This is a genomic window from Amycolatopsis orientalis DSM 43388 (genome assembly GCF_000411975.1).
In the GTDB taxonomy this organism is placed as follows: domain Bacteria; phylum Actinomycetota; class Actinomycetes; order Mycobacteriales; family Pseudonocardiaceae; genus Amycolatopsis; species Amycolatopsis orientalis_D.
Map to the genome: position 1 here is coordinate 1 of NZ_ASXG01000180.1, position 82520 is coordinate 82520.

Below are 82520 nucleotides of genomic sequence, written 5' to 3' on the forward strand. Positions count from 1 at the left end.
CGGGCGCGTGACCGGTCCGGTCACGCGCCCGCCAGCACTGCGTCAGTTGTCGTCGTCCGACCACGCGCCGATGACCGGCGGCGGGGTGGCCTGGTTGGCTCCGAACGCGTCGTCCGGGTCCGGCTCGATGAGGAACGAGGCGTGCGTGTGCTCCTCGTCCCCTTCGCCCGCGCCGTGCGCGCCCGCTCCGCCCATGCCGCCGCCCATCGGGCTCATGCCGCCTTGCGGCTGGCCGATGGTGCCGCTCGCCGGGACGACGCCCTGCTGCTGCGGAGCCGCCGACGCGGCGCTCTGCCCGCTCTGGTGCTCGGACGCCGCGGAGGTCTTGCCTTCCTCCTCCTTGCGCGAACCGCTGCGGTTGCCCTCGCCGAGCTTGCCGCCGGCGAACCCGGCGCCCGCGCCGATGGCGCCGAGCCCCAGGGCCGCACCGATCCCGCTGCCGCCCGTGCTCGCGGGCGCGGCGGCCACCGGGGCCGCACCGACCCCGGAGCTGGCACCGACACCGACCCCGGTGCCCGCGCCGAGCCCGCCGCCCTCGAAGCCGGCGGTTTCGTACTTGCCCGAGTCGGCCGAGACGTGCGCCGGAGCGCCGTGGCCCGCGACCCCCGCGCCGCCCGGTCCGCCGTGCGCGCCGACCGTGCCGAAGCTGGCCGGGGAGCCGAGCGCGCCGGGAGCGTCGGTGTGGCCGAGGTTGTTGACGTTGTTGAACGAGTTGCCGTTGAAGTGCGTCGCGGTCGGCTTCATGCCGAGCGAGTCCGGGCCGAAGCTCGGGGTGGAGCTGTCGACCTCGCTCATCGCCTGGGTGTAGGCGTTGAAGAACGCGACCTGCTGCGCCTTGACGTCGTTCGCGGCGTCCGCCTGCGCCTTCTGGTCCGCGGCCAGCGCGGCCGGGCCGCCCGCGAGCGCGGCGGCCATGGCCTGCTTCGGGTCGTAGTCGCGCGGGGCGGGCATCTTCTTGACCTCGGCGGCCGCGGCGGCCTGGCGGGCGAGCCGGTCGGCCATCGTGTGCGCGGCGTCGGACGCCTGCGTGCCCGAGTTGGCGATCGCCACGAGCGCGCCCTGCGCACCCGCCGCGCCCTGGCCGACCCAGACGTTGCCCAGTTCGGTGATCGCGTTGTACAGGTCGTCGGACGCCTGCTTCAGCTCGGTGCCGTGCTTGGCCCAGTGCTGCCCGGTGGCCTCGGCGGTGCCCGGGTCGTTGTCCGTGGTCGCGCCGACGTAGAGCTGGTGGCTTTCCTGCGCCTGCCAGTTCGGCGGGTTGCCGATGGCGCGGTCGCCGCCGATCTCGAAGCCGCCGGAGCTGCTGCGCGCGGAGGCGACGATGTCGTCGGCCGCCGAGTTCGAGCCCATCGCCACGGTCGAACCGGGCGCGGGGGCCGAGGACGACGTGCCGTAGCCGGAGGTGTTGTAGCCCGATCCGTCCGGGACGGAACCGCCCGGGGCCGAGGTGGTGGTGTTCGGTGCCATGACTGCGTGATCCCCCTAGGACGTCAGGCCTTGTTGCGGAACGGGTCGCCGGCGGACTGGTCGAACTCGTGGTAGCGCGACATCGCCGCGACGATGCCTTCCTCCGCCGCCTGGTACTGGCTGAGCAGGTTCTGCAGCGCCGACGAGTAGGAGTCGCCGCCGCCGTCGGCGCGCTGCACGAACTTCGTCGCCATCGCCTTGCCGACCGGGTTCGCGCCGAGCTTCGGCGGCTGCGCGAGCGTGCCCGCGCTGTTCAGAAGAGCTTCGATCGCGTCCCGCCCGGTCCGGATCTTCTTCAGCACGGTCTGCGCGGCATCCGGGTCGATTCCGACCTGGCCGTTGACAGCGGCGTTCTTGAACGCCGCGGCATCCGCCGAGCTGTTGTTGCCCATCTGCCCTCTCTCCGTTCCCCCGCGCGAGGACCAGCCCGTCGGCTGGTGTCACTCGTCCGCATGGCAATAGGTCTTCGCATAGGTTAACGCACCTGGTCGAGCCCTATGACGCGATTTCGGGCTTCCGGGTTCCGCACGCGAAAGGTTCGCGGCGAACCGGGCTATCCGGACGTGTAGACGTGCGGATCGAGCGTGCCGATGTAGGGCAGGTCGCGGTAGCGCTCGGCGTAGTCGAGGCCGTAGCCGACGACGAACTCGTTGGGGATGTCGAAGCCGATGTACTTCACCGGCACCTCGACCTTCACGGCTTCCGGCTTGCGCAGCAGCGAGACGACCTCGAGCGACGCCGGGTTCCGGCTCGCCAGGTTCTTCAGCAGCCAGGACAGGGTGAGCCCGGAGTCGACGATGTCCTCGACGATCAGCACGTCGCGCCCGGCGATGTCGCGGTCGAGGTCCTTCAAGATCCGCACCACCCCCGACGACGAGGTCGAAGACCCGTACGACGACACGGCCATGAACTCCAGCTGCGTCGGCACCGGAAGCGCCCGCGCGAAGTCGGTCATGAACATGACGGCGCCCTTGAGGACGCCGACCAGGAGAAGGTCGCCCTGGCCGTTTTCCGGGTGGTCGGCGGCGATCTTCGCCGCCAGCTCCGCGATCTTGTCCTTGATCTGCTGCTCGGTGATGAGCACGGAGGCGATCTCGCCCTCGTACACGGGTCATTCCCCTCGGGTGGTGGGTTCGGGTCCGGCAAGCGAGAGCCTGCCACGCCGCCGTCGAGCCTCCAAGTTGCCCGGCAGCCACACTCCGCCCTGGCCCCGCCAGCGGGCCACGAGCGCGTCGACCGAACGCAGGTGCGCGTCGGTCAGCTCGCGGACCCCGGAGTCCAGCAGCCACCTGCGGAGAACCCGTCTGCGCAGCGCAGCGGGCTCGGCGGCGAGCACGGCTACGTCGAGGTCGTCTTCGCGGGCCGCGCGCTCGTGCACGCGCGCGGCGAGTGTGTCCAACGCCTCGGTGTCCTCGCGCAGCTGTGCGGCCGTACGGGCTAAAGCTGGAGCGACTCCACCCGACAGCACGTCCTCCAGAAGCGGCAGTGCTTCCGTACGCAGCCGTACGCGGGTGAAGCGAGGATCGGCGTTGTGCGGGTCTTGCCACGGCTCTAGGCCGAGTTCTGCGCATGCCGCAACGGTTTGCGCCCGAGTGATGCCGAGGAGCGGCCGGCCCCACGGCGGATCGTGCGGACGCATTCCGGCCAGCGAGCGCGGTCCGGAGCCACGGCCTAGACCGAGCAACACCGTCTCGGCTTGGTCGTCTTGGGTGTGGCCGAGCAGTACGAGCCCTTCGCCGCTTGGCAACGCTTCGCGCAGCGCGTGGTACCTCGCGGCGCGCGCGGCTGCTTCGGGACCGCCTTTGCCTACGACGTGTACGGCATGCACTTCGACGACGTCGATGCCGAGACCCTTCACGACTGTCGCGGCTTCGGCGGCAACAGCGGCTGAATCGGCTTGCAGGCCATGGTCGACGACGAGCGCCCGCGTACGGACGTCTCGATGCCGAAGCACGTACGCCGTCGCTTCAGCGAGCGCCAGGGAGTCCGCGCCGCCCGACACCGCGACGCACACTTCGCTGGGAACAGCGACTGTCGCAAGGAAATCGCGAACCGCTGTCCGGACCGCGGCGAGCGCGTTCACCCGTGCAGGCGCCGCACCCAGGCCGCGGGGTCGGCGATCTCGGCGCGGGTCGGCAACGTGTTCGGCGAGCGCCACACCTTGTTGAACCCGTCCATCCCGACCGCGTCGACCACGTGCCGCGTGAACTTCGCGCCTTCCTCGTACTGGCGGATCTTCGCGTCGAGGCCGAGCACCGCGCGCAGCAGCCGGTCGAACAGCCCGCCGCCCTGACGTCGTGCGGTGAACCGCGCCCGGATCTGCTCGACGCTGGGCACGACCTGCGGGCCGACGGCGTCCATGACGTAGTCCGCGTGGCCTTCCAGCAGCGTAGACAACGCCAGCAGCCGGTCGAAAACCGAGCGTTCCTTCGGCGACTGCAACAGCTCCGCGAGGCCGCCGCCCTTGCCGCGATTGCGCAGCGCGTCGGGCAGCCGGCCGAGCAGTTCGGCGAGGCCCTCGGTGGAACTTTCGGCGATCCCGGACACGAGCCGTTCGACCTCGTCGGCGAAGTAGTCGCGCAGCCACGGCACCGCGGTGAACTGCAGCCGGTGCGTGCACTCGTGCAGGCAGACCCACAGCCGGAAATCGTGCGCGGGCACCTTCATCGCGCGTTCGGCGGCCACCACGTTCGGCGCGACGAGTAGCAGCTCGCCCTTGTTCTCCGGACCGCCGAACGGGTCGTACTGGCCGAGCACGCGGGAGGCGAGGAACGCCAGCAGCAGCCCGGTCTGCACGCCCGCGCCGGACGCCAGGATCGGGCCGAGCGGACCGCCTTGCGCCGCGGGCAGCGCGCGCCCGGTGAGCACGCCGAGACCGGACGCCGCGGACCGCACCCAGCCGGGCCGGTCCACCACGGTGCCGGGCAGCAGCGGCAGGTCGCGGCCGAGTCCGGTCAGCTCGCGGACGTGCCCCTCCGCCTCGGCGGTCAGCTCGCGCAGATCGACCACCGCGCGGTCGGCCTCGCCGCGGCCGACCTGCGGGCCGCCGCGCACCAGCAGCGCGCCGGTGGCGGCCGCCCGGTCCCAGTCGACCATGGGCCGCCGTCGGGTCTCGGTTTCCTGGCTCACCCCTCCGACGCTACCTGGCGGTCCGCGGTTATGGGCAGCTCAGCCGAGCCGGTTCAGCGAGTCGGCTCAGTGCCGCTTGCCTGCCGATTACCCGCCGGTTACCCGCAGCCGCAGCCGCGCAGGGCCGTCGCCAGCACGTCGAGCGCCGCCTGCCCGGAGTTCTTCTCCGAACCGTTGGACATGAACGCGAAGGCGAGCACGCGGTTGTCGCTGTCGAGCACATACCCCGCCAGGGTGTTGACGCCGGTGAGCGTGCCGGTCTTGGCGCGCACCCAGCCCTTGCCCCCTTGGGTCTCTGCCGAGTGGTAGCGGCCGTGCAGGGTGCCCTCCGGGCTGCCCGCGACCGGAAGGCCGGCCAGCAGCGGACGCAGCTTCGGCGTGTTCGGGTCCTTGCCGTCCGGACCGGCCGCCGCGGCGAGCACCTGCGCCAGCAGCCTGGCCGGCACCTTGTTCTGATTGGACAGTCCGCTCGTGTCGAACAGCTGCAGGCCGTTGACGTCGAACCCGTGGTCCGCCAGCACCTTCTTCACCGCGGCGGCGGCGCCGGCGAACGACGCTTCCCCGCCGGTGGCCATCGCGACCTGGCGGCCGAGCGCGTCGGCGAGCACGTTGTCGGAGATCTGCAGCAGCGCGTACGCGAGGTCCGGCAGCGGAGCCGACTGGACTTCGCCGAGCACCTTCGCCCCTTCCGGGGCCTTGGCGGGACCGGCCGGGCTCGCGCCGAGCTTCTCCGCGACGAGCTGGGTGAGCGCGGTTCCCGGATTGGCCGAGCGCATGGTCTCGTCGACGTTCGGGTTGCCGCGGCCGCCGTCGGTCATGGCCGGGACGATCGGCGCGCCGTACAGCGACGGCGCGTCGCCCGGCTCCCAGCCCGGCGCGGTGTTCGGACCGCTGTACGCGCTGGCGTCGAGCTGCACCTTCTTGATGTCGACGCCCGCCTTCTTGGCCTGGTTGACGAGGTCGTCGACGTGCGCCGCGCCCGGGTAGAGCGGCGAATCGGTGCCGACCGGCAGCGCGGTCAGCGACGGGTCGCCGCCGCCGACGATGACGACCGTGCCGGGCTGCGCGCCCTGGACGATCTTGGTGGAGATCCGCTTCGTCGGCTCCATCGCGAGCAGCGCCGCGGCGACGGTGAGGATCTTCGTGGTCGACGCCGGGGTCAGCGGGGTGTTCGACGCGTGGTCCCACAGCACGGTGCCGCTGGCCGGGTCGATCACGCTGCCAGTGAGCTGCGAGAGCGCCGGCGAACCGGCGGGACCGGACAGCTTCGCGGCCACGCCGTTCGCGGACGGTCCCTGCCCGGAGGTGTCCGGACCGTGCAGCGCGAGGCTGGCGTCGACAGGGTCGGGGGCACTGCCCTTCGGCGCGTTCGGTGCCCACGGCAACCCGAGCCGATTGGACACGGCGGGCACTGCCGACGCACCACCCGCGGCGGCCAGCAGAAGCAGGACGACGAGCGCCAGGACCAGCGCCTTCCGGCGAGGCTTCTTCGGCGCGTCCTCTGCGGGCGGGACAGGCCCGGCGCCAGCGGGCGGCTCCGGAGGAGACTGCTCCGCCGCGGCGCTCGGCGGAATCTGCTCCGGACCCGGGCGATCGCCGAAGCCCTCCGCGGGCCGGGGAATGCCGACGGTCGCCTCGGACGGCCCCTGCTCCGCCCCAGGTGCGGCGGGAAAGCCTTCGGCCGGACGCGGGATCCCGACGGTCGCCTCCGCCGGGAACTGCCCGCCAGCCGGGTCGATCCGCATCGGCCGCACCTGGCCGGAACTCGCCGACGGAACGGTGCCCGGCGGCGGTTCGGGCAGAGCGGGGCGAACGGGGATTTCGATCTGCTGCGACCACGGCTCGGACTCGCCCCGGTTCGTCCCGTCCCCGGAACGGCCCGGCTGACCAGCCTGGGAGCTGGCCTGCTCCTCTTGGGACTCGCTGCCCGAGCGGCCGGATTGACCGGCGGCGGCAGCCGGCCAGCCTTCGCCGGAACGACCGGCCTGACCGGCGTTCGAACCAGCCCATTCTTCCTGCGACTCGCCGCCCGAACGGCCAGATTGACCAGCGCTCGCACCCGGCCAGTCGCCCCGCGACTCATTCCCCGCACGGCCAGACTGACCCGCGCCGGAGCCAGCCCGATTCTCCTGCGACCCGCTCCCGGGCTGACCGGGCTGACCAGCGTCGGCACCCGGCCAGCCTTCGCGCGCCTCGCTCCCCGCACGGCCGGGCTGACCCGCGCTGGCACCCGACCGGCTCTCCTGCGACCCGCTCCCGGGCCGAGCGGGCTGACCAGCGTCGGCACCCGGCCAGCCTTCCCGGGACTCATTCCCCGAACGGCCAGACTGCCCCGCGCTGGCACCCGACCGGTTCTCCTGCGACTCGCTGCCCGAACGACCGGATTGACCCGCGCTGGCACCCGGCCAGCCTTCCCCGGAACGACCGCCCTGCCCCGCGTTCGAACCGGCCTGGCCACCCTCCGGCTCGCTCCCGGAGCGGCCCGGCTGGCCGGGGTTGAGACGTGCGGCGGCGGACCCCGGGACCGGCCCGGATTCGCCGCGGAAGCTGGTCCAGTTCTCCTTCGGGTCGTCTCCGGCGCGGCCGGGCTGAGCCTGGCCGACGGAACGGGCGGACTCCGGCGCTCCGTCTCCGGCACGACCCGGCTGGGCCGGGTCAGCGGCGGGGGCCGAGTCGTTGCGGAAGGCGGTCCAGCCCTCCTTGGCCGGCTCCTGCGCCTGCTCGTCCCGCGCGACGACCGGGCGGAACGCCGCCCAGCCCTGGTTGTTCTCGCCCGTTCCCGGCGTTTCGTCCCGGAACGCGGCGAACTGCTGCTCCGCGGGCTCGGCGGGCTGACCGGACTGGAACGGGTTCCACCCCTGCTCCTCGCCCGAAGCCGCGGAGCCGGAACCGGCGGGCTCGAACAGCGAGTTCCCCGGCTTCCGCGGGGCCTGCCACGCGGGCGACGACTGCTGCGACCCGCCCTGACCAGGCGAAACATCCGACTCCGCGGACAGCCTCGGCTGCTGCTGCGAAGCCTGGAAAGTCTTCTCCGCCGCCCCCTCGGCATTCGGGCGGCCCGCGGTGTCCCCCGGCCTCGGCACGCCCGCCGCGAACCGGGTCGGCCCCTCCACCGGCACCCACGGAGCCCGCGGCTTCGCGTCCTCCGGCCGGGGCACCGCGGTGCCGCTCACCCGGTCCGCGAGGTTCGACCGCGGCGGTTCCGCTGGCGGCATGGGAGCGTCCGAGGGCGCGTTCAGCCCGGGAACCTCCTTCGGCGGGACGTTCGGCCGGAACCACGATCCGGGCCCGTCGCCGGGTGTGACATTAGGCACGGAAAGCTGCGCGGTGGCTCCCGCGTCGCGCTTGGGCAGGGGGAGGCGGGAAGTCGCCCGGTCCGCCTGGGACGAGGTGTCCTCATCGCCCGTGGGCCACCTCGGCTGGTCGTTTTCCGGCACCCACCACTCCTTCTCACCCGCCCCCGAAGGGGCCAAGGTCACATGCCGTCTGGCCGACATCGGCGCGACCGGCCGACGGGGCGTAGTCCACACTAGTGACGTCAACGAGGTCATGAGGTTGCCGCCCACGAGCGCGTGGCACACCGAGAGTGAAGAAGCAGCGAGGACGGCCGTGGAATTCGACGTCACGATCGAAATCCCCAAGGGGGAGCGCAACAAGTACGAGGTCGACCACAAGACCGGTCGGATCAAGCTCGACCGGACCCTGTTCACCGCGACCCAGTACCCGGCCGACTACGGCTTCATCGACGACACGCTCGGCCAGGACGGCGACCCGCTCGACGTGCTCGTGCTCGTCCAGGAGCCGACGTTCCCCGGCTGCCTGATCCGCTGCCGCGCGATCGGCATGTTCCGGATGACCGACGAGAAGGGCCCGGACGACAAGGTCCTCGCCGTCCCGACGAACGACCCGCGTCTCGAGCACCTGCGGGACATCCACCACCTGAACGAGTTCCACAAGCTCGAGATCCAGCACTTCTTCGAGGTCTACAAGGACCTCGAGCCGGGCAAGAGCGTCGAGGGCTCGTCCTGGGTGAGCCGCGCCGACGCCGAGTCGGAGATCGCCCGCTCGTACGAGCGCGAGAAGGACCGCCTCGCCAAGGAAGAGATCAACGGCGAAGAGCACCACTGAGCCACGCAGCAAAAGGGCCGTCCACCGGAGAAGGTGGCCGGCCCTTTTTGCTGCTCGGTCAGCCCGCGAGGGCCAGTTCGCCCGCTTCCTGCTCGGCGCGTTGCTCCATCGCCGACTTGTCCGAAAGCGGCTTCTCCCGCAGCAGCCAGACCAGCGCGAACCCGACGGTCAGCACCGCGCCGCCGATCAGGAACACCGTGCTCATCGAGCTGGAGAACCCTTCCAGGATCGGCCGGGCGAGCACCGGGTCGAGCGTCGACAGGAACGAGGTGTCGTTCACGTCGAGCCCGCCGCCGGCCAGCTGCCGGGCGAACTCCGGGTGCTGCGCCAGCGCCGCGGTGTAGGCCGGGGAGGCCATCGCCGAGCGGACCGCCGCCGCGATCCGGTCGCCGACCGTGCTGAACAGGATCGACAGGAACACCGCGGTGCCCGCCGTGCCGCCGATCTGCCGGAAGAACGTCACCGACGAGGTGGCGACCCCGATGTCGCGGGGAGTGACGTCGTTCGTGGCGGCCAGGGTCAGCGTCTGCATGGTCGAGCCGAGGCCCAGTCCGAGCACGAACGCGATGGCCATGACCACGCCGAGCGCGGTGTCCACCCCGATCATCGAGAACGAGAACACCGCCGCGGCCATCAGGCCGAGCCCGGCGACCGCGAAGCCCTTGTACCGGCCGGTCCGGGTGATGATCCGGCCGCTGCCGAGGCTCGCGACCATGATCCCGAGGGTGAGCGGCAGCATCTGCAGCCCGGCCTGGGTCGGCGTCGCGCCCTTCACGATCTGCAGGTACAGCGGCAGCGACATCATCGCGCCGAACATCCCGATGCCCTGGATCACGGTGACCAGCGTCGAGACCCGGAACACCCCGCTGCGGAACAGCCGCAGCGGCAGCAGGGCGGCGTCGCCCATCCGGCGTTCCTGCAGGATGAACAGGGCCACGCCGAGCGCGCCGACCAGGTACATCGCCAGCGCCGCGGGCGAACCCCAGCCCCATTCGCGGCCCTGTTCGGCGACGAGCAGCAGCGGCACGAGGCCGACCGTCAGCGCGCCGGCTCCGAGGAAGTCGACCTTCTGGTCAACGCGGGTGTGCGGGAGGTTCAGCACCTTGCTCACGACGACCAGCGCGGCGAGCGCGATCGGCACGTTCACCATGAACACCCAGCGCCAGCCGGTGAGGCCGGCGAACGAGTCGAGCCCGGCGAAGAACCCGCCGACGACCGGGCCGGCAACGCTGGAGACGCCGAACACGGCCATGAAGTAGCCCTGGTAGCGGCTGCGTTCCCGCGGCGAGGTGATGTCGGTGATGATCGCCAGCGCGAGCGACATCAGACCGCCGGCGCCGAGGCCCTGGAACGCGCGGAACGCGGCCAGTTCGTACATCGATCCGGCCATCGCGCTCGCCAGCGAACCGGCGAGGAACAGCGAGATCGCGGTCAGGTACATCGGCTTGCGGCCGAAGAGGTCGGACAGTTTGCCGTACAGCGGCGTGGAAAGCGTCGCGGTGATCAGGTAGGCGGTGGTGGCCCAGGCCTGCAGGCTCTGTCCGTGCAGTTCGTCGGCGATGGTCTTCATCGCCGAGGACACGATGGTCTGGTCGAGGGCCGCCAGGAACATGCCGAGCATCAGTCCGGACAGAACCGTGAGGATCTGCCGGTGTGAAAGCCGTCCGTTCGTGGTGGCGCCCCCTTCCGCAGTGGCGGTGTCGCTCATGGTGGTCTCCCTCAGTGCCGAGCTACTTGCTTGTATCCCTCAACTACTTGCTCGCCACAACTGTTCCCGAAAAGCTTGCATTCATCAACCAAATATCGTGTGACGCTAATCTCTCGCCCGACGATGTCGAGAACGCGCGACCGGCTCCGTCCCTGGCGCGAACGTGGCCGACACGAGGTCGCCACCAGCACTGAGGAGAACCACAATGGCCAAGTACCTGCTGCTCAAGCACTACCGCGGCGCCCCGGCTTCGGTGAACGACGTCCCGATGGACCAGTGGACGCCGGAAGAGGTCACCGCCCACATCCAGTACATGCGCGACTTCGCGGACCGGCTCGTGGAGACCGGGGAGTTCGTCAGCGAGCAGGCACTGTCCTCCGAGGGGACGTGGGTGCGCTACGACGGCGAGGGCCGCCCGCCGGTCACCGACGGTCCCTTCGCCGAGACCAAGGACGTCATCGCGGGCTGGATGATCATCGACGTCGACAGCTATGAACGCGCCCTCGAGCTGGCCGGGGAGCTTTCCGCGGCGCCCGGCGCGGGCGGCAAGCCGATCCACGAATGGCTCGAACTGCGCCCCTGCTACGGCGTCAAGCCCTCGGTGACCGAATGAACGAGGAGTTGCTGCGGGAACTCGTGCCCGCGGTGATCGGCATCCTCGTCCGGCGCGGCGCGGACTTCGCGTCGGCCGAGGATGCTGTGCAGGAAGCGCTGATCCGCGCGCTGGACGCGTGGCGGGACGACCCGCCGCGCGACCCGAAGGCGTGGCTCATCTCCGCCGCGTGGCGCCGGTTCCTCGACGCCACGCGGTCGGAGTCCGCGCGCCGGGGCCGGGAAGTGGCGGTGGACGCCGAGCCGCCGCCCGGTCCGGCGTCCGCGGTGGACGATTCGCTCCAGCTCTACTTTCTGTGCGCGCACCCGTCGTTGACCCCGTCGTCGGCCGTCGCGCTCACGCTGCGCGCGGTCGGCGGGTTGACCACGAAGCAGATCGCGCAGGCGTATCTGGTGCCGGAAGCGACGATGGCGCAGCGGATCAGCCGGGCGAAGAAGACCGTGTCCACCGTGCGGTTCGACGCGCCCGGCGACGTCGCGACCGTGCTGCGCGTGCTGTATCTGGTGTTCAACGAGGGCTACTCCGGCGAACTCGACCTCGCCGCCGAGGCCATCCGGCTGACCCGGCAGCTCGCGGCGGGATTCGACCATCCGGAAGTCTCCGGTCTGCTCGCGTTGATGCTGCTGCACCACGCCCGCCGGGCCGCGCGGACCAAACCGGACGGCAGCCTCGTGCCGCTCGCCGAACAGGACCGCAGCGCGTGGGACACCCGGCTGATCGCCGAGGGCGTCGACATTCTCCAGGCGGCGCTGGCGCGGGACCAGCTGGGCGAGTACCAGGCCCAGGCTGCGATCGCCGCGCTGCACGCCGACGCTCTCGCGGCGGAGGAAACCGACTGGGTGCAGATCGTCGAGTGGTACGACGAGCTTCTCGCGCGGACCGACAGCCCGATCGTCCGGCTCAACCGGGCGGTCGCGGTCGGCGAGGCGGACGGGCCGCGCGCTGGGCTGAAAGCGCTGGCGGAGCTGGATGACAAGCTGCCGCGACACGACGCGGTGGCCGCCTATCTGCACGAACGGGACGGGGACCTCGGCACGGCGGCGCGGCTGTACAGCGAGGCGGCGAAGAAAGCGCCGAACCTGGCGGAGAGCGAGCATCTGACGCGGCAGGCGGCGCGGATCAACACACAGCTCAAAGACTCGTGAGCGGCGAAGCCGGTTAGAACCGGCTTCGCCGCGCACGACGTCAGTCGCGGTACCCGGGAATCGGGAACGGCTGCAGGAACTCGCGGATCTCGGCAGCGATCGTGTCGAGCGCGTCCTCCTGCTGCGCCGCGGCGGCGGTCACGGTCCGGTCGATCCAGTCCGCGACCTGCACCTGGTGCTCGGGCTTGAGCCCGCGCGTGGTGATCGCCGAGGTGCCCAGCCGGATGCCGGACGGGTCGAACGGCTTGCGCGGGTCGAACGGCACGGTGTTGTAGTTCAGCTCGATGCCCGCGCGGTCCAGCGCCTGCGCGGCGGGCTTGCCGGGCACCGCCTTGTTGGTCAGGTCGATCAGCAGCAGGTGGTTGTCCGTGCCGCCGGAGACCAGGTCGTACCCGCGTTCGAGCAGCGCTTCGGCCAGCGCCTTGGCGTTCGCGACGATCGTGTGCGCGTACTCGGAGAACGACGGCTGCTGCGCCTCCCCCAGCGCGACCGCGATGGCGGCCGTCGTGTGGTTGTGCGGACCGCCCTGCAGGCCGGGGAACACCGCCTTGTCGACGGCCTTGGCGTGCTCGGCGTCGGACAGGATCATCGCGCCGCGCGGACCGCGGAGAGTCTTGTGCGTGGTCGTGGTGATGACCTGCGCGTGGCCGACCGGCGACGGGTGCGCGCCGCCCGCGATCAGGCCGGCGATGTGCGCGATGTCGGCGACCAGCACGGCGTCGACCTCGCGGGCGATCTCCGCGAACGCCGGGAAGTCGATGGTGCGCGGGATGGCCGTGCCGCCCGCGAAGATCAGCTTCGGCCGGTGCTGGCGGGCGAGGTCGCGGACCTGGTCGAGGTCGACGCGGCCGGTTTCCTTCCGGACGCCGTAGCGGACCGGCGTGAACCACTTGCCGGTCGCGGACACGCTCCAGCCGTGCGTGAGGTGGCCGCCGTCGGGCAGCGCCATGCCGAGCACCGTGTCGCCGGGCTTGGCGAACGCCAGGTACACCGCGAGGTTGGCCGGAGAACCGGAGTACGGCTGGACGTTCGCGTGGTCGACGCCGAAGACGGCCTTCGCGCGCTCGATCGCCACCTGCTCGACCTGGTCGATGAACTGCTGGCCCTCGTAGTAGCGCTTGCCGGCGTAGCCCTCGGAGTACTTGTTGGTGAGCACGCTGCCGGTGGCTTCGAGCACCGCCTGCGAGACGTAGTTCTCGGACGCGATCAGGCGGATCTTGTCGTGCTGGCGTTTCGCCTCGTCCTCGACCAGACCGGCGATCTGCGGGTCCGCCGCGGACAGGGCGGACAGGGCGGGCTGGTGTGTCATGGCGTACTCCGGCTCTGCAGTGGCCCGCACCCAGGCGCGCGGTGCCGGCCTCGTCGTCGCTCCCCGGTGGTGCTCCACCTCTTGAATGGCGCCAGTCGCTGCTGCGGGACGAAGTTTAGTGCACCGCGCCAGCCCCGTCCGGTCCGCGGGAAGGGCTCAGACCTGCTCGAGCCCGCCGCGGTGGCGACGCGCGAGCTCCTGGTAGACCGCCGCGTTGTGCTCGACCCACATCCGCGCGGAATCGGTGAGTTCCACGAACTTCTTCGCCGGGCTGCCCATCGCGATCATCTCCGCCGGGACCTCGGTGCCCGGCGTGACCGTCGACCCCGCGGCGACGAACGCGCGCGGTCCGATCACCGCGCGGTCGAGCACCGTGGAACCGTTGCCGATCAACGCCTGTTCGCCGACCGTGCAGTCGTGCACGAGGCACTGGTGCCCGACGGTGACGTTGCGGCCGACCTCGGTCATCTCGGGTCCGGAGTGGATCACCGAGTTGTCCTGGATGTTCGCGCCCTCGCGGATGACGATCGGGCCGAAATCCGCGCGGATCACCGCGCCGTACCAAACCGAAGCGTCCTTCTCGACGGTCACGTTGCCGATCAGGGTGGCGGTGGGGGCGATCCAGGCGTCGGGGTGGACCTGCGGGCTGACGCCGTCCAAGGAGAACAAAGGCATGCCGGGAGCCTAAGCGGCGTCAGCGGTAGCCGGCGAAGCAGAGCGCCTCGATGTCGCCGCGGAGGCTCGCGGACGACCGCGGCCGGACCCGTTGCTGCACCACCGCGCCGAGCAGATAGCTCAGCAGCGAGCGGGCGCGGGCACGCGGATCGTCGACGTCGAGCGGGGCGAGAAGTTCGACGAGCAGTTCGGTGATCGAGGTGAGCATGGCGTCGATCGCCTGCGGATGCTGCGCGCGCCCGGCCGCGATCCAGTACTCGAACCAGAGGAACGCGCCGCGCGGGTGGTCGGCGAACTCGGCGAGATAGGCCTCGGTCACCGCGAAAAGCCGTTTGCGCGGGTCGGAATGCTTGTCCGCGACCTTGCGCAGTTCCGCCACGAAGGTGTTGATGTGCGCGGCCATCGCCCGGTCGATGAGCACGTCGATGTCGGCGAAGTAGTAGTGGATCGCGCTCTTGGTGAGCGGCCCGGCCTCGGCGATCGCGCGTACCGTGCAACCGGCGAGCCCTTCGCGGGCGAGGACCTTGCGAGCCGCTTCGACGATCAGTTCCTGCTTCTGCAACTGATTGGGCGACAGCTGGGTGCTGCGACCGGGCACGGCGCTCACGGTGATCCTCGTTACGTTTGTCAGGACGGCAGCCCTGAATCCTAGGCCAGTCGTCCCAAGGTCTTCCGGCGGGTGAAAAACCGGATTGGCCACCCCGGTCCGCGCGGCGGACAATGCCCGGCATGGTGATCTCAGGGGACAAGGGGCTCAGCGAGGCGGCACGCCGCCAGCTGGAGAAGGAAATCGCGGACCTGCGCGCACAACGGGACGCACTCTCGCCGCAGCCCGGCGAGCAGGAACGCACGGGGGACGCCGCCGACCAGGCGGACGTGATCGACCGCGCCGAGGCCGCGGCGCGACTGGACCGGCAGATCGCCGACGTCACCGCGAAGCTGGAGCACGGTGCGTACGACAGCTCGCTGCTTCCTGACGGCACGCGGGTTTCGCTGCGTTTTTCCGACGGGGACGAGGAAGAGTTCACCGTGGTGACCCTTCCCGGCGAGGACGCCGACGCGATCACTTCGGACAGCCCGCTCGGCCTGGCGCTGGCCACCGCGAAGGCCGGCGAGGAAATCAGCTACCGCACCCCGCGCGGGCAAGCCACCGCGACGGTGCTGAAGCTGACGCCGCCCGCTAACTGACCACAGAGGACAGTGGCCGCCCCGGGTTTCGGGGCGGCCACTGTTTCATTTGTCCGCGTTGACGACCGTTTCGACCTGGTAGGCGTAGACGCCGTCCGGCTCGACCGCGACGTGCCAGCCGTCGCAGTCCTTGTCCGTCCGCTTGTGCTCGCCGGCCGGCCACCAGTCCGCGGTGAGGGTCGGCGCTTTCGCCTCGGCCTTTCCTGGCTTGCACCGCGCGGGCAGGCTCGACGGGCCCGGCAGGTAGCGCAGAAGCCGCTCCGAACCGGTGGTGCGGATCAGCTCGGTGACCGACTTCGCGTCGTCGGGCACCCACGACGGGAGCCGGGCGTCCGGGTTGGCCTTGCCCTGCTTTCCGGTGTCGTAGGAAACCGCCTTCACGTGGCCGTTCGACTTCTCCTCGAGCGAGGCGCCGAGACCGCAGGACGTGATCGTGGCCAGAGCCGCGATCCCGGTCGCGGCCAGCACCGTCTTGTTCCGCACGTTGTTCATGGCTTCCAGTCAACCGAGACTGGCCTGGCCCGTCCTCGTTCTTCCGGCCCTTTGCCACTGGCCAGTCGGCCGACTCCGTCCCTCACCTGAGTGAAATCGGACGTCATTCTTCGCCGTCGAGATGAGCCCGCAGCGCGGCGAGCGGCCCGTCCCAGTCCCGGGCGAGCGCGGCGAGGAACTGCTGCGCGACCCGCATCGGCGCGGAATCGAGCCGGTACCGCACGCGACGGCGCTCGCCGGGTTCCGCGGCGACCAGTCCGGCGTCGGACAGCAGTCCGAGGTGCTTCGCGATCGCCTGTCGCGTGATCGGCAGCCGGGCCGCGAGATCGGTCGCCGTCGCCGGGCCCCGCGCGGCCAGCTCGGCGAGGATCGAGCGCCGCGTCGGATCGGCGAGGGCGGCGAAAACCTGCTCGGCGACCGCTTCGGAATCAGCCGGCATCGAGACTGGCCGCCAGCTCGTCCAACTCCCGCGCCCAGCCCTCGACATGCGAGCGATAGGTCGCCGGGTACTGGCCGTCCGGCAGCTGCGCAAACCCGGATTCGACGACCGTGAGCCGGGTCCCGCCGTCCCGCTCCCGCAGGGTGAACTCGACATACGTGCGCCGCGGGTCGTCCTCCGGCATCCCGTCGACCTGCCAGGTGAAGCCGAACACCGCGGGCTCCTCGACCCGCTCGACCCGGATCTCGGCGCTGCGCTCGCCAATCCACGCGACCCGTCCGAGACCGCCCGGGCGCAGGTCGATCTCGGCCTCGTCGCCAAACCAGGCGCGCAGGCCGTCCGCCGTGGTCAGCGCCGTCCACACGGTCGCGGGCGGGTGCGCCAGCTCGACCGTGCGCTCGATGCGGTCGGGAAACCCCATGCCGTGCTCCTTCCGGGCCGAGCCTAGGCAACCACACCGTATTGACGCAACCAGATGGTTGCCATAATATCGCAACCGTTCAGTTGCATTACCTGGCGAAAGGAAGTCCGATGAACTCCTTCACGACCGAGCTGACCGTCGACCGCACCCCCGAAGAGGTCTTCGCCGCGATCACCGACGTCCGAGCCTGGTTCAGCAAGACGATCACCGGCACCGCCACCGCGGTCGGGGACGCGTTTTCGTTTGTGGACAAGGGAATCCCGTCGACGCGGATCCGCGTCACCGAACTCGTGCCCGGCCGCCGCGTCGCCTGGCACGTCGAGGACGCGTATGTCGCCTTCGTCGACCAGCACGACGAATGGACCGACACCCGGATGACTTTCGACCTCACGCCCGGCCCGAACGGGTCGACGCTGCGCTTCACCCACCACGGCCTCACCCCGGACCAGGCTTGCTACCGCGAGTGCTCGCGAGGCTGGACGAGCTGCGTCAACACGAGCCTGCGCTCGTTGCTCACCACTGGCGTCGGCGAGCCGATCCCGGAATCCGCCGCCCCGGAACGGCAGCCGGCCGAGTGAATCCGGCCCGGATTCGCTGAACGCGAGCCAGCCAGGCAAGCGGAATGCGAGGATCCTTTTCCTTGCGCGAATCCCGATGAACGACGACGTTTCGCAGAACCTCGTCGTCTTCCGGATCAACGGCCTTCCCGAAACCCGTGCTGGCGAGCGCGCCCACCCAGGCCGAGGACGCGGTCGAGCGGGCGTGGGCGAGCATCCGGCAGCAGCACGAGGTGCGCGAGTCCGCGGTTTCGGCCGGGTACAGAGAATGGCAGCCGTCCGCGGCCGACCTGAAATTCATGGCCAAGAATTTCCGGAAGGCCGAGTGCGCTTACAGTTTCGCCCGGCCAGGTCCCGGCGAATGGGACCGCGCGTTCGCCGAAGCCCGAGCGGTGCTGGCTGAAGCCCAGCGAAAGCAAAGCGCGAAGAGGTGCTGCCGATCCTGTGGAGCGCGCCCTCGCCGCGCGCCGGACTGCTCGAGGCGCTGCCGCACCGTCCGCTCGTGCCCGGCAAGCTGTCGGTCGCGAACTCCGCAGGGCAAGATCGGGATGCGGCACCTCACCCGGCATCAGCAGGAGGAGATGGGCGCGCCGCTGGAGAAGCTGTTCGACGTCGGGATCGGCAGCCTGGCCCGCGGGCTCGAGTTCGAGGTGCGCCGTTCGGGCGAGGACGTGCTGGTGTCGCTCGCCAGGGAGACCCAGCTGGCGGGGTCCGCGCTCGCGCTGCCCGGTCTGCACGGGTCTGGCGGGCTGGAACTGCTCGCCGAACGGAGCAGCCCTATCGGGTGAACCTGACTAAGGCCCGGCACCGCCCAGCAAAGCGTCTCAGCCACCCATTTAGTCACCCACCATACGAGTCAGGGCCCATCCGAGGTGTCTCGGATGGGCCCTGACCTGGGAGCCGCCTGGGGGAATCGAACCCCCGACCTATTCATTACGAGTGAATCGCTCTGGCCGACTGAGCTAAGGCGGCGTGCCGCGGTGCGACGGTCATCAGTGTAGCGGAGGCGTGGCGCGTCACCTTGCGGGGGCCGCGTCGTTAGGCTCCTATGACTTCGGTCTCACCCCCCGACCCGGCGATCCACTGGAGGACCCGGCACATGCAGCGAAGACTGCCCCGTGCGCTGGCGGTACCCGCAACTGCCGCGTTGCTGCTGCTCCTGGCCGCGCCGGCCGGTGCGCAGGAGATTCCGACGACGCCGATCCCGCAGCCGAACAACCCGTCGCAGCCGCCCGCGTCCGCGCCCATCGGGCCGCAGCCGCTCGGGCACGCGGTCGGCGACGCGGGCACGGCGCTCGGCGTCCTGCGGCTGCTGCCGAACTCGGTCACCACGAGCACGATCCTTCCCGGCTTCGGCCAGACGCTGCCGAAGCAGTCGGCGCTCGAGGCGGGCATGGGCTTGTCCAGCGCGTCGGCGAACTCGGAGGCCTACCTCGCCTACGAGAAGGCGATCGCGCAGTCGTCGCCGTTCGGGCTGGCCGCCGGGGGCCAGGCTCCGCAGACGCCGGGCAGCCTCGTGCAGACCGCGCTGCCGGACAACCCGAAGGAGATCAGCGGGGGCCTGAACGCGCCGTCGAACCCGCTGCTGAACGTCGGGCTGCTCAACGGGACCGCGCACGCCCGCTGGAGCGAATCGCTCGGGCCGTGCGTGGACACGATCGCCGACGCCAGCACGTCCGTCGCGAGCCTGTCGCTGCTGAACGTCATCCCGACGCTTCCGCAGGTCCCGCTGATCGGCGGCGGCGGGCTGAACCTGCCGCAGGGCACTCAGCTCGCGCAGGGCTTCGACCCGCAGAGCGGGCTGCAGAGCCTCGGCGGGCTGCTGCCCGGCAGCGGCCAGACTCCCGCCGCCGGCACCGGTTCGCTGCTGAGCCTGCCGAACACGCTCTCGTCGCGGTCGCAGGTCAAGCTCGTCGACATCCCCGGTTCGAAGAACAAGGCGGTGCAGTCGAGGTCCACGCTGCAGGCGGCGGACATCAACATCCTCAAGGGCACTCCGCTCGAGCTGAACCTCAAGGTGGCCAGCCAGCCGACGCTCACCGTCACCTCCACTGGCGACGCGAAGACGTCCACGGTCGACTACCAGGCTCCGGTGATCACCATCGCGGCCGGCGGCAAGACGCTGTACACGCTCGACGCGGCGCACCCGACCAAGGACATCCCGATCGGCCTGCCGCTCGCACCGCTGAGCCAGCAGTTCGGCGCGCTCGACAACGTGCCGGTGGTCGGCGGCCTCGTCGCCACCGCGACGAAGGGCCTGCAGCAGCTCGGCGACACCACCGGGAAGGTGCTCGACCTCGGCGTGCTGCGGCTGAGCATCGCGAACCTCGAGCAGAAGCAGTCCGAGGCGACCACGCCGTTCAAGGGCTACCAGCTCGGCGCGGCCGCGCGGCTGCTCGACGTCCAGGTGCTGCCGACGCAGAAGCTCAAGGAGCTGCTGCCGAAGCAAGCCGGCGACAACCTGCCGTCGTCGCTGGCGCAGCTGTCGCTCGGCGAGCAGATCGCCCGCTCGTACGCCCCGACCGGCGGCGTCGTGTGCGGTTCGACGACTCCGCCTGCTCCGCCGCAGGGCGGTGCGGCACCGGCGGGTCCGGTGAAGCACCTGGCCTACACGAACGGCGCGTACGACACGGTGCCGCTGTTCTGGACGGGTACGGCGATGCTGTTGATGGGCGTCGTGATGGTCGCGGCGTTCCCGAACCGGCGGCGTCCTGCGCTGGTGTTGAAGCGGCCGACCGGCGGTCCGGACACGCCGTTCAAGCCGTCGCCGCATCCGCGCGACTGACTCCGGCAAGACCCGGAAACGGCCCCCTCGCTGCTGGCGAGGGGGCCGTTTTTCGGTGAGCTGGGGTCAGCCTTGGCGAAGCGTGGTGACCATGGCCTCGACGGCGATCCGCGGCTTCACGTTCAGCCCGATCGCCTCGCGGCACTCCAGTACGGCTTCGAGGCGGCGAAGCGTCGACTCCGGCGACCAGGACGCTGCGGCCGAGTTGATCTGTTCGGCGTGGTCAGGATGCGTCAGCGTCGCGCCGGAACCGGTGCTCGTGACGAGGACGTCGCGGTAGAAGCCCGCCAGGTCGACCAGGGCGAGGTCGAGGGTGTCGCGCTGGGTTCGCGTCGCACGGGACTTCTGGCGTTTCTCCAGCTGCTTCACCGCGGCCTCAGCGGCGCGCTTCGCCCCGGCGACGCCTTTGCCGGTCCCGTCGCCGCCCATCGCGGTGCGCAGTTCGGAGCGTTCCTGCTCGTCGCGGCCCTTGCTTTCCTCGCCCGCATCCGCTTCCGCCGCGCTGATCAGCTGGTCGGCGCTGGTGAAAACGTCGTCCGGTCGACGCAGACCGAGCGGAATCCGCAGCACGGTGGCGCGGCGCTGGCGAGCTGCCTCATCGGTGGCGAGCCGGCGCGCACGGCCGACGTGGCCGTTGCACACCGCCGCGGCCCAGTTGGCGCGCTCGGGATCGACGCCGTCCCGGGAGATCAGCACCTGCGCGATCGCCTCGGCGGGCGGCGTGCGCAGCGGCACCAACCGGCACCGCGAACGGATGGTGACCGAGACGTCCTCCGGGTGGTCCGACGGCGCGCACAACAGGAATACGGTGCGGGCGGGCGGCTCTTCCACGGCCTTGAGCAGCGCGTTCGACGCGCCCTCGGTGAGCCGGTCGGCGTCCTCGATGATCACGACCTGCCACTCGCCGGTCGTCGGCCGGCGCGCTGCCGCCTGCACGAGCGCGCGCATCTCGGCGACCGAAATGGACAGTCCTTCCGGGACGACCAGCCGCACGTCCGCGTGGGTGCCGGCCATCGTCGTCCGGCAACCGGGGCAGGCGCCACAACCGGTTCCGGTACTGCACTGCAGGGCCGCGGCGAACGTGCGCGCGGCGACCGAACGGCCGGAACCCGGCGGTCCGGTCAGAAGCCAGGCGTGCGTCATCGCGGCGGGCGCGACCGCTTCTCCGGCCACGATCTTGGCCGCCGCGGCCGCCGCCGCGGACAGCGTTTCCACGGCGGGTTCCTGACCGACGAGTTCCGTCCAGACGCCGATCGGAGCGGTCACCGATCCTCCACTTTGGACACTACGGGCAGCGCGTCCGCGCCGTTCTTCGACACTTCCGCTTCGGCCACTGCCGCCTCGGCGACGTCGGCCGCAGCGGTGGTTTCGGGTGCCTCAGCCGCGTCCGCCGCGTCCGCTGGTTCCGCGGGGGCGAGCCCGGCGAGCGAGCCGACGAAGACCGACTGAACGGCGTGGCGGACGCGGCTCGCGACCTCGCCGTCGGAGCCCTCGGCGTCGACCACCACGTACCGGTCCGGGTCGGCGGCGGCCATCTCGGCGAGCAGCTTCTGCACCCACAGCTGGTCCTTCAGCGGCGGTTGCGGAGCCTCCGGGTGCTCGGAGTCGAGCAGGACGGTGAGGTCCGGGCGGAGCCGTCCGGTGGCCCAGTCGACCAGGCCTTCCAGCTCGTCGCGATCCAGCTCGCCGGCCGCCGACAGCGACGCGAGCGGGGAGTCGACGAAGCGCTCCATGACGACCACGGACCCAGCGTCGAGCGCGGGTTGGATCTGGCGTTCCACCAGTTCGGCGCGCACGGCCGCGGCGACGAGCGCCTGCGCCCGCACCCCGGTGAGGGCGGCGTCCGAGACCAGCGTGCGGAACCGCTGTTCGCCGAGTGCCGGGTCGGCGCTGAGGATGACCGGGCGGGTGCCGGTGCCGAGCCAGCGCGCGAGCCGGGCGGCCTGCTCGGCGGTGTTGACGGCGGTGGTGCCCTCGATGGCGATCAGGAAGCCGTTGACGCGGCGCGGGTTGCGACGCAGGGCGTTGCGCAGGTCGCTGAAGATCTTCTCAGTGCGCCGCTCGTCCATCTGCCGGTAGGCGATGATTCCGAGCAGCACGGCGAGCAGCCCGCCGCCGAGGATGACCGGACGGGTGCCGTCGACGATGATCGGCGTGCCGAACAGGTCGACGTTGCGCTGCCGGACCAGGCCGATCAGCACCGGCGTGACCACCGTCGCGCCGAACAGCACGATCTTGAGCATCGCCTGGTAGATCGCGTTGATCCGGCCGCGGATCGCGTCCTCGACGCGGGAGCCGATGATCGTGACGCCGGTGAGGAAGGCGGTGCCGGCGCAGACGCCGACGAAGGCCACCGCGCCCACCGAGATCGCCAGGTGCGGCGACAAGGCGACGACGCCGAGCGCGAGCCCGGCGAGGACGATCGAGATGCCGAACAGCCGGTCGTGCGGGAGCCGGTGCGCGAGTTTCGGGGCCATCGCCATGCCGAGGGCCAGGCCGATGAAGACGGCCAGCATCAGCAGGTTGAACGCCGCGTCGCCGCCGAGCAGCGAGGACGAGTACGGCTTGGCCGCGCCGATGACCGCGCCGCCGGCCGCGAACGCACCGAAGGCGCCGATCAGCAGACCGCGGACGATCGGCGTGCTGCGGACGAACTTGAGCCCGTCGCGCATCATCGCGCCGAAGCCGAACTTCTCCTCGTCGGCCCGCTTGACCTTCTGCTGCGGCGTCGAGTGGACGTCGCGCAGGGACAGCTCTGGGATGCGCGTCGCGACGAGGATGCCGCTGATCAGGTACAGCAGGCCGGTGATGACGACGACGACCTTGGCGATGTACAGGTCGACGCCGGGGCCCTGGAACAGGTGGAACGTGGAGTTCGCGCCGAGGATCAGCGCGTTGGCCCCGGCGGCGGTGATGACGGCGAGGCCGTAGGTCATCACCATGCCGAGCTGGTTGGCGGTCTCGACCTGTTCGGGTCGGCGCAGCAGATTCGGCACCGCCGCGTCCTTGGACGGGATCCACATGATCGAACAGCAGCCGACCAGGAAGTTCGCCACGAACAGCCACCACGGCGCGCCGACGACGGCGATCGAGAGCAGGAACCCGCAGCGCAGCAGGTCGCAGACGACCATGATCTTGCGCCGGTCGAACCGGTCCGCGAGCAGGCCGCCGAGCGGCGCGAAGAGCAGGCCGGGCAGCAGCGCGGTGACGATGACGCCGACGAACGCGTAGTTCTGCGCCGAGTAGTTGTCGAGCAGCTTGGTGCTCAGGCTGGTGAGGTTCAGCAGGTTCAGCCAGTCGGCGACACTGCACAGATACGTGACGCCCCACAGCCGACGGAATGGCTTGATCGCCAGCACTCGGCGGGCCCGGTGGATCGTGGACGTCCCGCCCGATCCGCCCGGGCCGGTGCCGGGCACCGACCGTACGCCCTCGCTGATACGCCCACCCCACTTGTCACGGCGGAGTCAGGCGACCCCTGCGGATCCCCCGACCGTGTAGCCGCCAGGGTAGTCCCGCCGCGGACGGGAGGAGGGCACGCCCCGTGATATCCGAGGTCAGCCGGGGTCAGCCAAACAGCCCCTTCACACTGCTCACCAGGCTAGCGATGAACTCGATCGCGACAATTCCGAACACGATGAGCAACAGCACGGCGAGCACGACGCCGGCCGTGCTGCTGGAGGGACGGCCGAAACTGGGCATGCTGATCGACGGCAGCCCGCGCCGGCTCTGCCGCTCGGCGAGCTCTTCCTCGATGTCGTCGTCGGCGATCTCGGTGATCTGTTTCGGCCGCGAGCGGGGCACCTTTTTCAGCAGCTGAGGAGCCTTGGTCGGCCACGTCCGCTGCCGAGGCAGCAGCCCGAGCGGAACCAGATCCGGCCGCTCGGACGGCGGGATCGGATTCGGCGTCTTGACCACTTCTTTCTTCTTGGCTTCCTCTTTCAGCGCGGCCTCGACCATCCGCTTGACCTCTTCGGGGTCATGCTGAACAGGCTTGGCGGTCGGCAACGGCCGCGGCGCGCGACTCGTCGACATCTCGAACCCGGCGAGCGGATCGGAAAACCGCTCACCCCCGACGTCGCCGGCCAACGTCCCGTCCCGGTCCGGCCCGGAGGCGGGAAAAAACGGAGTCCCGTCGCTCGTGCTCATGGTGACCACCTCACTACGGAATGTCCGCCGAGTCCAGTGTCGGCGAGAGTACCGGCTCCCGCATCCACCCAATGGCCGCAGAACCACTACTGCCCGCGCCTGGGAATGCGCGCCACCCGGACCAGTGACCGCTGAGTAGCGGGTTTTCGACGGGGCCGGGGTGGTGGGGCGAGATTGAATTTTAGGGGGCCGGACAGGCTGGTTACAGGGCTGACGTGGTGACGGATCGGCTTGACCGGCGGCTCGGCAGGGACCGGCCGGGCAAGGCTGGCTCGCCGGACCGGCGGCCAGGCAGAGGGCAGCCGGGGACGGCGGTCGATCGGCCGGGCTGCCGCGGCTGACCAAGGGACGATGGCTCGACGACCGGGCGGGATCGCCTCGCCTGTCCAGTAACCCACGCCGACAGCTCAACGACACCACCCCGGACTGACCGGCCGCGGCCAAGCCGATACATCAGCAGGGTCCGGCCAGCCAGGCTGCCTCGCCCGACTGGCAAGCCGACAGAGCGGCAGATCGGGCCGGGTTGCTTTGGCAGCCCGGCGGGCGGAGCCCGACAGCTCGACCACACCGCCCACGGCTGACCGGCCGCGGCCAAGCCGGTAGGTCGGGCAGGGCTGCCGTGGCTGACGAGTCCGGCCAGGCGGACAGAGCGGCTTGGCTGCCGAACCGGCAAGGCCGACAGTCCGACCGGTCTTGATCGACTCACCGATCGCTGAGTTGACCGGCCCGACTGCTCCGCTGAGCCTGCCGGCGCGGCCAAGCGGCACTGGCCGCGCGGAGAAGCAACTAGCGCGACCCAGCCAGGCCAGACCCAGCCCGCCCAGTCAACCCTCGGCAGGCACCAATCGAAGCTGGACCAACACGGCCCACCCTGCCAACCGCAGCCAGTCGCGGGTCCCGCACCAACCGAACCGGCGCCAGCGCGGCTCGCCCGGACGGCACCGAACCCAGCCCATCAGGACCGGCCGCAGTCACTTCGCGTCAAGCATGGCTGCGCACCGCCTCCACGATCCATGCCTCCGCGGTCCCTCGGGTCGCCGGAGACCACGTCACCACCCAGCCGCCGTCGCGGCCTCTCGGCGCGGCGCGGAACTGGTATCTCCCCTGGTCGTTGTCCACCAGCCCGAACGCGCCGTGCGGGTATTCCGCCAGTACCGCGTCCCGGACCGCCAGGTCGACCAGCACCGTTCCCTGCCGGGGCCGGGCCACCGCTTGCCGGATCACGTCCAGGTCTCCCCACGCCTCCCGCGGGATCAGGCCGCTGTCGTCCGTTTCGATGCGCACCGCCGGGCCCGGGCCGGGCGGGCGGTCCGGCAGGCCGTCGAACACCCATCCGGGCAGCGCGCTGAGCATCCCGGACCGCAGCCGCGCCCGGCGGCCCAGTTTGCTCATCACCGTGGTGAAGTCCTCGTCGCCGAAGAACCGCACCTCCCACGGCTCCTCGCTCGCCGGGAACACCCCGGTGACCACTCCGCGGATGAACCCGCCGCGCAGCACTCGGTACAGCTCGACCGCCTCGGCGGTCACCTCGCCGTCGGCGGCGAGCCCCAGCGCGGCCATCCCGGCGACGAATCGCGTGTACTGCTCCACCTCCTCGGCCAGCCCGGCGCCGAGCATGGGCCCGAACGACTGCCGGACCTCCTCGGCGAGGCTCAGTCCGGAAGCCGCTCCGGCGGGCTCCTCCTCGGCCAGCACGGGCGGCACCTCGAAATGCGGGTCGTAGAACTCCATCACCGAAGGCCGCTGCGGCATCTCGGCCCGCAGCGGTCCGATGACCTCGTCGATGACGTCGAAGACGACGGGTGCTGAACTGCTCACCCCGTCATTGAACACCCTGGTACCGACAATTTCTCGAACTTTTGTTCGAATGAACCCATCCGTGCGGCAAGCGGTCGGTCAACGCCGCGGCGCCCGCTCCTCGACACGCATCGCAGGCGCGAGGAAACCGACCGTAACCACGAGCGCGCCGACCACGGCCAGCGTCCAGTGCAGGCCGATTCCCCCGCTCAAGCCGCTGACCAGCACCGGCCCGGCGAGGAACCCGAGGTAACCGCACGCCGCGACGGCCGCGATCGCCCGGCCCGGCGCGTCCGGCTGCTTGCGTCCGGCCGCGCTCCACGCGAGCGGCACCATCCCGGACACCCCGAGCCCGACCACGGCGAAGCCGGCCACCGCGACTGCCGGCACCGGAACCGCGACCGCCAACAGGAACCCAGCGACCGTCACGGCGGTCGCGACCCGCATGAACAACACGGCGCCGACGCGCTCGACAACCCGGTCCGCCACGGTGCGCACCGCGATCATCGTGATCGAGAACGCGAAGTAACCCAGCGACGCGACGGCCGCGCTCGCCGTGGCGACCTCCCGGAGGTAGACCGCGCTCCAGTCGTTCACCGTGCCTTCCGCGACGAAACCGCAGAACGCGATCACACCCAACGGGATCAGTGCCTTGCTGGGCAAGGCGAACGCCGCCTCGCCCTGCCCCCGATCGGCCCCGGGCAAAAACTGCGACGCAGCGAAGACCCCGAGCACCAGCAGCACCACCCCAGCACCGGTGAAATGCGCCTCGATCGGCACACGCCAGACCTCCATCAACGCCGCGACGCCCGAGCCCGCCAATCCGCCGATGTTCCAGAAAGCGTGGAACCCAGCGAAAATCGGTCGCCCGTAAGCCTCTTCGACACGCGCGGCGTGCGCGTTCATCGAGACGTCCAGCAGACTGTTGCCCACCCCGAGCACCACGAGCGCGGCGACGAACAACGGCACGTCCGGCGCGAACGCGACCAGCGGCAACCCTCCGCACAACACCGCAGCCCCGCAAAGCACGCCACGACGGCTGCCGATTTTCGTGATCAGTGGTCCCGCGGCCAGCAGAGCGACGACCGAACCGGCGGCGAGTCCGAACAAGCCGATCCCGAGTTCACCGGCACTCATGCCGAGTTTCGCTTGCGCCGCAGGCACTCGAGCCGCCCACGAAGCGAATGCCGCACCACACACCGCGAAAACCACGGAGACCGCGGCCCGAGCGCGCTGTGTCTCCCCCATCCGTCCCCCAGACGCCTGACACGAGAAAGGGCCACCCGGAGTTTTCCAGGTGGCCCTTCGGATCCTCGCTACTTCGACTTCGTCGCGGTGCTGCTCCGCTTCGCCGGAGCCTTCTTCGCGGTAGTCGACTTAGCCGCCGTCGACTTGGTCGTGGTCGACTTCGCCGCAGTGGATTTCGCCGGCGCCTTGCGCGTCGTGCGCTTCTTCGGAGCCGGGCCCTTCGCGCGCTTCTCCGCCAGCAGCTCAGCCGCGCGCTCCGCGGTGAGTTCCTCGATGCTGTCGGACTTCCGCAGCGTCGCGTTGTACTCGCCGTCGGTCACGTACGGGCCGAAGCGGCCGTCCTTGACCACCATCGGCTTGCCCGACACCGGGTCGTCGCCGAGTTCCTTCAGCGGCGGACGCGCGGTGGCCGACCGGCCGCGCTGCTTCGGCTCCGAATAGATCTTCAGCGCCTCTTCCAGCGTGATCGTGAACAGCTGCTCCTCGGTCTGGATCGACCGCGAGTCCGTGCCCTTCTTCAGGTACGGCCCGTAGCGCCCGTTCTGCGCGGTGATCTCGTCGCCGGACTCCGGGTCCTTGCCCACGACCCGCGGCAGCGAAAGCAGCTTCAGCGCGTCGTCGAGCGTGATCGTCTCGATCGACATCGACTTGAACAGCGAGCCCGTACGCGGCTTCGGCATCTTCGCCTTCGCGGCCTTCTTCTGCGCCGCAGTGGCGTCCTCGGGCAGCTCCGGCTCCGGCAGCAGCTCGGTGACGTACGGGCCGAAGCGGCCTTCCTTCGCCACGATCTCGTGCCCGCTCACCGGGTCGGTGCCCAGCACCCGGCCTTCCTGCGGCGTCGCGAACAGCTTCTCCGCGATCTCCGGCGTCAGCTCGTCCGGCGGCAGGTCCTCGGGCAGATTCGCGCGCTGCGACTCGCCGTTGACCTCGCGCTCCAGGTACGGCCCGTAGCGGCCGACGCGCACCACGACCTGGTGCCCTTCGGCGTCGCTGAACATCGGGATCGAGTTGATCTCGCGCGCGTCGATGCCCTCGACACTGCCGTCGACCAGCTTCTTCAGCCCGCCGAGACGGCCCACCGAGCCCTCGACGCCGAAGTCGCCGCCGAAGTAGAACTTCGACAGCCATTCGACGCGGTGCTCGTCGCCGTTGGCGATGCGGTCCAGCTCGTCCTCGAGACCGGCGGTGAAGTTGTAGTCCACCAGCCGCTCGAAGTGCCGTTCCATCAGCCCGACCACGGCGAACGCGACCCACGAGGGCACCAGCGCGGAGCCCTTCTTCCACACGTAGCCGCGGTCCTGGATGGTCTTGATGATCGACGCGTACGTCGACGGGCGGCCGATGCCCAGCTCTTCCAGCTTGCTGACCAGGCTCGGCTCGGAGTACCGCGCCGGCGGCGACGTGGAGTGGCCGTCCGCGGACAGCTCGGGCGCGGTCAGGCCCTGGTCCTTGACCAGCACCGGAAGCCGGCTCTGCTTGTCGTCGGCCTCGCCGCCGGCCTCGGTGTCGACGGCCTCGACGTACGCCTTCAAGAAGCCGGCGAAGGTGATCGTCCGCCCCGAAGCGGCGAAGGTGCACTCCTCGCCGGTGGCGGCGGTGCCGATGATGCGCACCGACATCGTGGTGCCCTTCGCGTCCGCCATCTGCGACGCGATGGTGCGCTGCCAGATCATCTCGTAAAGCCGGAACTCGTCGGTGTCCAGCTCGTTCGCGACCTGCCCCGGCGTACGGAAGACCTCGCCCGACGGCCGGATCGCCTCGTGCGCTTCCTGCGCGTTCTTCACCTTGCGCGTGTACTGGCGCGGCGACGGCGAGACGTACTCCTTGCCGTACAGCTGCGTCGCCTGGTTGCGCGCGGCGGTGATCGCCGACTCCGACAGCGTCGTGGAGTCGGTACGCATATAAGTGATGTAACCGTTCTCGTACAGCTTCTGCGCGATCCGCATCGTGCGCTCCGAGGTGAAGCGCAGCTTGCGACCCGCCTCCTGCTGCAGCGTCGACGTCATGAACGGCGCGTACGGCTTGCGCGTGTACGGCTTCTCCTCGACGCGCGCGACCTTGAAGTCGCGCTCGCTCAACGCCTGGGCCAGCGCCCGCGCGTCGGACTCGCCGAGCACGCGGATGTCCGCCGCGTTGCCCTTGAGCCGCCCGTCGGAGTCGAAGTCGCGACCCGTCGCCAGGCGCGAGCCGTCGACCGCGACGAGGCGCGCGGGGAACGTACGCGGCGAAGCGTCGGCGCCGGCGTCCATGGTCGCCGAGATGTCCCAGTACGACGCCGAGGTGAAGCGCATCCGCTCACGCTCGCGCTCCACGACGATCCGCGTCGCCACGGACTGCACCCGGCCCGCCGAGAGCTTCGGCATGACCTTCTTCCACAGCACCGGCGAGACCTCGTAGCCGTAAAGCCGGTCGAGGATGCGGCGGGTTTCCTGCGCGTCGACGAGGTCGGCGTCCAGCTCGCGGGTGGCCGCGGCGGCGGCCTGGATGGCCTGCTCGGTGACCTCGTGGAAGACCATCCGGCGCACCGGGACCTTGGGCTTCAGGGTCTCCAGCAGGTGCCAGGCGATGGCCTCGCCCTCGCGGTCGGGGTCTGTCGCGAGGTAGAGCTCGTCGACGTCCTTCAGCAGCCCCTTCAGCTCGGTGACCTTGGACTTCTTGTCCGGGGTGACGATGTAGAGCGGTTTGAAGTCGTTGTCGATGTCGACGCCGAGGCGGGCCCACGACTCGCCCTTGTACTGCGCGGGGACGTCGGCGGCGCCGCGGGGCAGGTCCCGGATGTGCCCGACGGAGGACTCGACGACGTAGTTGCCGCCGAGGTAGGGGGCGATCTTGCGGGCCTTGGTTGGCGACTCGACGATCACCAGCCGCCGTCGATCGGCACCGTTGCTCCCGGTGCCGCTCTTCTTGGTCCGTGTTCCTGCCACGCTGCCCTGCTCTCCACTCATCTCCGCGCCGCCGCAGCGGCGCTCTCCCCTCTGCGCCAGAGGGGTGCTGCGCCCGCGTCTCGACCTGTCAGTGTGCACGTCCCCGGTGTCCGCGCAGCGCCGAGGTGCCCTGACGAGCCGCCGGGCCCCTGCCCGTCGGATCGCCGCTGACCTCGGCGATGTTTCTTCTCCACACCTAGCACGTGATGTCGGACACGTGCCGTGCAGGGTAACCGGTCAGGCCGCCGATACCCTCCGTTAGACGGTGGCGGGTCCAAGTCTGGCGACGGTTCACTTATTCCTCCCCCCAGCCGAAAGGAACCCACCATGATCCGCCGACTGGTTGGCGCCGCGATCGCCGTCACGGCGACGTTCGCGCTGGTCACCGCCCCCGAGGCAAGCGCGGCGACCACCACGTTCACCGGTGCCGTGGCGCTGTCCAACTGCTCTGGTTCGGTCGTGAAACCGGCCGCCACGCCGATGGACGCGCCCGCGATGGTGCTGTCGAACGGCCACTGCCTCGAGGAAGGCATGCCCGAACCGGGTCAGGTGATCGTCGGACAGCCCTCGAACCGCTCGTTCGACCTGCTGTCGCCGGACGGGCAGAGCTCGGTGGGCACCGTGACCGCGACCAAGGTCGTCTACGCGACGATGACCGACACCGACATCTCGCTGTACCAGCTGAGCGACACCTACGCCGACATCCAGCAGAAGTACCAGGTCCCGCCGCTCGAACTGGTGAACACGCACCCGCGGGCGGGCACGCCGATCGACGTGGTGTCCGGGTACTGGAAGCAGATCTACTCCTGCTCGATCGACGGGTTCGTGCACGAACTGCACGAGAACAACTGGGTCTGGAAGGACTCGATCCGCTACGTGCCGGGTTGCGAGACCATCGGCGGCACCTCCGGTTCGCCGGTCGTCGACCGCAACACCGGCAAGGTCATCGGCGTGAACAACACGTCGAACGACAACGGCGAGCGCTGCACGCTGAACAACCCGTGCGAGGTCGACGAAGCCGGCAACGTGACCGTGCGGCCGAACTACAAGTACGGCGAGGAAACCTACGGAATCCCGGCCTGCCTGACCCCGGCCAACGAGATCGACCTCAACCAGCAGGGCTGCACGCTGCCGAAACCGTAACGCGGGTTCCCGGAAAGGTCCCTCGTCGCTCCGCTGAGCGGCGGGGGACCTTTCTTCTGCCCCGGCTAGCCCACAGCCTCCAGTAAATACTGTGTAGGACTCTCCGCGGCGGGGCTGCGCCGCGGCTCTCCTGGCGTCCGTTCGCGCCGTTCCCCGGCTGGCGGCAGCTCCGGCCATGCCGACTCCGCCCCGGCCGGCGGTTCGCCGATCAGCTCGAGCAGACCGGCCAGCTTCCGCCGTCCGCTGACCCGCACCGCGGGCCGCTCCGCCTTCGGCCCGAGCAACCGCGCCTGGACGCCCAACGGCGCCAGCACGTCCAGCAGCTCCTCGTGCATCCCCGGGGCCAGCGGATCGACCCCCAGCAGGTAGCCGCCCGGTTCGGGACGACCGGCGGCCAGCGCCCACATCCGCAGCATCGCGCCGCTCAGCCGGAAACCGCCGGGCACCGCCTTGCCCGAATCGTCTTCCGAGGGACCGGTGTGTCCCGGCCGGAGCCACTGTTCGGCGAGTCCGAGCAGATCGACCCGGAACGACGTGCGCACCTGCGGGCTGCCGCATTCGGCCACCGTGACCTGCGCGTCCGCGCCCCGGCTGCGGCATTCGCGCGCCAGCACCCGAGCCCGCCACGACTCCTCGACCAGCACCGACAGCCGCGCCGCCGTGCGGCCGAACCCGGTGATCTGCCCTTGGCAGCACAACAGCCCGGCCAGGTCGGGCAGCCCCGGGCCGGTCGCCTCCGCCGAGAACAGCGAGATCGTCCGATCCACGCCGCGATGATAGAACACAAGTTCGATCGAGAGCGAGCGTGACGGCGAGATTTTTCCCGGACACCCAGCGTTATCGGTATAGTTATACCGGCAGTGCCGACATTGGGGAGCGAGAATGTTCGAGGTCGCCGAACGCGTCCGGATCCGGGACGAGCTGATCGCCGCCGCCCGCCAGGACGTCGACATCACGGGAGCCGCACTGGTCGGATCGGCCGCCCGCGATGCCGAGGACCGCTGGTCGGACATCGACCTGGTCCTCCAGCTCGCGCCCGAGGCGGACGAGCCCGCGGTCGTCGCACGCTGGACTCGCTCGCTCGACGATCGCTACGGAGTCGCCGACACCGTCGACGTGACCTCGCGCGAGGGCGTTCGCTACCGAGTCTTCCTCCTTGACTCTTCGCTTCAGGTCGACTTGTCGTTCTGGCCTCATGATTCGTTCCGCGCCACGGAAAACGGCTTTCGGCTCGTTTTCGGCCAGGCCAACGAGCCGGTCAGCGCGCCGGAACCAGGCAGCGAGCACGTGATCGGCATGGCGTGGCTGTACGCGTTGCACGCCCGCTCAGCGATCGCTCGCGGGCGAACGTGGCAAGCCGTTTTGATGCTCGACGATCTTCGCAACCAGATCATCACGCTGGAATGCTTGCGGCACCGCTTGAATCCTCGGCACGGACGCGGAGTCGACCGACTGCCGGAGCCGGTGCTGGAGAGGTTGCGAGACAGCCGGGCGGCGTCGGTCGGCTTGGCCGAACTCGAACGCTCTCGGCAGTCGCTGCTTCAGCATTACCTGGCCGCCGTCGCGCACCATGACGCGGAGCGGGCCGGCGCCCTTCGGCGTGCGCTCGCTCCCGATCAGCGTGGCGCGGGCGGAACCACCAACTGCTGACAGCCCGCCGCGCGCTTGCCCGCCGCGGACAGGGCTGGCGTCGCGTCCAAGCCTTTGAGGACGTCGAGCCGGGAAATCTGGTCGATCGCCGATTTGGCGTCGTCCAGCGCTGCCTTCACCTGGTCGGGAGTGCTGGCCGCGTCAAGCTTGCCGCGCACCTCGTCGGCTTGGTGCCGCACCGAAGTGAACTGGCCGAGCAAAGCCGTGCGCGCCGGTTCGCCGCCGGGCAGCGGCGCGGGACCGACCCGGTGCAGTCCGGAAACGGTCTGGTCGATGCCGCGAGAAACCGAGGCCAGAAGCTCGCTCGAAGTGCGGGTGGCCTGCGCGGACGAACTCGGGTCGATCGAGGGCAGATTCGCCAGCGCCCGAACCAGATGCGTGACCGCCCCGCAGTATCCGTCGGCCCATTTCGCGGCCGGATCGGCTTGGCCCGCCGCCTCCGCGTGCCCGCCGGAAACGACCTGCTCATGCGGCGGCGGCGGTTGCCCGCAGCCAGTGAGCCCCAGTCCGATTCCTGTTGCCAGCGCGGCTAAACCGGTCCACCGCGGCCGCACTCGCACCACTCCTGTCCGTCGAAACTCCTGCCCTCCGCACGGTACCGACCCGCCAGTAGTCCGCAACTCGCCCCGGGTCGCGGACGCGAACGGGCCCGGTACGCGAGGCGTACCGGGCCCGAATGGAGCAATGCGTCAGGCTTTCGCCTCCGCCGGAGTCTCCGACATGACGCTGCCGCGCCGCTTGGACGTCACGATAGCCGCGACGATCACCGCGACCGCGACCACCGCGATCACGATCCGCCACGTCGTGTCCGCGCCGCCGCCGAGCGTCAGCGTGACCACCGCGGGCGCGATCAGCACCGAGACCAGGTTCATGACCTTGATCAGCGGGTTGATCGCGGGACCGGCGGTGTCCTTGAACGGGTCGCCGACGGTGTCGCCGATGATCGTCGCCTCGTGCGCGTCGGAACCCTTGCCGCCGTGGTTGCCGTCCTCGACGAGCTTCTTGGCGTTGTCCCAGGCGCCACCGGAGTTGGCGAGGAAGATCGCCATCAGCGTGCCGGTCGCGATCGCGCCGGCCAGGTACCCGGCGAGCGCACCGGTGCCGAGACCGAACCCGACCGCGATCGGCGCGAAAACGGCCAGCAGACCCGGCGTCGCCAGCTCCCGCAGCGAATCGCGGGTGACGATGTCGACGACCTTGCCGTACTCGGGCCGCGTGGTGCCCTCCATGATCCCGGGGATGTCGCGGAACTGGCGGCGCACCTCGTACACCACCGCGCCGGCGGCGCGTGAAACCGCGTTGACCGCGAGACCGGAGAAGAGGAACACCACCGCCGCGCCGACGATCACGCCGACCAGCGTGTTCGGGCTGACCACCTGGTTGACGAACGAGGTCACCGCGCTGACCGCGCCCTCGCCGCGTTCGGCGACGGTCTTCGCGATCGCGTCCGAATAGGACCCGAACAGCGCCGTCGCCGCCAGCACCGCGGTGGCGATCGCGATGCCCTTGGTGATGGCCTTGGTGGTGTTGCCGACCGCGTCCAGTTCGGTGAGGATCTGCGCGGCCTTCTCGTCGACGTCGCCGGACATCTCGGCGATGCCCTGCGCGTTGTCCGAGACGGGGCCGAACGTGTCCATCGCCACGATGACGCCGACGGTGGTCAGCAGGCCGGTGCCGGCCAGCGCCACCGCGAACAGCGCGACGCCGCCGCCGAGCAGGTAAGCGCCGAACACGGCCGCGCCGATCACCAGCGCGGTGTACACGGCGGACTCGAACCCGACCGAGATGCCGGACAGGATCACCGTCGCCGCACCGGTTTCCGACGTCTTGCCGACGTCCTGCACCGGCTTGTGCTCGGTGCCGGTGTAGTAGCCGGTGATGCGCAGGATCAGCGCGGCGAGCACGATGCCGATGATCACCGAGACGGTGGCGATCACCGCCGGGTTGCCGGTGTTGTGCGCGTAGCCCTCGCCGAATTCGGCGAAGCTGCCCGGCAGGTACACGAACGCGGCGATCGCCGACAGCACCGCGGAGATGACCGCGGAGATGTAGAACGAGCGGTTGATCGTGACCAGGCCGCCCTCGCCCGCACGCGCCTTGGTGATGTAGACGCCGATCACCGCGGTGATCACGCCGATGGCCGGCACGATCAGCGGGAAGATCAGGCCGGACGCGCCGAACGCGGAGCTGCCGAGGATCAGCGCGGCGACGAGCATCACCGCGTAGGACTCGAAGAGGTCCGCGGCCATGCCCGCGCAGTCGCCCACGTTGTCGCCGACGTTGTCCGCGATCGTCGCGGCGTTGCGGGGGTCGTCCTCCGGGATGCCCTGCTCGACCTTGCCGACCAGGTCGGCGCCGACGTCGGCGGCCTTCGTGAAGATACCGCCGCCGACCCGCATGAACATGGCGATCAGAGCCGCGCCGAAACCGAAGCCCTCCAACACCTTCGGTGCCTGGCCGGTGTAGACGAGCACCACGATCGCGGCGCCGAGGAGGCCGAGCCCGACGGTGATCATGCCGACCACGCCGCCGGTGCGGAACGCCACGCGCATCGCCTTCTCGCGCCCGCCGTCTTCGCGCGACGCGGCGGCCACGCGCAGGTTCGCCTGCGTGGCCAGCCACATGCCGAGGTAGCCGATGGTGAACGAGAACGCCGCCCCGATGAGGAAGAAGATCGACCGGCCGATCCTCTCGTTCCAGTCGTCCGCGGGGAGCGCGAACAGGAGCAGGAACACGATCACGCCGAAGATGCCGAGGGTGTTGCGCTGCCGCTTCAGGTATGCGGCCGCACCTTCTTGCACTGCCTTCGCGATGTCCTGCATCTTGGCGGTGCCCTGGCCCGCGGCCAGCACCTCCTTGAGCAGGACGTAGCCGATGGCCAGTGCGACAAGGGCGACCACGGCGACCACACCGACAATGGTGTAGCCACCCCCGGAGAGCGTGATGCCGCCCTCCGCGAGGAACTGCCGGGACATTCGTCCTCCTGGGAACGCCGTCTGGCCAGCGCGGGCCCGTCGTACCCGGCGCGCCTGCACTGGCGGGGATCTGTGCCGAAGGACACGCTAGCCGTGCGAGCAATGCACGTCTCACATGACTCTCGCCACAGTGGGTGTGGATCGGGGGAGTGTATTGGTAGTGATCCGCCCGTCCGCAATGCGTCCCGGTGAGAGTACGTTCGGTGACCTTGTGTGATTGGTCACTGGATCGATCTCGGCCCGGTTTTGTCGGTGCCCTGTGCGAAGCTTCGGCACGTGGTGGGAGAGCGAGGACGGAGGCTGCTGGACCGGGTCACGGCGGGGATCCCGGCGCACGAGAATCCGGTGACGCACGTGTCGCGGCTGCCCGAGCGCGCGGCCCGGTACGAGCCGTGGCCGGAGTGGGCGGAGCCGTCGGTGGTGGCCGCGTTCCGCGCGGCCGGAGTGGAAAAACCGTGGCGGCACCAGGTCGAGGCGGCTTCGCTGGCTCAGGCGGGCACGCACGTCGTGGTGTCCACCGGCACCGCGTCGGGGAAGTCGCTGGCGTATCAGCTGCCGGTGCTCAGCGCGCTCGCCACGGACACGCGGGCCACCGCGCTGTACCTCTCGCCGACGAAGGCGCTCGGCGCCGACCAGCTGCGCGCGGTGTCCTCTTTGGACGTCGCGGGCGTGCGTGCGGCGGCGTTCGACGGCGACACCCCGATGACAGAGCGCGACTGGGTGCGCGCGCACGCGAACTGGGTGTTCAGCAATCCCGACATGCTCCATCGCGGCATCCTTTCGGCGCACTCCCGATGGACACAGTTCTTCCGCCGGTTGCGGTACGTCGTGGTCGACGAATGCCACAGCTATCGCGGCGTGTTCGGCTCGCACGTCGCGTTGTTGCTGCGTCGGCTGCGCCGGGTGGCGGAGCACTACGGCGCTTCACCGGTGTTCGTGCTGGCTTCGGCGACCACCGCTTCGCCCGCGTCCTTCGCTTCGCGGCTCACCGGCGTGGAGTGCGTTGCGATCACCGATGACGCTTCGCCGCGCGGGGCGCGCACGGTCGCGCTGTGGGAACCGCCGCTGCTCGATGAACTGACCGGGGAGAACGGCGCGCCCGTCCGCCGTCCGGCTGGGGTCGAGACAGCGCGAATTCTCACCGAACTGGTCGTCGAAGGCGCTCGGACGCTGGCTTTCGTCCGCTCCCGCCGCGGTGCCGAACTGACCGCGCTGGGTGCCCGCCGACTTCTGTCCGAAGTGGACCCTCGACTGGCGGATACCGTTGCCGCGTACCGATCCGGCTATCTCCCGGAGGAGCGCCGCGCCCTGGAGCAGGCTCTGCTTTCGGGTCGGCTGCTGGGTGTCGCGACCACCAATGCCTTGGAGCTGGGCGTCGACATCGCCGGCCTGGACGCCGTGGTGCTGGCTGGCTATCCCGGCACCCTCGCGTCGTTCTGGCAGCAATCCGGCCGCGCCGGCCGGTCGGGCGACGAGGCGCTGGTGGTGTTCGTCGCCCGAGACGATCCGCTCGACACCTACCTGGTGCACCACCCGGCCGCACTGCTGGAACGCCCGGTGGAAACGGCGGTGCTGGACCCGACGAACCCTTATGTGCTGGGTCCGCAGCTCGCGTGCGCCGTCGCGGAGTTGCCGCTCACCGAACCGGAGCTGGAAACCTTCGGCGGCGAAGCGGCCCGCGCGGTGCTGGCGGACCTGGCCGAGGAGAAGCTGCTGCGCCGCCGTTCCAGCGGCTGGTACTGGACTTCGCGCGACCGGCCACACGGGGAAGTCGGCATCCGCGGCTCAGGCGGCGACCAAATCGCAGTGGTCGAAGCGGACTCGGGCCGAATGCTGGGCACCGTCGACCCGGGCTCGGCGTGCTACTCCGTCCATCCCGGCGCGGTGTATTTGCACCAGGGGTCGTCGTATGTCGTCGACGAGCTGGACCTGGAGACGGGTCTGGCGTTGGTGCACGCGGAGGATCCGGACTGGACGACTTCGCCGCGCGAGATCGTGGACATCTCGGTGCTGTCGACGGAAGAACAATGCCGCCACGGCGGGGTGACCGTATGCCTGGGCGAGGTCGCGGTGACGTCACAGGTAGTGGGGTACCTCCGGCGGCGGCCGTCGGGTGAGGTGCTGGACCATACGCCGCTCGACCTGCCGGAACAGAGCCTCCGCACGAGAGCGGTGTGGTACACGATTTCGGGTGAGCTGCTGGAGTCTCCGGCCGGGGTTGGCCGGGGTTCGGCGGCCCGAGGGTCGGTGACTGGGAGCGGTGGCGGGGTCGGGCCGACGATCGCCGAGCCGGATGGCGAACTGGCCGGGAACACGTCGCCCACCGGGAACCTCGGCGGATCGGCTACGGATTGGATGGTTGGCGAACCGGCGGGGCCTGCGGATGCGTCTCCCGCCGCTGGGAGAACCGAAAGGGCTGCCCCGGAGCCAGCGGCCGACCGTGTAGCTGGACAACCGGCGAGCGCTCGGAATGCATCGTCAGCCCCCGGGGGAACCGAAGGAGCCGCCGCGCGGTCAGCGGCCGATCGCGCGACTGGCGAACCGGCGAGAAGCGAAGGCGCTTCGTCTGTTGCCGGGGGAATCGGGGCCGCTGCCCAGTCACCAACGAACCGGGCAACTGGGCTCCCGGCGGCTGGGAACATGTCCCAAGCCGCCGGGGGAACGCGATTGGCCACTGCGGAGTCAGCGGCCGATCGCGCGGCTGGTGAACCGGTGGGGACCGGGGGTGCCTCGTCGGTTGTCGGGGGAACCGGCGAAGTTTCGGGTGATCCGGCGGCTGGGCGGAGGCCCGGGATCGGTGGTGCGGTGGGACCGGTGGGGACCGGGGGTGCTGGCAGGGCACCGGGGGGCGCCGGGTTGATTCCGGCGCGCGTCCCCGGTGCCCTGCATGCCGCCGAGCACGCGGCGATCGGCCTGCTACCGCTGTTCGCTACGTGCGACCGCTGGGACATCGGCGGGGTGTCTACCGCGTGGCACGAGGACACCGGGGAGGCGACGGTGTTCGTGCACGATGGGCATCCCGGGGGTGCGGGTTTTGCCGACCGCGGTTATGCCGCGATTGTCCCGTGGCTGGCCGCTACGCGGGAGGCGATCGTCTCCTGCGAGTGCCCGACCGGCTGCCCGTCCTGCGTCCAGTCGCCGAAGTGCGGGAACGGCAACGATCCGCTGGACAAGGCGGGGGCGGTGGCCGTACTGGGGGCCGTGCTCGGGGCGTTGCGTCAGCACGGGGAACAGTGCGGCCACGGTGGAACGTGAAAACTTTCTTCGGTTGTCGCGGGCTGCCTGCCGGGATGGGACCGGATCAGGCGGCGGTGCTCTCGACCAGCATCGGGGTGTGCTCGTCGGCGAGGGCGCGGACCAGCACGTCCTGCACCTCGGCGGCGGGCGGCAACTGCCAGCCGCACACCTCCGGCTTCACGCGCCAGTGCACGACCCCGTGCTGGAACGGCGACGGCGGCAGCGGGATGTAGCTGTCCTTGCCGTGCCACTGCACGGAAATCCGCTCGGCGAGTTCGGCGGGCAGGTGGGCGGAGGGCGAGGTGAGGAACAGCCACCGGCCGTTCGGCATCGCGGCGATCGGGGCCGGGTGCCCGACGGAACGCAGCAGCCGCGCGGCGCGCTTGCCCAGTTCCTGGTCCACCTCGACCGCGTCGAGCACGGTGCCGGTCGCCACGAGCAGGCTGTGCGTGCGGTCGCTGAACCAGCTGGCGACCTCGTGGGCGTGCGAACCGACCAGCTCACGCCAGTCGTCGCGCACCGGCACCGGCCGGCGCCAGGTCAGGTCGTCCCCCTCCGCGGTGATCGGTTCCGGGGTCGCCCCCGGAAGCACCGGCCAGCCGCGCCAGGCGAGACCGATCGCCTCCGCACGCAGTTCGATGCGGAAGGCGTTCCGCCAGCTGTCCGGCCAATTCGCGTCCAACATTGCTTTCCTGCCTTCGAGGTCCGGTTTTCGCGCCGTCCGGGTCGGGGCCGTGGTGGCGCACGTCTCACTAAACGGCAAGTTGCACATTGCCGGGAAGACTCCACGCGACAACCGGCCGTTACCGAGCGATGAACGCCCCGTAGCCCACTGTCCGGCCGATAACCAGGTGCCGATCACCGGCCGCTGACCCCGCCGGACTGCCCGCGAGAACGGGCCCACCACGGGATTCGACACTTTCCCGCCTTTTCGCGCCCGTCCTGAGGTATCCCCCTGCGCAGCCCGCTGACCTGCGGATTCGACCGCTCAGCGCGCGCCAGCGACCGCTGCTCGTGTCCTTCGCCACTCGTCGCCGACGCCGGAAAGGTCCGAACGGGCCGGGGTTTCCGGCGACTGATCACCGGTCCGGCTCGCCGCCCGACGAGCGGTTCCGGCGGGCCGCCGGAACGCCGTCGAGCACGGTGCGCGATGACGAACGGGAGGGGTGTACGGGGCGGTTGGCAGGTTGCAACTCCCTACGGTTGGGGCGAGCGGGCGGGGCAGTCTTGGCCGAGCAGGCTGGTCTCTGCCTCCGCGGCCGTACAGCGGGCTGCTGCGGCCGACCGCAGCGGGCGCAGCTCCGGCTAGCGGGAGTCGCACCGTGCCCGAGCGGGGCAGCCTGGCCGGTCGCCCGGCACGCCGACGTGCCTCGCATCCGTCCGAGGAACCAACGCCCAAGTCGCTGCGCCTGGCGACCCGGCCACGGCAGCACCGACTCTCGTGACTGCTGCTGGGCCACGACCGGTGCAGCACCGGACCAGCGGCGCGGCCCGGCGACCTGGCCACGGCAGCACCGACTCCGAAGACTGCTGCTCGACCAAAACCAGTGCAGCGCAGGACTAGCAGCGGAGCCCGCACCCCGGCATAGGCAGCACGGATTTTGAAACCGGATCCTGGCCAGCATCGGTGTTTACGCAGGCAGCCAGTCACGGAACGCGGCGACTCGGTCGAGGTAGCGCCGACCCTCGACGCGGATACCTGGCCAATATCGGTGCCGAGTACGGCGACTCGCTCGGGACAGCGCTGCGCCGAGCGGAGCCGTTGAACCAGCGTCAGGGCTGGCGGCTAGTCGCGGAGCCCGCCGGGGCGAGACAGTGCCGCCCTTCGACACTGCGGTCGGGCAGCGCCGGTGTGCGCGGCCGTCTGGGGCAGCTCCGGTTAGGGAGGCAGGTCGACCGGACCGGCGCGGGCTTTTGCGGTTGGGGGTGGCAGGCCGGGGATTGGGGTGGTGGCGGCGCGCACTTCGATGAAAGCGTCGCGGTTGTGCCAGCGGCAGCTGGTCAGCAGTGTGTGTTCGTGGTCGGCGACCTCCTTGGCTCGGGCGCAGGCGATGGTCGGTCCGGCGGCGGCGTGGGCTGCTGCGGCCAGTGCACCCAGGTCGGCAGCGGCTTCGGTGCGGTGGCGGGCAGTGATGGCCGCGGCTAGCCACCACACCAGGACTGTTAGGCCGATCAGCGTCGTCGCGGCTAAGGCGGTCCAGATCGTGGCTACGCCGGCATCGGCTGGCTCTTTTCGGCTCATGGGGTTGGGCCCGGTTCGACGATGGCGTAAGCGGTTGCGCTCAGATGCAGTACGGACAGGGCTTCGGTGGTCACTTCGGCGGTGAGGCCGTCGCCGGTGCGGTGGATGGTGAGGTGGGCACCGTGCGGGGCAATGGTTTGGACCACTGCATCGGCGGCTCCGGGCTGTCCGGCCGCGGCGAGACGGGCGGCCTCGCGGGCGGCGTCCAGGCATCGGAGGTGTCCGGCGATCGCGCTGGTGCCGGCGAGCAGGAGCGCCAGCACGGCGGTCAGCGCGCCCAAGCACAGGGCGGCTTCTACCGTCACGAATCCCCCGTCCCGGCGACGGCTGGTCATCAGGTGGCCACCGTCAGGGCTTTTTGCACCAAGCCGGCCAGCGTTGCGGAGACCGAATCTCCGCTGAGCAGCACGTAGAGCGCCACGGCGAACGCGGCCGCGGCTACGGTGCCGATGGCGTATTCGGCGGTGGTGGTGCCCTCGTCTCCGGGCAAGAACCGCATGGTCGATCTTCCTTTCTGTCGGGGATGGGTTCACAACAGGCCGCCGATTCGCCCGGCCAGGCCGAGCACCACCGGCAGCACGCCGAGGGCGAAGAACGCGGGCAGGAAGCACAGCCCTACCGGCAGGGCCAGGGCGACCCCGGCGCGTTCGGCGCGTTCTTCGGCTTCGACGCCCAGTCCGTCGCGGATGCGGCGGGCCAGGTCGGCCGCGGTCGAGGCGAGGGCTGCCCCGGACCGCGCGGTTCGGGTGGCCGCGACTGCCAGCTCGGCGAAGCCTGGCCGGGCTCGAATCGGTGCCCAGGAGGGAGCGGGGTCCGCGCCCAGGGCTAGCAGGTTTGCTGTTGCGTGCAGGGCGTTTCCGGTAGCCGGCGGTGCGCCGGGTGCGACCGCCTCCAGCGCGGTGGGGACTGGCATTCCGGCGCGCAGGCAGGCGGCGAGCAGGTCCAGGACCGAGGCGGAGCGGAGTCGTTCCGAGACGTCGTCTGGATTCCGCGGGTGGCGGGATCGACGCAGGAGCCACCAGGCACCGGCGCACGCGGCTAGTCCTACGGGGATTCCGGCAAGGACGGTGGCGGACAGGCCTGCGACGATCGCGGCGGCGGGGTGCCAGACCTCCGGGCGCAAGGTGCGGCGTGGACGTTTGGGACGGGCAAGGTGACGGGGTGGCGCGGTGCTCGGCCAGAGCAGCAGCGCGGTGGCGGTGAGGGCGAGGCTCAGTGCGGTCATGGGGCGGCCCGGCGGTTGGTCAGGGCTCTGGACCAGGCGGTGCCTGCCCACAGCAAGGCCGCGCCCAATACCAGGAATGCTTGTCCGATCAGGGTTTCGGCGAGGACGGCGAGCGGGTTGGCTCCGATGAGCTGCCCCATGGCCAGGCAGCCGACGGGCAGCACGGTGAGCACTATCGCGCTCATCCGCGGGCCAGCCATCTTGGCGCGCAGCCGACGAGTGAAGGCGACTTCGGCGTCGACGTCTCGGCGAGCGGCGTCGAGGGCGTCGGCGATGGGCAGGCCATGGCGGCGGGCGAGATTCCAGGATTGGGCGACGGCGGGGAGCGCGGGCGACTCCAGGATTCCGTCCAGGCGGGCGGCAGTGGCGAGATTGTGGAGTTCACCGGCTAACTCGGGGACCGCGTCCGCGGCTGCTTCGGCGGCGGTTACCGGATGGGCGCCGGCGCGGAGTTCGGAGACCATCGTGCGGAGGACGGTCGCGGTGCGTTCGGCGCGGGTCAGCGTTTCGGTGGTTTCCCTTCTGCTGTGCCATTCCTGACGGACGGCGAGGGTGAGCAGGGCGGTGGCGATCGCGGCGCCGATTCCGCCTAGCGGCAGGGCGACGGCGGCTGGGGCCAGCCAGAGGGCCTGGCGGGGTGGGATGGGGAGGCGGAGGCGGGGCGTCGGGAGGAGGCGGTTGGGTGTGGTGGGCCAGCACAGGATTCCGGTGCCTGCGCAGAGGAACGGCCATGCGGAGATCAACGGGTCACCTCGATGCTGGAGCGGTTGGGCGATGGGCTCGGCGTTCTCGCGAAGCGGGTTTCTCCGCGGAAGATGGACGGCGTGTTCTGCCGCAGGCGGAGGGCGGCCGCGCCGGGAGCTAGTCACGGGTGGACGCTGGCGTGGTCAGGGCGGTGAAGAGGGAACGACGGCTCGTCCAATGACCGTCGCGCCAGACGGGGTGTGTTTTTACTTCTCCGTGGTAGCGCTGGAGTACCGCGACTTCTGTCAGGCGGCGGCCGGTGGCGGTCCGGCGCATGTGGAGGATTACGCGCACTGCCGCGGCTAGCTGGCTGTGCAACGCATCTCGGGGCAGGCCGCCCAGTGCTGCCAAGGCTTCCAAGCGGGCGGGAGCTTCCGCGGGAGAGTTGGCATGCAGAGTGCAGGCACCGCCGTCGTGGCCGGTGTTCATGGCGTTCAGCAGGGAGCACACCTCCGCACCCCGGACTTCGCCGACGATCAGGCGGTCTGGACGCATTCGCAGGGCCTGCCGGACCAGCTCTGGAAGTTCCACGGCACCGGTTCCTTCGACGTTGGCGGGGCGCGCGACAAGACTGACGAACTGCGGATGGGTGGGATGCAGTTCGCCGGCGTCTTCTACGCAGACGATTCGTTCGGTCGGCGCTACCGCACTCAGCAGCGCACTCAGGAGCGTCGTCTTTCCGGCACCGGTGCCGCCGGTGATCAAGAAAGCCAAGCGGTGCTTGAGGACCGCCTGGAGGATCTTCAGTGCGGTTGGGTCGAGCGAGCCTTGCGTATGGAGTGCGGCTAGGTCGTGAGTCACCGGGCGCAGGACGCGCAGGGACAGGCAGGTGCCGTTCGCCGCGATCGGCGGCAGGACGGCATGTACGCGGATTCGGCCTTGGCGCACAGGGAGCCATCCGTCTACATAGGGCTGGGCGTCGTCGAGGCGGCGACCGGCGGCTAGGGCCAGGCGTTGCGCTAGACGGCGGACGGCGTCCTCGTCCGGGAAACGGATCGGCGTGCGGACAAGGCCAGTGGGGCCGTCGGTCCATACCTGATCGGGGGCGGTGACGAGGACGTCGGTGACGCTGTCGTCCTCCAGCAACGGAGCTAACGGGCCCGCGCCTACGAACTCGTCGCGGGCTTCGCGGACGACGGCTAGTACTGCTTCGTGGCTCAAGGCACCGCCGGCTTCGGCGCGGACGGCTTCGGCTAGCGCGATCGGATCGGTGCCGCGGCTTTCGCCGGCCAGGCGGTGGCGGACTCGCTCTACGAGGTCGGTGGTCATTTATGCGGCCTGTGCGGTCGGGAGAGGGAGCAGGTGCGCCAGTACGGCGCGGGCGGCGGTGGCCAGAGCGCCCTTCGGGGGCAGGTCGAACTCGCCGGATTCCAAGGTGGTGGCTACTCGGCGTTCCGGGGGCACGTCCGCGATCAAGGGCGGGCCCAGCATGCCAGCGGTTTGCGACGCGGGGACGCCGTCGATGCGGTGTCCACTCGCGACGACCGCGAACCGTTCGGTGTGCGGGCGGAGGTGGTTCAGGACTTGCTTCGCTGCCATGCAGGCTCGGAATTCCACGGGAACGACGAGCACGACCAGGTCGGCGGCCGAGGCGACCGCGAGAGTGCCTTCGTCGAACTGACGGGGTAAATCGCAGACGACGGTGCGGCCGGCTCGGCTGCCCGCGGCGATCACCGCGGACAAAGCGCGCGGCGTCGGGCCTTCGCCGGAACGGCCGCACGACAGCACGGGGAGGTTGCCGCGACTGGGAAGGGAAGCGAGCAAGGACGGCACGGAGACTCGACCGGACAGCCGAACTTCCGGCCACCGCAGGCCTTTCGTGTGCTCCAGGCCCAGCGGGAGATCCAATCCGCCGCCCAGCGGATCGCAGTCGACCAAGAGCGCGGAGCCGGCGCGGGCGGCTTCGACCGCGACCGCGGCGGCCAGCACGGAGGTGCCGGAGCCGCCTCTACCGCCCACGAAAGCGATTACTGGGCCTGGAGATTCGGCTGGTGCGTCGGTGACGTCGGCGAACGCGCCGGTCAAGCCCGCTTCGTCGTCGGGCAGGCTGAAGACCCGGCGCGCCCCGAGGGCGGCCGCGCGCCGCCAGGTCTCCAAACCCGGCGCGCCTTTGCAGACAAGCACAACGCTGTCGCGCGCTGGCATTGGCGGACTGTCGGCAGCGATGTCCTCGTCGAGCACGACGAGCGGAGCCCGGGTCCATCGTCCGCGTGCGGCGGCTAAATCCGGCGCGTGGTCGAACTCGCAGCCGACTACCGCGGCGACGCGGCGGATCTCTTCGAAGACGGTGCCCTCGCCGGAGACGACGAGCGGTTGTGCGGTGGCCATGTGCCCCTCCCCTGGGTCTCGTGGGCCGGACTTCCACCGTCGCTCGCCGCCGGGCCGCGCGGCAATGCCCGCTTTTCCGTCATGTGGATAACCCGGGGGTTGTGGACAACCCGGGGTGCGAAATCGATCCAGTACCGCGAAGTGTCGGCCCGCCCCGGACAATGCCCGGCCCACACACATTCGACTGAGAAAACGATTGCCGCGGAGAACCTCCGGAAAATCCGGGATAAAGAAGCAAATTTGCCGCAGCCGGACAACTAAGAGGCGGCACCGCCGGAGAAAACACGGGAAAGGTAAGCACGCGGTTAAGTGATCTTGCTCGCCAGATGCGCGGCGGACGACCGAGATCGCCCAGGTCAGAGACAAGGACGCGGAGTGCGCCACGATTTTCGGAGCAGACCTGAAAATTGTTCGCCAACGCCGAAAACGGGGAGAATAGAAGGCGGCCCTCGCCAGGGGGGAGGGACGAGGGCCGCCAGGGGTTCAGCCCCGGGGGGTCGGACTGAACCGGCCCGGTTCACGACCGGGTCTGCTCACTGTAACTCCGTTAGCTATGAGTTGGCTGTGTGAGTGACATAAACGATTCGATAACGGCACCGGAAGCCGTGCACGAGCCGATGTCATCGATTTTCCGGCCGTCGCCACGACCGGTGTGCTGCCAACAACACGGCGCGTTGCGCCTATCCTGATCACGTGGCCGAACCCCGCAGCGAAGAAGCACCCCGGCGCGTAGCCGCCTTCTTCGACCTCGACAAGACGATCATCGCGTCGTCCAGCGCGCTCGCGTTCAGCAAGCCGTTGCTGCGCGAAGGACTGATCAACCGCCGCGCGGCGCTGCGAAGTGCTTACGCGCAACTGGTTTTCTCCCTCGCCGGCGCGGACGCGGACAAGACCGAGCGGATGCGCGCCGAGGTTTCCGCGCTGTGCGCGGGCTGGGATGTCGCGCAGGTTTCCGCGATCGTGCGCGAAACCCTGCACGACGTAGTCGATCCGCTCGTTTACGCGGAGGCGACCGACCTCATCGCACAGCACCTCGCCGACGGGCACGACGTGATCGTGCTTTCCGCGACCGGCGAGGAGGTCGCCGCTCCGGTCGCGGAGATGCTCGGCGCGACCCGCTGCGTCGCCACCCGGATGGAGATCGTCGACGGCCGCTACTCCGGCGAGGTCGACTTCTATTGCTACGGCGAGAACAAGGCCATCGCCGCGAAACAGCAAGCCGCCACGCACGGCTACGACCTCGCGGAGTGCTTCGCCTACACCGATTCCAGCACCGACATCCCCCTGCTGGAGGTGGTGGGTCACCCGCACGCGGTGAACCCGGACAAGCTGCTGCGCCGGACCGCCGAGGAACACGGCTGGCCGGTGCTCGCGTTCGAGCGGCCGATGTCGCTGCGCACGCGGATCCCGGCGAAGTCCGCGGGGATGGTCGCGCTCGGCGTGGGGGCCGTCGCGGCGGGCGCGACCTGGTACAGCCTGAGCCGGCGCCGCCGGTCTCGGGGCACCCACAACTGAGCACCCGCGTGGCGGTACCAAAACGGCGGTTTCCGCAGCTAGGTCCGTTGCTGAGGGTGGTGTTGTCACCGGATCGAGCCTCTGTACCGGTGCACCCGTACGCGCACTTGAAGTGACCGCGCTCACGGCGTAGAAAGTAGGTGCGGACGTTGATTCGGCCAGGACAGAGGTAGAAGAGAAGCCTCTGTCACCCCGAGCAACCTCCGTGCGCGGACTCCGGGTACCCACGCGCAGCACGCCGCGGGAGGCTCGTCGTCTAGGGACTGCGTACCGGGACGCCGGACGCCGAGTCCATGAAGGTACGACCAGAGTTGCACGCTTGGTCGCCTGAGATGTCCGCGCTGACTGGCGGCGCCCCTTGGCCTCGGCTGACAGGCGCCGCCAGTGTTATGTCCGGCCAGCGGCACGGTCACGGCGCGCCGAGCCGGGCTCGCGCGACTCCGAGCGCGCAGTCCTCCCAGGTGAACCCTCTCGTTCCTGCGCTCGGCCGATGGACAACCCGGTCTCGCGGTGAGTAGCTTCCCGATACCGGTGCTGCCCGGTGGACGCTTCACGACTCGCGTCCCCACCCGCGGCGGCACGCGACACTGGGAGGCAATTCGTGACGAACCGACTCGCGCGCACGCGGAGGATGCAGGTGCTCGCCGTTCCCCTCGCGGGGGTGCTCGCCGTCGGGGGGTTGAGTTCCTCGGCGTTCGCGGCGCCGAAACCGCCGCAGCAGACGCCCCAGCCCCAGCAGGGGTCCGCGCAGCTCGACGCCGCGGCGGCGCGAGCGTTGCGCGGGATGAGCCTCGAAGAAAAAGTGGGGCAGCTGTTCGTCACGTGGGTGAACGGCAAGTCCGCGGACGAGGTCAACCCGAAGAACCAAACCGATTTCGGCGTCGACACCCCCGCGCAGGCCGTGCAGAAGTACCACCTCGGCGGCGTCATCTACTTCAACAACACCAGCCGCGACAACTTCGATGACCCCGTGCAGGTCGCGAAGCTGTCCAACGGCCTGCAGCGCGCGGCCCTCTCCAGCGGCGCGCACATCCCGCTGCAGATCGGCACCGACCAGGAGGGCGGCACGGTCACGCGGATGGGCGCGCCGGCCACCGAGTTCCCCAACTCGATGGCGATCGCCGCCGGCCGCGACCCCGGCAGCGCGACCAAGGCCGCCACGATCCTCGGCCAGGAGCTGCGCGCAGTCGGCATCAACCAGGACTACGCGCCGGACGCGGACGTCAACTCCAACCCGGCCAACCCGGTCATCGGGGTCCGCTCGTTCTCCGGACGACCCGACCTGGCCAGCAGTTTCGTGACCGCGGAGGTCAAGGGCTACCAGAACTCCGGGCCGGCGAGCCAGACCGTCTCGTCCACCGCGAAGCACTTCCCCGGGCACGGCGACGCGGCCACCGACAGCCACACCGGGCTGCCGAAGATCGACCGCACCGAAGAGCAGTGGCGGGCGATCGACGTGCCGCCGTTCAAGGCCGCGATCGCGGCCGGCATCGACTCGATCATGAGCGCGCACATCCAGTTCCCGAGCCTCGACCCGTCCGGTGAGCCGGCGACGCTGTCCAAGCCGATCATCACCGGCAAACTGCGCGGCGAACTCGGCTACAACGGCGTCGTGATCACCGATTCGCTCGAGATGCAGGGCGTGCGGGAGCTGCACAGCGACGCCGAAATCCCGGTCCTCGCCTTGAAAGCGGGCGTGGACCAGCTGCTCATGCCAGTGCACCTGGACGTCGCGATCAACGCCGTGCTCGCCGCGGTGAAGTCGGGCGACCTGCCGATGCAGCGGATCGACCAGAGTGTGCTGCGGGTGCTGAAGCTCAAGCTGAAGCGCGGAATCCTGTACTCGCCGTTCACCAACCCGGCGCAGGTCATGAAGAAGGTCGGCACGCCGGAACACCTGGCGACCGCGCAGGGCATCGCCGACCGGTCGATCACCGCGATCGCCAACGACGCCGGGGTGCTGCCGCTGAAGCAGAAGCCGTCGAGTGTGCTGGTCACCGGGTGGGGCGCGACCACGACGCAGACGCTTGCCGACCGCTTCACCGCGCACGGCACGAAGGCGACCGCGCTGGCCACCGGGCAGACGCCGACCGACGCGCAGATCACCGAGGCCGCGGCAGCCGCGAAGCAGCACGACGTGGTCGTGGTGCTGACCAACAACCTGGGCGGTTTCCCGTTGCAGGGCAAGCTTCTTCAAGCCCTGATGGACACCGGCAAGCCGGTGGTCGCGGTCGCCGCGCAGATTCCGTACGACGCAGGGTACGCGAACCCGGTCCCGACCTGGCTCGCCACCTACGGCTACATCACGCCGTCGCTCGAAGCGCTGGCGAAGGTCGTGCTCGGCGAGACGAAGCCGAGCGGGAAGCTGCCGGTCGACGTCCCGGCCGGGGCGGACGTGCACACCGTTAAATACCCCTTCGGATACGGGCTGACCTGGTGACTCTCAACCGCAGGAAGTTTCTGGCCGTCCCGGCGCTCGCCGTCCCGGTGCTCGCGACCGGCTCGGCGGCCGCGCAAGCAGCGCCCGAAGCAGCGCAACCCGACCTAGAACGCCGAGTGCTCACCGGTGCCGAACAGCTCGCCGCACAGGGTTGGCGTCCGCTCGCCGGGCGCAAACTCGGTGTGCTGTCCAACCCCACGGGCGTGCTCGCCAACGGGGACCACATTGTCGACTCGATGGTCGCGGCGGGCGTACGTCCCGTCGCGGCCTTCGGGCCCGAGCACGGCTTTCGCGGTAGCGCGCAAGCCGGTGGCTCCGAAGGCGACTACACCGATCCGCGCACCGGTATCCCGGTGTACGACGCGTACGGCGCTAACGCGACGAAGCTCGCTTCGCTGTTCCAGAAGGCCGGTTTGGACACTGTCGTCTTCGACATCGCTGACGTCGGCGCGCGGTTCTACACCTACATCTGGTCGCTGTACACGGCGATGGTCGCCGCAGCGAAGGTCAACGCAGCCTTCGTCGTCCTAGACCGGCCAAACCCCATCGGCGGCCGACTGGCCGGCCCAGTGCTCGACCCGAAGTTCTCGTCCGGCGTCGGGCTGAAGCCGATCGCGCAGCAGCACGGCATGACCGTCGGCGAACTCGCGCGCTTCTTCGCCGCCGAGTTCCTGCCCGGCGAAGGCGTGCAGCTCGCGAAGCTCGAAGTCGTTCAGGTACGCGGCTGGCGACGCGACAGCTTCTTCGCCGACACCGGTCTGCGTTGGGTCCTGCCGAGCCCGAACATGCCGACGCCGGACACAGCGCTCGTGTACCCGGGCACCGGCATGTTCGAGGGCACAGTGTTCTCCGAAGGACGCGGCACCACCCGGCCGTTCGAGATCATCGGCGCGCCCGGCCTCGACTGGCGTTGGCGCGAAGAACTCGAGAAGCTCAACCTGCCGGGCGCAGCGTTCCGAGAGATCTACTTCGTGCCCACCTTCGGCAAGTTCGTGAACGAGCCGTGCGGCGGCGTACAGGTCACCGTCACCGATCCGCGGGCCTTCGACGCGATCAGCACCACCGTTTCGATGTTCGTGACGGCCAAGCGCGTCGCACCCGACAAGTTCGGCTGGCGGCCGGACCACATGATCGACAAGCTGTCCGGATCCGCGCGCCTGCGCACCATGGTCGACGCCGGCGCCGGGGTCGACGAGATCACCGGCGCGTGGCGCGTCGAACTCGCCGACTTCGCGCGCAGACGCCACCCCCACCTGATCTATCGCTGAGGAGAGCGGCCATGCGTGCTAGGAAAGTGCTCGTCGCGACCTTGGCCGTCCTGGTGGCGGCCACGACGACCGCGGGAGCAGCCACCATCGACAACCGACACGGCGGCTTCGCCGGGCGTTTCGACCGTCCGCAGCACGGGTTCGCTCCGGCGAGCACGACGCTGCGCGACGGCAGCCCGCAGGAGGTCAACCTCGATCCGCAGCCGATTCGCGACGCCGAACAGTTCGTGAAGAGCTGGACGCAGCCGGACGCGAGCGGGCATCCGCACTTCTCCGGCGCGGTCGGGCTGCTCGCGCACGACGGCGTGGTCGTGGACCGTTACGCCGTCGGCGGCGCGCTCCGGTACGCCGACGCCAAGGGCACTGAACTGCCACCAGACCAGCAGGTTCCGATGCGCAACGACACCATCTTCGACATGGCGTCGATCTCGAAGCTCTTCACTTCGATCGCCGCGCTGCAGTTGATCGAACAGGGCAAGCTGGACGTCAACGCGCCGGTCGTGCGCTACCTGCCGGAGTTCGGCGTCAACGGCAAGCAGGACGTCACCGTCTTGCAGCTGCTCACGCACACCTCCGGCTTCGACGCCGACCCGGCACCGCCGCTTTGGCAGGGCTATCCGGACATCCCGTCGCGGCGCAAGGCGGTGCTCGACAGCCCGCTGAAGAATGCACCGGGCAGCACGTACCTGTACTCCGACCTCAACATGCTCACCCTCGGCTTCCTGATCGAGAAGCTGTCCGGCAAGCCGCTGGACCAGGTGGTGCACGACCGCATCACCGCGCCGCTCGGCATGGTCGACACCGGCTACAACCCGCCCGCGTCGAAGCTGCCCCGCATCGCCGCGACCGAGTACGAGACCACGCCGCCGCGCGGGCTCGTGCGCGGACAGGTGCACGACGAGAACGCCTGGTCGCTCGGCGGCGTCGCCGGGCACGCCGGCGTGTTCTCCACGGCCAGCGACATGGCCGTGCTCTGCCAGACGATCCTCAACGGCGGCAGCTACCGCGGGCACCGGATCCTGCGGCCGGACACCGTCACGAAGATGCTGACGAACTACAACCAGCGCTTCCCCGGCGACGAGCACGGGCTCGGCTTCGAACTGGACCAGCCCTGGTACATGGGCGCGCTGGCCTCGCCGGTCAGCGCCGGCCACACCGGCTTCACCGGCACCACGCTGGTCATCGACCCCGAATCGCGGTCGTTCGCGTTGCTCCTCACCAACCGCGTGCACCCCACGCGCACCTGGGGTTCCATCAACACCGCTCGGCAGGTCTGGGCGACTTCGCTGGCGAAGGCGATGGCCGTGCGGCCGGTCGAAGGCCCCGACGCGTGGTACGCGAGCCTGGGAAACAACGCCGTCGCTACGCTCAGCACACAACCGCTTCCAGCCGGTGCGCCACTGCACGTGTCCTTCGCCGCTTTCGTCGACACCGAGGGCCCGAGCGACCCGTTGCAGCTCGAATCGAGCACCGACGGGGTTAATTGGCAACCTGTTCCGCTTCAGGCTCGTGGCCCGGGCGCGCCCGCCGAGGCGACGCCTGTGCTCGGCGGACATGGGCACCGCTCCTGGTGGTGGGTGTCCGCGGAGGTCCCCGCGTCCGCCGCTACGTCGCTCCGCTGGCGTTACAGCACCGATCCGAATTACACGGGACGGGGAGTTTCTCTCGACGGTGTGAAAGTCACCCAACGCGGCCGAGTCGTGCTCGATGGTGAGCGAAACCCCGCGGAACTGACCTCTTCGGGCTGGAATTTGAGCGCTCGGTAGGCATCCCGCCGCGCATTGCGACGTTCGCGTCCCCACTCAATGGAACAAAGCTCCTTCGCTAGACACACTTAGTTGCCAAGTCGTTAGCTTGAGGTCGTTAACACCATGGACTCGGTTGGCGACTTTCTTGACAACGATTAATCGCAAACCGAAGTCCGCAGACACGGACGGGTTGTGGTTCTGCCGAAGGATGTGGGTAGCCTTGTCGCAAATGCCAACGGTTAGTAACTTTCCGACGGCGGATGATGCGGGATCCGTAATCAGCAGCGCACCCTCCGAGCACCTCGCAGGTCAGGCACCGGCGCGCGACGCGGATGCGAGCCCCCTGGTCCGCATCCGCTCGCTGCTGCCCGGACTCGCCCGGGCCGAGCAGCGGGTCGCGAAGGTTGTCCTGGAAGACCCGGCCGCGGTCGCGCGCCGCAGCATCACCGAGGTCGCGCTCGCCGCGAACACCTCCGAGACCACCGTTACGCGCTTCTGCAAGGCCGTCGGCGTCGGCGGCTACCCGCAACTGCGCATCGCGCTCGCCGCGGACACCGCCCGCACCGAGGCACGCACCTCGCGCAACCTCGGCGGCGAGATCGGCCCTGGCGACGACCTGGCGTCGGTCATCGGCAAGGTCAGCTTCGCCGACGCGCGCGCCGTCGAAGAGACCGCGGACCAGCTCGACGTCGCCCAGCTGCAGAGCGTCATCGACCTCGTCGCCGAAGCCGGCCGAGTCGACGTGTACGGCGTGGGCGCAAGCGCTTTCGTCGCCGCTGACCTGCAGCAGAAGCTGCACCGGATCGGCCGCGTCAGCTTCTCCTGGTCGGACACGCACATCATGCTGACCTCGGCCGCCGTGCTGAAGCCGGGCGACGTCGCGATCGGCGTCTCGCACACCGGCGCGACCACCGACACCGTCGAGGCGCTGCGGGTCGCGCGCGAGCACGGAGCGGTGACCGTCGCGGTCACGAACTTCCCGCGCTCGCCGATCACCGAGGTCGCTGACCACGTGCTCACCACGGCGGCCCGCGAAACCACCTTCCGGTCCGGGGCGACGGCAAGCCGGATCGCCCAGCTGACCGTGATCGACTGCCTTTTCATCGGCGTAGCACAGCGCCACATGGAGGCGTCGGTCAGCGCGTTGGACGCCACGAGGGACGCGGTCGGCTCGCACCGGCTCGGGGTCAGACCCGACGGTCGTCGTCGTCCGCGGGAAACCGGCAAGTGAACCAAGAAGCGAGGATCTGATGTCCGTCCCCTGCCAGACGGTGCACGTCGATTCGCCCACCGAACAACGAAACCCGCGCACGGTGGACATCGACCTGATGTCCACCATGGGAATCCTCGGCGCGATCAACGCCGAGGACCGCCGGGTGCCGGACGCGGTGGCCGCGGTGCTGCCGCAGCTCGCCCGCGCGGTCGACTACGCCGTCGAGGCGCTGCGCGGCGGGGGGCGCGTGCATTACGTCGGCGCGGGCACCTCGGGCCGCCTCGCGACGCTGGACGCGGCCGAACTGGTGCCGACGTTCAACGTGCCCGGCGACTGGTTCGTCGCCCACCACGCGGGCGGGGAGAAGGCGCTGCGGCAGGCGGTGGAGAACGCCGAGGACGACGCGGACGCCGGCGCGGCGGAAATCGCGCACTCGGTGCAGCCGGGCGATTTCGTGCTCGGTCTCGCTGCCTCCGGGCGCACGCCGTACGTGCTCGGCGCACTAGCCGAGGCCAGCCGGATCGGTGCGCACACCGGGCTCGTTTCGGCGAACCCGCGCGCCGCGAAGCCGGCTGGCGTGGACGTCCTGATCGCCGTCGCCACCGGTCCCGAAGCCATCGCGGGCTCGACCCGGATGAAGGCGGGCACGGCGCAGAAGCTGATCCTCACCGCGTTCTCCAGCGCGACGATGATCAAGCTGGGCAAGACGTACTCGAACCTGATGGTGAGCATGCGCGCGACGAACGCGAAGCTGCGCGGCCGCACCATCCGGATCCTGCAGGAAGCCACCGGCATGACGATGGCCGACTGCTCGGACGCGCTCACCGAAGCGGGCGGCGACCTCAAGGTGGCGCTCGTGCACCTGCTCTCCGGCAGCGACGTCACCCGTTCCGCGGAGGCGCTGTCCGCGGCGGGCGGGCACGTGCGCAAGGCGCTCGACTCGCTGCACCTGCGCGCCGGTTGAGCTTTACCGGATTGTCCGTGAAGGGCTCCTTGAGGGAATCTGATTCCCTGAAGGAGCCCTTCACGGCTTTCGGCGAGCGAAAGGACGGCGATGACGCAGCGGCTCACTCGCGGCGACCGGTGGTCGATCGGCGGCATGGCGGCCGTGATCCTGCTGCTGAACCTCGTCGGCTGGGGTTTGCTCGTGTTGGTGGTCGCGCCTCGGCATTACGCGCTCGGCGCGGGCGGCACGTTCGGCATCGGCCTTGGCGTCACCGCGTTCACGCTCGGCATGCGGCACGCGTTCGACGCCGACCACATCGCCGCCATCGACAACACGACGCGCAAGCTGATGTCCGACGGGCAGCGTCCGCTGTCGGTCGGGTTCTGGTTCTCCCTCGGGCATTCGACGATCGTCTTCGCGCTCTGCCTGCTGCTGTCCATCGGCGTCCGCGCGATCGCCGGGCAACTGGAGAACGACGGTTCCGCGCTGCACGATACAACCGGTCTGATCGGCACGTCGGTGTCCGGGATCTTCCTGTACCTGATCGCGATCATGAACCTGGTCGTGCTCGTCGGGATCGCGCGCGTGTTCGCCCGGATGCGCCGCGGCGAACTGGACGAGGCTGAGCTGGAACGGCATCTCGACAACCGCGGCCTGATGAACCGGCTGCTGCGCGGGGCCACCAAAGCGGTGCGGAAGCCGTGGCACATCTATCCGGTGGGAGTCCTTTTCGGACTCGGTTTCGACACCGCGACGGAAATCGGCTTGCTCGTGCTCGCCGCCGGCGCGGCCGCGTTCGCCCTGCCCTGGTACGCGATTCTCGTGCTGCCGATTCTGTTCGCCGCCGGGATGAGCCTGTTCGACGCCGCCGACGGCGTGCTCATGAACTACGCATACTGCTGGGCGTTTTCCCGGCCGATCCGGAAGATTTATTACAACCTCACGGTCACCGCGCTTTCCGTGGCGGTCGCGCTCGGCATCGGGACGATTGAACTGGGCACCCTGCTCGCCGAGAAACTCGACATCACGTCCGGCCCGCTCGCCGTGATCGCGTCGGTGAACCTCGACTACGTCGGCTTCGCGATCGTCGGACTGTTCGTCGTCACCTGGCTGGCCGCGTTCGCGATCTGGAAATTCGGGAGAATAGAGGAGAAGTGGGCCGCGCGGCTGGGGACCGGCGAGTGACCCGGTACCGCGATCCGCTACAGCGGCTCCGTTCGCCCGATGTTCTGGGTGCTGCTGGCGGTGAACCCGCGTTCAGCGCGCTCGTGGCGACCCTCTACAAAGATGTGCCGCCGTCGCCGCGATCCGGGATCAGCTGCCCGCGAGCGGGTGAAGCTGCCGGAAGCGGCGGCGGATCCCCTCGCCGCCGCCCCGGCAACACCCCCAGTGCGCGTCAGAACGAGCCGACCGGCTGGCGGATCGCGGCGTTGAGCCGGTTCCACACGTTGATCCCGGCGATGGACAGCAGCAGCGACGAGAGCTCCTTCTCGTCGTAGATGTCCGCGGCGGCGTCCCAGACCGCGTCCGGGACCGGGTCGGTCTGGTCGGCCAGCCGGGTCACGTGTTCGGCCAGGTCCAGCGCGGCGCGCTCGGCGTCGGTGAAGTACGTCGACTCGCGCCACGCGCCGACGGCCCAGATCCGCTCGTCCTTCTCGCCGGCTTCCTTCATCTCGCGAGCGTGCATGTCGACGCACACGCTGCAGCCGTTGATCTGGCTGACCCGCAGGTGGATCAGGTGGTGCGTGGTCGCGGGCACGGTGCTGTCGTTCGTGGCCTTGCCCAGCGCCATCAGCGCCTTCATCGCATCCGGCTGCACCTTGACCGGGTGGGTCATCCGAGCCTGCATGGCGATCTCCTCCTGTCACGTCCGCCGTGTTCGGCGGGTCTTGCCAGTAGGACCCGGCGCGAGGAGAAGATGTGACAGTGCGGGACGAAAAACAGGACGAGAATTTCTGGGCGGCTCAGTTCGAAGAGCATCGGCCCAGGTTGCGGGCGGTGGCGTACCGGATGCTCGGTTCGTTCGCCGAGGCCGACGACGCGATCCAGGAGACCTGGCTGCGGGTGACGCGGTCGTCGGGAGAGGACGTCCGCAACACCGGCAGCTGGCTGACGACGATCGTGTCGCGCCAATGCCTCAACATGCTGCGCTCGCGCGCGACCCGCCGCGAGGACCCCTTGGACATCCGGGTGCCGGACCCGGTCGTGGAGACCGGAGACGGCGTCGACCCGGCGGAGCAGGAGGTCCTCGCGGATTCGGTGGGGCTCGCGCTGCTGGTGGTGCTGGAGGCGCTCGACCCGGCGGAACGGCTCGCTTTCGTGCTGCACGACATGTTCGCCGTGCCGTTCGACGAGATCGCGACGATGCTCGACAAGAACACCGCCGCGGTACGGCAGCTGGCGAGCCGGGCGCGCCGCCGGGTGCAGGGCGTGACGCCGGCCGGTCCGGCGGATCGAACCCAGCAGCGCAAGATCGCGGACGCCTGGCTCACCGCCGCGCGCGGCGGCAACTTCGAGGGGCTGGTCGCGCTCCTGCACCCGGACGCGCTGCTGCGCGTCGACACCGGCGGGCTCGGCTCGAAGGTCGTGCGCGGTGCGGCCGAGGTCGCGGGCAACGCGTCGAGGTTCCGCGCGACCGGCCTGGTTTCGCAGTACGCGACCGTCAACGGCGGCCCCGGCATCATCGCCCGGCGCGACGGGAAGGCGGTTTCGGTGCTGTCGTTCACCGTGGCCGACGGGTTGATCACGGAGATCAACATCCTCGCCGACGCCGAGCGGCTCGCGGCGCTGGACTTCTGAGGTCAGCCGAGCCGGTCCAGGGCGGCTACCGCTTCGGCGGACAGCCGCACCTGGCCGGCGGCGAGGTTTTCGGCGAGGTGCGCCGGAGTCGCCGTGCCCGCGATCAGCAGCGTGCCCTCGTAGCCCTGCAGCAGCCAGGCCAACGCGACCTGCGCCGGGGTAACGCCGAGTTCGGCCGCGATACCGGTCACGACCGGGTTCCCGGTGACGTCCTGGCCCAGCTCGAACGCCGAGCCCAGCGGGAAGTACGGCACCCAGGCGATCTCGTGTTCCCGGCACAGCTCCAGCACCGGTTCGGTGTCGCGGGCGAGCACGTTGTAGGAGTTCTGCACGCAGACGATCCCGACTTCGAGCGCGTTGCGGAGCTGGTCGGCCGAGACGTTGCTGAGCCCGAGCGCGCCGATCTTTCCCGCGTCGCGCAGGGAAATCAGCTCGGCGAGCTGGTCGTCGATGTCGACGAGCTGGTCGCCTTCCGCGATCAGGCCGGGTCCGGCGTCCGCTCGGCGCAGGTTGACCACGTCGAGCCGTTCGACGCCGAGCGACGCGAGGTTGGCCTCGACCTGCGCGCGTAGCTGCGCTGGCTGTTGCGCGAGCCGAAGCCCTTCCGGGGATTCCTCCGCCCCGACCTTGGTCACCACGACCAGGTCGTCCGGGTAGGGCGAGAACGCTTCGCGGATCAGCTCGTTGCACCGGCCGTCGCTGTAGAACTGGGCGGTGTCCAGGTGGTTCACGCCCGCTTCGGCCGCTTCGCGGAGCAGTTTCACCTGGTCAGCGCGGTCGGTTCCGGGGCGGCCGAGCTGCATCACGCCGTAGCCGATCCGTGCGACCTCGTGGCCGGCGAGCTTCGCGGTGCCGCCTGGAGCAGTGGGTGCCGTCATGAGAAAAGACTCCTGCCGTGGCATAGTGGAAGTTGATGCGGAGGCGCCTCCGTATTTCCACCGTAGCAGAACCGGAGGGTCCTCCGCTTTGTCGAGCCCGAAGAAACCGCGCGCGGACGCCGAACGCAACCGTCTGCGCTTGCTCGCCGCTGCCCGCAAAGCGTTCGGCGAAGGCGACGAGCCCGTCACACTGGAGCGCGTCGCGCGCGAAGCGGGCGTCGGCATCGGCACGCTCTACCGCCACTTCCCTACCCGCGAAGCGCTGGTGGAGGCGCTGTACCGCGACGAGTTGGCGCAGGTGGTCGCGAGTGCGCCGAAGCTGCTCGAGACCGAGAAGCCGCTTCGCGCGCTGCGCCGGTGGATGGACCGCTTCGCCGAGTATGCGAGCACGAAGTACGACATGGCCGACACACTGCGCGCGATCATCGAGGCGGGCACGGTCGACATGACGCAGGTCCGCGCGGACCTGACCGAGGCGGTCCAGCTGATCATGGACGCCGGCGTGGCGGACGGCACGCTTCGCGCGGACGTGCGCGCGCAGGACGTGGTCGTTACGGTGGTCGGCGCGTGCAGCATCCCGGCACTGCCGGACGGCCGGGAGCAGTTGGGCCGGATGCTCGACCTGATTCTCGCCGGAGTCCGTCAGCCGCCCAGCTGATGCACGCGTAGTGCGAGCTGGATCTCCAATGAGCGTTCGGGCTCGCGCCAGTCCTCGCCCAGCAGCACGGAGAGGCGTTCCATCCGCTGCGCGACCGTGTTGACGTGGACGTGCAGGGTTTCCTTTGCCCGCGCCAAATTCCCGCCCGCCGCGTAGTACGCGCGCAGCGTGCCGATGAGATCGGTGCCGCGCCGGGCGTCGTAGTCGAGGACTGGGCCGAGCGTTGCCCGGACGTAGCCGGACAGGTCGGAATGCCTGCCGAGCAGGACGCCGAGGAATCCGAGGTCGGTCATCGCCGCGCCGTCGCCTTCGCGGCCGAGAGCCAGCAGCGTGTTGACGCATCGAACAGCTTCGGTGTACGCCTGTGCCAACGCTTCCGGTCCGCTCGCCGGACCAGCTGCACCGACGGTCACCGGACAGTCCACAACGGACTTAAGCTCGGCCGCGATCCGCGCTGCGGCAGGCTGATCCGGCGCGAGCGCGACGACTTGCTCCGCGTGGACCCCGACCAAATCGCCATACCGGGCACACGCCGCAGCGAGCCCGCGTCGGGAAATGCCGGACGCATGCGCGACCAGTACCGCGTGCGGGGCCGACAAATCGACGCCCAATCGACGTGCGCGAGCCATCAACGCACCTGGATTGCGAGTCGGCGCGGTGAGCAGGTCGGTCAGCAACTCGCCCCGAACTTGATCCTCAGCTTGCGCGACGGAACGACGCAGCAGCAACAACAATGCCGTGACTACCGCGGCGCGTTCAAAGAGCCGCCGATCGTCCCCGGCCAGCTCCGGCCGTCCGGACAGCGTCAAGCTGCCGAGCAACTCGCGGCCCGCCCGTACCGCACAGACCCAGGTGTCCTTTGTGGACACCGCGCGACCGTTGGCCTGCGATGAAGCCACGGCAGCGGCGTCGAAAGCCACTTCACTACCGGCCAGCAGCCCACCTTCCTCGTCGTGCACGGCAATCGACCCGCGCAAGACTCCGGCGACTTCCGCTGCCACCACAGGCAAATCCGCGCCGCCGAGCACGAGGTCCATCAACCGGTCGTGCGCCTCGTCGGCCCGGCGCATCGTCGCGTTGGCCGCGTTCAGTTCCGCCGCCGCCGAACGCGTTTCTTCCAGCAGATGCGCGGTGTCCAACGCGATCGCGGCGTGCGCGGCCAGCGACGAAAGCAGCGCGACCTCCGCCGTCGAGAACGCCCGTGACGATCGGTCGGACGCGTACAGCACGCCCAGCACCTTGCCGCCGATCGCCAGCGGCACGCCCAGGATCGCCTTCAATCCCTCCTCGCGGACGCCTGCGTCGATCGGTTTAGTGTGCCGGAACCGCTCGTCCTTGAAGTAGTCCGCGGTCGCGTACGGACGCGCGGTTTGCGCCACGAGCCCGCCGAGGCCCTCGCCCATTCCCAGGACAATCTGCTGGAACAGCGCGGACACCGAGCCGTCCGTGACCCGGATGTACGTCTCGCCGTTCGCCTCGTCGTTGAGGCTGAGGTACGAAACGTCCACGCCCAGCAACGTCCGGGCACGCCGGACGATCGACCGCAGCACCGCGTCCGGATCGCGCAGCCGGGCGAGGTCGCTCGCGGTGTCGAACAACGCGGTCAGCTCGGCTTCCCGCCGCCGGTGCTCGCTGAGCGTCTCGCGGATCCGCAACGCCAGTTCCGTGGCCGAACCGATCGCAGCGGACTGTTCCGCGGACAGCCCCCGGGCAGCGACGTGCGCCAGCTGCTCACTGCTCGCTCCGACGGCGAGCAGTTCGAGCAGCCGGCGATAAGCCTCGGCAGTGGGGTCCACACCCGTCATGCTGTCATTGAAGCCTGCCGTTCGGCCGCCGTCTCGTGCAACGACGCGCCGCGCGTCTCCCGCGCGCCGAGCAGCGCGACCAGCGACAACAGACACATCGCGACCACGTAGACCGAGACCGGCACCGTGGAGCGGTACGCCTCGAACAACGCCACCGCGATCAACGGAGCGACCGCGCCGGCCGCGATGGACGACAGCTGGCCGCCGACCGAGAGCCCGGTGTAGCGCACTCGCGTCGGGAATTGTTCGGCGAAGAACGCCGCCTGCGGGCCGTACATCGCTCCGTGCACGACAAGCCCGATCACCGCCGCGCCGATCACCGAACCGGTCGTGCGCAGGTCGAGCAGCCAGAAGAAGCCGAACGACCACGCGGCCATCCCGACCACGCCGAACAGGTACACCGGCTTCCGGCCGATCTTGTCGGACAGCAAGCCCCACAAGGGAATCGTGACGAAGTGCACCGCCGACGCGACGAGCACCGCGGTCAAGCCGGTCGCCTTCGGCAGTCCGAGGCCAGTGGTCACGTACACGAGAATGAACGCGGTGATCACGTAGTAGGAGACGTTTTCCGCGATCCGTGCCCCGAAAGTCACTGCCAGCGCCCGGAAATGGCCGCGGAAGACGTCGACGATCGGTGCCTGCTCACGCTCGTCCGCGGCGGCTTTCGCCGCGAGGAACACCGGCGATTCCGAAACCGCCAACCGGATCCACAGGCCGAGCACCACCAGGACACCGGACAGCAGGAAGGGAATCCGCCAGCCCCAAGACTGGAAGGTCGCGTCCGATTGCGCCGAAGCCAGGATCGCGAGCACCGCGGTGGCCAGCAGGTTTCCGGCCGGAACGCCGGTCTGCGGCCAAGCGGCCCAGAACCCGCGGCGTCGGTCGTCGCCGTGCTCGGACACCAGCAGCACCGCGCCGCCCCATTCGCCGCCGAGGGCGAAGCCCTGGATCAGCCGCAGCAGCGTCAGCAGGATCGGCGCGAGCACGCCGACCGCGCTGTAGGTCGGCAGCAAGCCCATCGCGAACGTCGAGCCGCCCATCATCAGCAGGCTCACGACCAGCAGTTTCTTGCGTCCGATCCGGTCGCCGAAGTGCCCGAACACGAGTCCGCCGATCGGCCGCGCGAGGAAGCCGACCGCGTAGGTCAGCAACGCCAGCAGGGTGCCGGTGAGCGGGTCGGCGGTCGGGAAGAACAGCTTGTTGAAGACCAGCGCGGCGGCCGAAGTGTAGAGGAAGAAGTCGTACCACTCGATGGTGGTTCCGATCAGCCCGGCTCCGACGACGCGCAGCAGCTTTTTGTCCATCGCGGACTCCACTCCGTTGTGGGGAAAGGGGAATTCAGCCGGCGGTCCAGCCGCCGTCAACGGGAAGCGACGCGCCGGTGACGTGCCCGGCGGACTCGCCGCACAGCCACACCACGAGATCGGCGACGTCCTCGGGTTCGATCAGCCGCTTGATCGCGGCCCGGCGCAGCAAAACCTGTTCGAGCACTTCTTCTTGCGGCACCCCGTGTTCGGCCGCCTGCGCGTCCAGCTGACCGGTGACGAGCGGCGTGCGGACGTACCCGGGATTCACGCAATTGCTGGTGACTCCGTGCTCGGCGCCTTCGAGAGCGGCCACTTTGGACAGTCCCTCGAGCGCGTGTTTCGCGGCGACGTAAGCAGCTTTGCACGGACTCGCCCGCACACCGTGCACGCTGGACATGTTCACGATCCGGCCCCAGCCGCGCGCGTACATCGCGGGCAGGCACTGGCGGATCAGCAAGAACGGCGCGGTCACCATCAACGCCTGAATGAAGGCGAACCGCTCCGGCGGAAAGTCCGGCAACGGTGCGACGTGCTGCACGCCCGCGTTGTTGACGAGCACGTCGACGTCCGCGGGCAGGCTCGCCAGTGCCGCCGGGTCAGTCAGGTCCACGACGTGCGCCTGCCCGCCGACCGCCGCGGCCGCCGCCTCCGCTCCGGCGACGTCCACGACGTGCACCTTGGCCCCGGCCGCGCCGAACGCCCGCACACAGGCCAGCCCGATGCCGCTGCCGCCGCCGGTCACCAGCGCGGTGCGCCCGGCGAGGGAACTGTCACTGGTCATGGCCGGAAACAGTAAGTCGCCTCGACCTGGGCGACCATGGCTCAATCCACCACAGAACGCCGTTCGGCGATGTGGTCAGGCCACACCGGTCAGCCAGCGGCTGACGAGATGCTCCGCGCCTCGTTCGCCCCGGTTTCGAAGGCTTCACAGCAGAAGAGCAGCCACTCGCGCACGCCGTCCGCCGTGCCGCCAGCGAACCCCTGCGCCAGCTCGACATACCGCGGCACGCGCCGGAAGTACGCGACCTCCGGCACCGTCAACGCCTTCGGATCAAGCCCGGTCGCGACCATCGACAGCCGCGCCGCCGCCCGGGCGACCACGCCGTCCGCCGAACCAAACGGCGCCAGCGCCAGCAGTTCGCCGTGCACTACCGCGGTCAGCACCGGACCCGGCACCGAAGTCGCCCCGGTGACGAGCTGAGCCAGCAACTCCAGCCGCTCGCCGCCGCGCTGCGGACGGCCGAGCTGGTCCGGATCGGACACGACGTCCGACGCGGCCAGCAAATGCAGCCGGGCCAACGTCTGCAACGGAGCCCGCCGCCAGGTGGGCAGCAACGACTCCAGCTTCTCCGCGACCCGCAGCGCCCCGGCGAGCAGCGGGTCGGTCACCGCGCCGTCTTCCGGCAGTTCGGGGTTGGCCCCGTCGATCCCCGCCGAAGCCCGAGCCGCCCGTACCGAAGCCTCAGCCGCGGTTTCCGCCCCGCCGCGCAGATTCGCGGGCAGCCGGTGCACGGCGAAGACCGCGTCCTGCGCGGCCTTGGCCGCCGCGGCCACGCCGTCCAGCTCCAGCAACGGCTTCAGCGGATCGCTCACGCGTCAAGCACCTGCCCAGCTCGCTCCACGACCGGCGGCAGCACCGACCACGGGAAGTTGATCCACCGGTCGGTCCGCTTCCACACGTACTCGCACTTCACCGTCGAAGCGGGCTTCTCGTAAACCACCGCGCACCGGACGTCCGCGACGTGGTCGGCGCAGAAGTCGCGGACCAGCTTGAGCGTCGCGCCGGTGTCCGCGACGTCGTCGGCGACCAGCACCTTCTTGTGTGTGAGATCCACCACGTTGGGCACCGGCGGCAGCATGACCGGAAGGTCCAGCCGCTGGTCCACGCCGGTGTAGAACTCGACGTTCATCACGTGCAGGTTCTTCACGTCGAGCGCGTACCCGAGCGCGCCGGCGACGAACAGCCCGCCGCGCGCGATGGAGAGGATCAGGTCGGGAACGAACCCGTCCGCGGCCACCTCCCGCGCCAGCTCCCGGCTCGCCGAACCGAACAACTCCCAGGTGAGGTTTTCTCGCTCCTCGGCCATGCGCGCTCTCTTTCTCGGGTGGTCCGCCGAGCATAAGCGCCCGGATAGTGGACTGCTGAAATGACTGGGTAATGGCACTTCGGCACAGCCACTTGCCACCGTAGCGTGAGGTCGTGACCTGGAGCGAGCACCCCGTCCTGACCGGCCGCCACGTGCGGCTCGAACCTCTCACGACCGAGCACGCCCCCGGCCTGCTCGAGGCCGGAGCCGACCCGGGGATCTGGGCCTGGCTGAACGTCCGCCAGCCCGCCGACCTCGGCGAAGCCGAGACGATGGTGAAGGACGCGCTCGCCGACCCGGACCGCCGCCCGTGGGCGCAGATCGACCTCGCGTCCGGCCGCGTCGCCGGGACCACTTCTTATTACCAGGCAGTAGCGAAGCACCGGATCCTCTCGATCGGGCACACCTGGATCGGCGCGGAATTCCAGCGCACCGCGCTCAACACCGAGGCCAAGTTCCTTCTGCTGCGCAACGCCTTCGAGGACTGGGGAGCCCAGCGCGTCGCGTGGGAAACCGACAACCGCAACCTCCGCTCGCAACGCGCCATCGAACGGCTCGGCGCGCTGCGCGAGGGGGTGCTGCGGGCGCACCGGATCCGTCCGGACGGCACGACCCGCGACACGGTGCTCTACTCGATGACGGACGCCGAGTGGCCGGGCGCCCGTGCCCGGCTGCTCGCCCGCCTCGGCTGAGCCTCGCCGCACATCGCTTGGAGCTGTGCGCGCAACGTGGCTGCAACCTTGTCGTAGGCGGACTAACGTCGCTAGCGTTCCCTGAGCCGCGGGTTCGCACTACAGGAGGCTTTGCACCATGACCGAGCAGTCCCCAGCGTTGGACAACCTGCTCACGGAGAGCCGCACGTTTCCCCCCAGCGAAGAGTTCGCTGGTCAGGCGAACGCGAAGGCCGATTTGTATGCGACGGCGGACGCTGACCGGGAGCAGTTCTGGGCCGGGCAGGCGGAACGGCTGTCGTGGGACACCAAGTGGTCCCAGGTATTGGACTGGACCAATGCGCCGTTCGCGAAGTGGTTCGTGGGCGGGAAACTGAACGTCGCGTACAACTGCGTGGACCGGCACGTCGAGTCCGGCCACGGGGACCAGGTCGCGATCCACTGGGTCGGCGAGCCGGGCGACACGCGCGACATCACCTACGCGCAGCTGAAGGACGAGGTCTCGAAGGCCGCGAACGCGCTGTCGTCACTGGGCGTCGTGGCCGGCGACGTCGTCGCGATCCAGCTGCAGATGGTGCCCGAAGCGATTTTCGCGATGCTGGCGTGCGCGCGGATCGGCGCCCTGCACAGCGTGGTGTTCGGCGGGTTCTCGCCGACCGCGCTGCGCGCGCGGGTGGACGACGCGGCGGCGAAGATCGTGATCACTTCGGACGGCCAGTACCGCCGCGGCAAGGCCGCGCCGATGAAGGCGAACGTCGACGAAGCCTTGCAGGGCGCGGAAACCGTGCAGAAGGTCATCGTCGTCAAGCGCACCGGCAGCGACCTCGAGGGCGAGACGCCGTGGACCGAGGGCCGCGACCTGTGGTGGCACGAACTGGTCGACGGGCAGTCCCCCGAGCACAAGCCGGAGGCGTTCGATTCCGAGCATCCGCTGTTCATCCTCTACACCTCGGGCACCACGGGTAAGCCGAAGGGCATTCTGCACACTTCGGGCGGCTACCTGACCCAGACCGCGTACACGCACAACGTCGTGTTCGACCACAAGCCGGGCGAGGACGTCTACTGGTGCACCGCCGACATCGGCTGGATCACCGGGCACTCCTACATCGTGTACGGGCCGCTGGCCAACCGCGTGACCCAGGTCGTCTACGAAGGCACGCCGAACACGCCGCACGAGGGCCGGCACTGGGAAATCATCCAGAAGTACAAGGTCTCGATCTACTACACCGCGCCGACGCTGATCCGCACCTTCATGAAGTGGGGCGAGGAAATCCCGGCGAAGTACGACTTGTCTTCGCTGCGGGTCCTCGGAAGCGTCGGCGAACCGATCAACCCCGAGGCCTGGATCTGGTACCGGGAAAAGATCGGAGCGAACAAGACGCCGGTCGTGGACACGTGGTGGCAGACCGAAACCGGCGCGATCATGATCTCGCCGCTGCCCGGCGTCACCGCGGCCAAGCCGGGTTCCGCGCAGCGCGCGCTGCCGGGCATCTCGGCGAAGGTCGTGGACGACACCGGCGTCGAGGTCCCGCACGGCGGCGGCGGATACCTGGTGCTGGACAAGCCGTGGCCGTCGATGCTGCGCGGCGTGTGGGGCGACGACGAGCGCTTCCGCGACACCTACTGGTCCCGGTTCTCCGAGCAGGGCTACTACTTCGCGGGCGACGGCGCGAAGTACGACGAGGACGGCGACATCTGGCTGCTCGGCCGCGTGGACGACGTGATGAACGTGTCCGGGCACCGGATCTCGACCACCGAGGTCGAGTCCGCGCTCGTGTCGCACCCGACGGTCGCCGAGGCCGCGGTCGTCGGCGCGACCGACCCGACCACCGGACAGGGCATCGTCGCGTTCGTGATCCTGCGTGGCAACGCCGTCGACGGTGGAGACGAGGCGGTGCAGGAGCTGCGCAACCACGTCGCGAAGGAGATCGGGCCGATCGCGAAGCCGCGCCAGATCATGGTCGTGGCCGAGCTGCCGAAGACCCGCTCCGGCAAGATCATGCGCCGGCTGCTGCGCGACGTCGCCGAGAACCGCCAGATCGGCGACGTCACCACGCTCGCCGACTCGTCGGTCATGGACCTCATCTCCTCCGGACTGAACTCCGGCAAGGAGGAGTAAGTTCTTCCCCGTCAGGAAGGGGCTCTCCCGGCTGGGAGGGTCCCTTCCTGCATTGTTCCCCTGAAAGTGCGGGCATCGAACGCATGTTCTACGATGCCCGCGTACCCAACCCAGATCCGGGCAAGGAGACGACACGAATGTCCGTGGAAGCCTTGACGCACGACGAGGACACTGCGGCCGGGCCGGCGGCGGCGTCATCGCCGCAGGCCGCCGGCACCCCGGAGGCCCCGGAAGTCGCCGAGCCCACTGCCGCTCCCGAAGCTTCGAGCGCCCCGGCGGACGCCCCGAAGCCGGAGTCTTCGCAGGCTGAGGAGACCCCGGCGGTCGAATCGCCGAAGCCGAAGCGCGGCCGCGCCAAGGCCGCGGCGTCGACGGCCAAGAAGACCCGCACCGTGGAGCTGACGCTGACTGTCACCGGCACGGCGGACGGCGAGTGGCAGGCCGAGCTGAAGAACGGCGCCAAGTGGGTCGCGAAGGGCCTGGCAGTCCCGGCCGCGGCGGTGTCGCGGGCGGCGAAGGAACTGCACGACGACCTGTCCGGCCCGATCGACGAGGTCATCAACGCCGCCCGCGAGGCGCAGGCCGCGAAGGTCGCGCAGCTGGAGGCCGAGCTGGAAGCCGCGAAGGCGGCGCTGGCCGAACTCGACAACTGAGCTAGCCCCCGGTTCGCCCGGGTCCGGTGTCCGCGGTGGCACCGGATCCGGGCGTTCGTCGTTTCAGCCCACCGGCGGCCGTCCGGGCAGGGGCGCTTTGAACTCGATCCACCGGCTGTCAGCGAGCGCTTCGACGTGGTGGCGCACGCCGCGCGGATGCACCACCACGTCGCCCGGTCCGAGCTCGCACCACACCCCGTCGACCGTGCCGCGCAGCCGTCCCTCCAGCACGTGCACGATGCTGTCGTGGTCGTGGCTGTGCTCGGCCGACGCGACGCCCGCCGGATAACGGATTTCGTACGCCAGACCGTGTTCCGCGCGCGCCCGTTCCCGGATCAGCCCGGTGCCGCCGCGCAACGGCCGCCCTTCCACCACCGCCAACGTCCGCCACTCCTGCTCCATCCCGGCAGCCTATTCGCCAGGTCAGGCAAGGCACAATTCATTGAGGATTGCCTTTCTTAACCGAATTCAGGTGACCGGGAAAACGTCGCGCGGAAACAATTTCCGTGATTCACTGAAGACGTGACCGAAACGATGGGCGACGCGGTGCACGCGCACGAACCGCACGAGGACGTCGGCGGCAAGCTGAACTGGCTGCGCGCCGGGGTTCTCGGTGCGAACGACGGGATCGTGTCCGTCGCGGGCATCGTCGTGGGCGTCGCCGGAGCCACCGCCGACAGCACCACGATCCTCACCGCCGGAATCGCCGGGCTCGTCGCCGGCGCGTTTTCCATGGCGGGCGGGGAATACGTGAGCGTGAGCACCCAGCGCGACACCGAACGCGCACTGCTGCGGCTCGAGAAGCACGAACTGAAAACGATGCCCGAGGCCGAGGAACGCGAACTCGCGCAGATCTACGAGGACAAGGGCCTGTCGCCGGAGCTGGCGAAGCAGGTCGCGCGCGAGCTGACCGAAAAGGACCCGCTGCAGGCGCACGCGGAGGCCGAACTCGGCATCGACCCGGACAACCTGACCAGCCCGTGGCAGGCGGCGTGGGCGTCGCTGCTGGCGTTCTCCGTCGGCGCGCTGCTGCCGTTGCTGGCGATCGCCTGGACGTCGGTCGGCATCCGGGTCTGGGCGTGCGCGCTGGCGGTCGTCGTCGGCCTCACGCTCACCGGGTTCGTGAGCGCGAGGCTCGGCAACGCGCAGGTGGGGCGCGCGATCGTCCGGAACGTCGGCGTCGGCGCCCTCACCATGCTCGTCACTTACTTCGTCGGAGTGCTTTTCGGCACCACCGTGGGTTAGTGCACACCTCGCATCAGGCGGCGGATCACCGGAATCAGCGCGAACAGCAGCAGGCCGATCGCGACCGCGACGCCGCCGATGATGCTGAAGTACGGCACCTCGTCCTTCGGGTCGTAGGACTGCGCGAGCTTGCCCGACAACGCCGTGCCCAGCGACACCGACAGGAAGTTCAGCGCCACCATCTGCGTCCGGAACGCCTCCGGCGCGAGCTTCGTCGACAGCGAAAGCCCGACCGGCGACAGCATCAGCTCGGCGATGGTGAACACGAGCAGGATGCCGGCCAGCGCGAGCAGCGGGCTGCCGTTCTGGCCGGTGTGCGCCATCGGCAGGAACAGCAGGAACGCCAGTCCCATGAGCACCGTGCCGAGCACGAACTTCATCGGCGTCGACGGCTGCTTCGGGCCGAGTTTCGTCCAGATCGCCGCGATGATCGGGGCGATCACGATAATGAACACCGGGTTGATCGAGTTGACCCAGGACACCGGCATCGTCCAGCCGAACAGGTCGCGGTCGAGCCGCTGGTCGCTGTAGACCGAGACGACCGTCGCCTGCTGCTGGTACAGCGAGAAGAACGCGGCGCTCGCGATGTACATCGGAATGAACGACAGCACCCGGCTGCGCTCGTCCGACGTGATCTTCTTGCTGGTCAGGATCGCCAGGAAGTACACGATCGAGATCGCGACGACCACGTAGACCACGACGTCGGCGAGGTTGTCCGGGGTGACCACGCCGGACATGATCAGCGCGACCACCGCGGCGATGATCACCACGGCGACGCCGACGACGAGCGCGCGCTGCGAGGAGGGCAGCGGGTTCGGCACCTCGGACGCCTTCGCGCCGAGATTCTTCCGCCCGATCGTGTACTGGATCAGCCCGAGCGCCATGCCGATCGCGGCGAGGCCGAAACCGAAGTGGAACCCGAGGTTCTGCTGGGCGAGCCCGGTCAGCAGCGGGCCGATGAACCCGCCGAGGTTGACGCCCATGTAGAAGATCGTGAACCCGGCGTCGCGCCGCTCGTCGCCCTCGGCGTACAGCGTGCCGACCACCGAGGTCGCGTTGCCCTTCAGCCCGCCGGACCCGAGCGCGACGCACGCGAGACCCACGCCGACGCCGGTCAGCCCGGGCAGCACCGCGAGGGCGATGTGCCCGATCATCACCACGATGGCGCTGTAGAACAGCGTGCGTTCAGAGCCGAGCAGCCGGTCGGCGATCCACGCGCCGACGACGGTGGCGAGGTAGACCGTGCCGCCGTACGCGCCGACGATGCCGAGCGCGGCGCTCTGGTCGATTCCGAGGCCGCCCTTTTCGGCCTGGTAGTAGAGGTAAATGGCGAGGATGCCCTGCATCCCGTAGAAGGAGAAGCGCTCCCACATCTCCACGCCGAAGAGGTTTGCCAACCCCCGCGGGTGCCCGAAGAATCTGGTGTCGGCCTGGGCGTCGATAGGGGTGCTCACTACTGCCTCGTCCCTGTATTCAACATCGTTGTCGTTCTCTCCTCGCATGCTAGAAGGCGAACAGGTGAACGAAAAACCGGCGTCAGTATGGACTAGACAACTTGCCGGTCGCGACGGGCTGACCTGCGGTTGCGCGCGGCCGCCGGGGATGCGAGCGTCATCGGGCAGTCCTGGGTTGCCGTTCGTCACAACGGGCGGTAATCGGCGACTGCGGACGGTAAACTGGACATTGGTGTGCCGGGAAGTCTGGTCGGCGGGAGAGCCGCCGTCCCCACTAGGAGTTTTTCGTGACCCCAGCCCGCGCCGTCGCCGAATTCGCCCGTTTTCTCCGCACGGAAACCACTGGCGGGCTGATCCTGCTCGCCGCCACCGCGGTCGCGCTGGTCTGGGCCAACTCGCCGCTCGCCCCGGCTTACGAGGCGTTGCGGGACTTCCGGCTCGGCCCGGAGTTCCTGCACCTCAACCTCACCCTCGGCGACTGGGCCAAGGACGGCCTGCTCGCGCTGTTCTTCTTCGTCGCCGGGCTTGAACTCAAACGAGAACTGGTGGTCGGCGAGCTGTCCCGGTGGCGGCAAGCGGTCCTGCCGGTGATCGCCGCGGTCGGCGGGATGGTCGTGCCCGCGGTGCTCGCGCTCTCGATCGCCTGGGGCACGCCGGGCGTCGACCGGGCGTGGGCGATCCCGGTGGCCACGGACATCGCGTTCGCGCTCGGCGTGCTCGCGCTGACCGCCTCGAACCTGCCCAGCAGCGCGCGGGTCTTCCTGCTTTCCCTTGCCGTGGTGGACGACCTGGGCGCGATCCTCGTCATCGCGATCCTCTTCACCAGCAGTTTCAACCTGATCGCGGCGGCGGTCGCGGTGATCGCGCTCGGGCTTTACGCCTTCCTGCAGCACAAACGCGTCCGCACGCCGTGGCTGTACGTGCCGATCGCGCTGATCACCTGGGTCGCGGTGCATTCGGCGGGCATCCACGCGACGATCGCGGGCGTCGCGCTCGGGCTGCTCACTCGCGTCCGCGAGGACGAGGGCGAGGACGAAGCACCCGCGGTACGGCTCGAACACCGCTTGCAGCCGTGGTCAGCGGCGGTGGCGGTTCCGGTGTTCGCCTTGTTCGCCGCGGGGATTTCGGTGAACAGCGACGCCCTGTCGACGGTTTTCACCACCGCGTTGCCGCTGGCTGTCCTCATCGGACTGGTCGCCGGGAAGTTCGTCGGGATCTTCGGCGCGAGCCTGCTGGCGGTGAAGCTGCACGTGGCGGAGAAGCCCAGCGGGATGAGCTGGCGAGACGTCGCGGCGCTGTCCGTGCTCGGCGGTGTCGGGTTCACCGTCAGCCTGCTGATCGCCGAACTCGCGCTGCCCGGAGAGGCGGCGGAAGTGGCCAAGGCAGCCGTCCTGATCGCGTCGGCGATCGCCTCGCTGACCGCCGCCGTGCTGCTCTTGCGACGCAGCCGGGTGCACGCGAACGCGGCCTGATCCCGACACTCCCGCCGGTCCGTCGCGCCTCGCATACGGTCACGTGGCACGATGACCCAGTGAGCAGCCCCAAACACGAGCGCACCAGCCCCGACGGCGTGGGGGCCGTGCCGTACCTGCCCCTGTCCAGCGACGAGGAAGCCGCGGCGAGCGAGCAGTCCATCGGCAAGCTCGTCGGAGACGCCACCCAGCACCTGTCGACGCTGGTCCGCGCCGAAATCGAGCTGGCGAAAGCCGAGCTGGCGCAGGAAGCGAAGAAGGCGCTCAAGGGGACGGTCTTCTTCCTGATCGCCCTCACCGTCTTTCTGTACAGCACCTTCTTCCTGTTCCTGCTGATCGCCGAGGGTCTGTCGGACTGGTGGGGCATCCGCTGGCCCGCGTTCGCGACGGTGTTCGGCCTGATGCTGATCACCGTGGGCGCGACGGCGTTCCTCGGCTGGCGCAAGGTGAAGAAGCTGCGCGCGCCGGAGCGCACCATCAGCAGCGTCAAGGAGACGGCTGAGGCGTTCAAGCGCAAGCCGGCCGAGGACGACGACCTGCCCTCGACGCAGGGCTGACGCCAGCCCTCGCCCGGTGGTGGAGCTGACGCCGGACCCGTCGAGCGTGCGGGTCGACGGGCCGTGGACGCATCGCGACGTCTCGGCCAACGGCATCCGCCTGCACGTCGCCGAATGCGGCGAGGGACCGTTAGTGCTGCTCCTGCACGGGTTCGCCGGGTTCTGGTGGACCTGGCGGCACCAGCTGCCCGCACTGGCCGACGCCGGTTTCCGCGCGGTAGCGGTGGATCTGCGCGGCTACGGAGACTCGGACAAACCCCCGCGCGGCTACGACGCGTGGACACTGGCGGGTGACGTCGGCGGCCTGATCAAGGCGCTGGGCGCCCGCCGGGCACATCTGGTCGGCCACGCGTGGGGCGGCATGCTCGCCTGGACCGTCGCCGCCCTGCACCCGCGCCTCGTGTCGTCGGTGACCGCGATCGGCGCCGCGCACCCGCTCGCGTTCAAGTCCGCGGTGAAGCGCACGAGCGGCCAGATCCGCGCGGTCGGCCACCTTTTTCGCTTCCAGGTCCCGATGGCCCCGGAGAAATGGCTGGTCCGCGACAACGCGGCGGCAGTGGAAGAACTGTTCGCCAAGTGGTCCGGCGAGCCTTGGCGGTCCTCTTCGGACTTCACCGAGACCCTGCCCCGGTTCCGCCAAGCGATGCTGGTCCCCGGCGTCGCACACTCGGCGCTGGAGTACTACCGCTGGGCCTTCCGCGCCCAATTCCGCGGCGAAGGCAGGCGCTTCACCGACGCCGTCAACGCCCGCATCAGCGCCCCGGTACTCCAATTACACGGCGCGGACGACACCTGCATCCTCCCGGAAACCGCTCTGGCGTCAGTCCACTGGGCAGGCCCGCACAGCGAACCGAAAATCTGGCCAAGCATCGGCCACTTCCCACACCTAGAGGACCCAGACCGAGTCACCAAGTCCGTTGTGGACTTCGTGCACTAACCCCACCACACAGACGCCAACCGCAACCGCCACGCCCAACGATCGAGACACCCAGCCTCCACCCTGCACCCCGATACGAAGCCTCCCTGCGGTTCGGTGGTGCTTGTCAAGGCACGCTTTCCCGCCTTGACAAGCACCACCGAACCGTCAGCACAATCGGGCTTCGGGGTGCCCCACGCAGGACAAGGCGCAATGTCGCCCGCCAGGGCGACGAGCAGCCGAAAACTCAACTAGCACAAGCCCCAGTCCCGACCCGATCAGTCTGCGACGGAGCCGCCTCCACTTCCCCGCGCACCTGATCCGCGGTCAACGTGAACCCAGTCTCCGGATCCTCCACCGCGGCCCCGAAAACCACCCCGATCACGTCCCCGTCCGGCGTGATCATCGGCCCGCCGGAGTTCCCGCTGCGCACCGTCCCCCGGACCGTGAACACATCCCGCTGCACGGTATTGGCGTCGTAAATATCCGGCCCGCGCAAATTGATCCGCGTCCGAACGCGAGCCGGCGTCGCGGTATACGGCCCGTCCAGCGGATACCCCAGCACCACCGCGTTATCACCAGCCTTCGCCGCCTGGGAAGCGAACGGCAACACCGGTGCCCGCAACCCAGGAACCGCCAGCACCGCGATATCGACCTCCGGGTTGAAATACACCACCCGCGCCCGGTAATCCCCCGAGGTCGACTCGATCCCGACCTCGTCGGTCCCCGCCACCACGTGCGCGTTCGTCATCACCCGCTGCGGCGCGACCACAAATCCGCTGCCTTCCAGCGCCCGCGAACAAGAAGGCGCGTTCCCGCGAATCTTCACCACACTCGGATGCACCCGCTTGGCCACCGCGGACACATTGAGCGAGGTATCCGGCGGCGGCGTGTCCGCCGAGGGCGCCTTCTCAAACGGCGACAGCGCAGACGGAAACCCAGACGCGTCAAGCAACTTCCGCAAATCACTGGGAAGCCCCTGCGCCTCGGCCGGCATCAGGTCGTTGACCTTGCCGAGCACCACCGAGGAATTGATCGACTTCGCCAGCCCGGGAATCGCCGACACCGTCGTCAGCGGATTCGCCACCAGCCACGCGACCACGAACACCGCGGCCGCCTGCAAGATCGCGCCGAGCGTCTTGTCGATGCCGGAAAGCTTGTCCGGATTGATCTTCTGCCGCAGCTTCCGCCCGACCCACACGCCGAGCGTCTCGCCGAGCACGATCAGGAACACCACGACGGCGAACGCGAAAGCGACCTTCGCGACCGGGCTGTCGAAGAGGCTGATCACGAACGGCGCCAGCTTCACCCCGGCCACCGCGCCCAGCGCGACGCCCACAAGCGCGGGCAGCGCGACGATCACGCCCTGAAAAGCACCGGAAACCGCTGCCATGACCGCGAGCAGCAGGACGACGACATCGACCCAGTTCACCGCGCCGTCACTCCTCGATAGTGCCGTCCCTGGCCGCCAACCGGCCCTGATGTTCGGCCCACGCTACGTCAAGCTCGCGCACATCGCCGGTGTCCCACTCCCGTTCCCAGCCGCCGAGCGAGAGCAGCACGGACAGCAGACCGGCGGTGAAACCCCACACGAACAGGCCGTCGACGGTGAAGGCGGGCCCGCGCCACGACGCGTCGCCGCGGCGCACGGTGAACCGGTTGGCCGGGTCGGCGAGGTCGGCCAGCGACACGCGGGCGACCGCCGCCGTCTCGGCCGGATCGACCGCGCGGACCGGCGACGGGGTGTGCCAGTGCGCCAGCACCGGGGTGACCGCGAACCTCGACACCGGCACGAACAGCTCCGGCAGCACCGCGACCGGCAGGATGCCCGACGGGTCGACGCCGGTCTCCTCCTGCGCCTCGCGCAATGCGGTGCCGACCGGCCCGTCGTCTCCGTCCTCCGCGCCGCCGCCGGGGAACGAGACCTGCCCGGCGTGCGAGCCGAGCGTGTCCGCCCGCCGCTGCAGCAGGACATCCGGGCCGTCGCCGCCGGGTCGTTCGCCGAACAGGATGAGCACCGCGGCGGCGCGGGTGAGCAGATCGTCCGGCGGGCTGAACCGGGTGAAGGTCCGGCTGTCGACCTCGCCGGACACCTTCACCAGCGGCCGCAGCCATTCCGGCACGGCTTCGGGGTCGACGAGCGGTCCGGTGGTCATGAGTAGTCCTTCACAGCAGCGCGCACCTGGTCAGTGTTGTCGAACAACCGCGGGTTCGCGATGAACCGGACCCGGCCGTCCGCGGTGACCAGGTACGACGCGGGCAACGACGAGGGGACCTTGAGCGCGGTGCGGACAGGACCGGTCTGACCGTCGCCGTCGTACAGCGACGGCAGGTGCACGCCGAGTCGCTCGAACAGGCCGAGCCCGTCCGAGGCCGGGCTCGCGACCTGCACGCCGACCACGCGCACCGCACCCGGCTCCGCGGCGTACCGCTGCAGCACCGGCAACTCGGTGCGGCACGGCTGGCACCACGACGCCCACACGTTGACCAGCACCGGACCGCCGCCGAGGACCTTGCCGACGTCCACCCGGGACCCGTCGCCGAGGCAGTCCGCTTCGATCCCGGACAGCTGGCCGATCTCCTTCGCCGCGGCGGGCGGGCAAGCCTGGAGCTTCGCCGCCGCGCGGGCGGCGGTGAGGTCGCCGGACGCGGGAGGCGCGGACGTCGCATCGCCGCCGCGCAGCGTCAGGACGGCGACCAACGCGGCCACCGCCAGCACCGCGACCCCGAGCGCCCATTTGGTGACCGCAGTCACCCGCGCGCCGCCAACTCGAGGATGTGGTCCTTCTCCGGACCTTTGACCAGCTTCGCGGCCACTTCGAACTCGGTGGGCCCGGTGCCGAACGAAGGGCAGTCCTTGCGCAGCGGGCACGCGCCGCAGGCCGGTTTCCGCGAGTGGCACACGCGGCGGCCGTGGAAAATCACGCGGTGGGACAGCATGGTCCACTCTTTCCGCGGGATCAGCTCGCCGACCGCGTGCTCGACCTTGACCGGATCCTCTTCCGCGGTCCAGCCCCAGCGCCGCACGAGGCGGCCGAAGTGAGTGTCCACTGTGATTCCCGGCACGCCGAAAGCGTTGCCGAGCACGACATTCGCGGTCTTGCGCCCGACGCCGGGCAGCGTGACGAGATCGTCGAGTTTCTTCGGCACCTCGCCGCCGTAGCGCTCCACCAGCGCCGCGCCGAGACCCATCAGCGAATTCGCCTTCGCCCGGAAAAACCCGGTCGTGCGCAGGTATTCCTCGAGCTCGGCGCGGTCGGCCCCGGCGTAATCGGCGGCGGTGCGGTACTTCGCGAACAACGCGGGCGTGACGAGGTTCACCCGCACGTCCGTGGTCTGCGCCGACAACACCACCGCGACCAGCAGTTCCAGCGGATTCGTGAAGTCCAGCTCGGCCTTCGCGTCCGGATAAACCTCGTCGAGGCAACGTTTCATCCGCCGGGCGCGTCTCACGAGGGCGAGCCGGCTTTCTTCGCGGTCCGCGCGGGGCCCGTTCGGGACAACAGGGGGCACCCCGATAGCCTACGGGCGAGTCGGACGAGCCGGTCGGGAGCATCCGCCGGTGGACGGCCGAACCGCCAGAGCACTACCTCTGCGGGCCGCGCGTCCGCCCTGAGCGAGGATCTGGAGATCCATGACCGAGTGCGTCACCGACAACAGCGGAGCTGTGGCATGACCGTGTGGTTCGTGATCTTGGTCCCACTGGTGATCATGTTCTTCGCGTTGTTCATGGAGCGGGTCGAGAGCAGGCTCAAGCACGTCGCAGTGCAGGAAAACGAGGTCGAGGAGTTCTTGGAGCAGGCCCAGCCCAACGAGGTCAGGGCGCTGTACGGGCACGGGATCGGCCGCGCGCTCGAGCTGTTCCGGCTCCGCCGGCTCGGCGGACGGGCAGCCAGGCTACGCGCGCGCAAGGTGCGGAGTTAGGCTGCTCAGTCGGACGTGATCGTTCCAGGCAGCCGCGCCGGGCGCGGCGAGCCGACGAGCGATCTGCCCGACACGCCCTAGACTGACGCGAAAGTGATCGGCGACACTGCCTTCGACCTGCGAAGGAAGTGATCGTTTCTCGACGAGGAGGCACCCGAGGTGGACGAAACCCTGGCCCGTGCGGGCATTTTCCAGGGTGTGGAGCCGGCAGCGGCGGAGGCGCTGGCCCAGACCTTGGAATCCGTGGAGTTCCCCCGCGGCCATGTCATCTTCAACGAGGGCGAGCCGGGCGACCGGCTGTACATCATCCAGTCCGGCAAGGTGAAGATCGGCCGCAAGTCCCCGGACGGCCGCGAGAACCTGCTGTGGATCGCCGGTCCGTCCGACATGTTCGGCGAACTGTCCATCTTCGACCCCGGCCCGCGCACGTCCGGTGCCACGACGGTCACCGAGGTCCGCGCGGTCACCATGGACCGCCCGGCGCTGCGGCAGTGGATCGCCACCCGCCCGGAGATCGCCGAGCAGCTGCTGCGCGTCGTCGCGCGCCGGCTGCGCCGCACCAACAACATGGTCGCGGAGCTGATCTTCACCGACGTCCCCGGCCGCGTGGCCCGTGCGCTGCTGCAGCTGGCGCAGCGCTTCGGCAGCCAGGAGGCGGGCCTGCTGCGGGTCACGCACGACCTGACACAGGAAGAGATCGCCCAGTACGTCGGCGCGTCCCGCGAGACCGTCAACAAGGCTCTGGCCGACTTCGCCCACCGCGGCTGGCTGCGGCTTGAGGGCAAGAGCGTGCTGATCCTGGACCCGGAGCGACTCGCTCGCCGCGCCCGCTGAGCTTCCCCCGAGTGGGTTAATCCGCGCGGGTTTTTCGAAGGCCACCTCCTACTGGGGGTGGCCTTCGTGCGTGCGTACCGGACTATCCCCCACAAGAGCGGCGTTCCTCGCCCGCTCCGTGTCGCCCCCGGTTCCGGTCTTCCCGGCCAGGAAAATGACAAGGAGCCGGGCGCCACCCCCGACGTGGCGCACCGGCTCCTCGCCTGCGCACGGATCATCCCCCGACGACCCGCGCTCCCCGCCCTCCGGACCAGGCCCCGACCCATATGCCGGAGGGAGCTGGGTGCTGCAGTGCTGTCCAGCCCAGTGGGCTGTCTTTCAACCATCACGGCCAAAACCCACGAATTCAAGGCCATTCACCCTCAAGGACGCCAAGACGGCGTCTTCGTTGCACGAGTTCACGAAGAATCCAGCTGGTGTTATCGGATCGAGACCTCAAGGTCATGCAACCGGGCCACCACCGCCGCCGGAGCGGGCTGCTCCGCGATCTCGGCGGCCAGCGACTCAGCGGACTCTCGATAGCTGCGCTCGGCGAGCACCTTCTGGACCGCGTCGAGAATTCCGTCGTTCGAGTCGACTGCCAGTCCGGCTTCCGCGGCCTGAATCTGGGCGGCGACTTCGAAATGATCAGTCGCCAGCGGCAAAACCACGACCGGCACTCCGTGCGCGAGCGCGCCGAGAACGGTCGCCGAACCGCCGTGGCAGACCACCGCGTCAACGGCGGGCAGCACCTGCGCCTGCGGCACGAACTGCTCGATCCGCACGTGGTCCGGTTGCTCGCCGAACCGGCTGACGTCTCCGTCCCGGCCGATCGTCGCCACGACGTTCACCGGCTCGTCTCGCAGCGCGGCCACCATGCTTTCCAGCACGCCGGGCCGCGCGTTGTGGGTGGTCCCAAGGGTGACGTAGACGGTCCGGTCGTACGGCAGCCCGTCGAGGACCGCCGGACGCGGGCCCGGCGTCGGCACCACGCCAGCGGGCTGAAGCGGCCAGCGAGTCGGGTACTCCCAGGCGACGTCCGCCGGGCTCAGCCCCGCCGGCCAGAAGTCCAAGTACGGCACGGCGTCGCGCGGCGGCAACGCGTCGAGACCACGTTGGCGGACGAGGCCGTTCGCGACCTCCCAGGCTCGTTCCATCGTCGCGGCGGCCTTCGGCGGACCGATCGCGTGCATCGCGTACGGCACACCGACCAGGCCCGCGGCCATCACAGCCGCGCGTTCGGCGAGGTTGGCGATGACGAGGTCGGGCTGCCAGTCGCGGACGAACTCGACCATGTCGTCGAGCCGCGCGGCCGCGCCGAGGCCGACCATGAATTCGGCGACCAGATGGGAGAGCCGCTCGTCCGCGGTCATCCCGGCCATCTCCTCGCGGGCGCGCCGCCACCTCGATGCGGCGGCGTCCGGGTCGCTCGGCCGCCCCACCGAGACCGCTTGCAGACCGGTGTTTTCCAGATACCGCACGGCTTCCGGGCCGGTCACGAACGCGACCTCGTCCCCGGCTTTCCGCGCCGCCCGCGCGAGCGGAAGCATCGGCGCGAGATGGCTGTATCCGGCTCCGGAGGAGAACATCAGCCGCATCGCGCGAGCGTACTGACCGACCCGTTCGGGCGTGACCAAGATGACCGGAAAATTACTGGTACCTCCGTACCAATTTCGCCATACTTGTACGCGTGTCCCAGTCTGCCCGCTCCGAAGGCCGCACCACGCTCGCCGACTACCGCGCCGCGCTGACCGCCCCTGGCTCGCGCGGCCCGGTGATCGCGTCGATCCTCGCCCGGCTCCCGATCGCGATGATCGGCATTTCCGCACTGCTGTACGTGCAGCGCGAGACCGGTTCGTTCGCCGCGGCCGGGCTGGTCTCGGCGAGTTCGCTCGCCGGGGTCTCGGTGGGCGCGGTCGTGCAGGGCAGGCTGATCGACCGGTTCGGGCCGAGCCGTCCGCTGCTGGTCGTCGCCGCCGTGTTCGCGCTGTCGATGGCGTCGCTCGCGGTCGCGATCGAAGCGCACCTGCCGACGTTCGCGCTGGTCCCGCTGTCCGCCGCGACCGGGCTCGCGGAGCCGATGGTCGGGTCGGCGTCGCGGGCGCTGTGGACGAAAATCCTGCCGGAAGGACCGGCGCGCAACGCCGCGCTGTCGTACGAGGCGATCAGCATGGAGGTCTTCTTCATTCTCGGCCCCGGCATCGCGGGCCTGCTGATCACCGCGCCGTGGGCGGGCACCGGCATGATCGCCGGCTCGATCACCATGGTCACCGGCGCGGTCCTGTTCGCGCTGAACCCGACCGTGCGCGCGTGGGGTCCGGCCCCGAAGGCCAAGACGCCGCTGCTCGGCGCGCTGGCCAGCCCGGGGATGCGCACGCTCGCGTTGGCGGCGCTCGGTTTCGGCGTGGTGATCGGGTTCGTGGAGGTCGCCGTGCCCGCCGCCGCGACGGAATCCGGGCACCCTTCGCTCAGCGGTCTGCTGCTGTCGGCGTGGTCGTTGAGTTCGGTGGCGTTCGGGGTGGCCTACAGCCTGCACCCGTGGCCGCGCCGGCTCGGCTTGCGCCTGCCGGTCCTGCTGGGCGGCTTCGGTGCTTTGGTCGCGCTGCTCGCGCTTCCGTCGAGCCTGTGGGCGCTGGCCCTGCTGATGCTGCTGGCCGGCGCGATGATCACCCCGCAGTCGACGACCCATTCCGCGGCCATCGAGGTCGTCGCCCCGCGCGGGACGGCGGCCGAGGCGTTCGGCTGGGTCCTCACGGCGGTGACGCTGGGGCTTGCGGCCGGTCAGTCGGCGAGCGGCTATCTGGTCGAGCATTCCGGGACCGCTGCGGCGTTCCTGGCCGCCGGGGCGGCTGGCGTCGCGCTGGCGGTCGTGGTGTGGCTGCTGCGGGGAACCGTGCGCGCCGCGTCGCCGACGGTTGCGGACAGTGCTCTCGTGGGAGCTTCTCGCTAAGAGTTTCCGCAGCTCAACAGCTTTGGCTGCGGTTTTTGTCGGTGGTCGCCGCTACTTTGCGTGGCATGGATCTCACTTCCCTCGTGCGGCCGCTCGCAGCGGCCGTGACCGCCGCGGCCCGACTCCTGTCCCGGCAAGCCCGCCTGCGTTTGCGAGCGAACGCGGATGGCCTAGTGGTGTCCGGCAACGACCGCGACCTGGCCGTCCAGCTGTCTTGCCCAGCGACCACCCATGTGGACGGCGAAGTCGTCGTCCCAGCCGCGCCTTTCGCCGAAACGGTCCGGATGCTGGATGTCGACCAGGTCCGGCTTGCCGTCGAAGGAAGCCGCCTCGCGATCCGGACGGACAGCGCCCGCTTCGCCCTGCCGCTGCTGGACCGGGACCTGCTCCACGACCGAGAACCGCCACCCCTGTTGTCCAAAGTAGACGGTGCTGCCCTCAGTGCGGCGCTGCGCACCGTGGCCGGCACCGCCGCGAAGGACGATCCGCTTTCGGTCTTCACCGGCGTACGAGTGCAATCGATCGGCGACGAACTGTGCCTGACCGCTTCGGACCGCTACCGCATGGCCGTCGCGCGCCTGCCGCTGCGGGAAGTCCGGGAGCCGATTGACGTCCTGGTCCCCGCCACGTTGCTGACCGAAGCCGCCCGGCACAGCTCCGGTGCGCTGGGACTGCACGCCGACCACGGGCAGTTTGCCCTGAGCTGGCCAGGAGGCACCGTCACCACGGCAGTGCTGGACGCGGGCTTCCTGTCCGCCGACTCCATCCCGTCCGACGCGGTCGACACAGAAGTCGAGGTGGGTGCCGACGAACTGGCCGCCGCCATCCGCCGAGTCGGCGTCTACACCGAGGACCGCCGAACCGTGACCCTGGAAGTCGGCGACGCACACCTCCGCCTGGCCAGCGCCCGGCAAGACACCGGAGAGGCAGAGGAACACCTGAAAGCAAACGTTTGCGGCGGCCGGACGTCGCCGTCCTTCCAAGCCCGGTACCTGCTCGACGCCTTGGCCCCGTTCTCCGGAGAACGAGTCCGGCTGGCAATCCAACCGGGACTGCGAGCGTGTGTCCTGACTCCGGCGGACGCGGAGGGACGGGAGGTGGCCTTGAAGTACTACGTGATGCCAATGCTGTCGCGGTAACCGGTGGCCGCTGCGTTGGGCGGGGTCGACGGCTGGCCCCGGGCCGGAACGCGAACCGGAGTCGGCGCGGCCCGGCTCGGCCACTCGGAGCCGATTCCGGGTGCCGATGCTGATGCCGAGGGTGGGCCGACTTGAGCTGGCCGCGCGACGGCTGGAGCCTGCCGCAGGGCGATTCCCAGCAGGTTTTCGCCGAGCGGGGCGGGGCGGGGCGGGGCGGGGCGGGGC

General features: G+C 69.8%; 74 protein-coding genes, 1 tRNA gene and 1 riboswitch. Of the genes, 30 read left to right on the plus strand and 45 right to left on the minus strand.

All coding sequences use genetic code 11. The features are described from left to right. Positions 1 to 42: 42 nt before the first annotated feature. The 6 genes from L942_RS36890 to dacB all read right to left on the minus strand — a co-directional run bounded on the left by L942_RS36890 (position 43) and on the right by dacB (position 8033). Positions 43 to 1467, minus strand: a complete 1425-nt coding sequence (locus tag L942_RS36890) for a hypothetical protein (protein WP_037369176.1) — start codon at positions 1465 to 1467, stop codon at positions 43 to 45. Between the two features lie 23 nt (positions 1468 to 1490). Further along, a complete protein-coding gene (locus L942_RS36895; protein ID WP_037369177.1) occupies positions 1491 to 1859 on the minus strand; it encodes a hypothetical protein in 369 nt (122 codons plus the stop codon). Positions 1860 to 2020: 161 nt separating this feature from the next. Next, positions 2021 to 2575 carry a hypoxanthine phosphoribosyltransferase gene (gene hpt, locus L942_RS36900; protein WP_037369179.1) on the minus strand — a complete coding sequence of 185 codons (555 nt, stop codon included), beginning with the start codon at positions 2573 to 2575 and terminating at the stop codon, positions 2021 to 2023. A 3-nt stretch (positions 2576 to 2578) separates the two neighbouring features. Continuing rightward, entirely contained in the window at positions 2579 to 3550 is a 972-nt protein-coding gene (gene tilS / locus L942_RS36905; RefSeq protein ID WP_037369181.1) for a tRNA lysidine(34) synthetase TilS, read from the minus strand. Beyond that, complete coding sequence (locus tag L942_RS36910) at positions 3547 to 4563, minus strand: zinc-dependent metalloprotease (protein ID WP_037369182.1); 1017 nt, start codon at positions 4561 to 4563, stop codon at positions 3547 to 3549. The genes tilS and L942_RS36910 overlap by 4 nt, the downstream gene beginning before the upstream one ends. Before the next feature lie 131 nt (positions 4564 to 4694). Next, positions 4695 to 8033 (minus strand): D-alanyl-D-alanine carboxypeptidase/D-alanyl-D-alanine endopeptidase, encoded by a 3339-nt coding sequence (gene dacB, locus L942_RS45745; RefSeq protein WP_235079612.1) that lies wholly within the window; start codon positions 8031 to 8033, stop codon positions 4695 to 4697. 172 nt (positions 8034 to 8205) lie between these two features. On the opposite strand from dacB, the gene L942_RS36920 reads away from it, so the two are divergent. Then, positions 8206 to 8724, plus strand: coding sequence for an inorganic diphosphatase (locus L942_RS36920; RefSeq protein WP_037369183.1), 519 nt, complete (start codon positions 8206 to 8208; stop codon positions 8722 to 8724). Between the two features lie 58 nt (positions 8725 to 8782). Here L942_RS36920 and L942_RS36925 read toward each other — a convergent pair whose 3' ends face one another. Further along, positions 8783 to 10432, minus strand: a complete 1650-nt coding sequence (locus L942_RS36925) for an MDR family MFS transporter (protein ID WP_037369185.1) — start codon at positions 10430 to 10432, stop codon at positions 8783 to 8785. Positions 10433 to 10637: 205 nt separating this feature from the next. Here L942_RS36925 and L942_RS36930 point away from each other — a divergent pair, with 205 nt between their 5' ends. Further along, on the plus strand, positions 10638 to 11045 hold the full coding sequence (locus L942_RS36930) for a YciI family protein (RefSeq protein ID WP_037369186.1): 408 nt from the start codon (positions 10638 to 10640) through the stop codon (positions 11043 to 11045). Beyond that, positions 11042 to 12190 (plus strand): RNA polymerase sigma factor, encoded by a 1149-nt coding sequence (locus L942_RS36935; protein ID WP_037369187.1) that lies wholly within the window; start codon positions 11042 to 11044, stop codon positions 12188 to 12190. The genes L942_RS36930 and L942_RS36935 overlap by 4 nt, the downstream gene beginning before the upstream one ends. A 40-nt stretch (positions 12191 to 12230) precedes the next feature. Here L942_RS36935 and glyA read toward each other — a convergent pair whose 3' ends face one another. The 3 genes from glyA to L942_RS36950 all read right to left on the minus strand — a co-directional run bounded on the left by glyA (position 12231) and on the right by L942_RS36950 (position 14781). Then, positions 12231 to 13499 (minus strand): serine hydroxymethyltransferase, encoded by a 1269-nt coding sequence (glyA, locus tag L942_RS36940; protein ID WP_037369188.1) that lies wholly within the window; start codon positions 13497 to 13499, stop codon positions 12231 to 12233. A gap of 21 nt (positions 13500 to 13520) precedes the next feature. Next, positions 13521 to 13608, minus strand: a riboswitch (ZMP/ZTP riboswitch). 47 nt (positions 13609 to 13655) lie between these two features. Then, positions 13656 to 14174: a gamma carbonic anhydrase family protein gene (locus L942_RS36945; protein WP_037369189.1), complete on the minus strand. Its 519-nt coding sequence runs from the start codon at positions 14172 to 14174 to the stop codon at positions 13656 to 13658. A 19-nt stretch (positions 14175 to 14193) separates the two neighbouring features. Further along, complete coding sequence (locus L942_RS36950) at positions 14194 to 14781, minus strand: TetR/AcrR family transcriptional regulator (RefSeq protein WP_037369190.1); 588 nt, start codon at positions 14779 to 14781, stop codon at positions 14194 to 14196. 122 nt (positions 14782 to 14903) lie between these two features. Between L942_RS36950 and L942_RS36955 the strand changes: the two genes are divergently transcribed. Continuing rightward, on the plus strand, positions 14904 to 15362 hold the full coding sequence (locus L942_RS36955; RefSeq protein WP_037369191.1) for a GreA/GreB family elongation factor: 459 nt from the start codon (positions 14904 to 14906) through the stop codon (positions 15360 to 15362). Between the two features lie 45 nt (positions 15363 to 15407). Here the strand turns inward: L942_RS36955 and L942_RS36960 are convergent, their stop codons facing one another. The 3 genes from L942_RS36960 to L942_RS36970 form a co-directional block, all read right to left on the minus strand. Continuing rightward, positions 15408 to 15854: a hypothetical protein gene (locus L942_RS36960; RefSeq protein ID WP_037369193.1), complete on the minus strand. Its 447-nt coding sequence runs from the start codon at positions 15852 to 15854 to the stop codon at positions 15408 to 15410. Positions 15855 to 15957: 103 nt separating this feature from the next. Next, on the minus strand, positions 15958 to 16293 hold the full coding sequence (locus L942_RS36965) for an ArsR/SmtB family transcription factor (RefSeq protein ID WP_037369195.1): 336 nt from the start codon (positions 16291 to 16293) through the stop codon (positions 15958 to 15960). Next, positions 16283 to 16714, minus strand: a complete 432-nt coding sequence (locus L942_RS36970) for an SRPBCC domain-containing protein (RefSeq protein ID WP_037369197.1) — start codon at positions 16712 to 16714, stop codon at positions 16283 to 16285. The genes L942_RS36965 and L942_RS36970 overlap by 11 nt, the downstream gene beginning before the upstream one ends. A gap of 110 nt (positions 16715 to 16824) precedes the next feature. On the opposite strand from L942_RS36970, the gene L942_RS36975 reads away from it, so the two are divergent. Together L942_RS36975 and L942_RS45750 are read left to right on the plus strand one after the other, a co-directional pair. Then, a complete protein-coding gene (locus L942_RS36975; protein ID WP_037369199.1) occupies positions 16825 to 17292 on the plus strand; it encodes an SRPBCC family protein in 468 nt (155 codons plus the stop codon). A 527-nt stretch (positions 17293 to 17819) separates the two neighbouring features. Further along, positions 17820 to 18059 (plus strand): hypothetical protein, encoded by a 240-nt coding sequence (locus L942_RS45750; RefSeq protein WP_235079615.1) that lies wholly within the window; start codon positions 17820 to 17822, stop codon positions 18057 to 18059. Between the two features lie 110 nt (positions 18060 to 18169). Here the strand turns inward: L942_RS45750 and L942_RS36985 are convergent. Then, positions 18170 to 18243 (minus strand) — tRNA-Thr (locus L942_RS36985). Positions 18244 to 18370: 127 nt separating this feature from the next. On the opposite strand from L942_RS36985, the gene L942_RS36990 reads away from it, so the two are divergent. Further along, entirely contained in the window at positions 18371 to 20056 is a 1686-nt protein-coding gene (locus L942_RS36990) for a hypothetical protein (protein ID WP_051166509.1), read from the plus strand. Positions 20057 to 20122: 66 nt separating this feature from the next. On the opposite strand, the gene L942_RS36995 is transcribed toward L942_RS36990, so the two are convergent. The 6 genes from L942_RS36995 to topA all read right to left on the minus strand — a co-directional run bounded on the left by L942_RS36995 (position 20123) and on the right by topA (position 30195). Continuing rightward, positions 20123 to 21322, minus strand: a complete 1200-nt coding sequence (locus tag L942_RS36995; RefSeq protein ID WP_037369202.1) for a DNA polymerase III subunit delta' — start codon at positions 21320 to 21322, stop codon at positions 20123 to 20125. Continuing rightward, positions 21319 to 23475, minus strand: a complete 2157-nt coding sequence (locus L942_RS37000) for a bifunctional MFS transporter/dTMP kinase (RefSeq protein ID WP_037369204.1) — start codon at positions 23473 to 23475, stop codon at positions 21319 to 21321. Before L942_RS37000 ends, L942_RS36995 begins: the two co-directional genes overlap by 4 nt. A 148-nt stretch (positions 23476 to 23623) precedes the next feature. Next, positions 23624 to 24145, minus strand: coding sequence for a hypothetical protein (locus L942_RS37005; RefSeq protein ID WP_235079618.1), 522 nt, complete (start codon positions 24143 to 24145; stop codon positions 23624 to 23626). 1041 nt (positions 24146 to 25186) lie between these two features. Continuing rightward, on the minus strand, positions 25187 to 26038 hold the full coding sequence (locus tag L942_RS37010) for an ESX secretion-associated protein EspG (protein ID WP_037369208.1): 852 nt from the start codon (positions 26036 to 26038) through the stop codon (positions 25187 to 25189). 63 nt (positions 26039 to 26101) lie between these two features. After that, entirely contained in the window at positions 26102 to 27250 is a 1149-nt protein-coding gene (locus L942_RS37015; RefSeq protein ID WP_037369210.1) for an MFS transporter, read from the minus strand. 68 nt (positions 27251 to 27318) lie between these two features. Beyond that, positions 27319 to 30195 carry a type I DNA topoisomerase gene (topA, locus tag L942_RS37020; RefSeq protein ID WP_200863045.1) on the minus strand — a complete coding sequence of 959 codons (2877 nt, stop codon included), beginning with the start codon at positions 30193 to 30195 and terminating at the stop codon, positions 27319 to 27321. Positions 30196 to 30501: 306 nt separating this feature from the next. Between topA and L942_RS37025 the strand changes: the two genes are divergently transcribed. Further along, a complete protein-coding gene (locus tag L942_RS37025; RefSeq protein ID WP_037369213.1) occupies positions 30502 to 31317 on the plus strand; it encodes a S1 family peptidase in 816 nt (271 codons plus the stop codon). 65 nt (positions 31318 to 31382) lie between these two features. Here the strand turns inward: L942_RS37025 and L942_RS37030 are convergent, their stop codons facing one another. Further along, positions 31383 to 32084, minus strand: coding sequence for a hypothetical protein (locus L942_RS37030; protein WP_037369299.1), 702 nt, complete (start codon positions 32082 to 32084; stop codon positions 31383 to 31385). 115 nt (positions 32085 to 32199) lie between these two features. Here L942_RS37030 and L942_RS37035 point away from each other — a divergent pair, with 115 nt between their 5' ends. Continuing rightward, on the plus strand, positions 32200 to 32967 hold the full coding sequence (locus tag L942_RS37035) for a nucleotidyltransferase domain-containing protein (protein WP_037369215.1): 768 nt from the start codon (positions 32200 to 32202) through the stop codon (positions 32965 to 32967). On the opposite strand, the gene L942_RS37040 is transcribed toward L942_RS37035, so the two are convergent. Further along, positions 32934 to 33521: a hypothetical protein gene (locus tag L942_RS37040; protein WP_037369217.1), complete on the minus strand. Its 588-nt coding sequence runs from the start codon at positions 33519 to 33521 to the stop codon at positions 32934 to 32936. The genes L942_RS37035 and L942_RS37040 overlap by 34 nt on opposite strands. 135 nt (positions 33522 to 33656) lie before the next feature. Beyond that, entirely contained in the window at positions 33657 to 35942 is a 2286-nt protein-coding gene (locus L942_RS37045; protein ID WP_037369219.1) for a sodium-translocating pyrophosphatase, read from the minus strand. Between the two features lie 276 nt (positions 35943 to 36218). On the opposite strand from L942_RS37045, the gene L942_RS37050 reads away from it, so the two are divergent. Next, positions 36219 to 39197 (plus strand): DEAD/DEAH box helicase, encoded by a 2979-nt coding sequence (locus L942_RS37050; protein WP_051166511.1) that lies wholly within the window; start codon positions 36219 to 36221, stop codon positions 39195 to 39197. 46 nt (positions 39198 to 39243) lie between these two features. On the opposite strand, the gene L942_RS37055 is transcribed toward L942_RS37050, so the two are convergent. The 8 genes from L942_RS37055 to ssd form a co-directional block, all read right to left on the minus strand. Further along, complete coding sequence (locus tag L942_RS37055; protein WP_037369221.1) at positions 39244 to 39864, minus strand: bifunctional DNA primase/polymerase; 621 nt, start codon at positions 39862 to 39864, stop codon at positions 39244 to 39246. A gap of 1194 nt (positions 39865 to 41058) precedes the next feature. Beyond that, positions 41059 to 41421, minus strand: a complete 363-nt coding sequence (locus L942_RS37060) for an Rv3654c family TadE-like protein (RefSeq protein ID WP_037369224.1) — start codon at positions 41419 to 41421, stop codon at positions 41059 to 41061. Then, positions 41418 to 41756 carry a TadE family type IV pilus minor pilin gene (locus tag L942_RS37065; RefSeq protein WP_037369225.1) on the minus strand — a complete coding sequence of 113 codons (339 nt, stop codon included), beginning with the start codon at positions 41754 to 41756 and terminating at the stop codon, positions 41418 to 41420. Before L942_RS37065 ends, L942_RS37060 begins: the two co-directional genes overlap by 4 nt. After that, positions 41756 to 41920, minus strand: a complete 165-nt coding sequence (locus L942_RS43460) for a DUF4244 domain-containing protein (protein ID WP_081655383.1) — start codon at positions 41918 to 41920, stop codon at positions 41756 to 41758. The genes L942_RS37065 and L942_RS43460 overlap by 1 nt, the downstream gene beginning before the upstream one ends. A 30-nt stretch (positions 41921 to 41950) precedes the next feature. After that, positions 41951 to 42646, minus strand: coding sequence for a type II secretion system F family protein (locus L942_RS37070; RefSeq protein ID WP_037369228.1), 696 nt, complete (start codon positions 42644 to 42646; stop codon positions 41951 to 41953). Next, positions 42643 to 43389 (minus strand): type II secretion system F family protein, encoded by a 747-nt coding sequence (locus tag L942_RS37075; RefSeq protein WP_037369230.1) that lies wholly within the window; start codon positions 43387 to 43389, stop codon positions 42643 to 42645. The genes L942_RS37070 and L942_RS37075 overlap by 4 nt, the downstream gene beginning before the upstream one ends. 118 nt (positions 43390 to 43507) lie before the next feature. Continuing rightward, on the minus strand, positions 43508 to 44659 hold the full coding sequence (locus L942_RS43465) for a TadA family conjugal transfer-associated ATPase (protein WP_081655384.1): 1152 nt from the start codon (positions 44657 to 44659) through the stop codon (positions 43508 to 43510). Continuing rightward, positions 44660 to 45718 (minus strand): septum site-determining protein Ssd, encoded by a 1059-nt coding sequence (gene ssd, locus L942_RS37085; RefSeq protein ID WP_037369235.1) that lies wholly within the window; start codon positions 45716 to 45718, stop codon positions 44660 to 44662. It lies immediately after the preceding gene. Positions 45719 to 46411: 693 nt separating this feature from the next. Between ssd and L942_RS37090 the strand changes: the two genes are divergently transcribed. From L942_RS37090 to L942_RS37120, 7 genes are all read left to right on the plus strand, one after another. Beyond that, positions 46412 to 47233, plus strand: a complete 822-nt coding sequence (locus L942_RS37090) for an HAD family hydrolase (protein ID WP_037369238.1) — start codon at positions 46412 to 46414, stop codon at positions 47231 to 47233. Positions 47234 to 47864: 631 nt separating this feature from the next. Continuing rightward, positions 47865 to 49673: a glycoside hydrolase family 3 protein gene (locus tag L942_RS37095; protein ID WP_037369240.1), complete on the plus strand. Its 1809-nt coding sequence runs from the start codon at positions 47865 to 47867 to the stop codon at positions 49671 to 49673. After that, positions 49670 to 50941, plus strand: coding sequence for an exo-beta-N-acetylmuramidase NamZ family protein (locus tag L942_RS37100; RefSeq protein ID WP_037369242.1), 1272 nt, complete (start codon positions 49670 to 49672; stop codon positions 50939 to 50941). Before L942_RS37095 ends, L942_RS37100 begins: the two co-directional genes overlap by 4 nt. A gap of 11 nt (positions 50942 to 50952) precedes the next feature. Continuing rightward, positions 50953 to 52707 (plus strand): serine hydrolase domain-containing protein, encoded by a 1755-nt coding sequence (locus L942_RS37105; RefSeq protein WP_037369243.1) that lies wholly within the window; start codon positions 50953 to 50955, stop codon positions 52705 to 52707. A gap of 211 nt (positions 52708 to 52918) precedes the next feature. Continuing rightward, the gene (locus L942_RS37110) at positions 52919 to 53920 is read left to right on the plus strand and encodes a MurR/RpiR family transcriptional regulator (RefSeq protein ID WP_235079619.1); all 1002 of its coding nucleotides are present in this window, start codon (positions 52919 to 52921) and stop codon (positions 53918 to 53920) included. Between the two features lie 16 nt (positions 53921 to 53936). Beyond that, a complete protein-coding gene (locus L942_RS37115) occupies positions 53937 to 54866 on the plus strand; it encodes an N-acetylmuramic acid 6-phosphate etherase (protein WP_106965180.1) in 930 nt (309 codons plus the stop codon). Positions 54867 to 54956: 90 nt separating this feature from the next. Next, on the plus strand, positions 54957 to 56033 hold the full coding sequence (locus L942_RS37120) for a HoxN/HupN/NixA family nickel/cobalt transporter (RefSeq protein WP_037369247.1): 1077 nt from the start codon (positions 54957 to 54959) through the stop codon (positions 56031 to 56033). A gap of 211 nt (positions 56034 to 56244) precedes the next feature. On the opposite strand, the gene L942_RS37125 is transcribed toward L942_RS37120, so the two are convergent. Continuing rightward, positions 56245 to 56697 (minus strand): carboxymuconolactone decarboxylase family protein, encoded by a 453-nt coding sequence (locus tag L942_RS37125; protein ID WP_037369249.1) that lies wholly within the window; start codon positions 56695 to 56697, stop codon positions 56245 to 56247. 71 nt (positions 56698 to 56768) lie between these two features. Here L942_RS37125 and L942_RS37130 point away from each other — a divergent pair, with 71 nt between their 5' ends. Then, positions 56769 to 57647, plus strand: a complete 879-nt coding sequence (locus tag L942_RS37130; protein WP_037369250.1) for a sigma-70 family RNA polymerase sigma factor — start codon at positions 56769 to 56771, stop codon at positions 57645 to 57647. A 2-nt stretch (positions 57648 to 57649) separates the two neighbouring features. Here the strand turns inward: L942_RS37130 and L942_RS37135 are convergent, their stop codons facing one another. Beyond that, on the minus strand, positions 57650 to 58525 hold the full coding sequence (locus L942_RS37135; RefSeq protein ID WP_037369252.1) for an aldo/keto reductase: 876 nt from the start codon (positions 58523 to 58525) through the stop codon (positions 57650 to 57652). An 88-nt stretch (positions 58526 to 58613) separates the two neighbouring features. Between L942_RS37135 and L942_RS37140 the strand changes: the two genes are divergently transcribed. Further along, positions 58614 to 59183, plus strand: a complete 570-nt coding sequence (locus tag L942_RS37140) for a TetR/AcrR family transcriptional regulator (RefSeq protein WP_037369254.1) — start codon at positions 58614 to 58616, stop codon at positions 59181 to 59183. Here L942_RS37140 and L942_RS37145 read toward each other — a convergent pair. From L942_RS37145 to L942_RS37165, 5 genes are all read right to left on the minus strand, one after another. Continuing rightward, the gene (locus L942_RS37145) at positions 59168 to 60988 is read right to left on the minus strand and encodes a helix-turn-helix domain-containing protein (protein ID WP_037369256.1); all 1821 of its coding nucleotides are present in this window, start codon (positions 60986 to 60988) and stop codon (positions 59168 to 59170) included. The two genes, L942_RS37140 and L942_RS37145, sit on opposite strands and share 16 nt — an antisense overlap. Further along, positions 60985 to 62292 (minus strand): MFS transporter, encoded by a 1308-nt coding sequence (locus L942_RS37150; protein WP_037369258.1) that lies wholly within the window; start codon positions 62290 to 62292, stop codon positions 60985 to 60987. The genes L942_RS37145 and L942_RS37150 overlap by 4 nt, the downstream gene beginning before the upstream one ends. A gap of 34 nt (positions 62293 to 62326) precedes the next feature. Then, positions 62327 to 63076, minus strand: a complete 750-nt coding sequence (locus L942_RS37155; RefSeq protein WP_037369259.1) for a 3-hydroxybutyrate dehydrogenase — start codon at positions 63074 to 63076, stop codon at positions 62327 to 62329. Positions 63077 to 63165: 89 nt separating this feature from the next. After that, positions 63166 to 63888 (minus strand): hypothetical protein, encoded by a 723-nt coding sequence (locus L942_RS37160; RefSeq protein ID WP_037369261.1) that lies wholly within the window; start codon positions 63886 to 63888, stop codon positions 63166 to 63168. Next, on the minus strand, positions 63885 to 64382 hold the full coding sequence (locus L942_RS37165) for a phosphoribosyltransferase (RefSeq protein ID WP_009084412.1): 498 nt from the start codon (positions 64380 to 64382) through the stop codon (positions 63885 to 63887). The genes L942_RS37160 and L942_RS37165 overlap by 4 nt, the downstream gene beginning before the upstream one ends. Before the next feature lie 113 nt (positions 64383 to 64495). Here L942_RS37165 and L942_RS37170 point away from each other — a divergent pair, with 113 nt between their 5' ends. From L942_RS37170 to L942_RS37180, 3 genes are all read left to right on the plus strand, one after another. Then, positions 64496 to 65074, plus strand: coding sequence for a GNAT family N-acetyltransferase (locus tag L942_RS37170; RefSeq protein ID WP_037369264.1), 579 nt, complete (start codon positions 64496 to 64498; stop codon positions 65072 to 65074). A 118-nt stretch (positions 65075 to 65192) separates the two neighbouring features. Then, positions 65193 to 67172, plus strand: coding sequence for an acetate--CoA ligase (gene acs, locus L942_RS37175; protein ID WP_037369267.1), 1980 nt, complete (start codon positions 65193 to 65195; stop codon positions 67170 to 67172). Positions 67173 to 67309: 137 nt separating this feature from the next. Then, positions 67310 to 67825 carry a DUF6319 family protein gene (locus tag L942_RS37180; RefSeq protein WP_037369268.1) on the plus strand — a complete coding sequence of 172 codons (516 nt, stop codon included), beginning with the start codon at positions 67310 to 67312 and terminating at the stop codon, positions 67823 to 67825. 63 nt (positions 67826 to 67888) lie between these two features. Here L942_RS37180 and L942_RS37185 read toward each other — a convergent pair whose 3' ends face one another. After that, positions 67889 to 68227 (minus strand): cupin domain-containing protein, encoded by a 339-nt coding sequence (locus tag L942_RS37185; RefSeq protein WP_037369270.1) that lies wholly within the window; start codon positions 68225 to 68227, stop codon positions 67889 to 67891. Positions 68228 to 68347: 120 nt separating this feature from the next. Here L942_RS37185 and L942_RS37190 point away from each other — a divergent pair, with 120 nt between their 5' ends. Beyond that, positions 68348 to 69070, plus strand: coding sequence for a VIT1/CCC1 transporter family protein (locus L942_RS37190; protein ID WP_037369272.1), 723 nt, complete (start codon positions 68348 to 68350; stop codon positions 69068 to 69070). Here L942_RS37190 and L942_RS37195 read toward each other — a convergent pair. Continuing rightward, positions 69067 to 70524 carry a peptide MFS transporter gene (locus L942_RS37195; protein ID WP_037369274.1) on the minus strand — a complete coding sequence of 486 codons (1458 nt, stop codon included), beginning with the start codon at positions 70522 to 70524 and terminating at the stop codon, positions 69067 to 69069. The two genes, L942_RS37190 and L942_RS37195, sit on opposite strands and share 4 nt — an antisense overlap. A gap of 287 nt (positions 70525 to 70811) precedes the next feature. Here L942_RS37195 and nhaA point away from each other — a divergent pair, with 287 nt between their 5' ends. From nhaA to L942_RS37210, 3 genes are read left to right on the plus strand one after another with little or no spacing between them, the layout of a single operon-like run. Further along, a complete protein-coding gene (gene nhaA / locus L942_RS37200) occupies positions 70812 to 71996 on the plus strand; it encodes a Na+/H+ antiporter NhaA (RefSeq protein ID WP_037369276.1) in 1185 nt (394 codons plus the stop codon). Positions 71997 to 72055: 59 nt separating this feature from the next. Further along, a complete protein-coding gene (locus tag L942_RS37205) occupies positions 72056 to 72553 on the plus strand; it encodes a phage holin family protein (RefSeq protein WP_037369279.1) in 498 nt (165 codons plus the stop codon). A 19-nt stretch (positions 72554 to 72572) separates the two neighbouring features. Next, positions 72573 to 73490, plus strand: coding sequence for an alpha/beta fold hydrolase (locus L942_RS37210; protein ID WP_037369304.1), 918 nt, complete (start codon positions 72573 to 72575; stop codon positions 73488 to 73490). A gap of 226 nt (positions 73491 to 73716) precedes the next feature. On the opposite strand, the gene L942_RS37215 is transcribed toward L942_RS37210, so the two are convergent. From L942_RS37215 to nth, 4 genes are read right to left on the minus strand one after another with little or no spacing between them, the layout of a single operon-like run. Next, a complete protein-coding gene (locus tag L942_RS37215; RefSeq protein ID WP_037369280.1) occupies positions 73717 to 74901 on the minus strand; it encodes a MarP family serine protease in 1185 nt (394 codons plus the stop codon). Positions 74902 to 74908: 7 nt separating this feature from the next. Continuing rightward, a complete protein-coding gene (locus tag L942_RS37220; protein WP_037369283.1) occupies positions 74909 to 75625 on the minus strand; it encodes an NUDIX hydrolase in 717 nt (238 codons plus the stop codon). Next, positions 75622 to 76224 (minus strand): TlpA family protein disulfide reductase, encoded by a 603-nt coding sequence (locus tag L942_RS37225; protein ID WP_037369285.1) that lies wholly within the window; start codon positions 76222 to 76224, stop codon positions 75622 to 75624. Before L942_RS37225 ends, L942_RS37220 begins: the two co-directional genes overlap by 4 nt. After that, complete coding sequence (gene nth, locus L942_RS37230) at positions 76221 to 76904, minus strand: endonuclease III (RefSeq protein WP_037369286.1); 684 nt, start codon at positions 76902 to 76904, stop codon at positions 76221 to 76223. The genes L942_RS37225 and nth overlap by 4 nt, the downstream gene beginning before the upstream one ends. 237 nt (positions 76905 to 77141) lie before the next feature. Between nth and L942_RS37235 the strand changes: the two genes are divergently transcribed. Together L942_RS37235 and L942_RS37240 are read left to right on the plus strand one after the other, a co-directional pair. Then, positions 77142 to 77393 carry a hypothetical protein gene (locus tag L942_RS37235; protein ID WP_037369289.1) on the plus strand — a complete coding sequence of 84 codons (252 nt, stop codon included), beginning with the start codon at positions 77142 to 77144 and terminating at the stop codon, positions 77391 to 77393. A 159-nt stretch (positions 77394 to 77552) separates the two neighbouring features. Further along, the gene (locus L942_RS37240) at positions 77553 to 78227 is read left to right on the plus strand and encodes a Crp/Fnr family transcriptional regulator (RefSeq protein ID WP_009084463.1); all 675 of its coding nucleotides are present in this window, start codon (positions 77553 to 77555) and stop codon (positions 78225 to 78227) included. Between the two features lie 419 nt (positions 78228 to 78646). On the opposite strand, the gene L942_RS37245 is transcribed toward L942_RS37240, so the two are convergent. Next, the gene (locus L942_RS37245; protein WP_037369307.1) at positions 78647 to 79804 is read right to left on the minus strand and encodes a glycosyltransferase; all 1158 of its coding nucleotides are present in this window, start codon (positions 79802 to 79804) and stop codon (positions 78647 to 78649) included. 92 nt (positions 79805 to 79896) lie between these two features. Between L942_RS37245 and L942_RS37250 the strand changes: the two genes are divergently transcribed. Both L942_RS37250 and dnaN read left to right on the plus strand, forming a co-directional pair. Continuing rightward, positions 79897 to 81156 carry an MFS transporter gene (locus tag L942_RS37250; protein WP_037369290.1) on the plus strand — a complete coding sequence of 420 codons (1260 nt, stop codon included), beginning with the start codon at positions 79897 to 79899 and terminating at the stop codon, positions 81154 to 81156. A gap of 65 nt (positions 81157 to 81221) precedes the next feature. Beyond that, the gene (dnaN, locus tag L942_RS37255) at positions 81222 to 82295 is read left to right on the plus strand and encodes a DNA polymerase III subunit beta (protein ID WP_037369293.1); all 1074 of its coding nucleotides are present in this window, start codon (positions 81222 to 81224) and stop codon (positions 82293 to 82295) included. Positions 82296 to 82520: the final 225 nt, after the last annotated feature.

Bases quoted from the DNA above. Each gene is read 5' to 3' on its own strand.
- L942_RS36890 (WP_037369176.1), bottom strand. From the start codon at position 1,467: ATGGCACCGAACACCACCACCTCGGCCCCGGGCGGTTCCGTCCCGGAC.
- L942_RS36895 (WP_037369177.1), bottom strand. From the start codon at position 1,859: ATGGGCAACAACAGCTCGGCGGATGCCGCGGCGTTCAAGAACGCCGCT.
- L942_RS36910 (WP_037369182.1), bottom strand. From the start codon at position 4,563: ATGGTCGACTGGGACCGGGCGGCCGCCACCGGCGCGCTGCTGGTGCGC.
- L942_RS36925 (WP_037369185.1), bottom strand. From the start codon at position 10,432: ATGAGCGACACCGCCACTGCGGAAGGGGGCGCCACCACGAACGGACGG.
- L942_RS36930 (WP_037369186.1), top strand. From the start codon at position 10,638: ATGGCCAAGTACCTGCTGCTCAAGCACTACCGCGGCGCCCCGGCTTCG.
- L942_RS36935 (WP_037369187.1), top strand. From the start codon at position 11,042: ATGAACGAGGAGTTGCTGCGGGAACTCGTGCCCGCGGTGATCGGCATC.
- glyA (WP_037369188.1), bottom strand. From the start codon at position 13,499: ATGACACACCAGCCCGCCCTGTCCGCCCTGTCCGCGGCGGACCCGCAG.
- L942_RS36945 (WP_037369189.1), bottom strand. From the start codon at position 14,174: ATGCCTTTGTTCTCCTTGGACGGCGTCAGCCCGCAGGTCCACCCCGAC.
- L942_RS36955 (WP_037369191.1), top strand. From the start codon at position 14,904: ATGGTGATCTCAGGGGACAAGGGGCTCAGCGAGGCGGCACGCCGCCAG.
- L942_RS36960 (WP_037369193.1), bottom strand. From the start codon at position 15,854: ATGAACAACGTGCGGAACAAGACGGTGCTGGCCGCGACCGGGATCGCG.
- L942_RS36965 (WP_037369195.1), bottom strand. From the start codon at position 16,293: ATGCCGGCTGATTCCGAAGCGGTCGCCGAGCAGGTTTTCGCCGCCCTC.
- L942_RS36970 (WP_037369197.1), bottom strand. From the start codon at position 16,714: ATGGGGTTTCCCGACCGCATCGAGCGCACGGTCGAGCTGGCGCACCCG.
- L942_RS36975 (WP_037369199.1), top strand. From the start codon at position 16,825: ATGAACTCCTTCACGACCGAGCTGACCGTCGACCGCACCCCCGAAGAG.
- L942_RS45750 (WP_235079615.1), top strand. From the start codon at position 17,820: ATGCGGCACCTCACCCGGCATCAGCAGGAGGAGATGGGCGCGCCGCTG.
- L942_RS36990 (WP_051166509.1), top strand. From the start codon at position 18,371: ATGCAGCGAAGACTGCCCCGTGCGCTGGCGGTACCCGCAACTGCCGCG.
- L942_RS37015 (WP_037369210.1), bottom strand. From the start codon at position 27,250: ATGGGGGAGACACAGCGCGCTCGGGCCGCGGTCTCCGTGGTTTTCGCG.
- topA (WP_200863045.1), bottom strand. From the start codon at position 30,195: ATGAGTGGAGAGCAGGGCAGCGTGGCAGGAACACGGACCAAGAAGAGC.
- L942_RS37025 (WP_037369213.1), top strand. From the start codon at position 30,502: ATGATCCGCCGACTGGTTGGCGCCGCGATCGCCGTCACGGCGACGTTC.
- L942_RS37035 (WP_037369215.1), top strand. From the start codon at position 32,200: ATGTTCGAGGTCGCCGAACGCGTCCGGATCCGGGACGAGCTGATCGCC.
- L942_RS37045 (WP_037369219.1), bottom strand. From the start codon at position 35,942: ATGTCCCGGCAGTTCCTCGCGGAGGGCGGCATCACGCTCTCCGGGGGT.
- L942_RS37055 (WP_037369221.1), bottom strand. From the start codon at position 39,864: ATGTTGGACGCGAATTGGCCGGACAGCTGGCGGAACGCCTTCCGCATC.
- L942_RS37060 (WP_037369224.1), bottom strand. From the start codon at position 41,421: ATGAGCCGAAAAGAGCCAGCCGATGCCGGCGTAGCCACGATCTGGACC.
- L942_RS37065 (WP_037369225.1), bottom strand. From the start codon at position 41,756: ATGACCAGCCGTCGCCGGGACGGGGGATTCGTGACGGTAGAAGCCGCC.
- L942_RS43460 (WP_081655383.1), bottom strand. From the start codon at position 41,920: ATGCGGTTCTTGCCCGGAGACGAGGGCACCACCACCGCCGAATACGCC.
- L942_RS37070 (WP_037369228.1), bottom strand. From the start codon at position 42,646: ATGACCGCACTGAGCCTCGCCCTCACCGCCACCGCGCTGCTGCTCTGG.
- L942_RS43465 (WP_081655384.1), bottom strand. From the start codon at position 44,659: ATGACCACCGACCTCGTAGAGCGAGTCCGCCACCGCCTGGCCGGCGAA.
- ssd (WP_037369235.1), bottom strand. From the start codon at position 45,718: ATGGCCACCGCACAACCGCTCGTCGTCTCCGGCGAGGGCACCGTCTTC.
- L942_RS37095 (WP_037369240.1), top strand. From the start codon at position 47,865: ATGCAGGTGCTCGCCGTTCCCCTCGCGGGGGTGCTCGCCGTCGGGGGG.
- L942_RS37105 (WP_037369243.1), top strand. From the start codon at position 50,953: ATGCGTGCTAGGAAAGTGCTCGTCGCGACCTTGGCCGTCCTGGTGGCG.
- L942_RS37110 (WP_235079619.1), top strand. From the start codon at position 52,919: ATGCCAACGGTTAGTAACTTTCCGACGGCGGATGATGCGGGATCCGTA.
- L942_RS37120 (WP_037369247.1), top strand. From the start codon at position 54,957: ATGACGCAGCGGCTCACTCGCGGCGACCGGTGGTCGATCGGCGGCATG.
- L942_RS37125 (WP_037369249.1), bottom strand. From the start codon at position 56,697: ATGCAGGCTCGGATGACCCACCCGGTCAAGGTGCAGCCGGATGCGATG.
- L942_RS37135 (WP_037369252.1), bottom strand. From the start codon at position 58,525: ATGACGGCACCCACTGCTCCAGGCGGCACCGCGAAGCTCGCCGGCCAC.
- L942_RS37145 (WP_037369256.1), bottom strand. From the start codon at position 60,988: ATGACGGGTGTGGACCCCACTGCCGAGGCTTATCGCCGGCTGCTCGAA.
- L942_RS37150 (WP_037369258.1), bottom strand. From the start codon at position 62,292: ATGGACAAAAAGCTGCTGCGCGTCGTCGGAGCCGGGCTGATCGGAACC.
- L942_RS37155 (WP_037369259.1), bottom strand. From the start codon at position 63,076: ATGACCAGTGACAGTTCCCTCGCCGGGCGCACCGCGCTGGTGACCGGC.
- L942_RS37165 (WP_009084412.1), bottom strand. From the start codon at position 64,382: ATGGCCGAGGAGCGAGAAAACCTCACCTGGGAGTTGTTCGGTTCGGCG.
- acs (WP_037369267.1), top strand. From the start codon at position 65,193: ATGACCGAGCAGTCCCCAGCGTTGGACAACCTGCTCACGGAGAGCCGC.
- L942_RS37180 (WP_037369268.1), top strand. From the start codon at position 67,310: ATGTCCGTGGAAGCCTTGACGCACGACGAGGACACTGCGGCCGGGCCG.
- L942_RS37185 (WP_037369270.1), bottom strand. From the start codon at position 68,227: ATGGAGCAGGAGTGGCGGACGTTGGCGGTGGTGGAAGGGCGGCCGTTG.
- L942_RS37220 (WP_037369283.1), bottom strand. From the start codon at position 75,625: ATGACCACCGGACCGCTCGTCGACCCCGAAGCCGTGCCGGAATGGCTG.
- nth (WP_037369286.1), bottom strand. From the start codon at position 76,904: ATGAAACGTTGCCTCGACGAGGTTTATCCGGACGCGAAGGCCGAGCTG.
- L942_RS37235 (WP_037369289.1), top strand. From the start codon at position 77,142: ATGACCGTGTGGTTCGTGATCTTGGTCCCACTGGTGATCATGTTCTTC.
- L942_RS37245 (WP_037369307.1), bottom strand. From the start codon at position 79,804: ATGCGGCTGATGTTCTCCTCCGGAGCCGGATACAGCCATCTCGCGCCG.
- dnaN (WP_037369293.1), top strand. From the start codon at position 81,222: ATGGATCTCACTTCCCTCGTGCGGCCGCTCGCAGCGGCCGTGACCGCC.